We start from the raw sequence: 114,496 nt of genomic DNA, 5'->3' as shown, positions 1-114,496 counted from the left end.
GCCGGCAACCCCAACATTGCCGCTGGGCGAAAACCCGGCCAAGGCTTCACGGCACTTGTCCAGGAACGGCTGCTCGTACGCCCGCTTCAGCGCCTCCATTTCCGGCGACCCGGCCAGCGCTGCCGACACCCCAGGTATCTCCCGGCCCTGGCTCATTACGCAGTCCACGTAGGCCTCGGCGATCACCCGGGCGCGGCTGGCCAGGCTGGCTTCACAGCTGGCCAAGGCTCGCGCCAGCATCTGCGACTGACGCGCATCGTATTCCTGATAAAGCGCCATCAGCAGCCCGTTGCGGGTCTCGAAATGGTCGTAGACCACCGGCTTGGTCACCCCCGCCTGTTCGGCCAGGCGGCCCAGGCTCAAGGCATCGGTACCCTCCTCCCGCACCAATTGCCAGGCCATATCCAGCAACTGCCTGCGTCGGTCGTCGCGGCTCAGGCGCTTGCGGGAACGTGCTTGATCATCGCTTGACATCGATTACCTACCAAAAGTAACTTACTAATCGTAACTTACCTGGAGTATATAACGCTTCAGACCACCCTGCATCCTTGAATGGAGAGCCACCATGCACGCTCTTATCGTCGTCGGTCACCATGACCCGCAATCCCTCACCCACGCGCTGGCCCGGCAGGTTGCCGACGGCCTGGCCAGCGTCGGCCACAGCAGCGAAATCGCCGACTTGGCCAGCGAAGGCTTCGACCCCCGCTTCAGCCTGGCAGACCATGCCGTGCACCGCCGGCTGGCAGCACCGCCGGCCGATGTACTCAACGAGCAGGTACGCATCGAGCGCGCCGATGCCCTGGTGCTGGTCTATCCGATCTACTGGTGGTCGCTGCCGGCCTTGCTCAAGGGCTGGGTCGAGCGGGTATTCAGCAACGGCTGGGCGTTCGACTATGAAGGGGGCACCACGGTCAAGAAATTGCGCGGCATGAAGGTACACCTGGTCGGCATTGCAGGTGCCGATGCAGGCACCTTCGAGCGGCATGGCTATGGCGAGGCGATGCGCGTGCAGATCGAGCACGGCATCTTCGACTATTGCGGCGCAGAAGTACTCAGTTCCACATTGCTGGATGACAGCGAAGGGTCTGACCAACTTCCCCACTTGCACCACGCACACGCTTTGGGCAAAAAACTGTTTGCAAATTGCCTGGCCGCAGCCTGAACCGACACAGTGCCGCTACTCAAGTAGCGGCAGCCTCAGTTCTGCAAGCCACCCATTGCAGGAAATCAGACGACCCGGCTACCATTGAGAACGATTCACACTCACAGCCGGAAGCCAGGCGTTGGACAGCACATCGACCCGTAAACTGGGCTTTTTCTTCAGCGACCACCATCGCTGGTTGCTCCAGCACATCCAGAAACGCCTGCGCAACCACACCGACGCCGAGGACACCGCCGCCGAAACGTTCTGCCAGATGCTCAGCGCACGTGTCGACCCAGACAGCATTCAGCAGCCTCGCGCCTACCTCACCGTCATCGCCCGTCGGCTGATCTTCGATCGCCATCGCCGTCGCCAGCTCGAGCAGGCCTACCTGGAGCACCTGGCTCTGCTGCCTGAGGCCGTAGCACCATCGGCCGAGGAGCAACTGCTGCTGATCGAGGCCCTGGTGAGCATCGATCAGGCACTGGACGGCTTGCCGGCAGTCGTCAAAGCCACCTTCCTATACAGCCAGCTCGACGGCATGCACTACGCCGACATCGCGGCAAAGCTGCAGATCAGTGAACGCTCTGTCAGCCGCTACATGAAACAGGCGCTGCGCCAATGTTACCTGTGCGAGGTGCAGGCATGAGCAGGCCTGCCTTGGACCGGGTCAGCGAGCAGGCCATCGACTGGATGGTCGAGCTCAGGGCCGCTACGCCTGACCCGGCGCTGCTGCAACGGGTCAGGCTGTGGCTGCAGCAAGACCCCGCTCACCAACAGGCCTGGAACCGCCTGGAGCAACGCCTTGGCCATCCGTTCGCGGCGTTGCTCGCCCTGGATCAGCGGTCCCCTGGCCAAGCAGCAGAGGCACGCCGATTGCTGATGCAGCCTACTCGCTCACGGCGTGACGTAGTTGGCGTCATGGCCAGTCTGGGGCTGTTCGGCGCGGCGCTGTGGGGTGGATGGCGCAGCGACACCACCCAAGGATGGCTGGCCGATTTGCACACGGGCCTTGGCGAGCGGCGCAACTTTACCTTGGCAGACGGCAGCCGCCTGAGCCTGAACAGCGCCAGTGCGGTCGACGTGCAGTTCGATGCCGGACAGCGCCTTCTGGTGCTGCGTCACGGCGAGTTGCTGATCCAGGTTGCGCGCGATCCGTTGCGCCCCTTGCGCGTGCGCACCGCGCAAGGGCAAGTGCAGGCGTTGGGGACGCGGTTTCTGGTCAGCCAGGAGCAGGACGCCACACGTGTTGTGGTACTGCAGCACAGCGTCCGCGCCAGTCTGGCCAATGGACAGTGGGCGGAGCTGCAGCAAGGGCAGGCTGCCCTGCTACGGAACAACACCATAGAACGCCTGACAGGCGAGCAACAGCAACGTGCTGCATGGCTGGAGGGCCGCCTGGAGGTCCTCGACCAGCCTCTGCATGTGGTGATCGACGCGCTGCGCCCCTACCAGCGCGGCTACATCCGGCTCGCCCCCGCGGCACGCGATCTGCGGGTGCAGGGCGTATTTCATCTGGACCAGCCACAGCAAGCGTTGAAGGCGTTGGCCGAGGCCCTTCCAATCAGCGTGCAGCGCTATGGCCAATGGCTGATGTTGATCGACCTGAAATCCGCCTGATAAAAATATTTATCAAAATCATTCGCAATCGTGGCAAGTTTTCTTTGCTCATCCCACATACCTCCTGACAGCCACTTCATTCGGGAGTAATCCGTGTACAACCCCTTGCCCCGCGCCCTGCCTCTGGTCGCTGCCCTGGCCAGCTTCAACGTGCTTGCCCAGGCGCAGACCCAAGTGTTCGACCTGCCACCCGCCAGCCTGGCTCACACGCTCAACCGCATCGCCAGCCAGAGCGGCCACATCATCGCGCTGGAGCCAGCACTGGTGCGCGGCAAGCAGGCACCTGCCGTGGTCGGCCACATGAGTGCCGAGCAGGCCATGCAAGCTGCGCTGGCCGGTAGCGGCTTGCAGTTGTGGGTTTCCGCCGAGGGCCATTTCAGTGTGGCGGCTGGCAATCTGGGCAGCGACGTCATGGAACTGGGCAGCACCAGCATCACCGACAACTATGTGGGTGCAACCAGCGAAGGCACCGGGTCGTATGCCGCCCGCGCGGTGACCCTGGGCAAAGGCACGCACACCCTCAAGGAGATTCCCCAGTCAGTCACCGTCATCACGCGCAAGCAACTGGATGACCAGGGCATCACCGACTTGCAGGACGCGCTTAACCACACCACGGGCATTGTCGGCGCGCAGGGCATTGGCCCTGGCGTGGTCGTGACCTCGCGTGGCTTTCAGATTGATGACTGGCAATACGACGGTGTGCCAATTACGCGAAACAACTATTCGCTGGGCAACTGGGCAACCCAGGACCTGGTGTTCTTCGACCGGGTGGAAGTGCTGCGCGGTGCTTCGGGCCTGTTGCAAGGCACCGGCAGCCCAGGTGGCGCAATCAACCTGGTGCGCAAGCGTGGCCAAACGGCGCCGGCCGTTACGCTGACAGGCAAAGCTGGCTCCTGGGACCACTATGGCCTGCAGCTGGATGCCGGCGGCCCGCTGACGACCGACGGCCGTGTGCGCGGGCGACTTGTCGCTGACGAGGACCAAAGCGACAGCTTCATCGATTATGTCTGGAGCAAAAACCATTCGCTGTACGGCTCGCTGGACATCGACCTGACCGATGCGACGACAGTGGGCGGCGGCATAAGCTACAACCGTCAGCAGTCCCGGCCGATGCTACGCGGCCTCCCACGCTACGCCAGTGGCAAACCGGTCGACCTGCCGCGTTCGACTTACACCGGCGCCCGCTGGAGCCGCGCAGAAACCGACGTCACCACGTACTACCTGGACCTTGAACACCGCTTCAACGATGACTGGACCTTCAAGGCCGCAGCCGTACGCATGGATGAAACCAACACATCCACCCACCAGCGCGTGCAAAGCACCCGCCAGGGCGTTGCGCCTGACGGCAGCGGCATCACCTACGCCGACTGGCTCACCGATTTTCACTCGACCAAGCTGGGCCTGGACATGAACGTGGTAGGCCACTTCAACACCGGTCCCCTGGCCCACGAAATCACCGTGGGAGGCAACTATTCCAAACTGACGTCGGATGACGCCTATTGGCGCAACTTCGACGCCGGCGGCAACATCTTCGACATCGACCATGACCGCCCGGAGCCCAGCCGCGACAGCGTATTCGATGGCGACGCTGCACGCTCCAACAGGGCCAGCTACGACATCCGCCAGAAGGGCCTGTATGGCGCCTGGCGCATCAAGCCTACCCAGGATCTGACTTTGATCCTCGGCACGCGTGTCAGCTGGTTCGACTACAGCTGGGATTCGATCGACTTCGAGAGCCTGACCGACGCCGGTACCCGCTACCCCACCAGCCGCATGACCGAAACGGGCCAAGTCACCCCTTATGCCGGCTTTGTCTATGACCTGACCCGCGAATGGGCCTGGTACGCTAGCTACACCGACGTGTTCGTACCGCAAACCGAACGCGCCGTGGGCAATGCGCCGCTCAAACCGGTGATCGGCAGCAACTACGAAACGGGTTTGAAGGGCGAACTGCTCGAAGGCCGGGTCAACGCCTCGATCGCACTGTTTCGCTACGACCAGGAAAACCGCGCCGTCACCGACGTAGCCTCGGGCTTCGCCTGCGATGACTGGTACTGCTCCACCGCAGCGGGCAAGGTGCGCAGCCAAGGCGTTGAAGCCGAAATCAGCGGCGAAGTGCTGAGTGGCCTGCAGCTGTTCGCAGGCTACACCTACAACACCACCAAGTTCCTCGATGACCCTGACGAGAAAGGCCGCACCTTCAGCCAGTGGACACCCAAGCACATGCTGCGTGCATGGACCGATTACACCCTGCCACTGGACGGCCAGCGCTGGAGCACCGGCCTGGGCTTCACCACCCAGAGCCACACCCTCGGCTACGAGCGTACCTACACCGTGCCTGGCTATACCGTGTGGAGCGCACGCCTGGCGTACCAGCTAACCCCCGAAGTGAACCTTGCCGTCAACGCCAACAACCTGTTCGACAAGAAGTACTGGGTTGCAGGCTTCAACCAGCTCAATGGCAGCAACAACTATGGCGAGCCACGCAACTTCATGCTGACGGTGAAATACACCCCGCAACTCTGACCCCGGGTCAGCCTGCCAGCGGCCACTGCGCCAAGGGCCGGTAAGCGCCCTTGCGCGACTCGTAAAGCGTGAAGTGGCGCGCGCTGAGGTAGAACTCCGGCGCGCTGCTGGCCTCGGGTGGTTGCCCGCGGTAATCCCTGGACAGGGTCAAGTGTGGCCGATACTCACGGTTGGCCGCCTCCCCCCCCAACGGCAGCAGTGCCTGCTGCAAGCCGTACACCAGTTGCAACAGGGCTGGCGGTGTCTGCTGTGGCTCCAGCACCAGCGCGCCGGCCCGCTGCCACACCTGCAAGCGGTCAAGCAGAAGCCGCGGTGCCATGGCCGGCAGCGCCAGTTGATCGACTGCCGCACAGATCGAAGGCACCTGGGCGGTATCTACATCGCCGAGGAACAACAGCGTGACGTGGAAGTTGGCCGCCGGCACCGGTTTGCCACTGCGCAGGTTCAGCCCGCGCCGCCACTGGGCCAGGTCACGGCGCTGCGCGTCGCTGACCGGCAAGGCGAAGAACAGCCGCTTGAACGGGCTACCGCTGGGACGTATATCCTGAACCATACAAACTCCCTGACATGAAACGTTTGCGCAAGGCGGTAGGGTATTACACCAATGTCGCCCCGCAGTTTCATAACAATAAGTACAAACTACCCCCATGATTGTTTATGCTGGCGGGCTCATGCCTCGGAGCATGGCCATTTTTCGACAAGTAAACGTCCATGAAAATTGCACTCGTACTTATCTTCGTCTTCTCGATCGCCTATGTTCACCTGCGCGGTCGGGTTCGCCACAAGCTGACTCGCCAGCTGGGCGATCACTCCAGCTTCCTGGCCCCGATCAACACCTTCCTGTACCTGTTCTCCAAACACCCGGCCAAGCCCTACCTGCCGGTCGAGGCCTTCCCAGAACTGAAACCGCTGCAGGACCACTGGCAGGAGATCCGTGAGGAAGGCCGCCAGTTGCTGCACGTAGGCGAAATCAAGAAATCCGACAATTACGATGATGTCGGTTTCAACTCGTTCTTCAAGACCGGCTGGAAACGTTTTTACCTGAAGTGGTATGGCGAAAGCCACCCGTCGGCAATGGCCCTTTGCCCGCGCACGACCGAGCTGTTGCAAGGCATCGGCACGGTCAAGGCCGCCATGTTCGCTACCCTGCCTCCGGGAGCCAAGCTGGTGCGCCACCGTGACCCGTATGCCGGCTCGTACCGCTACCATCTGGGCCTGGACACGCCGAATGACGACGGCTGCTACATCGACGTGGACGGCGAGAAATACGCGTGGCGCGATGGTGAGGGGGTGATCTTCGATGAAACCTACATCCACTATGCGGCCAACACCACCGAGCACAACCGCATCATCCTGTTCTGCGACGTCGAGCGCCCGCTCAAGTACCGCTGGGCAACTGCGTTCAACCGCTGGTTCAGCCGCAACGTGATGGCCGCTGCCGCAGCGCCCAACGATGCCAGCGACAAGACCGGTGGCATCAACCGCCTGTTCACCCGCATCTACAAGATCCGCGAACGTGGCAAGGCGCTGAAAAAGCGCAACCGCATGCGCTACTACCTGGAAAAATGGGCAGTGGTCGCGGCGTTGGTGCTGGTGTTCATCTACATCTGAAGGCTCAACGCAGGCCACTGTACGAGTGGCCTGCGTTTACCCACCAAAGTACCGCCTCGCACGTGCCACGCTTCGACTAGCCTGAAAGCTCCACTCGCAACCCTCCAAGGTGAAGACGATGAGCATGATGGACTGGGACGCCTACCGTAAGCAGTTGATGGCCGGCATCGGCGATCTCAAGCAACTCTCCCCCGACACCGTAGCCGGCTACATGACCGCCAGCGGTGCAGGCGCCAAGACCAACCACCTGGATGCCAAGACCCGCGAGCTGATCTCCTTGGCCGTGGCTGTGACCACCCGCTGCGACGGCTGTATCGCCGTGCATTCGCAACAGGCCGTCAAAGCGGGTGCCAGCCGCGAGGAAATTGCCGAGGCCCTCGGCGTGGCCGTGGCCATGAACGCCGGTGCCGCGCTGGTGTACTCGGCCCGCGCAATGGACGCGGTGGGCAAGGCCAACGGTTGAGCACAAACGGCGTCGGCGCCCTTGCGCGACGGCGCCGCGCCACCCACACTGGGCGGCTCACCCCGCGCAGGAACCCGCATGATCCACATTCGCCCCATGACGCCGGAAGATTTCGATCGTTTCTGGCCCACCTTCCAGGCCATTGTCCAAGCCCGTGAAACCTACGCTTTCGACCCGGCGCTGAGCTTCGAGCAGGCCCGCCAGCTGTGGCTGGAGCTGCCCTTGCACACGCTGTTGGCCGAAGAAGATGGCGAGCTACTGGGGTCGTATTACCTCAAGCCCAATGCTGCCGGGCCTGGTGCGCATGTGGGCAATTGCGGCTACATGGTCTGCGAACAGGCGCGCGGCCGGGGCGTGGCGCGCTTGATGTGCGAGCACTCGCAAAAGCTGGCGCGCCAGGAAGGCTTTCTGGCATTGCAGTTCAACTCGGTGGTAGCCACCAACGCAGTGGCCGTGGCGCTATGGCACAAGCTGGGCTTTGAAACAGTCGGCCGTTTGCCCAAGGCCTACCGTCATGCCCGCCTGGGGCTGGTGGACTGCCTGGTGATGTACAAATGGCTGGCGGATGAGCCGGTGGTGGAGAAGCCGCCGCTGCTGATCGGGCGCAAGAACATCGAGGCACGGGTATCGCGGCGCCGCGGGCGCTAGCTTTTCAGGCAAGCCTGCCTCCCCAGCCAACTCATCACGCTGGGGCCTGATGTTCTTGCCGAATGGGGCTCCGGCGCCGAAAGAACGCACAACCTGTTGTTTTTTCTCAGCATTCACAGCACACCAACATTTGACGCCCCAGCCTTTCAATGGTCAGATGCGCGTCAGTTTCAGGTGCCCTGCGCCGCCGCGCGCAGGGTGAAACGGGAAACCGGTGCGTCGTGTTGCCCACGACAAGTCCGGTGCTGCCCCCGCAACGGTAAGCGAGTGAACCCTTCGAGATACCACTGTGCTCAAGCATGGGAAGGTGAAGGTTTCATGCCCCTCGCAAGCCCGGAGACCGGCCTGGAGCTTCACTTGGCAACCCGCGGTGGGCGGGCGCAGGCCGGAATCCGTGCGCGCGCCTGCCTGCATGGTTCGCCTTTGCGTGTTTTCCACCGGGATCCATTCATTCCTGCAGCAGTGGAACGACATGTCCCGTATGTTCAAGCTTCACCCCCTGGCGGCCTGCCTGGCCGTTGCCCTGCCGGCGCTGGCTGATGACCGCGACCCGCAGCCTCTGGCCCTGCCTTCCACGGCCATCACCGACACCCTGGACAGCCGCACCATCGACCTGGCCACGCCGACCCGGGCCGGCTCGCGCCTTGGCCTCAGCGCCATGGAAACACCGGCCAGCACCAGCAGTATCAGCGAACGGCAGATTCAGCAGCGCAACAACATCACGGTGCAGGATGCAGTGACCCGCTCGCCGGGCATCACCTTCGTCGGCTCCCCGGGGGACGGCGGTACAGGCCTGTCTGCCCGCGGCTTTGCCGGCCACAGCTCAGTGATGACCCTGTTCGACGGCGCGCGCCTGTACACCGGTGCCGGCACACAGACCTTCCCGGTCGACCCGTGGATGGTCGAACGCATCGAGGTGATTCGCGGCCCGGCCTCGGTAGTGCATGGCGAAGGCGCCACCGGCGCAGTGATCGACGTAATCCCGAAAAAACCTTTTGCCGGCGAGGTGCGCAACCACCTGCGCCTGGGTTACGGCTCGTGGGACCGCCAGCAGCTCGGCCTGGACAGCGGCGGCAGCCTCAGCGAGCGCCTGAGCTACCGCCTGACGCTGAACCAACAGGCCGGCAATGGCTGGGTCGACCGCACCGCTTCACGTAGCCTGGCCCTGAGCGCCGCGCTGCGTTTTGACGCCAGTGATGACCTCAGCTTCACGCTGGCCCATGACCGCGGCGATGCACAACCTGCCAACTACTACGGTACCCCGCTGATCGACGGCCACTACCACAGCAGCCTGCGCAAAAAGAACTACAACGTGCAGAATGACGTGCAGCAGTACGTTGATGAATGGACCCGGCTCACGACCGACTGGGCGTTGAACGACCAGCTCAGCGCCAGCAACCAGCTGTACTACATCAAAAGCCGCCGCCACTGGCGCAACGCCGAGGACTACAGCTGGGACGCCGGGCGTCAGCAGTTGCTGCGCGGCAGCTACCTGGAAATCAAGCACAACCAGGAACAGTTCGGCGACCGTCAAACCTTCACCTTCGACCACACCCTGTTCGGCCTGGCCAGCAAGACCGTGCTCGGTGCCGAGTACAACAAGGTGCGATTCAACGTCGACAGCAATTCACCCTACAACGATGTGGGCGGCGACTACCTCGACCCGTGGCAGCCGCAGCCCGGCGGGTTCCATAGCGACTCGCCGTTGCGGCCGCAAACGCTCTCGACCACCCATACCTTTGCCCTGTTTGCCGAGAACCGCCTGCAATTGAGCGATCGCCTGTCTTTGGTTACCGGCGTGCGTCGCGACCAGAACCACATCGACCGCAACAACTTGACCAACGACAGCCGCAGCGATCGCAGCCTGCACGGGGGCAACTGGCGCGTCGGGCTGGTGTACGCACTCAACGACGACCTGTCGTTGTACGGCCAGTACTCGACCAGTGAGGACGGGGTCAACAACCTCATCAGCCTCAGCCCCGCGCAGATGAACTATGACCTGACCGAGGCGAAGCAGACCGAGGCAGGTCTCAAGCAGCGCTTTTGGGAGGGACGTGGCGAATGGACGCTTGCCGCCTACCACATCGTCAAGAAAAAGCTGCTGGTGGACGACCCGATCACCCACGAGAAGCAACAAGCCGGGCAGCAGACCTCCGATGGCCTGGAAGCGACGCTGGAGCTGGCCCTGGCCCATCAGTGGCAGGTGTCGGCCAACGCATCGCTGGTACGCGCCAAGTACGACGACTTCGACGAAATGGTCGGCGGCCTGCCGCAGGACCGCGCAGGCAACCGGCCGGCCAACGTGCCACGGCGTACCGCCAACCTCTGGTTGAGTAAAGGCTTCGGCCAGCAGGTCGAGGCCGGCATTGGGGCGCGCTATGTGGATGAGCGTTATGCCGATACCGCCAATACCCAGAGCGCCCCCGGGTACACCGTGGTCGATGCCAACATCGCCTGGCAGGTGTTGCCGGATGTGAAATTGGGGTTGCAGTTGAACAACCTGTTCGATCGCGAGTATGTGCAGGCGGCGTTCAGCGGGCAGCAGTGGTTGATGGGGATACCACGGTCGTACTTCGCGACGGTGGATTACAGCTTCTGATCTGGGTGGCTTGTGCCGCGAGAGCCCGGCACTGGCCACACAAAAACCCCTACCCCTCTTTCATCGCCTTGTTATACGATAACGTTTCACATGACATCAATTCCTATTAGATACCCCATGACAAGTGCCAGCGCCACGCCCACGCTGATCACCCAGCGCCTGCAGAGCATCGATGCCCTGCGCGGCCTGGTGATCCTGTTCATGCTCCTGGACCATGTCCGCGAGACTTTCCTCCTGCACCGCCAGGTCAGCGACCCCATGGCCATAGACACCACGGAACCGGCGCTTTTCTTCAGCCGCACCCTCGCCCACCTGTGTGCGCCTGTGTTCGTCCTGCTGACCGGTCTTTCGGCCTGGCTGTATGGCGAGAAGCATCAGGGCCGTGGCGACGTCTCGGCGTTCCTGTTCAAACGCGGGCTGTTCCTGGTGGTGCTGGAGTTCACCCTGGTCAACTTCGCCTGGACCTTCCAGTTGCCCCCGAGCGTGATCTATCTGCAAGTGATCTGGGCCATCGGCGTCAGCATGATCGCCCTGTCGCTGCTGGTGTGGCTGCCGCGCGCCGCGCTGCTCGCCCTTGGCGCCAGCATCGTCGCCGGCCACAACCTACTCGACGGCCTGCACTTTGGCGTGGATTCAGCCCTGCATGTGCCGTGGGCAATCCTGCATGATCGCGGCTGGCTGGCGTTTTCCGAAAACCTGCACCTGCGCACGTCTTACCCGGTACTGCCGTGGATCGGCGTCATCGCCTTGGGTTACGGCCTGGGGCCCTGGTTCGCCCGCGGCAGCGATGCCGGCCAGCGCCAGCAAAACCTGCTGGTGGCAGGTTTGCTCGCGCTGCTTGGCTTTGTCCTGCTGCGCATGTTCAACGGTTACGGTGAGGCACCCTGGAGCGGTTACCCAACCTTCACGCAAACCCTGATGAGCTTCTTCAACATCACCAAATACCCACCGTCGCTGCTGTTCCTGACCCTGACCCTGGGCTGCGGCCTGCTGCTGTTACGCGCTTTCGAGCGGGCCGGCCAGGCGCGCTGGATCACTGCCCTGGCGGTGTTCGGTGCGGCACCGATGTTCTTCTATCTGCTGCACCTGTATGTGCTGAAGCTGCTGTACCTGGCCTGCGTGGCGCTGTTCGGGCTCAACCATGGCGACTACTTCGGTTTCGACGGTGTTGCAGCGATATGGCTGGGCGCAGTACTGCTGGCGGTTTCGCTGTACCTGCCGGTGCGCGGGTTCGCCCGCCTGAAGCAGCGTCGCCGTGACATCCGTTGGCTGAAGTACTTCTGAAAAGCGTTTTCACCTGGTGACGCGATGGTCTACCATGCGGGCCGCCGGTTTCCACCACGGAACTAACAGGGAATCCCAGGCCTGCCAATACGGGCCAAACGGAACTGCCCCCGCAACTGTAGGTGCCGAGCCTGCTCCATCGATGCCACTGGGCCTACCGCCCGGGAAGGCCGGAGCCGGGCCGTGACGCACCAGTCAGGAGACCTGCCGGCCTACATTCACCAACCGGCGGGGTGTCCGGGATTGGCCATCCGTGTTGCCCCAGCCACCCGCTGGGGCTCGGCGATGCCTGTCCGTGCGTTCCTCACCAGAACTGTCCGATAGGAGATCGCCCAGCATGCTGCCCCGTTTCGCCACCCTGCTCGCTGGCCTAGGCTTCACTGGCCTGGCCCAGGCCGCTGCCACCCACTATCCGCTGACGGTCGACAACTGCGGCAAGCCGCAGGTTTTTGCCCAGGCGCCGCAGCGCGCCGTCACCATCGGCCAGGCCGGTACCGAGCTGCTCTATGCCCTGGGGCTGGGTGACAAGCTGGCGGGCACCTCGCTGTGGTTCAACAACGTATTGCCGGAATACCAGGCGGTGAACGCCAAGGTGCCGCGCCTGGCCGACAACGACCCCAGCTTCGAGGCGGTGGTCGGCAAGCGCCCGCAGCTGGTCGCGGCGCAGTTCGAATGGATGGTCGGTGCCCAGGGCGTGGTCGCCACCCGCGAGCAGTTCGATGAGCTGAAGATCCCCACCTACGTGCTGCCATCGGACTGCGAGGGCAAGGACAACCTGGTCGGTGCAGACGGCACCCGCCTGCAAGCGTTCCAGGTAGACAGCATCTACAAGAGCGTCAGCCAACTGGCCGAGATCTTCGACGTTCAGGACCGCGGCGCGGCACTGAACGCCGAGTTGCAAGGGCGCCTCGACAGCGCCAGGGCACAACTGGCCGGCAAGGACCTGTCGGCAACTTCGGCGCTGTTCTGGTTCTCCAGCGCCGACCTGGACATCGATCCCTATGTGGCCGGCCGCCAGGGTGTCGCCGACTTCATGTTGCGCACCCTCGGTGTGCGCAACGTGGTCGAGTCCAGCGAAGAATGGCCAAGCGTAGGCTGGGAAACCCTGGCCAAGGCCAATCCGACCTGGCTGATCATCGCGCGCATGGACCGCCGCCGTTTCCCCGCCGACGACTACCAGAAAAAACTCGAATTCCTGCGCAGTGACCCGGTAACCCGCAACATGGACGCGGTAAAGCACGACCGCATCATTATCCTCGACGCCGACGCCATGCAGGCCGGCATCCGCCTGTTCCGCGGCGTGCAGACGCTGTCCACGGCCTTCGCCAGCGGTAAAGCAGCCCTGTGATGATCCGCCTTTTACCCTGCATCGCGGTTGCCCTGGCCGCTCTGTTGGCCGCCCTGCTGGCCGGTACCGCCATTGGCGAAACCAACCTGTCGCCCAGCGTGGTTGGCCAGGTGCTGGCCAACCACCTGTGGCAAGCCGCCTACCCGGTGGACCCGATCGACGCCGGCATCGTCTGGAACTACCGCCTGACCCGCACCCTGGTCGCGGCCGCTTGCGGCGCCGGGCTGGCCACCTGCGGTGTCATCCTGCAGGCGATGTTGCGCAACCCACTGGCCGAGCCCTACCTGCTAGGGCTGTCTGCCGGTGCCTCGACCGGCGCGGTGCTCGTCGGCCTGCTGGGCCTGGGTAGCCTGGCATTAAGCATGTCCGCAGGGGCTTTCATCGGTGCCGGTGCCGCATTCGCCCTGGTGCTGGTGCTGGCCCGCGCGGCCGGCCCCAGCAGCAACAATGCACAGGTCATCCTTGCCGGTATCGCCGGCTCGCAGCTGTTCAATGCACTGACAGCCTTCCTGATCACCAAGTCGGCCACCGCCGAACAGGCGCGCGGCATCCTGTTCTGGCTGCTGGGCAACCTGAGCGGCGTGCGCTGGCCTTCGGTGTGGCTGGCCGTACCGGTGGCGGTTTTCGGCTTGCTGGTGTGCCTGTGGCATCGCCGTGCGCTGGATGCCTTTACCTTCGGGGCCGATTCGGCCGCCTCGCTGGGCATCCCGGTGCGGCGCACCCAGTTGCTGCTGATCAGTTGTGCAGCGCTGGTGACGGCTGTGATGGTGTCCATTGTCGGCGCCATCGGTTTTGTCGGGCTGGTTATACCCCATGCCCTGCGCCTTCTGCTCGGCCCCGGGCACAGCCGTCTGTTGCCCGCCAGCGCACTGGGTGGTGCGCTGTTCCTGATTGCGGCAGACATTCTTTCGCGCACGCTGATCACCGGCCAAGTGATCCCGGTGGGCGTGGTTACGGCGCTGATCGGTGCCCCCGTATTCGCGCTGATTCTGGTCAGCCGTCGGGGGCGCCCATGACAGCCATGGCAACTGTTCGCATCTCTCCGCTGACCTGCCATGGGCTGGGGCTGCAACTGGCCGGCAATACCGTGCTCAGCGATATCGACCTTCGCGTTGTCGCCGGTGAAACCCTGGGCATCGTCGGCCCCAACGGCTCGGGTAAATCTTCGCTGTTGAAGTTGCTGGCAGGGCTGCGCACACCCGCCTGCGGCAGCGTGCAGCTCCTGGGTGAGCCATTGGCACAGATGCCCCGCCGACGTGTTGCCCAGGCGCTGGCGCTGGTCGAGCAGCAGGCCGACACCCTCGATGCGATCAGTGTGTTCGACGCGGTTGCCTTGGGCCGTACGCCGTGGCTCTCGGCCCTGGCACCGTTCTCCCGGCAAGACTGCGCCATCGTCGAGCAAGCCCTGGCCGACCTCGACGCCCTGCACCTGCGCACGCGCCAGTGGGGGTCGCTGTCCGGTGGCGAGCGCCAGCGTGTGCACATCGCCCGCGCGCTGGCCCAACGGCCGCAGGTGCTGCTGCTGGACGAACCGACCAACCACCTGGACATTCAGCATCAGCTAAGCCTGCTGCAACAAGTGCAGGCGCTGCCGGTCACCACCCTGGTGGCGCTGCATGACCTCAACCAGGCGCTGACCTGCGACCGTGTCGCGGTTCTCGACAAGGGCCGTCTGGTCGCCCTCGGCAAACCCTTCGAAGTGCTTACCCCAGAGCGCCTGCTGAGCACCTTCGGCGTCCACGCCCACTACCTCATCGACCCTTTCGACGGCGCGCGGATCCTGCGCTTTCGCGCCCCCTGAACCTGGTAGCCTGCCCATGCTCTTGCGTCATCGCCAACAGGCACGTTCCCACAGCTCAGCGTAATCGCAACTGCATGTGCGTGGTCTGCCACACCGGGTCTTGCTCCACATCCACCACCGTGAACCCTTGCCGCTCCCAGAAGGCAATGGCACCCGGCAGAAACGGATGAGTATGCAAGTAAAGGCAGTCGAAGCCTGCCTGCATCGCCCGTTCGCGCAAGGCACCAAACAAGGCAGCAGCCAGGCCATGCCTGCGGTAGGCCGGCAACACGAACAGCCGCACCACCTCGACTACTCGCTCTGCGCAGTAATCAAGCTGGGCAAAGCGATGGTCATAGGGCAAGTAACCGATCACCGCAACAAGCCGCCCACCCTCACGGGCTTCCAGAAAGCAGCCGGCACCGTCCAGGTAAGTGTCGGCGAAATGCGCCAGGTCATGCGGCAAGGGTGCGTTGGCGAGCATCGGGAAAAGCGCGCGCCGGGCGCTGTCGACAAACGCCAGCACTTCGGCAATGGTTTCACGCGCTACAGGTTGCAGGGTCCAGTTCGGCATCGGGCTATTGCCAGTGTGGTTGGGAGCGCACGGTTCTACCGTAGCGTGCCGCTCAAGGCAAATCACAGGGCTCGTCGTGGCAAGGCGGACATCGGTATAATCATCAGTCTTCACTGCCCGACCAGGCCACACCATGCCTCGCCTCCCGAAGTTGCTGTTACCCCTGTTGCTGGCTGCTGCACTCACCGCCTGCGATCAGAAACCCTCCCGTGAAGATCAGATCCTCAGCCAGCTGCCGCTGCAGGACGCCTATAAGCACAACATCGAGCGCATGTCCGCGCTGTTGGGCCGCAGTCATCCGCAGTTGTCGCAAGCGACCATCCAGGCCGTACTGCGCAAGCACCTCACCGTCGAGGACCAGCGCCGGGACCTGTTCCGCCTGTACAGCGAAAAGAACTTCAGCGACGCCGAATTCGCCACCATCGTCGCCGCCACCCAGGACCCTGCCAAAGCTCGCGCCCTGGAAGACACCGAAGCCGGCAAACGCTTGAGCGAAAAACTCACCGCCCTGATGCGCGAAACCGCCCGCGATGTGAACGTACAGGCCGTGGTCGAGCAGCGCATGCAACAGGTGGAAGATGAGCTTGATGCGCTGGACAAGGCAGGCTCTTGAGCGCTGCCCGCCAAGGTAACTTCCGTTCAGCCGCCCTTTACGATCACCCGAGGTCAGGATTGCCACACACCAAGCATGGATTGCGCCTGGATCTACGTACACTCATTCTGGTGCTCTGCGCCCTTACCGCAGTGGTCATGCTGTGCGCCAGCTATTTCGCCAGCTACCGGGTGCAGCGCCAGCTACTGATCGACAATGCCCTGGAAGCCAACCGGGTGTATGCGACCAAGCTGGCCAGCATCACCGAAACCTTCATTGGCAACGCCTTGCAGCAACTGATGTTCAGCGCCAGCGTGCAAAGCCGGCAGTTGAGCGATCCCGCAGCGCTGCAGGTGGAAAGCGACCGCGTACTGGGCCAGAGCATGGCCTTCAACTCCACCTTCGTGATCGACGCCAACGGTGTACTGCTGGCAGTATCCCCCGCCCCGCTACGCCACCTTGTCGGCACCCACGTGCAGTCACCCGGCGCTCTGGAAGCCCTGCACGAACGCCGTCCACTGGTTTCCACGCCCTACCTGTCGGCGGCGGACAACCTGGTGGTGGCGCTGTCGCAACCCATTTTCGACCGCAACGGCCGCTACCTGGGGTATGTGGGTGGCAGCCTGTACCTGCGTGAACGCAACATCCTCAACAGCCTGCTGGGCGAGCATTTCTACAAGGACGGTTCGTACCTATATGTGGTCGACCGCAACCGACGCCTGCTGTACCACCCCAATAGCGAGCGGGTAGGCACAGTGGTGGAGGGCAATGCGCTGGTCGACCAGTTGGCGACACTGGACAGCGGTACCCGGCAGTTGACCAATAGCCTGGGCGTGGAAATGCTCGCCGGCTTCGCCACGGTCCCGAGCGCCGGCTGGGGCGTGGTAGCGCAGCAGCCATTGGCGCAGACGGTGGCACCGCTGCACCATCTGGTGCTGAACGTGATCGCCAGTTCGGCGCCCTTGGCGCTGGTTGGCAGCCTGCTGCTGTGGTGGCTGGCCCGTACCATCGCCCGCCCGCTGTGGAAACTCGCCGCCGGTGCCCGCACGATGGACCGCGCCGGTACCGCCGAGCACTTGCATCAGGTGCGAGCCTGGTACTTCGAGGCGGCAGAGCTCAAGCGCGCGTTGCTGTTCAGCCTGAACTTGCTGCAAGAGCGTATCGGCCGGCTCAATCGGGACGCCCAGACCGATCCGCTGACCGGCCTGGGCAACCGCCGCAGCCTGGAAATCAGCCTGTCGTTACTGGAGGCTGAAAACCGGGAGTTTGCAGCCATTGCGCTGGATATCGACCATTTCAAACGGATAAATGACAGCCATGGACACGAAGTGGGCGACCAGGTACTGCGCCAACTGGCGGAGCTCATGCGCCGTTGTTGCCGCGAGGGTGACCTGTTGTGTCGCACCGGCGGCGAGGAGTTCCTGATACTGCTGCCTGGGGCCACCCTGAACGTGGCGGCCGCGGTGGCCGAACGGTTGCGGGTGACCGTACAGGAGATGCCGGTGGAATCGGTGGGCGCCGTGACGATTTCGCTGGGGGTGACGCACTGGGATGGCAAGACTCACGGCGAGCCCATGAACGCACTGGGCGAGGCTGACCGGGCGCTTTACCGGGCCAAGCAAGAGGGGCGCAACCGGGTCGCTTTTGCCTGAACGTCTTGTGTTGTACCCATCGGGCGGGCTTGCCCGTGAAAATGCCGGTACAGGCAACGATGATTCGGTGGCTTGTAACAATTCCTGTCATAAAACTGCAGCGTTTCAGTCATAGGATTGACCCCGACCTGACATTTTTACTTCATGGATGAGCGTCTCATGCGTCGTGTGGTTTTCAATCAGAAAGGTGGCGTCGGCAAATCCAGCATCGCCTGCAACCTCGCCGCTGCCAGCGCCGCCGAGGGCTACCGAACCTTGCTGGTCGACCTCGACCCGCAGGCCAATGCCACCTTCTACCTCACCGGGCTGGTCAACGACACCATTCCACCCGGCATCGCCGACTTCTTCCGCCAGACCTTGTCGCCGGTTACCGCCGCCGGCAAGAAGCACCGCGTGGCAATCACCGAAACCCGCTACCGCAACCTGCACCTGGTCACCGCCAGCCCAGACCTCAGCGACCTGCAAAGCAAGCTGGAGAGCAAGTTCAAGATCAACAAGCTGCGCAAGTTGCTGGTGACGCTGGGCGAGGACTATGAGCGAATCTACATCGACACCCCACCCGCGCTGAACTTCTACACCTTCAGCGCGCTGGTGGCGGCCGAGCGTCTGTTGATTCCGTTCGACTGCGACAGTTTCTCGCGCCAGGCCCTGCACAGTGTCATGGCCGAGGTCGAAGAACTGCGCCAGGACCACAACCCCGCGCTGCAGGTGGAAGGTGTGGTGGTCAATCAGTTCGCCGGCCGCACCGCGCTGCACCAGACCCTGGTCGAGCAGCTGCGCAACGAAGGCATGCCGGTGCTGCCGGTGTACCTGAGCAGTTCGATCAAGATGCGTGAATCGCACCATGCCTCGGTGCCATTGGTGCATTTGGCGCCGCGGCATAAACTGGCCCTGGAATTCATCGATTTGCTGGATGTGCTTGAGCGTGCGGCCTGACAGGCCGTTGGGGCTGCTCCGGCTGTAACCTGCTGCACCGGTCGAATCAGGTATACCGAGGTCGCCCTCGACAAAGCGCCTTGCAGCGCTCGGCTATCTACTGGCAAGCACAATAACGATGGCGCGGCCCGACTGCGCCACTTTCAACATGGCTGCCAAAGGAAACCGGAGAGCACCCGCATGTCCGCACATCATGAGGTATCCCCCGCCACCCTGCGCAGGGTGATTGCCGCTTCGGCCATCGGCAATTTCGTCGAATGGTTCGACTTCGCCGTGTACGGCTTTCTCGCCACGCTGATCGCCAGCCAGTTCTTCGCCAGCGAAGACGCCAGCGTAGCCTTGCTCAAAACCTTCGCGGTGTTCGCCGTGGCCTTCGCCCTGCGCCCTTTGGGCGGCATCGTCTTCGGCGCCTTGGGCGACCGCCTGGGACGCAAGCGCATCCTGTCGCTGACCATCTTGCTGATGGCCGGCTCAACCACGTTGATCGGCCTGCTGCCGACCTACGCCAGTATCGGCCTGGCAGCCCCGGCGCTGCTGACCCTGGCCCGCTGCCTGCAGGGTTTTTCTGCCGGCGGCGAATATGCCGGGGCCTGCGCCTACCTGATGGAGCACGCGCCTGACGACAAGCGTGCCTTTTATGGCAGCTTCGTGCCTGTGTCGACCTTTTCCGCCTTTGCCTGTGCGGCAGTGATCGCTTATGGCCTGGAAGCCAGCCTGTCGACCGAGGCGATGAATGCCTGGGGTTGGCGCATTCCGTTCCTGATTGCCGCTCCGCTGGGACTGGTCGGCCTGTACCTGCGCTGGCGCATGGAAGAAACCCCGGCGTTCCGCGAAGCCGTCGCCCAGGGCAAGGAGCACGAGCATTCACCGCTGAAAGAAACCCTGCGCCACCATGGCCGGGTCATTCGCAACCTGGGGGCGTTCATTTCGCTGACCGCGTTGTCGTTCTACATGTTCACCACCTACTTCGCCACCTACCTGCAACTGGTCGGCAACCTGACCCGTGCGCAGTCACTGCTGGTAACCACCGTGGCCTTGCTGTTCGCTGCGGTCGGCTGCCCGCTGGCCGGAGCATTTTCGGACCGGGTGGGGCGGCGCAAGACCATCGGTTTTACCTGCCTGTGGGTGATGCTTTGCGTGTTCCCGGCGTACTGGCTGGCCAGCTCTGGCTCGATGTCGGGTGCGCTGCTGGGGGTGATCCTGCTAGCGGTGGGGGCATTGTGCAGCGGCGTGGTTACCGCAGCATTGCTGTCGGAAAGCTTCCCTACCCGTACCCGCTACACCGCTTCGGCGATTACCTACAACGTGGCCTACACGCTATTTGGCGGCACAGCGCCGCTGGTGGCAACCTGGCTCATCGGACAAACCGGCAGCAGCCTGGCACCGGCATTCTACCTGGTGGTGATTGCGCTGGTGGCGTTGGTAGGCGGGTTGGCGTTGCCGGAAACATCGCGGATTTCTTTGCATGATGACGTAGGCGTGGACGGTGTGCGAGCTGGAGTCCGAAGGACCGTTTAAGCGTTCTGGGGCTGCCTTGCAGCCCCACATTCACAAAGTCTTCCTGCTGCTTTTTTTTACGCCAATCCCTTCTGAAGAAGTTCGATAATCGCCCACTTTCCCGGTGCGACGACCTTGTCCAATTGACGGAACTAACCAGTCAGTACAAAACTACGGGCATTCAACAACAACAAAGCGATGCCCGTCATGAAGCCCCTTATTCTCGTGCTCAACGGCCCCAACCTGAACATGCTGGGCACCCGCGAGCCTGCCCAGTACGGCCACGAAACCCTCGCTGACCTGGCTCAGGGATGCGCCGATACTGCCCAGGCCCACGGCCTGGAAATCGAATTCCGCCAGACCAACCACGAAGGCGAACTGATCGACTGGATCCACGCCGCCCGAGGCCGCTGCGCCGGCATCGTGATCAACCCTGGCGCCTGGACGCACACCTCGGTCGCCATCCGCGATGCCCTGGTGGCCAGCGAACTGCCGGTGATCGAGGTGCACCTGTCCAATGTGCACAAACGCGAGCCCTTCCGTCACTTGTCGTTCGTATCGTCCATCGCCGTCGGTGTCATCTGCGGCCTGGGCAGCCACGGCTACCGCATGGCGCTGAGCCACTTCGCCGAATTGTTGCAGGAGCGTGCGGCATGAGCCAGCAAGCCATCCTCGCCGGCCTGATCGGCCGCGGCATCCAACTGTCACGTACGCCGGCCCTGCACGAACACGAAGGCGACGCCCAGGCCCTGCGCTACCTGTACCGGCTGATCGACGCCGACCAGCTGCAACTGGACGACAGCGCCCTGCCCGGCCTGCTCGAAGCCGCGCAACATACCGGTTTCACCGGGCTGAACATTACTTACCCGTTCAAGCAGGCGATCCTGCCGTTGCTCGACGAACTGTCCGACGAGGCCCGAGGTATCGGCGCGGTAAACACCGTGGTGCTCAAGGACGGCAAGCGCGTCGGCCACAACACCGATTGCCTGGGCTTTGCCGAAGGCTTGCGCCGTGGCCTGCCCGACGTTGCACGGCGCCAGGTGGTGCAGATGGGTGCCGGTGGCGCTGGCTCGGCCGTGGCCCATGCCCTGCTGGGTGAAGGGGTAGAACGGCTGGTGCTGTTCGAAGTGGATGCGACCCGTGCGCAGGCGTTGGTGGACAACCTGAACACCCATTTCGGCGCGGAGCGCGCCGTGCTTGGCACCGACCTGGCCACAGCCTTGGCCGAAGCGGACGGGCTGGTCAACACCACGCCGGTGGGCATGGCCAAGCTACCGGGCACGCCACTGCCGGTGGCGTTGCTGCATCCCCGCCTGTGGGTGGCAGAGATCATCTACTTCCCGCTGGAGACCGAACTGCTGCGCGCGGCCCGGGCACTGGGCTGCCGCACGCTGGATGGCAGCAACATGGCGGTGTTCCAGGCGGTGAAGGCATTCGAGCTGTTCAGCGGGCGGCAGGCGGATGCGGCCCGGATGCAGGCGCACTTTGCCAGTTTCACCTGATAGAAAAGTGTTGGCTTCTTCGCGGGCACGCCCGCTCCCACAGGTACTGCGCAAACGTTACTGATTGCACTCTCCCTGTGGGGCATGCCCGCGAAGAGGCCGGTAGAGGAGAATCACCCTTTTTCATCCAGCAAAGCCTGTATCACCTGTTCCTGCCCACCATAATCCCCCTCGCCAAAGTGCACATGGCGCACCTGCCCCTTGCGGTCGACAAAGTAATGCGCCGGCCAGAACTGGTTGCCCCAGGCATTCCACACCTTGTAGTCATTATCTACCGCCACCGGATACCCGATACCCAACCGGGCTACCTTGTCCCGCAAAGTCGCCACATCATGCTCGTAGTCGAACTCGGGCGTGTGCACCCCCACCACCACCAGCCCTTGATCGGCATAGCGCCGCGCCCAATCATTCACATGCGGCAGGCTGCGCCGGCAGTTGATGCAGTCCCAGGTCCAGAAGTCCACCAGCACCACCTTGCCCTTGAGTCCCGGGGCATCCAGGGGCGGCGAATTCAACCACTGGCTGGCGCCCGACAGCGACGGCATGGCGCCGTAGCTGTCGCGTGCCTTCAGGTGCCCAGCCAACCCAAGCCCCGTCAGCGCCAGCGCAAAACCACCTGCCTTGAGCATCCTGCGCCGATCAGTTTTCATGGCAACCTTCCGTGGCATAGGTGAGGTACTGCACGCTTTGCCGCTGGCCATGGGAGTCAAGGTAGTCCATTCGGGTATTCACCAGGCCGCAGGCGTTGCTCTGATCGTCCTGCACCGACAGCACTTTCTTCACATCCAGAGTCTCACCGTAGCGGTACTGCATGACCCCGCCATCCTGCATCGGGGCAGTGGCGGCCTGGGCAGCGATGGCGCCGAAGCTGAGCACGGCGAACAGGCTGGCGTTGGCGATAGTCTTGACGTTCATGGCATCTCTCCTGGGTAACACTTGGGGGTGGGGAGTGTTGCTCCCCGGTCGAGAGCCATTTCACGTCAGCCAGGTATCCCGCATGTGTCGCCCAACGTTGTGATGTGCCTCCTGCTGTATCCCTACCCGTGCCAGATACACTGCAATACAAACTCCCGCAGGCAAGGGCGAACGCGCTCGGTACACTGCGCCCAACCCACTTTGCACAGGAACCCAGCGCATGGAACACGTCGATCACATCCTGATCGTCGACGACGACCGCGAAATCCGCGAACTGGTCGGCAATTACCTGAAGAAGAACGGCCTGCGCACCAGCATCGTTGCCGACGGCCGGCAGATGCGCGCCTTTCTCGAAGCCAACAGCGTCGACCTGATCGTGCTCGACATCATGATGCCTGGCGACGACGGCCTGCTGTTGTGCCGCGAGCTGCGCGCCGGCAAGCACCGCAATACGCCGGTGCTGATGCTGACCGCCCGCAATGACGAAACCGACCGCATCATCGGCCTGGAAATGGGCGCCGACGATTACCTGACCAAACCGTTCTCGGCCCGCGAACTGCTTGCCCGCATCAACGCCGTACTGCGCCGCACACGCATGTTGCCTCCCAACCTGACCATCAGCGAAAGCAGCCGCCTGCTGGGTTTCGGTCAATGGCGCCTGGACACCACCGCGCGCCACCTGCTCGACAGCGAAGGAACCCTGGTGGCCTTGAGCGGCGCCGAATACCGCCTGCTGCGGGTGTTCCTCGACCACCCGCAGCGGGTGCTCAGCCGCGAACAACTGCTTAACCTGACCCAGGGCCGCGAAGCCGACATCTTCGACCGCTCCATCGACTTGCTGGTCAGCCGCCTGCGCCAGCGCCTGGGTGACGATGCCCGTGAGCCCAGCTGCATCAAGACCGTGCGTAGCGAGGGCTACGTGTTTTCGCTGCCGGTGCAATTGCTCGAGACCCCTTCATGAAATGGCCGCGCACCCTGGCCTCGCGTCTGGCGCTGATCTTCTTCACCGGCCTGGTGTTGGCTTATGGTCTGTCGTTCGGCCTGCAGGCCTACGAGCGCTATATCAGCAGCCGCTCGATGATGCTCAGCAACCTCGAACAGGACGTGGCGACCTCGGTTGCCATCCTTGACCGCCTGCCCGCAGCCGAGCGTGCCGCCTGGCTGCCACGCCTGGAACGGCGCACCTACCGCTATCGCCTCGACCAGGGCCTGGCGGGCGAAGCGATGCCCAGCAGTGACCCACCGATGGCCGCCGCGTCGATCGTCAAGGCCATTGGCAGCGACTACCGCCTGACCTTCCTGGAAATCCCGGGGCCCAATGCGCACTTCCAGGCGCACCTGAACCTGGCCGACGGCGCGCCACTGACCATCGACGTGACACCAGCACCAGTCCCGGTAGCCCGTTGGTTGCCCGTGGTACTGCTGATTCAGCTGGCTGTGCTGTTGCTGTGTACCTGGCTGGCGGTACGCCTGGCCATCGGCCCGCTAACCCGTCTGGCCCGGGCAGTGGACAACCTCGACCCGGACCAGCCCGGCGTACAACTGGATGAAAGCGGCCCACGCGAGGTGCGCTACGCTGCCGTGGCCTTCAACGCCCTGCAGGCGCGCATTGCTGCCCACCTCAAGGAACGCATGCAGTTGCTGGCGGCCATTTCCCACGACCTGCAAACCCCGATCACTCGCATGAAGTTGCGGGTCGAAGTGATGGATGAGGGGGTCGAAAGGGACAAGTTCTGGAGCGACCTGGATGAAATGGAACACCTGGTGCGCGAAGGCGTGGCGTATGCCCGCAGCATGGACAGCAGCACCGAAGCGACCTGCCGGGTCAACCTTGATGCCTTTCTCGACAGCCTGGTATTCGACTACCAGGACAGCGGCGCCCAGGTCGAACGCCACGGCAGCAGCGGGACTCTGCTGGAGACCCGCCCGCATGCGCTGCGCCGGGTACTGGTGAACCTGGTCGACAACGCCCTGAAGTTTGCAGGTGCTGCCGAGCTGCAAGTATCCCGCGAGGGCAGTACCACCATCATCCGCGTGCTTGACAACGGGCCAGGGATACCCGGTGACGAGCTGGATGAAGTACTCAAGCCGTTCTACCGGGTGGAAGGTTCACGCAATCGCAGCACGGGTGGCACCGGTTTGGGACTGGCCATTGCCCACCAGCTGATCCAGGCCATGGGGGGGCGGCTGACCCTGAGCAACCGCGAACAGGGCGGGTTGTGCGCGCAGATCGAACTCACCTGAAGTGCGATCGTTGGCAGGAACGGCCTTGGATCTCGATCGGGCCGCTCCTGTAAAGCGCGAGGTCGCCTCTACAAACAGATACACAACTGCATCCCACTGACACACTGCAGATACCCCGCCTCGAGACACTCCCGGTCACACAACCACACCCCGGGAGTCCCTGATGAAAGCCCTCACCTTACCCTCCGGCTGGAAGCTGTTCGCCGCCCTCGCTGGCCTGACCTTGGCGATGACCGCCGTAGTCCTGGCCAGCCAACCTGACCCGGACGGCTTGCGCAGTGCCATTCGTGCCACCGCACGCAGCTCGTTCGCACTGTTCCTGCTAGCGTTCCTGGCCTCCTCGCTGGTGACCTTGCTGCCTGGCACATCAAGCCGCCGCATCCTGCAGGAGCGACGCTACCTGGGGTTGGCATTCGCGTTCTCCCACACCGTGCACGGCGTGCTGATCTATCGCTACGCCCAGCAATTCCCCGAGCTGTTCTGGGCCGGCCGCACACTTACTTCCAGCCTGCCCGGCACAGTCGGCTACCTGTTCTTGCTGCTGCTTACCGCCACCTCGTTCAAGGCCCCCATGCGGCTGTTGGGCGGCCGTGCCTGGCAAGCGCTGCACAGCAGCGGCATGTGGGTACTGGCTGCCGTGTTCTGCCTGTCGTTCTACAAGCGTATCCCCATGGGGGGGTGGTACCCGCTGGCGTTCGCCCTCATGTTCAGCGCCATCGCCATCAAGCTCACCGCCAAAGTGGCCCGTAAACAACGTCGCAGCACCCGCGCCCTTGCCTGAAGAGAGAACCGCAAATGACGACCTTGACCCGTACCCTGACCACCGTTGATCGCCTCGGCAGCTGGAGTGCCGACGTGCCATTACGGGTATTTCTGGCCTGGGAGTTTTTCGAATCCGGCCTGGAGAAATTCAACGGCAGCAACTGGTTCGCCGACCTGCAGTCCAACTTCCCGTTCCCCTTCAACCTGCTGCCCGCGGAGCTGAACTGGCAACTGTCGATGTGGGCCGAGTTGGTGCTGCCGTTGCTGCTGCTGTTGGGCCTGGGTACCCGGCTGGCATCGTTGGGTTTGATGGTGGTAACCGTTGTAGCGATAGCGGCAGTGCACTGGCCGGCGCACTGGTCGGGCCTGGCGGAGCTGGCCCAAGGCTATGCGATTACCGACCAGGGATTCGGCAATTACAAGTTGCCGCTGATCTACCTGGTGGCGTTGCTGCCACTGCTGCTCAAGGGCGCCGGGCGCCTCAGCCTCGATCATTGGCTTGGCATGCGGTTCGGCAGATGAGGGTTGGGGGCTGCTGCGCAGCCCCCTATGCCTTCAAACTGTTCCGACAATGACGCCCTGCTCGCGCAATGCCTCCAACAATGCCAACCCTTGCTGCACATCCCCGCCCAATGCCTGCAGCCGCTCTCTTCCAGTCCCCTGCTCCACCAGCAACCGATAGGCCATAGGTGCCAACCGGGCAAAGCGCACCTGCAACCGGGCATCGCGATAAACCAGCAGCAAGCTCGGCGATGCTGGGGTAGCCGTTGGCTGGTAGTCCACGCCAATGCGTTCCACCGGCCAACGATAGGCCAGGACCCGCGCCACACAAGACAACAACGGCTCTCCAGCCAACAGATCACCACCCGGGTCATGCGCCGGGTCCTCGGCATCGCTCAGGTACAGTTGCGCCTCGACCCACTCATAGTGCGCCAGCTCCAGCTGCCAAGGGGTGTCCAGCGCCACATGCTGCAAGTAGTCGACGAACGTCTCGGCAATTTCGGTAAACAACGGCGTCTGGCAACGGTAACTGGCGTAGAAATCACGTACTCGGGCATGCCAGCGCTGCTCGCCCAACGCCTGGCGCATCACCGGGAAGCTGCCAGCCAGCAAGCCTTCGATAGCGCCATAGAACAACTCACGGTAAACCTTCAGGCGCCGGGCCTCGACGCCGGGCGGCGGGGCATGGCGCTGTGGGTCGCGCAGGTGACGGGCCAAGGCATACTGCTGCGCACGCAGAGTCTCATTCATCTGCCTGCCCTCCGGCAGCGCATTGCACAGCACGCATACGCGCCGTCTCGGCCAACAGTTCGGCCAAGGGCGGGTAGTTGAAATCACGTTCAAGCACCGTCGGCTTGACACCAAAGCGCACGCAAGCGCTGGCGTACAACGCCCAGACATCCTCCTTCACGGCGGCCCCATGGGTATCCACTTTGAGGTCCGGCGCTTCATCGTAATGCCCGGCAACGTGCATCCCGGTCACGCGCGCCGGGGGCAAGCCTGCAAGGAATTGCTGGGCGTCGTAGCCATGGTTGCAGGCGTTGACATAGACATTGTTGACGTCCAGCAGCAGGTCACAATCCGCTTCTTCGAGCACCGCCTGGATGAAGTGGAGTTCGCTCATCGCCTGATACGGCGCGGCATAGTAGCTGATGTTCTCCACGGCAATGCGCCGCTCCAGCTGCTCCTGAGCCTGGCGTATGCGCGCGGCCACATGGTGTACGGCTTCATCGGTGAACGGGATGGGCATCAGGTCGTACAAGTGCCCGTCATCACTGCAGTAGCTCAGGTGCTCGCTGTACAGTCGCACCTGGTAGCGATCGAGAAACTGCCGGGTCTGCTCGAGGAAATGGCGGTCCAGCGGCGCACTGCCACCCAGCGATAAAGACAACCCATGACAGGTGACAGCAAAGCGCTCCGCCAACTGGGCCAAGCCCTTGCCATAGGCGCCGCCCACGGCAATCCAGTTTTCCGGCGCACACTCCAGAAAGTCCACTGCGCCGGCCTCCATGGCCAGCAGTTCCGGCAACAGGCCGCGACGCAAGCCTAGCCCGATGTTCAACATTGCAGGAAACATAAAAGTTCTCCAACAAGCACAACGCCCCACCTGGCCAGCAGGAGGAGCGTTATGGCGTTTCATGGGGTAGAAAGTCAGGGCTTGCCGGTCAGGTGGCTGAACAAGCCATCCGGCATGGCCTTGCCATTGGCCTGGTAAATCGCCTTGAGGTGATCCGCCGCTTCCTGCTCGGAGATGAAACCGTCATGGTTGCGGTCGATCTTGTCGAAATCAGGGGCACGGTCCTTGGCCACCGCCAGAAACTCATCGCGCGAGACCTTGCCATCGTGATTGCTGTCGGTTTTGGCGAACGAGGCGTCACCGCACTTGCCTTCACCACACTTGCCCTCAGCCCCGGCCTTGGCGCCGGCGCCGCATTTACCCTCACCGCACTTGCCTTCGCTCTGGGAAGCCTTGCCGCTCCCCCCGCACTTGCCTTCACCACACTTGCCCTCGCCGGCCACTTTGGCCGAGGCCAGTTGGTAACCTTGAGCCAGCGGCTCGACGGCGAATGCACTGTTGCTCAATGCCATGCTGCCGATCAGGGCGGCGCCGAGCAGCCCGAGGGTGTTTCTTGCTTGAGTCATGATGCAGCTCCACTGGGGTTGGTAAGTGGAGCCATTAGGCAGTTGCGGTTTGTCGGGGATGTATCGTGCCAGGCGCACTTTTGTATGGCAGTAGGTCTGCAGCACAGGCAGATACAGTGCGATACACACCACCCGTCAACGGGCCCCAAGTTGGCTTGGGGCCATGCGGCGTGATCAGTCTTCCAGCGGTTTGGGCGGGGCCGCTGGCTTGGCGGGCTTGGCCGGCTTGCTGTCCTTGTCCTTGGCTTGCGGGGCCGCCGCTACGGGCTCGGGCGCCGCCACCGCCTTTTCGCTGGCAGGCAGTTCATCGACCGCTTTAAGGATCACCTGTGGGTCGATGGCCTCGCCGGTGTCGTCGTCCTTGAGCATGTGCCGCTCACCGTCCTTGCCCACCAGAATCACCTTGGTACCCTTGCTCGCCCCCAGCTTCAGCTCCCGAATCAGGGCCATTGTGGTCTGCTGCTCCAGGTTCTTGTCCTCTCGCTTGCCCATCATGTTGGCGACGCTGTACAGGACAAGGTTGCGCTCCTTGAACGCGGCCTGGGTGGCCGGGTCCTCAAGCGCCTTGTTCAGCCCTCGCAACGTCGGGTCGGCACTGCTGGGAGCGATAACCACCAATGGTCTGGCCTTGCCCAGTTCCTTGGCTAGAGGCGCATCACTGTCTGCGGCAAACAGGGGGCCGGCAACAGCAAGCAAGGTTGCGAGGGTCAGTGACCGGACAAGCATGCGTATCTCCTTATTGTCTCGATAAACCAATGACTACAGATCATGGAGAAAAATCCGACAGGGAGCCTAAACCAGTTCATTCCGGAACGGGGTGTGCAAAAGTAACTGTCGATTTCCGAGCCACCTGAAGCCAAGACTACGGCGCTGGTACAAACCACTGTCAGCACGATTGAGCATAGCCCAAAGCCGCTTTGGCAGGGCCAGGCAGCCCTTGATCTAAGCGCATGTCAACGCACATCGATAGATGGCCCCTTGGGTCCAACTTCCATCGCGTGAATCGTCATATCCAGCATCAGCCCTCTGCGTGCAGCGCGCTGAGCATCACGAATGGCATCCGCCTGGTCGATCCTGGCACCTTCGCTCAGCGCTTCGTCGTCAAGCACACTTTCAAGCTGCCTTCTGAACGGCAGGTCGACCGCAGCAAATCGCTCAGGATGGGAACGCTCCAGGTGCGCCTGCCAGAATCCACGGTCAACCATGGAGCGGGCAACCTCTTCCGGGGTTTCTGCATCTCGCACTGCAGCCTCTGCTTCTGCAAGGTCCGCATCCAGGACGCCTGAGATCGCAAGAAAGCTCATTTCTCCCACCTGCAATGGCAGGTCGAGACGCTCCCTCAGCCCGATCCTGAAAGCCAACCCCACCTCGCTTCCTTCCAGCGTCCTGCCATGCTGTAGCGCCCATCGGGTAGCGAACATGTCGACTGCATCCTGGCGCCATAAACGTCTGCCCAGGTCTAGCAAAGCGCGTTCGCTTTCTCCCTGAGCCGCGTGCTCAACCTGCCAAACCAGCAAATTCAGTTCAAGGTTGCTCAAGCACCAGGTTGCACCGTCCTGGCACCCCCACTCATCATTGGCCACTGACAACAAGTTCTGCCGCAGCTCTGGCGTAATGGCCATCGCTTGCAGTACCGCCATTACCCGATTGCCCAGTGCACGCGCATTGACACGAAAGTCTTCGGACAGCAACAACTGGCGAAGCACCCGGAAAAAACGCTCGGCGTCCTGCCCCGCATCCAGCGTGTCCCAGGCAGCAAGCATCAAGCCGCGATGCTCCGGGGCCACCGCATCCCCCCATACTTCACGCGCGTGATTCATCCGCAGAAGCACTTGCTCTTCGTCGAGGGCAGGACCGTCGCTACTCAACGACGCCTGCAAGCGCAACGTTTGGGCCTCGCCCAAGGGGTTCGCATTCAAACGAAACCGCCGCCGCTGCCACACGGGCAACTGATAGAAACCCTCTGGAATGTACCTGATCCGGTTATCACGCAAGTCAACGGATACCAACTGAGCGTTGTCGAACACGCCCAGTGGAAATTGCGAGATCTGTGTGTCACGCAAGTTCAGCCAACGCAATTCAGCCAAACCCGCCAAGGTGAACCGGCTCCCCAGGGGGTTGTGGGACAGGTCGAGAGACTGCAGGCTCGTGCAACTGGCCAATGTGGCGGTTTGTGCAATGTTCAGGACGATCCGGTTGTTGGTCAGGCTAAGATGCCGCAGCTGCGCTATCTGTAGCAACGGCTGCGGAAGGCGCGTCAACAGGTTCCCTCCCAGATCGAGGGTTTGCAGGTTAGGGAAAGCCAGCAATAGGCTGCTGGGCACCTCCAGAAGGTCAAGGTGCAGCAGCGATAGGCTGGTCACACCTCTGAAGCTGACCTGTGGGGGTATGTTGGGCAAGCCGCTCGATCTGAAATTGCAGAACATGACGTGGAGGTTTTCCTGTGCATTTATTTGCAGTTCCCCCACGCCCACCGACCGCCGCCAGCAATTGAACAACGTCTGGCGTAGAGCCTCTCGATCTTCCCTGACATCGCCCTGTCCTCGTGCCACCCAGGTATTCAGTGTCATGCGCAGGATGGCGAACTCATTGCGAAGGTCAGCCAGTACGTGTTCAATCTGCTGCCCTGAACGCCTGGCGTCATCGGCGAAGGTCTCGACCTGCTCATCACTCAACCACGGAAAGAGATCGCGCAGCGTGGCCCTCAGGGCACTACCCCTTGATGCGAAACCACCTACTCCGCCACCACCCAGCGGGTAGCCAATACGTCCATCGGCCAAGCGCATGGGCCCTCGGACAGCACCTGGGCGTACCGCGCCAAGCAAACGACTGATCTCATCACGATGGCGTGCCGCTTCGCGCGCCAGTATCACCCTGAGGTTGTGCGCAAATGGATCGCCGATCCCCATCGCCGCCCTCTGCGCTTCGGTATAGGCTGGCGCCATGACGTCAAACAACTCACCTGCCTCACCCAGCGCCGTGCCCTGGCTGCCATGCAGTTGAAACGTACCGTTCACGTGCACCAGATCGAACGCCCGCTGCCCTTGCTCGGTCTTCGCCAATATCGGCCCGCCCAGGCAACCTTCGTACAGACGCCAGCACACACCTTGTTCGCCACCGGGTACATACCGCAGCAAGCCCAACACCACCCGTGCAAGGTCTGCATGCTGCGGCGTATCAAGGTACAACGCCTCAAATACCCGAGCCTGACGGGTAGCCAGCACACTGCCCCTTGCCGCCTCGGCCAGCCCCAATGCAACCCTTCCGCTGGACCGCAGCCGCGTGCGATCCACGCTGCTGGCGGCCCGTACCAATGCTTGCGCAGTGCGCGCGCTCAGCCCCGGGAACACCCGGCGCAGCGCCGCACTGCCAGGGGTGTCGCTGGGCTGCAAGGCTTCGAAAAGGTGCTGCAGCAGTGTTCGGCGCTGCGTCCATGCCAGCGCGGCCAGTGCCTGATCTGTCAGGCCACTCGCACCTGGCAGGCGCCGAGCGTGATCGAGCACTGTTGTATCTGCTACCGGCTCGCCGCTGCGCAGACGGCCAATCATGCTGCGGATGCGTTGATCAAGCCTGACCCGTTCCACACTGTCGATCATGCCGGGGCTCGGTGCCTGGGCGTGTACATGCAGGCCACGCAGGTCGTCGCCATCAAGGCCGTGGAACAGCAGAACCTGATCGATCTGTTCGTCATTCAGCCCACTGAAGGGTTCGCCCAAACGCCGGAACATGCGGTATTTGTCGGTCCACCGTGCCGGTTGCTCGCTCCACAACCGCCAAGCACCTGCGCCATTGTGGCGCAGCAACGGCCCGTGGCCGTCGACCGGATGCAACTGCCATTGATCATCACCCGCCTCTGCCAAGCGATAGTGATGCCCGTCCATTTCGATCCAGGCCCGCCCGTCCTGACGCCGAATACCCAAGGCGTCCGGGCTCGAGGCTGCCACGGGGGCTTGGCTTTGAAACGGGGTCAAGTCGTGTTGCCAGAGTTTCTCAGTGCCGTCCTCCAGCCGAGCCGGCACCATGGCATCGACCTTCGCAGAGCGCGCCCAAACCCGTCGAGCCACACCCACCCCGGCGACCGCGGTCGCCAGCACGGCAAGGTCTGTCGCCACATGGGTCAAATGGTCGAGCGCCTCCTGACGATCGCCTTGCTGCCAGGCCTCGGCGCCATGATAGACCTCACCCAGTAGTTCGTAGGCCGTCACGGCCAGCAGCGCCAGGCCAAGCCCAGGCACAAAGAAACTGGCCAGGTTGAGCAGCGCCCATCCTTCGGCGGCAAGGCGCAGGTCATGCTGGCGCTGAACCTCACGATCCAGCCTGGCCACAGGGACCGCGATCATCGCCGCATCGTCCTTGATCTGGTGGATACGTGCCTGTGCCAGGCTGATGAACAACGGCTGCGGGTAAGCCTGCAAGCGCGGTTCGAGATCGCGAAAAGCCCAGCCCGGCAGGCCATCGAAGCGCTCCGCGACCTGGGCGAAAAAAGCCTGGCTGTCGCGCCGCAGCACGAAGCGGCTGAAAAAACGCTGGTAAGCCTTGTCTCGCAAGCGACGGCCCAGTTCGCGGTTCAGTTTGTCGAGGCTCTCGAACGCGCGCCAGGGCGAAAAAGGGTCTCCAGGCACGTAAAGCAACACCCGACGCGTCGTGTTGAACAGGACGCCCTGCTCGACCACCACGAACACGGTCACCTGCTCAATCTGGCACCCCAGCAATTTCAGTTGCCTGGCCTGCACAAGGTCGCCCGCCAAGCGCGGCAGCTTCCCCTTCTCGCACACAGCTACCATCACATTGAGTTCGCTGGCATCCAGCGTTCCCTCTTGCCTGGCTTTGTAGGCGTCCACAAGCATGGTGTAGCGCGTGGCATCCACAAGCAGTGATACCAGGCGCTCGGCACTGCCAGTGGGCGTGAGTATGGCATCCAGATGACGTTGATAGCGCTCACCCAGGTCCAGCTCACGACACAGTCCGGCAAACTCGATGCTCGTAGGGGGTTTGACCGTGCCGTGGCGTGGAAGAAGCAGGCGGTTACCGCGCGGCTGGCCACCTTCCTGCGCCTGCGCGGCCGTGAAGTTGCGCAATGCGACTTCGAGCAGCGGCTTTTCTTCATAGACCACGGTAGTCAGGTGTGCGCCCACTGGCTGACTGTTGATCACAGCTTCCCGGCGGCCCTCCAGAAACCTGAGCGAGTACGGGTTACGGCCAAGCCCATAACGCTGGTCGAGGGCCTTCCCCAGGGCTGATGCGACGAAACTGTCGATGCCCTCGATACCTCGCAGCACCGTGTTCACTTGCTCACAGCAGCGAAGGCTGTTTGACAATGCCTTGCCGATCTCAGGCAGTTGCTCAGCAGGTGCATGACGCAACCAGGGTGGCAGGCGCCTGCCGATGATGCCGTCCTGGAAGGCATCGATGGCGGCCTGCGCATCTGACGGCAAAGTGGTGTCCATAGCGGGGGCCTCCTCATGAAAAGAGGCCAGACTAAATTGCCTGCTCCCCGCCAGGCGCTATATAGCTAATGCCTGCGGCCAGACAACCGGCCACCCGCTAACTGAGCACACGCTGCACCGTATTCCGGTCCAGCGCCTCCAGCGTCAACTGCAGCAACACCGCATGCTCACGTTGCTGATTGCGGATCTGCAGCCGTGCGATTTCCTCATCCCGATTCCCCAGCGCCATCAGCCGTTCCAGCTCAGCGTGCATGGCTTGGGGCACTTGCAAGCGAACTGCGCAAGCCTTGCGCAGGTAATCCTGCCAGAACCACTGGCGTGACAGGTAATCAGCAATGCCCTCCCGGGTCTGTCGCGCCAGGACCCTTTCACGGGCCAGGAGAAGGTCCTGCTTACTCAAGGCAGGGATACCTGCATAGAGCATTTCATCGGGCTGGCCAGGCAAGTCCAGAGACTTGCGCAAGCCGATTCGATAGGCCAAGGCGAATTCGATCGATTCAGCGCCCGCCCCCACCCGATGGGCATGTTCAGCCGCAATTTGCTCAAGCACCGCCAACCGCCACATCCGGGCACCGAGCTTCAACAAGCCCCGTTCAGGCCGGGCAGATCCGCTGTGCCTCGTGCGCCATATCATCACTCGCAGTTCCAGGTCGGCGAAGCGCACGGTGGCGTTATCCTGGCAACCGGTCGCCGCAGCGTGCTCGAACAACTCCTGCCTGAGGGCATCATGCTCAGACATCGCCTGGAGCATGTCGAACACACGGGCCGCGAGCGCGGATGCAGTCGATGAGAAGCTGAAGGCGCCCGATTCCGTCAGCATCGACAGGGTATTGAAGAACTCTTCCGATTGCTCCTCGGCCTCCAGATGGGCCCACAGTGCAGCCATTTCATCTCGACGCTCGCCAGGCAACGCATCCAGGATGCGCAACCGGTAAGGCACGCGACTGCCCTCAAGCAAATGCCAGGTTGAAAACCCGTCCTGCGCGGCCCCCAGCCGATTGCCAGAAAGCTCGACCCTGCCCGAGCGCCACAACTGCGATTGATGAAAACCCTCGGGCAGTTCAGAAATACGGTTGTCGCTGAGGTTCAGGGTGTGCAGTTCTGGCGCGTCCATCAGCCCGTAGGGGCACTCGGGTAACTGGGTGTTCGACAGGTAGAGGGCATTCAGCTCGGTCATTGCCTGGACGGAAAATGCCCTGCGCAGCGGGTTGTCTGAAAGGTTCAGGTACACCAGGGACCGGCAATCTGCCAGGACCAACGCCTGGCCTTGGTCAAGGGCGATCTGGTTACCAGACAAGTCGAGCACCTCCAGCTTCTGGACAAGCATCAGCGGCAATGGCAAACGCGTGAGTCGGCAATGGGTGATTTCCAGGTTGCGCAAGTTGGGAAACGCCCGCAGAAACTCATCCGGAACGTGCTCCACGCGCATGTCGCGCAAGGCCAGGATCGAGACGTGGGGAAAGCCCACTTGCTCGGGCAGGGCCGGCAGATGGCGCAAGCGGCTGATGGTCTGGGTCAGCATGAAGCGCCCGTCGTCCAGTGCTGCTTGTCCTTGCAGTTCCGGCACAAGACAGCGCCAGCAGTTGATCAGCCCCTTTCTGAACTCACGCCGGGCGGCCAGTTCTGATGACAGCAAGTCACTGCGCGCCCACTGGGTCAAGTGTCTCTTGAGCATCCCATATTGCTGCTCCAGCATAGATAGTCTGGCCTGTGCGTCACTTGAGGCCAACCAGCGCCCGATCTGTTCGTCGCTAAAGGCCGGGTACAGGTCTCGCAACCGGGCCTGAAGCGCCCTTGGCCTGTTTAGCCCTAACGCCCCCCATAGCCTGCCACCCGCCATGGGGTAACCAATCCGGCCATCAGCAAGACGTTGCGGCGCGAGAAACGAGCCGCTCGGCTGTTCCAGCCTGAGCAGGTTCACCACGGTCTGGCGTTGGTCGAAAGCCACATTGGTCAGCGCCTGGCGCAGCGCAGGCACAAAGGGCTGGCCTTGGCCGATGGCCGCTTGCGATGCGTCGTCATAGGCTGCTGCCAAGGTCTCGAACAACTCGCCCCTCTCACCGGCAACCGTGTGCGTTCGGGCACGCAGGCGGAACAGCTCATGACGATGAAGCAGGTCAAACGTCTGCGCCGATCCCTCGACTGTCAGTAACGGCTCGCTGGCATCACCGTCGTACAATCGCCACCCCGGCCCGCCAGCCCCCGGCACATGCACCAGCAGGTTCAGGACCACACGCGCCAGGTCGAGGTTTTGCGGCGTATCGATGCACAGCGCCTCGTACACCCGCGCCATTCGAATCCGCGCAACCTGCAACCTTGCTGCCTCGGCCATCAGCAACGGCACACGCCCCGTCTCACGCAAACGCTGCAGGTCATCCTCGCTGGCATCGCGCAACACCTCATCCGCGGCCAAACGGTGCAGGCTGGCAAAATTCTGTCGTAAGAGGCGGCCAGTTTCCGTGTCGGGATTCTGCTCTTCGTACAACGCCTGAAGCAGTTCTCGTCGCCCGGCCCAAGCCACCTCGGCCAACGCTACTCCGTCCTTGCCGGCGGCCTGTGGAAGGTGCATGACCCGCTCCAGCAGTTGCGGGTCTGCGGTTACACCGCCCTCGCGCAACTGGTTGACCAACGTACCAATCCTGCCAGCGAGCCGCACGCGTGTGACGGTGTCGAGCAGCGCGGCCTCCGGCGGTCGGCCATACACATGCCATGCCCGCAGATGCTGATCATCCAGGCCATGAATCGCCAGCGACCGGTCGATCTGCGCGTCGTCGAGGTCGCTGAATGGCCCGCCCAGGCGGCGGAACAACAGGCGTGAGTCGCCCCACTCGGCGGGCTGTTCGCACCACAGCCGCCACGCACCGGCTCCATTGTGACGGAGCGGCGGCGCATAGCCCTGGTAAGGGAGCAATTGCCACTGTTCATCGTCGTTGTGCCAGGTCATCTCATACCAGTGCCCGTCCATGCTGATCCAGCGGCGCTCGCCCAGGCGGTGCATACCCTCCATGTCCGGCACCGCCGTGTCTGGCGGGCTTTCGCAGCGATAGGGGCCGAGGTCTGCGTTCCACAGTTTTTCCTCACCGTTTTCCAGCTGCGCCGGTACCAGGTTGTCCACCACACTCCAGGCGCGTCGGGCCGTGGCGACTACGCCAACGGTTGCCCCGACAGCCAGCAGCCCTTTGCCTACATTCAGCAGGTGCGCCAGTGCTGCATTGCGTTCGTTTTCCTGCCAGTCCCCTACAGCCTGGAACGTCTGCTCAAGCAGTTCCCAGGCCATCACCCCCAACAACACCGCGCCGATGCCCGGAACGAAGAACCCTGCGACACCCAACAGGGTCCAGCCTTCAGCACGCAAACGGCGGGCGTGTTCGGCCTGGACCTCGCGATCAAGCAAGGCCACGGGCGGGGCGATGATCGCAGCATCGTCCTTGATCCGCGCAATCCAGTCGTCAGCAAGGTGTTCGAACAATGGCAGGCGATAGGCAAAGGTCTGCTCATCGAGGTCCCGGGTTGCCCAGCCGGGCACGTCATCGAGGCGCGTACTGACGGCCGAGAAGAATCGCTGGCTATCGCGTCGGCGCACGAAGCGGTTGAAGAAACGCCGGTAGTCATCTTCGCGCAGGCGTTTGCCAAGCACCCGGCGGGCATAATCTTCCAGGTCGCTGCGCACGCTCCAGGGGCCGTGCGGGTCACCCGGTACATAGACCAGCACGCGCTTGCTGGTGTTGAACAGCAAGCCCGCGTCGATCACGTCCAGCACGACGATTTGCTGCAAGCGGCAACCGAACAACGCCAACTGGCGCACGCGAACCGATGCGCCTTCGAGCTTACCGAGCGTGTCCTTCATGCACAGCGCCACCACCCACTGCAGTTCGTCTGCGCTCAATATGCCCTGCGCCCTGGCCTGCAGGGCATCCACCAGCATGCAGTAGCGTTGCCGTCGCGTCAGCAATCCCCTGACTTCGGGCTGAAGTACCGAATCCAGATGCGCCTGGTATTTCTGCCCAAGATCCAGCGCTCGACACAGCCTGGCAAAGCCCGGTGCAGACAGCTCACTGCGCCTTGCGCCGCGCACATCGACCAGGCAATTGCCCTGTGGCTGGTCGCGCTGCTGCTCTGCGGTGAAATTGCACAAAGCGGCCTCGAGCAGAGGGATGTCGTAGTAGTCGCTGCCGACAACCGGAAGCCGACTGGTTACATAATGGATCGTGTGTGAGGGAAAGGTGTACCGCTGGCGAAAGTACAGGCGATCGACATCAAGGTCGCCGTGGGCACCGAGCGCTTGCTGCAGCAAGGGCCGGGCAAATGCATTCAGGTTGCTTAGCCGCGCCAGCGCTGACGACAAGCCTGCACGGCAGGCCAGCAGTTCATGCAGCGCCTCGCTCAGCAGGGTGAGTTCGGCCATGCTCAGCCGCTTCATCCAGGCCGGCAACCGCTGTGCGATGTAGTGGTCCTGGCATGCTTGTGCCATGGCAAGGGTATCGACCGCAGCCGATGGTTGACTGCTATTGTTCTGCATCTCTGCCTCCGCGACGACATGGAAGGCCGAGTCTGAAGACTGTAGCGTCAGGCTGACGCCTAGCTATCTACCACCTGTTCAGAACAGCAGTAACTGATGGTCGGTAAGGCGCGCGAAATCATCGCCGACAAAGGGCAGGATGGCGTCGGCCACCGGCAGTAGCTGGCGGCTGATGTAGTGATCGTAGTCGATCGGTGCCTGCAGGTTTTCCAGCGGCTCAGGCCCGGCGGTGGTGATCACGTAGCTGATCCAGCCCCCACGCTGGTACTGCAGAGGGCGCTGCAGACGCTTGTTGTAGTCGTCGGCAAGGCGTGCGGCACGCACATGCGGCGGCACGTTGCGCTGGTAATCGGCCAGCGGGCGACGCAGGCGCTTGCGATAAACCAGCAGTTCGTCCTGCTCGCCCGCCAACGTGCGCCGTACATACTCGCGTACATAATCACGGTAGGGCTCGCTGCGGAACACACGGCCGTAGAGTTCCTGCTGGAACTGCCGGGCCAGCGGTGACCAGTCGGTGCGCACCGACTCCAGGCCCTTGTAAACCATTTCTTCAGCACCGTCGGCCCGCTGCACCAGGCCGGCATAGCGCTTCTTGCTGCCCTCGTCGGTGCCGCGGATGGTGGGCATCAGGAAGCGCCGGTAGTGCACCTCGAACTGCAGTTCGAGGGCGCTGTGCAGGTTCATGGTCTCGTGCAGATGGGCTTGCCACCATTGGTTGACCTTTGCCACCAGCTCGCGGCCGATGCGCGCCGCGTCTTCCTCGGCGTGGGCACCCTTGAGCCAGACAAAGGTGGAGTCGGTGTCACCGTAGATCACATCGTAGCCACACGCCTCGATCAGGGACCTGGTCTGGCGCATGATCTGGTGGCCGCGCATGGTGATCGACGACGCCAGGCGCGGGTCGAAGAAACGGCAACCGCTGGAGCCAAGCACGCCATAAAAGGCATTCATGATGATTTTCAAGGCCTGCGACAGCGGCGCATTGCCCTCGCGCTTGGCCGCTTCCCTGCCCTGCCACACCCGTTCGACGATGGCTGGCAGGCAGTGCTGTGTGCGTGAAAAACGCCCACCGCGAAAACCCTCGACCGAATGTGCGTCGTCAGGCAGACGCAGGCCTTCGATCAGCCCGACCGGGTCGATGAGAAAGGTACGGATGATCGACGGGTACAGGCTCTTGTAGTCCAGCACCAGCACCGAGTCGTACAACCCCGGGCGCGAGTCCATGACAAAACCGCCGGGGCTGGCTTCGTCCGGGCGGCTGCCAAGGCTGGGCGCGACAAAGCCAAGGCGGTGCATCTGCGGAATGTACAAGTGACAGAACGCAGCTACCGACCCACCGCTGCGGTCCACGGCCAACCCCGTAACCGACGCACGTTCGAGCAGGAAGTCGAGCAGCCGGGTATGGGCGAAAATGCGCGTGACCAGTTCGCAGTCCTTCAGGTTGTAGCGCGCCAGGGCCGGTTTGTCTTCGGCGAAGCGGCGATTGATTTCGTCCATGCGTTGGTACGGCGTGTCGATGGCCTTGCCTTCACCCAGCAGGGTCTGGGCAACGTTCTCCAGGCTGAACGAGGCAAAGCTCCAGGTGGCCGAACGCAACGCCTCGATGCCATCAATCAGCAGCCGCCCCGGCGCATCGGCGAAGACGTGGCCGCCACCGGCATGGCTGCGCAGGGTCATGACCGCACCGTTGCGCCCCAGCGTCAGTGGCACCTGCAACGACTTGGCGTGCTCATGCAGCAGACGCAGGTCGAACTGCACCAGGTTCCAGCCAATGATCGCGTCCGGGTCATGCCTGGCCATCCACTGGTTGAGCCGCGTGATCAAGGCGGCGCGATCGGTGCAATATTCCAGGTCGAAGTCAAGCCCGCTGGCATCGCCGTTGGCCGGACCGAGCATGTACACCTGGCGCTGGCCACAGCCCTCCAGCGCGATGCTGTACAGCTCGCCACGCTCGCTGGTCTCGATGTCCAGCGACACCAGGCGCAGTGCCGGGCGATAGCCTGGCAGCGGCCTGAGCTGGGCTTCCCGGTAAACGCCCTGCGCATCAGGCTGGCCAGTGAACTGCACCGGCGCCGTGATGAAGCGCTCCATGAGGTAACGCTCCGGCGGGCGGATATCGGCCTCGAGCACGTCGATACCGGCCGTGCGCAGACGCTGCTCCAGTTGCATCAATTGGCGATGCTGGCGGGTATAGAGGCCAAGCATCGGGCGATGCTCGAAGTCCTTCAGGCGCAGTGGCTTGAGCTTCGTCCCGGGTTCGTTGGCCAGCAGCACACGGGCGTGCTCGGCCTGCGCCTGAGGAATGAAAGCCACCGACTCCTGCGCCGCCAGCCGCAACAGCCGCGGCCCGTCATCGGTGGCCAGCCAGAACTCCACGCAGGTGCCTTCCGGCGTATCGTGCCAGTGCCGGGTCAGGACAAAACCCTGCTGCAACTCCACTGCGTCGACCTCTGGATTGTCTGTAGATGGCGTTATTCTACCTGTGTCGTGCCTGGCATGAGTGTTTTAGCGCCTCCCCGCCACAAAACCGCTTCCACGCCCCGCCCAGGCCAGCAGCCAGGCCAAGGCTATCAACACCAGCACCACCGCGCCAAACCACTCCACACCTGCCCCAGCCAGCAGCAATCCGCCAATGATCCCACCCAGGGCAATGGCGCTGTTCCACACCGTCACCAGCATCGACTGCGCCACGTCACCACCCGGGCCTGCGGCGTCGGCGCACGCTGTCTGCAGCAGGGTCGGGGCGCCGCCATAGGTCATTCCCCACAAGGCGATGCTCAGGTACACAAGCCACGACGATGCCTGCCCCAATGCCAGCGTGGCCAAGGCAAAACCGGCCAGGCTCAGCAACACCAGCTTGCGCAGGTGTCGGTCGACCAGCAGCCCTACCAGGCCGATCCCGGCCAGCGCCGACAGACCAAACACCATCAGCACAGGGCCAATGTCCGCAGCCATGCCAGCCGCCGCCAGCAACGGCACGATATAGGTGTAGAGAATGTTATGGCCAAGGATCCAGGTGAGGATCACCAGCAATACGATCAACACCCCCGGCGTGCGCAGCACCTGCGTGGCCGCCGGCCGCTTTCCGGCAGCGTGCCCCGGGTAGTCCGGCACCGACCGCAACACCCACACCACCAACAGCAACGCCACCAGCGTGACGACCACGAACGTCGCGCGCCAGCCCAGCCCCGCTCCTAGCCAGGTCGCAATCGGCAAGCCGAGCGACAAGGCAATCGGCTGCCCGAGCATGGCCAGGGCCATGGCCCGGCCCTGCAACGGTACCGGCACCATGCGCCGGGCATGGCCAGCAATCAGGCCCCATGCCAGGCCGGCCGCAGCACCCGTGAAAAAGCGCAGCACCAGGGTCAGCGTGTTGGAGTCCGACAAGGCCGTCAGCCCGTTGAACAGCACGAAGCCGATGATCGCCAGCAACAGCGCCCGGCGCCGATACCAGCCTTGGGTCAACGTCACCAACGGGATGGCGGTCAGTAACGAGCCCAAGGCATACGCCGTGACCCATTGCCCAGCCATGGCCTGGCTGATGTGCATGCCATCGGCGATCTGGTCGAGCAGACCCGCCGGCAGGGTTTCGCTGAGAATGGCGATGAAACCGGTCATGGCCAGCGCCAGCAGTCCGCCAACGGGCAGACGTTCGTTGCTGGCAGCCAGCAACGGTGCGGAAGATGTCTGGGACATTGCAAATGCCTTGAGTGAGAAACGAGGCGAACAGTCTGCAAGACAAGGCCATTGCGGAAAAAGACGGTTACAATGCCGCTCACCCAGGACATCAGCGTCCGTAATCAGGAGTGCGACATGGACAGCCTCAGCGGCTTCGTGGTCTTCAACCGGGTGGCCGAAACCCGCAGCTTCGTTGCCGCCAGCCAGTCACTGGGGATCAGTGCCTCGGCAGTGGGCAAACGCGTGGCGCGCCTGGAAAGCCGCCTGGGCGTGCGCCTGTTCCACCGCAGCACACGCAGCATCACCCTCACCGCCGAGGGCACGATGTTCCTCGAACGCAGCCGGCGCATCCTTGCCGAAATCGAAGCCACCGAGCAGGAGCTGTCGCAGGCCAGCGAAACGCCGCGCGGGCGGCTGCGGGTGAGCATGCCGCAGGTGACCAGACTGGTAATGCCGGCCCTGGCCGAGTTCATGGCACTGTACCCACAGGTAGAACTGGACCTGGACTTCTCCGACCGCATGGTGGATATCGTCGGCGAAGGCTTCGATGTGGTGATGCGCGGCGGGCAGCCGGTGGATTCCCGGCTCAGCGCCAAATTCCTCGGGCACTTTCAGCACCGCCTGGTAGCCTCGCCCGAGTACCTGCGCGAACGCGGCACTCCCTTGCACCCACGCGACCTGGCGGCGCATACCTGCCTGCATTATCGCTTCCCCAGCAACGGCAAGCTGGAAACCTGGCCGCTGCGCCAGGAGCATCCTGAGCAAGCCTATGACATCCCCATCTCGATGGTCTGCAACCACGTCGAAACACGCGTCTGCTTTGCCTTGAACCACCGCGGCATTACCTGTCTGCCGGACTTCAACGTGGGTCGCGAACTGGCCAATGGCTCACTGGTCAGTGTCCTTGACGACTTCATGGAACGGCGCGGCAGCTTCTATCTGCTGTGGCCGTCCGGGCGGCAGATGCCGCCAAAGTTGCGGGTATTCATCGACTTCATGATCGCTCGGGTATTCAACCGTACAGGTAGTTGATGTCCTTGTAGGCCAGCGGTGGCACCTGGCCGAGCAGGAAGTCACGCAGCTTGTGCATCTGCCTCGCTTTTGGGCTGGCCTTGAGCCAGGTAATGTAGTAACCGTCGCCGGTGGCCACGGCATGCTTGAAAGGCGTGACCAGGCGTCCGGCGGCCAGGTCGGTGCTGGCCAGTACCAGATCGACCACTGAAATGCCCAAGCCTTGCTGGGCGGCCGATATGCCCTGGTCGAGGGTATCGAACACCTGCCCCTGGTCGATGCTGATGTCCAGCGCATCCATTCGCGCCAGCCAACGCCGCCAGTCACGCCGGTCGGGTGACGGGTGCAGGAACTCGCATCGGGGCAGGTCGGACAGTTGCGGTTGCACCTGTGACATGTAATCCGGGTGACATACCGGGATCAGCCATTCATCGAATAGCTTGAAACTCTCGATATCGGCGGGAAATCGCCCGCTGGCCAGGAGAATGGCGCAGTCGTAGGGCTCGGAATAGAAGTCCACGCTGTCGATATCCATCCACACACTGGAAAGCTGCACACTGCAGTTGTCCTCGACCTTCTTGAACGCATCCAGCGCCCGCAGCAGCCAGCGCACCGTGAGCGTGGACGGCGCCTTCAGGCGCAGGCCGTAGCGATCCTGCCGCAGCAGTGCGCAGGCATTCTCGATGATCTTGAAGCCGACCTTCAGTTCTTGCGCAAGCAGGCGGCCGTGCTCGGTCAGGCTCAGCTTCGGGCCCCGACGTTCGAACAGGTCGCAGCCGAACAGGGCTTCGAGGGTCTTGATGTGATGGCTGACGGCGCCCTGGGTCAGGGCCAGCTCCTCAGCAGCACGGGTGAAAGAGCCATAGCGAGAGGCCACCTCGAAGGCACGCAGCGCGTGCAAGGCCTGAATCCGTTCCGACATGGCGGCGTCCCGAGCATGAGTGAGACTAATAGTAGGTCATAACTCCACGCGTTTTACAACGGCAAGAGCGTCTCGGAAAATGCAGGTAAATAACAAACATAACCAAGATCCTGCCTGCATGTGACTGGAACGTTTACTTAAATCAACGCCTGGGGAAATCATGTTTACGGGATATGGAAATTGCTATCGCCTGGATGCGCTGGAGCTTGCCGCTGAACATGGTCACAACATGCAACACTGGACGTTCAAAACCATAGAACACTTTCGCAGTATTCTCGCCAACCCCGAATTCCCCTGCCTGTTTGGCCGCAAGGCGGTAAACGGCGAAACCTGCCACATTCTCTTCGCCCGCGCCGAGCAACTGGCCGATGATATCGCGCAGGGCCTGGCCAACTATGTGCGCACCGTCGCACCGATCGCACCCAAGCAGCGCATCGGCAGCCCTTTGGTGGTGTTTCTCGAAACCGCAGCCGGCAGTAGCCTGGCCGAGCAGCAGGCCTTGGCCTGGAAGGTACTGCGCGGCGTGCATGCGCGCGACCCGCACCCTTGGCCTCAAGGCATCCCGGCCGATCCCGACGATACCGGCTGGTCGTTCTGCTATGCCGGCATGCCGCTGTTCATCAACATGAACTTCCCCGGCCATCAGCAGATGAAAAGCCGCAATCTGGGCCAGCACATCACCTTCGTCATCAACCCGCGGGAGAACTTCGACGAAGTGGCCAACGCCAACACCGAGAGTGGCAAGCGCATCCGCGAGCGCATTCGCGAGCGCGTGCACCACTACAACGACGGCGTTGTGCCCGACACCCTTGGCTTTTTCGGCGATACCGACAACTACGAGTGGAAGCAGTATCAACTGCAGGAGACAGGCTCGCTCAACCCGTCACGCTGCCCGTTCCACGCCCATGCCGCACACCAGCCGACACCCGACATACTGATCGAGAACTGACCGTGAATACCGCACTCACCGCCACCTACGCCCTCACCGTGCTGCTACTGATTGCCACTCCCGGTCCGGTGGTGGCACTGATCGTCAACACTGCGGCCGCCTCCGGCTCGCGCAAGGCCATGTTCACCGCCGTCGGCACCAACTGGGCATCACTGGTGCTGATCGGCGCGGCAGCGTGGATCATCCTCACCAGTGCCGCCATCGACAAGACATGGCTCAGCACCATGAGCCTGCTGGGCTGCCTGTTCATCGGCTACATTGCCATGGGCACGTTGAGGGACGCCCTGCAGGCACCCGCGTCAGACGCGGCGAGCGAGGCCCCCAAGGCTGGGCGCGGCGGGCTGATGCAAGGCTTCATGGTGGGTATTTCCAACCCGAAAGACATCATTTTCTTCATCGCCTTCTTCCCGCAGTTCATTCAGATCACCGAATCGTTCGGCAAGAGCATGGTGGTGCTGTCGCTACTGTGGGTGGCCATCGATTTCGCCGTGCTCAGCCTGTACATCTTCGCCATCGGCAAGATCGCCTCGCAGCGCAGCAACCGCATCATCAGCCTGGCCTCGGGCGTCGCCCTGCTGCTGATCGCCGCCGGCGGCCTGCTGTACAACCTCAAGGAACTGGCGGCCTGAATCTGCTGCAAAGTACCCGGCTTAAGCGAAGGAGAGACCATGACCACGACTGATACGCGCCCGTCTCCTTCGCCGCTGCAGCAGGACTACCAGCGCTTTCTCCTGCTGGGCAGTCGCCGTGCCCCCTATATGCTGCATGTGCACGAAACCGGCTACCGCTCCGGCACCATCAACACCGATGCACTTGGTTTGCGCTACAGCCATTGCGCCGGCAAGCGCTTTTCGGCGGCCGAGCACGGTGGTGCGTCGCGCATCAACCTGCTGGTCGGCGGCTCCACAGCCCTGGGCATCGGCGCCAGCTCCGACGAACACACGGTGGCCTCGCACCTGTCGATGCTCACGGGCGAAGTCTGGCTGAGCCTGGCCGGCTGCGGGCTCAACGCCACCCAGGAATTGATGATGTTCCTGACCCACCAGCACCGCCTTGGCCAACTCGGCCATGTGGTGGTGCTCAGTGGCCTCAACAGCCTGGCCCACGAAGCCCTGTGTGAAGTCCTCGCAGGTACCAACGACCCGCAGCACGCCAAGGCCTACCAGGCTTTTCTCAACAGTTTCAGCGAAGGCATGCAGCCCTGCGCACCACCCCGTCGGCAGTCGCTGTGGCGGCGCATCGGCCAGGCGCTGGCCCCTCCCGTGGTCACAGCCCCGGTCAGCTGGCCATTGTCCTCCCCGGAAAAACGACTGGCCCGTGCCGCCGACAACATTGGCCGCACCTTGCGCCAATGGGACCGTCTGCTGGCAGACAGCCACGCCACGCTCACCTTCATCCTGCAACCACTGCTGCCCTGGTGCCGGGATACCCTGCCCGCCGGCGAGCAAGCCATGCTGACCGCGCTGCAGCAACAACCGGCCAACTTCGACCGGCTACTGGAGGGGGCATTCGACAGACAGTTGCATTCGGCATTTTTCCGCCGTATCAAAAGCCAGGCCGACCCGGTGCCCTGCTACGACATGAACTGCATGCTCGACAGCTCGCCCGTGTTCGGCGCCGACCTGTTCATCGACCGCCTGCACCTGAACGATCTGGGCAACAATGCCTTGGCCAAGGTGATCACCGCCAAGCTTGGGTTGGCCCAGGAAAAACATGCCCAGCGCAAGGTCACGCCGATCAAGCTCGTCTGACAGTTGTCGAGTGGTCTTTCGGCCACCCCCTTTGGGTGGCTAGAATACGTCGTCGTTACGATTTGCCCGAGGCGCACGTTTGACCGCCATGAACACCGAAGCCGTCCATCCGTACTTGGCCACCCATGGGGTTTGCCTGTGAGCCTTGTGCGACGCCTGCCCCCGCTGTTGGCTGCGCTGATGCCACTGGCCGCGCAAGCGCTGGAGGTACGCATCGACCCTCATGCCGACCTGCTCTACCGTCAGGCCTTGCCGCTACTGGAGCAGGCCGACAACCAGGACGACGCTGCCAGCACGCTGCGCACCGCAGTGGGCGGCGACCCTGAGCTTAGCCGCCAGGGCCAGGCCATGGCTCACACCTTGCCGACAGCGGTTGCCCTGCTGAAAAAATCGGTAGAACTTGGCCACCCGGTCGCACAGTACCGTCTGGCGCTGTATTACATGACGTACCTGCCCGCCGCGCAAATCCCGGAGGCCGCCTGCCCGTTGCTCGAGGCCAGCCTCCAGCAGGGGTTTGCCGCACCGGCGCCCGCCATCGCCACCTGGTGCCGGCCCTACAACGTCAGCAGCGAGTACCGTACAGCGCTGGAGGCCATCCCCAGCATGGCCACCGTGTACGCCCCCTACTACCCGCAACCGGCCACACGCCTGGCTTGCAACCGCAGCCGGCCACAAGGCCTGGAAATGCTATGGGGGCGTCAGCGCGATTACCAGGCCGAGGTGTACCGCCTGCTTGGCGACCTCGACCCACAGCAGCGCACGAGCCTGCTGCAGAAAGCCGTAGACATCAATGGCTGCGCAACGGCGCAACAGCTGCTGACCAGCCGCCCATAACCCAGGGTCATTCGGGGCCGCCTTGCGGCCCTGTTGTCAGTTGGCCACTGAGGTTGAGGCGAATACGCCTCGACCAGCAAGATCGTTCAAGCCATCCCCTGCCCCGTCTGTCATGCTGGTCTGCCACGTAGCCGCCATGCAGCCATCATGCCCCACATCGCCCGCCAAGCCTTTCTTCACGGCGCCATTGCCATTCTCCCGTTGTCCCTGGCCGTTGCCCCTTGGGGCCTGCTGGCCGGTTCCATGGCCATCGAGGCCAACCTCAGCGCCTGGCAGGGGCAAGGGCTGTCGGCCATCGTCTTTGCCGGCGCCGCGCAGCTGGTGGCCATTGGCATGCTCAAGGGGGGGGCCAACCTGGCGTCGATCCTGCTCACCACCCTGCTGCTTACCTCGCAGCACCTGCTGTATGGCCTGTCGATGCGACCGGTACTGTCCAGCCAGCCGCTGCGCTGGCGCCTGGGCCTGGGCTTTCTGCTGACCGACGAATTCTTCGCCCTGACCAGCCAGTACGACCAGCAGCAATTCAACCGCTGGTATGCCTTAGGGGTTGGCCTGACCTTCTACATCGCCTGGAACCTGTTCACCCTGGCCGGCATACTGCTAGGCCAGAATATTCCACACCTGGACCAATTCGGTCTGGATTTCTCCATTGTCGCCACTTTTGTCGCCCTGATCGCGCCCCTGGTGCGCAACCTGGCCACCGTAGTGTGCGTAGCCGTGTCGCTGTTCTGTTCAGTGCTGTTCAGTTACTGGCACTGGGAAACTGCCCTGGTGGTCGCAGGCCTGCTGGGCATGAGCGCCGGGTTCATTTGCCAGAAATTCGCCGGAGCCCGCGCATGACCTGGATCCTGATTTTCGCTATGGGCGCCATCGTGTTCCTCAACCGCTACGCATTCCTGGAGCCGCGCCTGCCCCTGCGCCTGAGCTCGAATGCCCGGCAGTTTCTCGGCTTTGCCGTGCCGGGCATGCTCACCGCCATCTGCGGCCCGATCGTCTTCATGGCTGACCACCAGCTTAACCTGAGCCTGCTCAACCCCTACCTGCTGGGCTCCCTTGTGGCCATCGCCCTGGTGCTGTTGACCCGCAGCGTGTTGCTGAGCATGCTGGTGAGCATGTTGATCTTCTTCCTTCTGCGCAGCTGGCTGGCATGAACCCGCCCTTGCGCGAGCAGACACACCTCTGGCAGGCGCCAGCCCTTGGCGACGTCGAGATGCTGCACGCTCGCTACTATCAGCAGCGCTTCGCCCCGCATGTGCACGAGGGCTATGTATTCACCGTGATCGAGTCGGGCGCCCAGCGCTTCTGGCACCGCGGCAGCGAGCACCTGGCACCGGTCGGCAGCATGGTGCTGATCAACCCCGACGAACTGCATACCGGCGCTACGGCCCATGAAGCCGGCTGGCGTTATCGCGGCTTCTATCCCGAGCACGAGCGGGTCACCGGTGTGCTCGACGAACTGGAACTGGGCCGCCACGGCATGCCCAGCTTCAAGGACAGCGTGATCCATGACCCGGCCCTGGCCCTCGCTTTCAGCCAGCTGCATCAGTTGTCCGAAGCCAGCGCCAGCGCCTTGCAGCAGCAGACGGCCTGGCGCCAGGCGGTGCTGGCCCTGGTGCAGCGGCACGGGCAGTGCGCCGAGCCTTCGGCCCCTGGCCACGAACCCCTGGCCGTAGCCCGCGCCCGCGAACTGCTGGAAAGCCAACTGGCCGACCCGCCCTCACTGGAAGCGCTGGCGGCAGCAGTCAACCTGTCGCCGTTCCACTTCGCCCGGGTGTTCCGCCAGGCCACCGGACTGCCACCCCATGCCTGGCTGAAGCAACGCCGCCTGGCCCGCGCCCGCGAAATGCTGAAGCACGGCCTGGCCGCTTCGCAAGTGGCGTTCGACCTCGGCTTTGCTGACCAGAGCCATTTGAGCCGGCAGTTCAAACAAGCCTATGGGGTGACCCCGGGGGCGTATCGGCAAGCCTGCGTTCACTCTGCTCTACGCGCGTGAGAGGGCGCAGCGCCCTCTCGAGAATGCAGACCCGCCAGCAGCTACAGACTGTGCAGTTGAGCACTTCAACAGGTCACTTTCAGATACCGAGCCCTGAATCCCTTGCACGGCACGAGCATCAACTTTAAACATGCTGTTTATAAGTAACGAGTTTTTACCGCGCCGCGAGAGCAGCCACTGGCAGCTGCCGCAGCGCGCCTTGCAAAGGCCACAAGAGCCTGGCCAACCCTCTGCTACACTGACAAGGCTGAATGGAGGATCCTGCCATGTCCGAAAGAGAGCTCACCACCCTTCTGTCGTTGATGAACCAGCGCCAGGCCTGTCTGAGCAGTGCCTGCAAGGAGATTGCCGACTGGATCGACCGGCAGGGCGATGTGCCCGCCGCCGGCAAGATCCGCGCTAGCTTGAAGGCACTGGAGGCCGATGAGGCCCAGGTTCGCAAGACCCTGACGTCGCTGACCCTCGACAGACCGCTGCCGCGCTTTCGTAGCTGAAAGGCGCAGTTGAAAAAGAAAAGGGCCGCTGAACGCGGCCCTTTGATCTGTCAGTGGTTCATGTGCATGTGATCATGCCCACCACCCGCGTCGGCGTTGAGCGCACGCACTTGCGCCTGAACTTCCAGGGTTTCCTTGGCGCCCTTGGCATCCTCGATGGTCAGGGTCAGAGGCACTTTGTCACCCTCCTTCACCTGATTGTGCAGGCCCATCAGCATGACATGCAGGCCATTCGGGTCCAGGGTCACTGCCTTGCCGGCTGGCAATTCGATAGCCTTGACCTCACGCATGCCCATCACGTCACCGTTCATGGTCATCTCGTGCACCTGCACGGTTTTGGCCACGGGCGAAGCAACACCCACCAGCTTGCTGTCACTGCTGGCGGTCAGGACCATGAAAGCACCGGTGGACTGCTGGTGCGGCACGCTGGCACGCACCCAGGCATCACTCACGGTGGTCTGGGCCATGGCCGGCAGGGCCAGCCCCATCAGTACCAGGGCAGCCAAACCGCGTTTGATCGGTTGCATCGACATTCAGCAGATCTCCATCAGGGTGACCAGATCTTCGGCGCATTCCTTGGCGTTCAGGGAATGGCCCAGGCTCAGGCGCAGGGTGCCACGTGTATCGTAGACGTAGCTGGTGGACGAGTGAGAAATGGTGTAGGTGTCTCCGGCCGGAACCTTCTCGTAGAACACCTTGAATTCCTTGGCCACGGCGGCAATTTCCTCGGGGGTGCCGGTCAGCGCGGTGAACGTCGGGTCGAAGGCCTTGACGTAGGCATCGAGCACCTCGGGCGTGTCGCGCTCCGGGTCCAGGGTGATGAACACCACCTGGAACAGGTCGCGGTCGCGGCCCCTCAGCAGCTTGCGAATTTGCGCCGCCCGCGCCAGCGTGGTCGGGCAGACGGCCGGGCACTGGGTGAAGCCGAAGAAAACCATCGGCATGCTGCCGTAGAAGCTCGACAGGGTGCGCACGTTACCTTGCGGGTCTTTGAGGCTGAACTTGCGCCCGAGGATTTCGTTGCTCATGTTCTTGCCGTACTTGAACTCGAGCCCCCGGGCCGGGCTGCAGCCTGCCAGCAGGCCAAGCCCGAGAACGCCCATGCCGGCGACAACCGCACGCCGGGTCAAAAGATCATTCATGAAACCATCCTTTAAAGGGAAGGTGCCGGCCCTCGGGACGGGCCGGTCGAAAAACCGGGGCATTCTGGCATGACACCCAGAGGGGTTCTACCCGACCAACGCGGGGATGGCCTGCAGCCCTTTGAATACGGGCTGCGGCCTGTTGTCGCAGGGGTTGAAACCGTAACACTTTGTTGCTAAGGGAGCCGCCTTCAACTTAGTAGTAGGCGTTTTCTTTCTGGCTGTGGTCAGTCACGTCACGCACGCCCTTCAGCTCCGGAATACGCTCGAGCAGGGTGCGCTCGATGCCTTCCTTCAGGGTGACATCGGCCTGGCCGCAACCCTGGCAGCCACCACCGAACTGCAGCACGGCAATGCCGTCGTCGACCACGTCCACCAGGCTCACCTGGCCGCCATGGCTGGCCAGGCCGGGGTTGATCTCGGTCTGCAGGTAGTAGTTGATACGTTCGTTGATCGGGCTGTCTTCGTTGACCATCGGCACCTTGGCGTTTGGCGCCTTGATGGTCAGCTGGCCACCCATGCGGTCGGTGGCGTAGTCGACCAGCGCGTCTTCCAGGAACGGTACGCTGACGGCGTCCAGGTAAGCAGTGAAGCTTTTCAGACCCACGGCGGTGTCGTCAGGCTTCTCTTCGCCCGGCTTGCAGTAGGCGATGCACGTCTCGGCGTACTGGGTGCCCGGCTGGGTGATGAAAATGCGAATGCCGATGCCGGGCGTATTCTGCTTGGAGAGCAGATCGGCCAGGTAGTCATGGGCGGCGTCGGTAATGGTTATAGCGCTCATGTAGGTTCCTCACAGACTTGCGGCCAAGTGTACGCCAACCCAGCCTTCGAACAAAGTCCTAGCAATTGACTCGGGAAAGCGCATATTCAGGGGCCGGCCCCCGTTGCGCCGCCAGCCAGGCCTGCATTCGCCGGTACAGGCCGCGCTCCAGCCACTGGTAGCTGAACCACGACATTAGTCCAATGGACGGCACGCACAGGGCGAACGTCAGGAACGGGTTCAGCTGCAGCCGCTGGCTGGCGAACCAACCGGCATACAGCACCAGCACATGAATCAGGTACACCGAGTAGGAACAGTCGCCAAGGGCCTTGAGCAGCCGATTGCCCTGGAACAGCGGCTCCATGGCCACGAAGGCCAGGACGACCATCGCACTCGGTAACCCCCAGTGCAGCAAGCGCTGGGAAGCGTCCAGACAGTAGATCGCCATGCCCGCCACACCCAGCAACGCCAGCGGCAACCACCGCCCCTGGCGGATCAGCCCGCGGCGGTACAGGACGCCGACACCAATGCCCAGCAGAAACTCATAGATGATGTCGTTGTTGTAGAAGCGGCTGACCACGCCCATGCGCCCCAGTACCTCACTGACCAGCAACAGAGCGGCAGTCACCAGCAGCAGGTGATGCCGTTGGCGTACCAGGAAGGCCAGGCCGAACAGCAGGTAGAAGAACATCTCGAAGTTCAGCGTCCAGCCCACGTTCAGGGTCGGGTACAGGCCGTAGCCACCTGGGTTTTCCGCCGGGATGAACAGCAGCGACAGGAACAGGTGCCGCCAGTCAAACGCCTGATGTGGCATCCATTGGCTGAATGCCAGCAGCAACATGGCCATCAAGGCTGTGTAGAACCAGTAGGCAGGGACGATGCGCAGCGCCCGATTGAGCAGGAACTGGCGCGGTTCGATGGTTTTATCGCGGGTCGACAGGTAGATGACCAGCCCACTGATGACGAAGAAGATGTCGACGCCTACGGCGCCACGGTCGGTGAGCAGTTGGCCGATGGGGCCGGTGGCGTGGAAGTCGAAGAAGATCTGCATGAAATGGTGGCAGACCACCACCCAGGCGGCGAACGCCCGCAGTGCCTGAAGCGAATACAGCATGGAATACCCTGCGCTTGGCGGTGCATTGAGGCCCGTATCGAGTGCAGAGGCCAGCGCCAGCCTTGAGAGCAGCGCCGTACCTGTGTAGGAGCGGGTTCACCCGCGAAGGGCTGCAAAGCAGCCCCCTTTGCAATCGATCAAGACCACCCACCCGTTCCGACCGCAAGGTACTAGGAATGGTCAGCCAACCCGATCAGAGGTTCTCGTAGCGGTTCATGTCCAGCACGCCCGCCTCGACCGGTTCGGTCTCCTTGATATAGCTGTTCAGGTCGTGGAAGTAGTGCCAGAACGCTGGGTGACTGCGGCGCACACCCCAGCGCATGACAATGCGCTCGAACTTCGCCTCGTCATCTTTGGCATACTCCATGTCCTCGACGAACTCCGGCACATCCGTGGTCGGGATGTTGAAGATGAAGTTCGGGTAGCTGCTGAGCACCCCCGGGTACAGGGTCAGGGTATCCAGCCCCGGCTGGTAGCGGTACGCCTCACCCAGCAGGAACGCCACGTTGCTGTGCGCGCGGTTGCGCAGCAGGCTGTACACCTGACGCTGGCCGCCCTGCCCTTCGATACGCAGCATGGTCGCCTCGGGCAACTGGTTGATCACCTTCAGCCCGGCCGCCGGGCGCGACACCAGACGGCTGAGCGACTGCTCGGCATTGCGGAACTCTTCGCTCATCTGCGGCCGTGAGCAGAACGCGCCCTGGCAGCGGTTGATCGGGTCCGGTGCGGCATTCAAGCTGCCGGTGCGCTGCAGCAGCTTCAGGCCAAAGTCGCGTTTGGGGTTGCGCGGGTCGAGCTTGATGCCGCTCGGGGTGTCGGTGTCGATGTCTTCATAATCCATCCACATCTTCACCTTGCCACTGTTCTGGTACCAGTCGCCAAGGATCGCCTTGCGCTGGTCGGCTGGCATCAGGCGCAGGAAGTTGACCTCGGCACCATTGCGGATCAGGTCGAAGTACAGGCGCGTCTGCAACTGGTGCGAAACGTTGCCATACACATCGAAGTTGACCGCCAGCTGGTAATAGGTGCGCTCGAACAACGGGTAGTCGAACAACCACACGGTCAGCGGCACATCCCCCACCAAGCCCTTGGTCACCGATGCGCTGTCGAAGTGGCGGAAGATGCTCAGCAGCGCGTTGTCGTTACCGGCCCACAGCGTCGACCATCTCGGTGCCGGCATTTCGGCATAGGCTTCACGGCGCAGTTTCTCGTAGTCGTTGCGCTTGTCACGATAGGCGTGCCACAGGCTCAGCACACTGCCCACGTCATCGATCTGACCAGGCATGGCCAGCAGCGGGGTAGCCTCGCCCCGGTACTCGGCATCGGTGACGTAGCGATCGAAGGCCGGCTCCTGGAACAGCGCCCAGAAGTTGTCGCGGATCACGTCAGTGGCAATCTGCCCGCGGCACACCGGGCCACGGATGAAGGTGCGCACGAAATACTCGGCGTTATCCAGCATGAACTGGTAGCGCGCCACTGCCGGGATCGCCTCGAAGGTTTCAAACGGATTGGCCCGGTGGCGCGGACCGTAGCCCGGAAGCGCGGCGGCATGCCAGTCGCCGGCATAGAACAGCTGCTTCACGCGCTTGAGCTTCTGCGGCCCCATCGGGTAGGTGATGTGCGTCTTGTGCACGATCACGCCCTGCACCGGGATCAACCGGTAGTAGAAGTCCGTGCCCGGCGGGTCGTTGGGGCGTCGGGTGGCAATGATATCGACCGGCTTGCCACTTGGCGTGCGCGAACGCACCCACTGGAAGAAGTGGCCCTGCTCGCCGCCAGCGAAATAGATGTGCGCCAAAAACAGGTGCTCGTACAGCCAGCGTCCCACCAGCGCCTCGGTGGAACCCGGGCGGTTGAGCAGTTCTTCCCACTCTGCGATCTGCCTGGCTTCGGCCGCGCTAGGCTGGATCGGCTGGTACTCCACCGGCGCACCGGCTGCCAGCCAGCGGCGCATGGTGTCGTATTCGTCGTCGGTCAGCCCGGTCACCGCCAGCGGCATGCCCTCCCTGGGGTGTGCGCCGGCATAGGCGTCGAACTCATGGGGCAACGGGCACATGTTGTTGCGGCTCAGGCCCAGGACGATCTCTTCGGGTAGCTTGGCGTTGGGCGTAAGCGGGGCCTTGTGGCCCAACTCCAGCATGCGCGCCATCAGCGCGGCCTGACCGCCCTGGTTGTCGAGCACCGAGTAGAAGCCCTTCTTGCGCCATTGCTCTTCGCTGTGGGCGTCGTAGAAAAGCCGCGTGGTGGGCACCGCCTTGCTCCGCTCGCCCTGGTACACCGGGACCTTGCTGGCCCCGCGTACCGCGCCTTCAGGGCTTTCCAGCTTGAGCTGGCAGGCGGCGTCGTTGCAGGCATGGCAGGCCACGCACTTCTCGGTAAAGATCGGTTGAATGTCCCGGGTGTAGGAAATAGCCGGGCTCGACTGGGGGGCCTGCCCGAAGACCGCGCCGCTGATGAGCAGGGCGAAGGCGCCGGCAAGGATACGATGCACCATGTGCGGAAAGTCCTGGTTCTTGAAAGCCATCACGATTTGTTGCCTGGTCGTCCTGGGTGCTTTGCGCTGCCTCCGCCGGCCCAACATGAGCAGTTTTCATGCAAATGGGCGACATGCCTAAAAACCGCGCAGCTTTGTTATGATTCGGCACCTTCTGATATTCGCCCGACCAGGTAGTTCCTATGTCCGACCGCAGCGCTCGTCTCCAAGCACTCCAGAACGCACTCAAAGAGCGCATCCTGATCCTCGACGGCGGCATGGGTACTATGATCCAAAGCTACCGTCTGGAGGAACACGACTATCGTGGCACGCGTTTTGCCGATTGGCCAAGCGATGTGAAGGGTAACAACGACTTGTTGCTGCTCAGCCGCCCCGACGTGATCGCCGCCATCGAGAAGGCCTACCTGGATGCCGGTGCCGATATTCTCGAAACCAACACCTTCAACGCCACGCAGATTTCCCAGGCCGACTACGGCATGGAGTCGTTGGTTTACGAGCTGAACGTCGAAGGCGCGCGCATCGCTCGCCAGGTTGCCGATGCCAAGACCCTGGAGACGCCGGACAAGCCGCGCTTCGTTGCCGGCGTGCTCGGCCCTACCAGCCGAACCTGTTCGATTTCCCCAGACGTCAACGACCCTGGGTTCCGCAACGTCACCTTCGACGAGTTGGTCGAAAACTACATCGAGGCCACCCGCGGCCTGATCGAAGGCGGCGCCGACCTGATCCTGATCGAAACCATCTTCGACACCCTCAACGCCAAGGCGGCGATCTTCGCCGTGCAGCAAGTGTTCGAGGAGGACAACGTCGAACTGCCGATCATGATCTCCGGCACCATCACCGACGCCTCCGGCCGTACCCTGTCGGGGCAGACCACCGAAGCGTTCTGGAACTCGGTGCGTCACGCCAAACCGATTTCCGTGGGCCTGAACTGCGCCCTCGGCGCCAAGGACCTGCGCCCGTACCTGGAAGAACTGGCGACCAAGGCCGATACCCACGTGTCCGCCCACCCCAATGCCGGCCTGCCGAACGCCTTCGGTGAGTACGACGAAACCCCGGCCGAGATGGCCGTGGTGGTCGAGGAGTTCGCCGCCAGCGGTTTCCTCAACATCATCGGCGGTTGCTGCGGCACCACCCCAGGCCATATCCAGGCCATTGCCGAAGCCGTGGCCAAGTACAAGCCGCGCGAGATCCCGGAAATCGCCAAGGCCTGCCGCCTGTCGGGCCTGGAACCGTTCACCATCGACCGCCAGTCGCTGTTCGTCAACGTCGGTGAGCGCACCAACATCACCGGTTCCGCCAAATTCGCCCGGCTGATCCGCGAAGAGAACTATACCGAAGCCCTGGAAGTCGCCCTGCAGCAGGTCGAGGCCGGCGCCCAGGTAATCGACATCAACATGGACGAAGGGATGCTCGACTCCCAGGCAGCCATGGTCCGGTTCCTCAACCTGATCGCGGGTGAGCCGGACATCTCGCGCGTACCGATCATGATCGACTCGTCCAAGTGGGAAGTGATCGAAGCCGGCCTCAAGTGCATCCAGGGCAAGGGCATCGTCAACTCCATTTCCATGAAGGAAGGCGTCGAGCAGTTCAAGCACCACGCCCGCCTGTGCAAGCGCTATGGCGCTGCCGTGGTGGTCATGGCCTTCGACGAAGTCGGCCAGGCCGACACTGCCGCGCGCAAGAAGGAAATCTGCCAGCGCAGCTATGACATCCTGGTCAACGAAGTGGGCTTCCCGCCAGAAGACATCATCTTCGACCCGAACATCTTCGCCGTCGCCACCGGTATCGAAGAGCACAACAACTACGCCGTCGACTTCATCGAAGCCTGTGCCTATATCCGCGATCACCTGCCCCACGCCCTGAGCTCGGGTGGCGTGTCCAACGTGTCGTTCTCGTTCCGTGGCAACAACCCGGTGCGTGAGGCGATCCACTCGGTGTTCCTGTATCACGCGATCCAGAACGGCCTGACCATGGGTATCGTCAACGCCGGCCAGTTGGAGATCTACGACGAGATCCCGGCCCAGCTGCGTGAAAAGGTCGAGGACGTGGTGCTCAACCGCACCCCGCATGGCACCGATGCACTGCTGGCCATCGCCGACGACTACAAAGGTGGCGGCGCAACCAAGGAAGTGGAAAACGAAGAGTGGCGCTCGCTGCCGGTGGAAAAACGCCTGGAGCACGCGCTGGTCAAGGGCATCACCGCGTTCATCGTCGAAGACACCGAAGCATGCCGCCAGCAGTGCGCGCGCCCCATCGAAGTGATCGAAGGCCCGCTGATGAACGGCATGAACGTGGTCGGCGACCTGTTCGGCGCGGGCAAGATGTTCCTGCCGCAGGTGGTCAAGTCGGCCCGCGTCATGAAACAGGCCGTTGCTCACCTGATCCCCTTCATCGAAGCCGAAAAAGGCGACAAGCCGGAAGCCAAGGGCAAGATCCTGATGGCCACGGTGAAAGGCGACGTGCACGACATCGGCAAGAACATTGTCGGCGTGGTGCTGGGCTGTAACGGTTACGACATCGTCGACCTTGGCGTGATGGTGCCAGCGGAGAAGATCCTGCAGACAGCCCGCGAGCAGAAGTGCGACATCATCGGCCTGTCCGGCCTGATTACCCCGTCGCTGGACGAAATGGTCCACGTTGCCCGCGAAATGCAGCGCCAGGGCTTCGAACTGCCGCTGATGATCGGTGGCGCCACCACCTCCAAGGCGCACACGGCGGTCAAGATCGAGCCCAAGTACAGCAACGACGCAGTCATCTACGTCACCGACGCTTCGCGCGCGGTCGGCGTGGCCACCCAGTTGCTGTCCAAAGAACTCAAGCCGGGCTTCGTCGAGAAGACCCGCCTGGAATACGTGGACGTGCGCGAGCGCACCGCCAACCGCAGCGCCCGCACCGAGCGCCTCAGCTACGCCCAGGCGATCGCTGCCAAGCCGCAGTACGACTGGGCCAGCTACCAGCCAGCGGTGCCCTCCTTCACCGGCGTCAAGGTGCTGGAAGACATCGATTTGCGCACCCTGGCCCAGTACATCGACTGGACCCCGTTCTTCATCTCCTGGGACCTGGCCGGCAAGTTCCCGCGCATCCTCACTGACGAGGTGGTTGGCGAGGCTGCTACGGCGCTGTACAAGGATGCCCGCGAGATGCTCGACAAGCTGATCGACGAGAAGCTGATCAGCGCCCGCGCGGTATTCGGCTTCTGGCCGGCCAACCAGGTGGACGATGACGACATCGAAGTCTACGGCGAAGACGGCCAGGCACTGGCCACCCTGCACCACCTGCGCCAGCAGACCATCAAGCCAGACGGCAAGCCCAACTGGTCGCTGGCCGACTTCGTCGCACCGAAAGACAGCGGCGTGACCGACTACGTAGGCGGTTTCATCACCACCGCCGGCATCGGTGCCGAAGAAGTGGCCAAGGCTTACCAGGACAAGGGCGACGACTACAGCTCGATCATGGTCAAGGCCCTGGCCGACCGCCTGGCCGAAGCCTGTGCCGAATGGCTGCACGAGCAGGTGCGTAAAGAGCACTGGGGCTATGCCCGCGACGAGCACCTGGACAACGAGGCGCTGATCAAGGAACAGTACAGCGGAATCCGCCCTGCGCCGGGCTATCCGGCCTGCCCCGACCACACCGAAAAGGAAACCCTGTTCCGCCTGCTCGATGGCACCGCCATCGGTGAAACCGGGCCAAGCGGGGTGTACCTCACCGAGCACTTCGCGATGTTCCCGGCGGCGGCGGTCAGCGGCTGGTACTTCGCCCATCCGCAGGCGAAGTATTTTGCCGTAGGCAAGGTCGACAAGGACCAGATCGAGCGTTACAGCGCACGCAAAGGCCAGGATATCAGCGTGAGCGAGCGCTGGCTGGCGCCTAACCTGGGGTATGACAGCTAAACGACTGCGTTGGCTTCTTCGCGGGCTTGCCCACACAGGTATGAAACAGCCCTCAAGGGCATTCATTTACCTGTCGGAACGGGTTTCCCCGCGAAGAGGCCGGCACGGGCAACCTCACAACCATTGCCTACACTGTCCCTGATTGCCTCTGATTTTCCCAGGAGCCACCATGGATGATTCCAGCCAGGGCAAACCCCCGACCTTCTGGCAGATGCTGCACAGCATTCTCGCTGCCGCCTTCGGCGTGCAAAGCGGCAAAAACCGCGCACGCGACTTCACCCACGGCAAGGCCAGCCATTTCATCGCGCTGGGTGCGCTGTTCACCCTGGTGTTCATTGCGGTATTGATCGGCCTGGTGCAGTTGGCCCTGCACCTGACCCGGTAACCTGTGCCGGCCTCTTCGCGGGTAAACCCGCTCCTACAGCGGCCTGTGTCCACCCTCGATCAGGTGTAGGAGCGGGTTTACCCGCGAATACGGTCGCGGCGGCAACGGTGAACGGCAGGTGGAAATTGGCCAGCAGGCCCGGCCCTTTCGCGGGTGAACCCGCTCCTACGACGGCCTGTGTCCAACCACCGACCTGTGTCCACCACCGATCTGTGTAGGAGCGGGTTTACCCGCGAATACGGTGGCGGCGACAACGGTGAACGGCAGGTGGAGATTGGCCAGCAGGGCCGGCCCTTTCGCGGGTGAACCCGCTCCTACGACGGCCTGTGTCCAACCACCGACCTGTGTCCACCACCGATCTGTGTAGGAGCGGGTTTACCCGCGAATACGGTCGCGGCCGCAACGGTGAACGGCAGGTGGAGATTGGCCAGCAGGGCCGGCCCTTTCGCGGGTAAACCCGCTCCTACGACGGTCCTGCGCCATTCTCAAGGGATATGTTTTCAGCGCGAAGAGGCGGCCACAGGCAATAATAAAGCGCCTGCGAGATTCCCTCCCGCAGACGCCCCTGCTACATCACGGTCTTGAGTTTCAAGTCACTGGTGGCTGACCCAATACACGGCAGTGACCACCACCAGAACGATCAGGCAGAGGATCGCCCAGGCATCGACACTGCTGTCAGCTTTGCGGACCTTGGTTGAGTTTCCCATTGCATTGCCTCTTGTAGTGGTTATGGGAATGCACTTCACCACCAGCAGTTAAGACGAGCAATGCCCTTCCCTCAAGCAGGGTCATTCAATATTCGACCGGAGACGCCAGAAACGGGTAACGGTACCCGGGCGGCCGCCCTTCGGCACTGTAACGCCGAAAATCGACGCCGTAGTCGTCCCTTTCCAACAGCTTCAGCCAGCGCCTGGCCTTGGCCTGATCGATTTCCTGCAATACCGGAACACGGCGCTCGCGCACGCCGTCGCGGTTCAACGCAAGCCCATGAGCGTCATCGTGCAACATCACCATGGCCCAACCGCCAAGGGTGAAATGCCCACCCATCAGTACGCTCAGGCGCCCATCGATACGCGCGCGCAAGGCTTCGGGCGAGCTGTTGACGGCAGCGAACAGCACGTCACGCCCCGGCGTGTGCCCGGCCTCCTCGAACGCCTGCATGGCACCAAAGGCCATCTGGTCATTAGCCGACCACACCAGCCGGGTGGCCGGGTAACGCTCAAGCAACTGTTTCGCTTGCTCGTAGGCGCGCTGGCGGCTCCAGCCGCCGTATACCACTTGCCGCAAGCGCACCTGAGGGAAATCGGCCAGGGCGCGGCGCATGCCCTCAACGCGCAACTGCGAGGCCGGGGTGGTCTTGACCCCGGCAAAAGCCACCAGGTCCACCGGACCTGCGTCGTGAGGCAGCTGTGCGAGCAACAGGTGCAACATCTGGAAGCCTGCCTGCTCGTCGTTGCTCATCAAGGTACCCAGTGGCTCGGCGTACTTGTCGGGCTGGCCCTCGATGCTGAGGCGCTGGCTGGCGGTCAGGCCATTGTTGACCAGCAGCAGCTTCACCCCGGTGCCACGCGACAGCCGCAGGATTTCCGGTGCCACATACTGCTCGTTCACCAGCACCAGGTAATCCGGCCGCTGCGGCGCGCTCAGGATCGCCCGGGCCTGGGTCAGTGCCAGGTCGGCTCGGCGCTCGCTGTATTGCACCTGCAGGGTCATGCCCAGCTCGTCCGCGGCGGCCTGCATGAAGCGGGTATAGCTGGTCCAGAATGTCTCGTTGGACAGCCCCGGGTTGAGGAACACCACCGAAGCCGGTTGCGCATTTGCCACCAATGGCAAGGCAAGGCACAAGCTTTGGCACAAGGCCTTGAGCATGGGGTCACATCTCTGCGAAGCAAACGCCGGATTATAAACGCATGGCGATGCTCAGCGCACAAATGGCAGTCAATCTCACATAGTCCATTTGGTTCTTTTCATATGCAAAAACATCACTTTAGCGCATAACCGCAACCTGCTATCGTTCCCCGGCTCCGTACCGGAGTGCGCGGCCGTGCGCGCGAATAGCTGCATGCCTGAGACAGGACTTTTATGTACGTATACGACGAGTACGATCAGCGGATCATCGAGGACCGCGTCAAGCAGTTCCGTGATCAGACCCGCCGCTACCTAGCCGGTGAGCTGAGCGAAGAAGAATTCCGCCCTCTGCGCCTGCAGAACGGCCTTTACATCCAACGTTTCGCGCCGATGCTGCGTGTCGCGGTGCCGTACGGCCAGCTGAACGCCAACCAGGTCCGCACCCTGGCAAAGATCGCTCGCGACTATGACAAGGGCTATGCCCACATTTCCACCCGCCAGAACGTGCAGTTCAACTGGCCGGCGCTGGAAGACATTCCGGACATCCTCGCCGAACTGGCCACCGTGCAGATGCACGCGATCCAGACCAGCGGCAACTGCCTGCGCAACACCACCACCGACCAGTTCGCCGGTGTGGCCGCTGACGAAATCGTCGACCCGCGCCCGTGGTGTGAAATCGTCCGTCAGTGGACCACCTTCCACCCGGAATTCGCCTACCTGCCACGCAAGTTCAAGATCGCCATCAACGGCTCGCAGGAAGACCGCGCAGCCATCGAAGTGCACGACATTGGCCTGGAGCCGGTGCGCAACGCTGCCGGCGAACTGGGCTTCCGTGTGCTGGTCGGTGGCGGCCTGGGCCGTACCCCTGTGGTGGGCTCGTTCATCAACGAATTCCTGCCATGGCAGGACCTGATCAGCTACCTCGACGCCATCCTGCGGGTGTACAACCGTTACGGTCGCCGTGACAACAAGTACAAGGCGCGGATCAAGATTCTGGTCAAGGCCCTTACCCCGGAAGTGTTCGCCGAAAAGGTCGAGGCCGAAATGGTCCACCTGCGTGGCGGCACCACCACCCTGACCGAAGCCGAAGTGCAGCGCGTATCGCGCCACTTCGTCGACCCCGAGTACCTCGCACTCGACAACGTCGACTACACCGCCCTGGATGCCGAGCACCCAGGGTTCGCCCGCTGGCGCTCGCGCAACACCCGCGCCCACAAACGCCCGGGCTACGTGGCTGTTACCCTGTCACTCAAGCCTACCGGTGTTGCCCCTGGCGACGTGACCGACAAGCAGCTGGACGCCGTGGCCGACCTGGCAGAACGCTACAGCTTCGGCTTCCTGCGCACCTCGCACGAGCAGAACATCATCCTCGCCGACGTCGAGCAGCGCCAACTGCACGCCCTGTGGCTGGAACTGCGCGAGGGCGGCTTCGCCACCCCGAACATCGGCCTGCTGACCGACATCATCTGCTGCCCGGGTGGCGACTACTGCTCGCTGGCCAACGCCAAGTCGATCCCGATTGCCGAGTCCATCCAGCGCCGCTTCGACGACCTGGACTACCTGTTCGACATCGGCGAAATCGACCTGAACATCTCCGGCTGCATGAACGCCTGCGGCCACCACCACGTGGGCCACATCGGCATCCTCGGCGTGGACAAGAAGGGTGAGGAGTTCTACCAGGTGTCGCTGGGCGGCAACGCCGCACGCGGCGCAAGCCTGGGCAAGATCCTTGGCCCGTCCTTCGCGCAGGATGACATGGCCGATGTGATCGAGAAGCTGATCGCCGTGTACGTCGAGCAACGTACCGAGGAAGAGCGTTTCATCGACACCTACCAGCGTATCGGCATCGACCCCTTCAAGGAACGCGTCTATGCAGCGAATCATTAAGAACAACCAGATCGTCGACGAAACCTGGCACCTGCTGCCCAAGGAAACCTCGTTCGACGAGCTGACCAACTGCGACGACTACATCGTGCCGCTGCAAATGTGGCGCGACCATGCCCACGTGCTCAAGGCCCGCGATGGCGGCCTGGGTGTATGGCTGGACAGCGACCAGGAAGCGGAGGAAATCGGTGAAGACGTGCACCACTTCCAGGTCATCGCGCTGAACTTCCCGGCATTCACCGACGGCCGCAGCTACTCCAATGCGCGCCTGCTGCGTGACCGCTACAAGTTCAAAGGCGAACTGCGCGCCATCGGCGATGTGCTGCGCGACCAGCTGTTCTTCATGGCCCGCTGCGGCTTCGACGCATTCGCCATCCGTGCCGACAAGGACCCGGAAGACGCGCTGCAAAGCCTGAAGGACTTCTCGGTGACCTACCAGGCCGCCACCGACGAACCGCTGCCGCTGTTCCGCCGCCGCTGATCGTCCCGCCCCAGCGAACGGCCCGCCTCTCGGCGGGCTGTTTCGTTCACAGGCCGTGGCGCTGGATTGCCTCACGGCTCAATTCAAGCAAAAGTTGCCGTTTCGCAACCTCACGCGCTGCGCAGATATGCTCGGTTTGGGCAAAGTAGTCGCCATCGCTCAACGTCTTCGACTGTTCGAGCAACGCATCCAGGCGCTGCTGAAAAGGCTCGTCCAAGCGGCTGAAGCGCGCTGCCTGCTGCTCGTGCAGGTAGTCCTGCCAGAAGGATCGATCTGCCAGCGCCTGCGCCAAGGCTTGTGGCGTTTCCTCCCGCAGCACCTCGTTGCGCGCGGCGTCCAGGTCTTCACGGCCAACCCCACTGAAACTCTCGTGCGACAGATAGCTGGGTTGGGCAGGAAGATCGAGGCTATCTGCCAGCCTGACGCGATAGGTCAGGTAAACCTCGATGGGATCGTTCGAAAAGTAATCGGCAATATGCCGCGCCGCAATCGCGTTGACTTTGTCCAGGCGGTACAACGAACGCCCCAGCCTGACCAGCGCTCGCTCCTTCTGCAACCCAGTACCGGCTGTTCCGGCCCTGACGACCATCGCGCCAATCTCCAGCTCGCTGAGCGTCAGCAGCAACTCGTCGCTGCAACTGCGCGGTCGGGCAACTTGCTCGAACAGGCTCGCCCGTACTTCAGCGTGCTGCTCGCAGGCTTCGAGGATATGCCACACACGCGCCTGAAGGTCGCGGGGTTGTGCGTGGTATTCACGCAGGACGCGTAAATCAGAGAAAAAGCGAAACAGATCCTGCGCCCCGGCTTCCTGGCTCAAGCGGTTCCAGATCGCCAATCGCACCTCGCGCTGGGCTGGCGTGAATCCTGAAAACCAAGGGGCTGCAGCGTTCGGGATCGAAGTGGCATGAGCTGCACGTCGACGCTCAGCGGCCCCTGCCGACGCCCTGGCCAACTGCAAGCGCTGCAGGGTTTCGTCCGAGAGTGGATTGTCGTGCAGCTCCAGGCCCCGCAACAAGCGAAGCGGCACTAAAGACAGCGCTTCAGGCAGCGTCTGGATCTGGTTGTCACGCATGTCCAGCAACTCCAGATTACCGTGCCTGGCCAGATCAGCGGGTAGATCGCCCAGCCCGGTGTTGCGCAAGGACAGCCGGCGCAGCAGGGGCAAAGACGCCAAGGGTGGCAGCAAACCGACCGGGTTACCGTTGAGCTCCAGGCGGCGCAGCTCCACAAGCTGGCTCAAACGCAGGTTATCCTCGCTGGAAAGCACGATCTGATTGCCACCAAGGCGCAGGTTTTTCAATTCGGTCAGTTGCTCGATACCTGCAGGAAGGCGCGTCAGCCGGTTGTTCCGCAAGTCCAGGTTGCGCACCTTGCTGAAGCGACCAAGAAAGCCCGCATCAAGGCTCGTCACCTGCATATCGCGCAGGGTCAGGTGCGTGATGTGGTCAAAACTCACATTATCAGGCAGGGCCGGCAGGTCACCCACCCGCTCACCCACGAGGGTCAGGTGGTGGTCACCCGCCACCTCCCCTGGGGTAAAACGCTGCCAGCTTGCCGTAATGCGCCTGGCAACCTTGATACGACGCAGGCGGCGAACAATGTTCAGCTCTGCGTCATTTCGCCAGGCTAGCAATGCCTGCTTGAGGCTGACCTTGGCCTGTAACAGTTGGCTGACATGGTTCCACGGGTCCACCCCCCGCTGCGCCAGGTCTTGCAGGTAGACCTCCAGCTGCTCACTGCTCATCACCGGGAACACGTGGCTCAACGTGCGCCGCAGTGCCTGGCGGGTCCCTGTCAGGCGGCCACTGAGCGGGTAGCCCAAACGCCCATCGAACAACCGCACAGGTGGGCGAATCCCCTGCCCCACACGGGCCAGCCCAATCATTCGGGCCGCCGCTTCACGGTCAGCGAGTGCCTCACGCCCAAGCCGCTCACCCAGTGCGTCATCCGTCATCTGGCTAATACCAAGCAACTGTCGCTGGCGGCTGTCCAGCTGCCGTCTCAACGTCTGCAGCAACCCACCCCTCCCCGCGGCAGGCAGCTCAACGTTGACCCCAGCTGACCAAGGGGCGATGGCATCGATCAGGCCCAGCGCGAGCTTACCGGTATCGTCATTTTCTGCCGCAGCCTGGCGCAACCCTGCGCAGGCACGGTCTATCCGACTGTCGCGTATTGCCCAGCGTGCACGTTCCGCCAAGGCCAAGGGCACCCGGCCTGCGCCCGTCAGGCTCTCCATCTCGACACTGCTGGCCCCCTCGACGATTTCCCGTGCGCAGCGGTGGGAAAGGCCTGGGAAGTCCCGCATCAAGACCCGGTCTGCTGCTTGCGGGCTGATCTGTCGCTCGTTGAAGACCTCCTCGAAAGCCTCACCTCGCAACGCCGGGAAATCATGGTGCAATTGCTGGCGCTCGATGGCATCGAGCAAGCGTGCCGGCGGAGGCGCATTTTCCAGTAACAAACGGCGCAGGCAGTCAGCATCGAAACCGGTGGTCTGCAACGCCACGGATACCACCTCATCGGGCACCTGCGCCGTGCGACTGGCAAGGCGGCGCACCATGTAGGCGGCGTCATGCCAGCGCTGCGGTTGTTCGAACTCATGCACCCATCCCCCGGCACCATTGTGCTCAAGTGCCGGTACGTAGGCCTGTGGCCTCGATGGGTGATGAATACGCCATGCGCCATCGTCCCCTTCGCTCACTTCATAGACAGCATCGTGCAGGCGCCTCAGCGAGCGACCAGTTTCATTCACGGCCTGTCCTACCATCAGATCGACGCCCTCACGCTGATAGCCCGACAAGGACGGATCACACAGGCGCAACTGACCATCGCCCAGGCTTACCGGCACCAAGGCATCCACCTGGGCCACTCGCTGGGCCAGCTTGCCAAGTGCCGTCGCCCCGGCCGTCGTAACCGCCGCCATCACAACCGTGTCGGCCACGTTGAACAAGTGGCCCAATGCGGCGTCGCGATCACCCAACTGCCAGTCCTGGTAGCCTTCGTACACCTCCCCCGCCAATTGCACGACCGTAAGCCCCAGCAGGGCCTGCCCCAACACAGGCACAAACAGCGCTGCCAGGCCTGCCACGCTCAACCCCAAGTCCAGATAGCCCTGCAAACGTGCGCGACGGTCGGCGACATCTTCATCCTCTGTCGAAACCGCCAATACCCGTGCGTCATCCAGCATTTTGTCGATCCGGGCTTGGCGCAGCGCGACGAACACATCGCCCTCGATCGCAAAACAGCGGCCATCCAGCTCAAGCGGAAGAACAGTATTACCGTGGCTGAGCAGCGCACTCAGGGCCACACAGAAGGCGACGCGATCACGCTCTGCGATGAAGCGCTGGAAGTAACGCCGATAGGCTTCATTACGCAAGCGTATGCCAAGGGTCATGTACAGCAGTTCCCAGCTGGTGTGCCAACTCACCGGGGCATACGGGTCCTCAGGCAACCACGCGATAACGCCAAGCAGGCGGGCGTTCTGACGCACTTCGATCACCACTGCGCCAATAACCTTCTTGCCCAACAGCCGCAGGCTGTGACACTTCAACACGGTGTTGTCGGCTGGCAGGAAAGACCCTGTGCCCACAACCTGGGTGATCCACTGACAGGTCTGCTCATCGATTTCACCCTTGATCCTTGCGGCGATTGCAGCAAGCGCCAGGTTGGCGCTCATCGCGTCCTCCAGGGTGCTCTCGACGGCCGCCCCCTCGCCTTCAAGCTTCGCTTGCAAATGGCTTTGATAACGCCTGCCGATATCAAGGTCTCTGCAAAGGCGGACAAAGGCTTGCGCACTTAGCGGCAGCAGGTGCCCGCTAGCAGTGACCAACTGCGACCCGGCCGCGAACCAGCCAGGCTGCATTTCCTTTTCGTGGAAGTTATGCAGTGCCGCCGATAGCAGGGTCTGGGTGCTGACGATGCGTGTCGATGTGCTTGGCAAAGCAGGAGATATCGACGGTTTTGGCTGCAGGGTCACCAGCCTGAGCTGTGCCTGGCGTAGGTCTACCTGCCTGATCGAATGGGCCTCAAGTGCTCTTTTGAGCAACGAATCGGCAAACTCATCCAGGGGGGTTATGGCCCCTAGCCAGGCGTCGACTTGGTCCTGCGCCTGCTGTTGGCGCAAAGCAGCGGCGCGCAGCCTTGTCAGCTCTTGGGCAGACGCGCGCTTGAGCCAGCCTGGCAGCTGACGGGCAATCAGCGCATCGATGGAATCGGCAGGTATTACGGAACGGGTCATGGGCAGCCTCAACGCTTGATAAAAAAGCGCTAGCTGAACAAGGTTCCAATCCCCTCTGGCCCTATTTATGTAGTGAATGCACAGCTTGAAAATGTATTTGTGCCTACAGGTCAAATGACTTTGGCGCCGTAGTGGCTTATTCGCTGCCGTTCAAACCTGCACACTGGGCACGACATGATCCTCCCCCTATTCAGGAGCAACCCCATGAGCGTTCCTTCCTTCGGCCTCGGCACCTTCCGCCTCACCGGCCAAACCGTCATCGACTCGGTCAAGTCTGCCCTGGCAGTCGGCTACCGCGTCATCGATACCGCCCAGATCTACAAGAACGAAGCCGAAGTGGGCCAGGCCATCGCCGAAAGCGGCGTACCGCGCAGCGAGCTGTTCATCACCACCAAGATCTGGGTCGACAACTACGCCGCCGACAAGCTGATCCCCAGCCTGCGTGACAGCTTGCAGAAACTGCGCACCGACTACGTCGACCTGCTGCTGATCCACTGGCCAGCGCCGGGCAATGGCGTAGAACTGCCCGAGTACATGAAGGCCCTGGCCGACGCCAAGCAGCAAGGCCTGGCTCGCCAGATCGGCGTTTCCAACTTCAACATCGAGCTGACCAGGCAAGCCATTGCCGTGGTCGGCAAAGGGGAAATCGCCACCAACCAGATCGAGCTCAGCCCCTACCTGCAGAACAGCAAGCTGACCGCGTTCCTCAAGGAACAAGGGATCACCGTGACCTCGTACATGACCCTGGCCTACGGCAAAGTGCTGAAAGACCCGGTGCTGGCCCAGATCGCCGCCAAGCACAAGGCTACCGTCGCCCAGGTTGCCCTGGCCTGGGCCCTGCAACTGGGCTATGCAGTGATCCCGTCGTCGACCAAGCGTGAAAACCTGGCCAGCAACCTCCTTGCCTGTGGCCTGACGCTGGACACCGACGACATGGCACGTATCGCCAAGCTGGAGCGCAATGGCCGCGAGGTCAGCCCTGACGGCCTGGCGCCAACCTGGGACTGACACCGATGACGGCTCAAACAATGACACCCGGCCGCGTGCTCTTCGCGTTGGCCATTGGCGCCTTTGGCATCGGTACTACCGAGTTCACCCCGATGGGGCTACTGCCAGTCATCGCCCAGGGCGTGGAGGTGAGCATCCCCAGCGCCGGCATGCTGATAACCGCCTATGCCATTGGCGTGATGGTCGGCGCGCCGATCATGACCTTGCTGTTCAGCCGCTTTGGGAAACGCGCTGCGCTGATGGCGCTGATGGCCATCTTCACCCTTGGCAACCTGCTGTCGTCACTGTCGCCGGACTACTACACCCTGCTCGCTTCGCGACTGGTCACCAGCCTCAACCATGGTGCGTTCTTCGGCCTGGGAGCCGTGGTGGCAGCCAGCGTGGTGCCCAAGGAGAAACAGGCCAGCGCCGTGGCCACCATGTTCATGGGCCTGACTATCGCCAACATCGGCGGCGTGCCGGCCGCCACCTGGATCGGCCAGCAGATTGGCTGGCGCATGGCATTTGCCGGTACCGCCGTACTCGGCCTGCTGGCCATGGCCGCGCTGTGGTACGCCCTGCCCAAGGGTGAACGCGGCAGCGTGCCGCATGTGCGCAAGGAACTGGCGGTCATTGCCCGCCCCAGCGTGCTGCTGGCAATGGCCACCACCGTGCTCGGTGCCGGCGCCATGTTCACCTTGTACACCTACCTGGCGCCAGTGCTGGCCGAACTGACCGGTGCCTCGGACAGCTTCGTAACCTTGGCGCTGGTACTGATCGGGGTTGGCTTCACCCTTGGCAACAGCCTGGGTGGCCGCCTGGCCGACTGGTCGCTGGATGGCGCGGCGAAGATCTTCCTCGCCGTGCTGGCGCTGATCATGCTGGCGATGCCCCTGGTACTGGGTAGCCACATCGGCGCTGCCATCGCCCTGCTGGTCTGGGGCATGTTCACCTTCGCCGTGGTACCGCCGCTGCAAATGCGCGTAATGACTGCCGCCATCGAGGCGCCAGGCCTGGCATCGTCGATCAACGTGGGTGCGTTCAACCTGGGTAACGCCGTGGGCGCGGCGCTGGGTGGTGCGGTTATCAGCCTGAACCTGGGCTACGCCGCCGTGCCAATGGCCGGAGGTGTGCTGGCGGCTGCGGGGCTGTTGCTGGTATGGCTGGGCGGGCGCAACAAGGTCGCCGGCAAGACCGCAGCCGATATGGCCTGAAGGCAATCAGCTGCAGGAGCGACCCATCGCGACACCAGGCCGCTCCTGCACACGGGCTGTAATGATGAAAGGCCGGCCGCCAGCGTGCTCTGTCAGGCTGCGGGCACGGATGCCCGAAACGCGATATTGGCTGCCTGTTCGGCGTGAGACAGGCAACCTCGGCACTGGATAACCTGCTGCGGCAACGCCTTGTTCCCTTGCCCTAGAAGAACCTTGCCCATGACAACCTACGCCGCCTCCGTAGCCGCCGCCACGCCTGCCGACCAGCCTCAGGGCTTTGTCGTGCGCATCGTCGGTGCTGCTGCATTCGCCCACCTGCTCAACGACCTGATTCAAGCCGTACTGCCATCGATCTACCCCATGCTGAAAAGCGATTTCGCGCTGAGCTTTGCCCAGATCGGCTGGATCGCCTTGGTGTATCAGGTGACCGCTTCCCTGCTGCAACCTTGGGTCGGCATGTTCACCGACAAGCACCCGCAACCGTACCTGCTGCCTGCCGGCATGCTGGTGACGCTGGTGGGCATCGCCCTGCTCGCCTTTGCCGGCAGCTATGAAATGCTGCTGGTGGCCGCCGCCGTGGTCGGCGTGGGTTCGGCCACCTTCCACCCAGAGGCCTCGCGGGTGGCCAGAATGGCCTCCGGCGGGCGCTTCGGGACCGCGCAATCCACCTTCCAGGTCGGCGGCAATACCGGCTCGGCCCTCGGCCCGCTGCTCACTGCTGCCATCATCATTCCGCACGGCCAACCGGCCATTGCCTGGTTCATGCTGGCCGCTGCGCTGGCTGTTCTGGTGCTGCTGCGGGTGACAGGCTGGAGCGTGCGCCACGGCCAGGCCCGGCTCAAGACCTTCGCTGGCCAACAGGCCCCCGGCCTGTCGCGGGGTGCCATGTGGCGCGCTGTGGCGGTGATCGCCGTGCTGATGTTCGCCAAGTTCGTCTACATCGCTTCGTTCACCAACTTCTTCACCTTCTACCTGATCGAGCATTTCGGCCTGAGTGTGCAGCACAGCCAGCTGTACCTGTTCGTGTTCCTCGCAGCCGTTGCGCTGGGCACCTTTGCCGGTGGCCCGGTGGGTGATCGCATCGGGCGCAAGGCCGTGATCTGGGTCTCGTTCCTCGGTGTGGCGCCCTTCGCCCTGGCCCTGCCCCATGCCAACCTGGCCTGGACAGCCGTGCTGGCGGTGGCCATCGGCCTGGTGATGTCCTCGGCATTCGCTGCCCTGGTGGTGTATGCCCAGGAGGCGGTGCCAGGCCGGGTCGGCATGGTTTCGGGGGTGATGTTCGGGCTGATGTTCGGCATCAGCGGCGTGGGCGCAGCCGGCCTGGGCGCACTGGCCGACCGGCATGGCATCGAGTGGGTGTACCAGGCCATTGCGTTCCTGCCGCTGCTCGGGCTGGCCACCGCCTTGCTACCGGCCACCCGCTCGCAGGCCCGCCCTGGCCGTTGCTGCTAAAGTGGCGCTGCCAGGCTGCTTCGATACGAGGTCACGATGGTAAAGCCGCAGCGTGAATTGCTGGTGGAGGTCGATGAGTGGACCTGGGAAGTGGGTAGCCGTGCGACAGACTACCCAAGCGACTGGTTCATCGAGCCCCATAGCCATACCAAGCATCAACTGATCTATGCCATCAAAGGCCTGATGATCGTCGAGTCCGGAAACGAATGCTGGACTGTGCCACCCAGCCGAGGTGTGTGGATGCCTTGCGGCCAGGTGCATGCCATTCGCTGTGTCGGCGACGTGAAGATGCGCAGTGTGTTCGTGCGCATCGACGCGGCAACGGGCCTGCCCCTGCAGAGCAAGGCCATCAGCATCTCGCCGCTGCTCAGCGAACTGATCAAGGCCTCGGTGGGCTTCACCGCACCCTTTGCCGAGGACTCGCGCGAAGCCCGGGTCATGCGCCTGATCCTCGACGAAATCTGCGTACTGCCGACCTTGCCGCTGAAGCTGTCGCAGCCCAGCGACCAGCGCCTGCGGGTGATCTGTACGGCATTGCATGAACGGCCCGAGGATAACGCCACCGTTGCCGACTGGGGCCTGCGACTGGGGGTGGACGAAAAGACCATCCAGCGGTTGTTCCGCAAGGAAACCGGCATGACCTTCGGCCAGTGGCGCCAGCAGGCGCGGCTGATGCAGGCACTGGAGCGGATTGCCCTGGGCGAGCGAATCATCGATGTGGCAGGGGCCTTGGGCTATGACAGCCCAAGTGCCTTCGCCAGCATGTTCAAACGCCAGTTCGGTACCACGCCCAGTCAGTTCTTCAAATAACCTGACGTTCACACCTTTGCCGGCCGTTGGCTCGCGGCATACCAGCTGCCCGCCAACGGCTCGCCCTGCCTGATCTTGCACAGCATCCCTGCCAAGCCGTATACAGTACCCCTACAACAATGCCCGCAAAGGAGCCCGGCACATGACCGTGACGCTGTCCCCCCTGCAGATCGACTGCGCATTCGATTCCGGCAACATCCAGGTACTGGATGCCAGCAACCCGGCCCAGGTACACCTGGCCATCCGCCCGGACACCCAGAGCGGCCACTACCAGTGGTTCCACTTCAAGGTCAGCGGGCTCACACCGGGGCAGGTCCATCGCTTCAGCCTGGACAACGCTTCTGGCTCCTCGTACAAGAACGCGTGGAGCGGCTACAACGCTGTGGCCAGCTACGACCAGCAGCGCTGGTTCCGCGTGCCAAGCCAGTTCGACGGTACGGCGCTATCGTTCGAGGTCAAGGCTGAACAGGACCAGATCTGGTTCGCTTACTTCGAGCCCTACCCGCGGGCCCGCCACAACCAGCTGATCGAGCGTGCCCGCGAACTCCCGGGGATCGAGTTGCTGGCCAGCGGCCGCAGTATCCAGGGCCGCGATATCCCGCTGCTGCGGGCAGGTGACGGTGCCGAAGGCAAGCGCAAGCTGTGGCTGATTGCCCAGCAGCACCCGGGCGAGCACATGGCCGAATGGTTCATGGAAGGCGTGATCGACCGCCTGCAGGCCAACGATGCGGTGGTCCAGCAATTGCTGGCAAAGGCCGACCTTTACCTGATCCCCAACATGAACCCCGACGGCGCCTTCCTTGGCCACCTGCGCACCAACTTCAAGGGCAAGGACCTCAACCGCGCCTGGCAGGACGCCAGCGTCGAATTCAGCCCGGAAGTGTTCTTTGCACAAGCGCAGATGAAGCAGTACGGTGTGGATGCCTTCATCGACGTGCACGGTGACGAAGAGATCCCCCACGTGTTCACGGCCGCATGCGAGGGCAACCCGGGTTACACCCCTCGGTTGGCCAAACTCGAAGAGCAGTTCCGTAGCACCTTGTGCAGTCTGACCCGCGACTTCCAGACGGTGCATGGCTATACCCGTGACGAACCCGGACAGGCGAATACGACGCTGGCCTGCAATGCGGTGGGCATGGCCCATGACTGCCTGTCACTGACGCTGGAGATGCCGTTCAAGGACCATGACGACGCGCCCGATGCAGTCACCGGGTGGTCGGGGGCGCGCTCAAAGGCACTGGCCGGCGCGGTGCTGGAGACCCTGGCAAGCATGGTTGGCGATTTGCGCTGAACCTCGTCTTGCGCAGCCCCTGCAGGAGCAGCCCGTCGCGACACGCGGCGGTTGCTTCGGGGGTATTGACCGCCGTTCAGAACTGCACATCCAGTATCACACTGTCGGTATAGGTCGCAGCCGGCGGTGTCGCCTGATCGGTATAGACCTTGGCGTTGTAGTTGAACACCTGGCTACCCGTGCCGGTACCCACGCCGGGGTTGATGTCGGCATCTGTACTGGAACGCCTGGCAGCCCCTGACGCCCCCCAGCGCACGGTGCCGGCACTTTTGAAAATGTCATAGGCCAGGTAGTTGTTGGCCGAAGACTTCATCCGCCGCCGCCCACCGGACACGTTCTGCCCGTCACCCAGCCCTACCGTGTAGCTGCTGCCCTTGGTGCATGACACGTTTATGCCCTGGCTCACCGTGCCGAACCCCGCCACCACCGGCGCACTGGCGAAGCTGATGTCAGGCGTGGTGATCTGGCAATCGTTGGTCACCGTCAGGCTCACGTTCAAGAGCTGGCTACCCGAGCCGATGTCGCGCCCAAGGCATATCCCTAACGCGCCAATCCCCGAGCAATAATCCCAGCTCCAGGCCACGGTCAGGGCCTCTTGATACAACCCGGCCGCGACATTGCTGCCAATCTGGGTGCGCATGTAGATCGGCACCGCCTTGGGCGTGGTACCGCCGAGCAGCCCCAGCAAGTCGAGGATGCCGTTGCGGGCGAAGTCGTAGGCCACACCCCGGGTAATCGGGTAGCGGGTGGTGTTATCGGCATACAGCGTGTAGGGAATGACATCGCCTGTCGGGCCGACCAGCCCGCCCGAGGCGGGCGTGATCGTGGCGTAGAAGTGATCACCGCTGCTGAGCACGGTCAGTAGTGAACCGGTGCACTGCAACCCGGAGTTGAGGCTGGAAGCCGTCTGTACCGTGTTGCGAACCTGCGTTGAATTAAGGCTGCCAAACGCTGCCGGCAACGTGGCCACCGATGAGCAAAGCGCCCAGACCGTACTGCTCGGCAACAGCAGCACGCTCGCCACCAGGCCCCGCCGCCAGGCATTCATCGGCACACCAACGGACCAATCAAAGGGACCGAGCCTTGCGCTTCGGGCAGGTCGAACGCCACTTCGCAATGCCCACCCCCTTCAAGCGCCACCTGAAGGCGGTTATGCAACGACAGGTTCTCCAGGTATACCAGCCCGTCCCATCCCACCACCGCCTGGGTGCCACTCTCTGCGTGGGTAACACGGCTACCCAGTTTGAGCACCTGCTGATTGCCATCCACCAATTCAACACTGGCCGCCATGACGCGCTTGAGGGGGAATTCCAGCAAGTAGCCACTGCCCCGTCGTACCGCCACACGCTGCTCAACGTCCGGCGCGAGGACATCCGGTGGTAGGTTCATGGGATCGATCTCGTACTTACCCCGGTAGTAACCGCTGCTGTAAGGCACCAGCAAGTGCCCCTTGGCATCGGTACGGCCGATTTCCTGGTTTTCATAACGCACCGGCACATCCGCGTAACCTGCGGTGCTGACCACCACGAAGGCATCATCGATACGGTTGGCGGCGAACACGCCGGCATCCATCCACACCAGAGAACCACTGGCGTCGGCCCAGCGGGTCATCTCGCCGCTGCTGCCATACACACCGGCCTGCAATTGCACCGATTGCAGGCGCCAGGTGACGTCGGCCTGGCGATAGGCATCACGGTCGCTGCCTGCGGCATACCCAAGGTTGTAACCGACGCCGACACCCGCTGGCACCGCACGGCTGTAGTTGACCCGTTGCAGGGTCTCGCCTTCATTGCTGCGTTCCATGCTCAGCGCCAAGGTGCCGTGCAAGTCGAACGGGATCACCAGTTGCGCCTGCACCGCCCACTGGCTGTCACCCACTTCACGGTTGGCCGACAGGTACACACTGCTGCTGCCCCACAGCGGCTTGCTGTAGCTCAGGTTGATCAACCGGGTACGCGTACCGTCACCGGCGCGCACGTCGAAGTAGCCAGCGCCAATGCTGCCGTACTCGTTAAGGTTGACACTGAGGGTGACCTGTTCGCTGCTTTTGCTCAGTTGCATCTCCGCAGAGCCCACCCGGCTCAGGTCGGCATAGTCGCCGTGGCGTTGCAGGCGCTGGTAACCGAAGCCGATGCGCTGGCTGTTGTACTGGTAGCCAAGGGCGACCTGGTGCCCCTTTTCGCCATCGAACCGGCTTTGCGCCAAGGCGGCGTTGAGCACGCCGAAGTTGCCCACGCGCATGTTGCCACCCAGCCCACCCAGCATCAGCGACTCAGCCGTTTCGGCGTGGGTTTCCAGGGTGAAGATGTCACTGAGCCCATAGCGCAGGCTGCCCGAGGCGATACCCGGTCCATAGCTGAAATCACGTACGCCGTAATCACGGCGCAGGCTCCCGGCGGCCACCGAGTAGTCCGACAGGCCCTTCTGCAGCAGGCTGCTGGTGACATAGAACGGCAAGGTGGTCGACACCTGCCGGCCAAGGGCATCAGTGGTGACCACCACCGCCTCCCCGGCACCGTTGATGAACGGCACATTGGTCAGGGTGTAGGGGCCTGGCTGCAGTTCGGTGGTACTGGACTTGAAACCGTTGATGAACAGGTCAAGCGACGTCGGCACCGCCGCTTCACCGGCGAACGCAGGCAACGGGTAAGTGACAAGATCAGGACGCGCAGCGAAGTCGCGTGACAGCTGCACCCCACCCACTCGCACCGAACTGCTCCAGGGCAAGGCACCCGTCACGAAGTCACCGGCTTCGTAGGTCAGCAGGCGCTGCTCGTCGGTGAAGCGCCAGGTGGTGTCGTAACGCATGAAGCCACGGCGGGTATCGTCCGCCTGTGCGCCATTGAAAGACTGACGCCACTGCCCGGTGCTGGAAAAGGTACCCCAGCTGTCGAACAGGCGCAGCTCGTTCCAGGCGGCCAGGTAGGTACCGCCTTCATCGGTGTCGTTGAGATACAGGTCGTAGTTGAACAAGGCGCCGAAACTGCTGCGCGCATCGCTGGCCGGGTAAAGGTTGCGATCACCCACTTGCTGTTCTGGCAACCAGGCTGGCGGCACTTGCAGCAGCAGGCGCTGGTTCTGACTGTCGTAGTCGGTGTGTAGCCCCGCGATGCTGTCCAGGGCCACCTCCCCCTGGGGATTGCCCGGCAGCGAAACGCCGGCTGCACGCAATACGTCGCTGTCCAGATACAACCGCCCGGCCCGCTGCTGCACCGGTATCAGGTCAACCCTGGGCATCTGGTTCACCACCAGGTCGAGGTAAAGGGTGGCCTCGGCGATGGCGGACATCTCCGTGGGCGGTGGGGGCAAGTCGTCGGCCAGCACCAGCGCGGGGCTGACCATGGCCAGCCCCAGGCACCAGCGGCACGTCGTCGCCGGGAGCCACTTCACACACGGTTTCCAACCATTGCCGGGTCCTCCTTGGCCCCTGCACTTCATTCAGCCGTTGGCTCATTGGCCTTGGCGGATGGCGTCCGCCGAGCGCTGACCATTGACCCTGCCCTTGAGCACGCTGCCGTTGCCGGATGCGACGGGAGCCGGCCAGCGCATGCTTGCCCCCGGCAGCACATAACCCAGCAGGCCTTCAGCCAGTGGCTTGCTCTGGCTGCCTTGCTGCACGACCACATCGGTCAGCCGCGCATGTACCGGGCCCGTGTTACGCAGTTCAATATAGGGCTTGCCCTGCACCGTCACCGGGCGCCAGCTGAGCTGCGGCTTGCCCACGCCCTCGGCATTGCGTCTGCCTTCAGGGTCGGCCTTGCCCCACAGCCCTTCGCCATAGACGAACAGCGGCACCGAATAGCGCATCTGCAATCGAATGGCCGCCGTCGCGCCGGGCTCGGCCTTGTCGACCGCAATGGCGGGCGGAATCTCGTCGATGATGATGCGGTAGGCCTGCTCCTGGCCGGCCGGTGAAGGGCCGGTACGGGTCAGGCGGATCAGTTGCTTCTGCCCGGGTGCAATGTTGGCGACCGGCGGGCTGCCGATAATCTCGCGCTGCGCCTGGAACTGCTCCTGGTAATCACCCTGGCGCCAGGCGAATACCCGCACCTGCAGGTTTGCCGGCGCAGTGCCACGGTTTTCCAGCCACAACGCACCTGCCTTCTGGTCGGCCTCCAGCACCGGGTCGATCGGCCAGATCAGCACCGAAGTGGCCGCCCAGGCCGGCAGGCTTGCCAGCGACAATAAACCTGTCAATCCACGCGTCCACTTCGCGCCTGCCCGCATGCAGCTCTCCTTAGACACTTGTCATGGGTGGCGCTGGCCGTTACCAGGTCACCGTCACTTGCACCACATCGGTGTAGGTCCCTGCCGGCTGCGTGCCGGTCAGCTGAACCCGTCCGTACACCGGTAACTTGATCGCCGTCGGGTCGGAATAGCTCACCGCCACGCTCTGGCCGATCCCCAAGGCCTGGCTATAGGCGGCGTCCCGGTACAACTGGTAGGCCAGCATTTGCGTGCCACTGGTGCGCTTCAGGTTGCGTGTGCCACTGGCACTGTTTTGCCCGCCGTCCAGGCTCATACTCATGGCCACGCCCGGCGTGCACTGGAACGTCACGGTAGAACCACCCAGCGATGTGCTGAGCAGCCCCGTGGACAGCGCCGACTGCGAGCCATAATCGAGCGTGCCATAGCTGGTGACACCCCCCACCACCAGGCACCCGGCGACAACCTGCGCCGTCACCGTGAAGGTACTGGTGGTCACTGCCCCCAACGGAGCGGCCAACAACATGCTGACGCCAGTCAGGCCTCCTGCCAGCCAGCCGCGCATGGGTCAGAACGACAGCTCGACCGAGATCGTGTCGCTGTAGACCCCTGCGGGCAGGCCCGCCTTGCCGACGGCCTTGCCATAAAGGTTGACCGTCTGAGCGGCGCCGGTACTGGTCGGCAGGGTGATGGTGTCGTCGACCGCCAGCAACGCCGTACGCCCCGCGTCGGTATAGAGGTCATACGGCACAAAGTTGCCAGAACCATCAGCGAGCGCACGGGTGCCACCGCTCGACTGGCCATCATGCAGGCCTGCACTCACTTTGATCACAGGCACCGTACCTGCAGAGCACAGGATGCTCATGGCGCCTCCCCCGCCTCCCAGCACCTGGGCATCGGCGGTGACGAACAAGGCATCCTCGGTACCGAAGTCCAGGGCACCGAAGTCAAGCCCCGACGTGCCCGACGTGCCATTGACCTGGCACGCCGCAGTCAGCGTCAGGGTCGAGCTGATACTCCCCGTCACCGTGGCCGCCTGGGCCTGGGAAGCCAACGCCAGGCCCAGGCCTGCGAGGAAGCAATATGAAAGGTTCGTTCGCATCGGAGTCTCCTTGCGTGGTTACCAGTCCAGGGTCACTCTGAGGGTGTCGCGGTAAAGCCCGGCCGGCAGCGCCCGCGGTTGCGCCACTACCACACCGTAGATGGGAATCGGCACTTGCTGGCTGCTGCGAATGGTGAAGGCCCGCGCCTGGCCGACGCCGTAGCGGCTGTTACCGCCTGGGTCGACCGCCAGCTGATAAGGAATCAGTTCACGGCCGTTGCTCAGGCGGCGAATGCCATCGTCGCCATTGAGACCACCATTGATACGCACGTTGAAGGCCTGAACCTCAGGCGTGCAACTGATTTGCAGGCTACCCTGACCGCCCACTTCGTCCACCTGGCTGCGCAACGGCTGATCCCAGTTCGGACCGCGCTCGCCAAAGTCCAGTACGCCTGGGTCACCCAGCACAGCCGGTTGCGTCTCGTTGCTGCTGATCTGGCAAGACGCGCTGATGACCAGCCGCGCCTGTATGAAGCCGGTGGTGCTGCCATGCACCGCACCGCCGGGGACCAGTAGCGGGCCAAGGGTGAGCAACAGGATCGAAGTGCGGCTCATGGCATGGCGTCCTTGTGCATGGTGGCGTCCCTACCAGGTGACGGTGACTTTCAGCAGGTCGGCATAAACCCCTGCATCCGGCACCCAGGCCAATTTGTCGATACGTGCGTACAACGGCAATTCAACCGAACCGCTGCCCGGTACACGCGCCGATTGGGCTACCCCCACTGCCAGCGGCTCACGCCAGGCAGCGTCACGGTACAAGCGGTAAGGAATGGGCCGCGCCAGGCGATCATCGCTCGCCAGGTAGCGGAGTTCGCCAACACCACCATGCTGGCCACCATCGACGCGCACCTGATAGGGCGTATCCGGGTTGCACTCCAGGCGCGGCGGGCGCTGGCTCAGCAGCACACCACTCAAGGGCGCGCCAGGGCCATCCAGGCGCGCCGTAGCACCCAGGTCGATCCTTCCCAGGGCCTGGGCTCCCGCATCGCGGGTCTGGTTGACCAGCATGCAGCCACGCTGCACCAGTACCCGCACCTCCACGAGAAAATCCGCAGCCACGGTAGTGCCGCTGAACAACAGGCCAAACAGCGGGGCCAGCATGCGCTCCGTCACCTTGTTATCCTTATCGAAACGTCTTGAACTGAGCGTAGCAGTGAGGCGGCGCAGCCGATGTGGCATAAAGCCATTTTTTTGTATTAGCGACAAAGCGATACCGTGGCATCAAAAAAAGCCTGTACCACACAGAACCCGTGGCCACCCCGTGCCTCCAATGGCCAGGAGCCGGTAAATTCACCGGGATTCTGTTAGGGTGAATCGTATTCGTCCCGCGCCAGACACCTGTGCCGTACACGGACGGACATGACAGGAGCTTTTTCAATCATGACTGCAGACAACTCACTGGCAGACGCCATGGAGCGCTGTGCCCAAGAACCGATTCAGGTTCCGGGCAGCATCCAGCCTCACGGCTTTCTGCTGGTGCTGGATGCCACCGACCTGTGCGTGCTGCAGGCCAGTGAAAATGTCGAGCACTGGTTGGGCTTGCCAGCCCGCGAACTGATCGGTTGCCACTTCGCCGACCTGGTTCACGAGGGCTTTGACCTGCACGCGCACCTCACACGGCTTCCCGAAGACGAAGTCTTCCCCTTCCACATTGGCGACGTGCACTTGCGCCAGGGCAACCCCGTCAGTGCCCTGCTGCACATGCTGGTCCATTGCCACGATCAGGTACTGATTGCCGAGTTCGAACCACCCCGCCTGCCAGCAGACCTGGTCGGGCAAGGCGACTACTACCCGTTGGTGCGCAGCTTTGTCGCCAGTCTGCAACTGGCCGGCAGTATCGAAGACCTGCTGCAACAAGCGGTGCTGCAGCTCAAGCGCATCACCGGCTTTGGGCGGGTCAAGGCGTACCGTTTCGATGCCGAAGGCAATGGCCAGGTGCTGGCCGAGGTAGCCGACCCGGGCTACCCCAGCTACGCAGGCCTGTGTTTCCCGGCTGCAGACATCCCGCGCCAGGCGCGCGAGCTTTACCGGGTCAACCGTATCCGCGTGATCGAAGATGCCAACTATCAGCCCTCGCCACTGCTGCCCGCAACCAACCCGCGCACTGGCAAGGCGCTGGACATGAGTTTTGCTGTACTGCGCAGCGTGTCACCTGTGCACCTGCAGTACATGCGCAACATGGGCACGCTGGCCTCGATGTCGCTGTCGATCGTGGTCGACGGCGAGCTGTGGGGGCTGATTTCCTGCCACCATCAGCAGCCACGCCCGGTGGACCTGCGCACCCGCACGGCCTGCGAGCTGTTGGCCAGCGTACTGTCGTTGCAGATAGAGTCCCGCGAGTCCCATGCCAGTACGCGCAAGCTGTTGGCGCTGCGCCAGCACATCGTACGCATGATCTCGTCCATGGCCGACCACGACAGCGTCAGTGACGGTTTGCGCGACCTGCCTCACGTGCTGCTGGCCTTCGCCGACGCCCAGGGCGCGGCAGTGATCTCGGCCGAGCGCTGTGACCTGATCGGCCAGACCCCGCCTGAGGCCCAGGTGACGGCGCTGGTACACTGGCTAAGCCAACGTGACGAAGACAAGGTGTTCCATAGCGACAACCTGCGCCGCGACATCACTGAGCTGCCCGAGCTGGCAAACCATGCTGGCGGGGTGCTGGCGGTGGCCATCTCGCAGATCCACTCGCACTACCTGCTGTGGTTCCGCCCCGAGCAGATACGCACGGTCAACTGGGCCGGCCAGCCGACCAAGCAGGTCGGGCCACAGGGCAACCTCGACCCGCGGAACAGTTTTGAACGCTGGCAGGAAGAACTGCGCGGCTATTGTCAGGCGTGGGACCCACTGGTGATCGAGGGCGTGATGGAGCTGCGCGCCGCGGTACTGGGCATTGTCCTGCGCAAGGCCGAAGAGCTGGCACAACTGGCTGGCGAATTGCGCCGTTCCAACAAGGAGCTCGAAGCGTTTTCCTACAGTGTTTCCCACGACCTGCGCGCCCCGCTGCGGCACATCGCCGGCTATACCGAACTGCTTGGCGAGATCGAAGGCCAAGGCTTGAGCGAACGCGGCAAACGCTTCCTCCAGCATATTGGTGAGGCGGCGCACTTTGCCGGCAGCCTGGTCGACAACCTGCTCAACTTCTCGCAGATGGGCCGCTCGGCCTTGCGCCTGTCCGACGTCGACCTCAACGCCCTGGTCGAGGCCATTCGCAGCGAGCTAGCCCCCGATTACGAAGGCCGCGCAATCGTTTGGGACATCGCCCCGCTGCCCAAGGTGATCGGCGACCCGGCATTCATCAACATGGCCTTGCACAACCTGATAGCCAATGCCATCAAGTACACTCGCGGCCGTACGCCTGCTCGCATCGAGATCAGTGCCGTACAGCACCCTGACGAAACCGAGGTCTGCATCCGCGACAATGGCGTGGGCTTCGACATGGCCTACGCCAACAAGCTGTTCGGCGTCTTCCAGCGCCTGCACCGCATGGAAGATTTCGAAGGCACCGGCATTGGCCTGGCGAGCGTACGCCGCATCATCGAGCGCCATGACGGTCGAGTCTGGGCCACTGGCCAGGTCGACCAGGGCGCCAGCTTCCACTTCACCCTACCCCGAAACACTGCTACCTGAGGCATCGCTACCATCATGCTCAAGCCCATTCTGCTGGTCGAAGACAATCCCCGAGACCTGGAGCTGACCCTGCTGGCCCTGGAGCGCAGCCAGTTGGCCAACGAGGTCATCGTGCTGCGTGACGGCGCTGATGCGCTCGACTACTTGCTGCGCCGCAACGCCTATGCCGAGCGCGATGACGGCAACCCTGCCGTGCTGTTACTCGACCTGAAACTGCCCAAGGTCGACGGCCTGGAAGTGCTCAAGGAAGTGCGCGCCACTGCCGAACTGCGCAGCATCCCCACCGTGATGCTCACCTCTTCGCGCGAAGAGCCCGACCTGTTGCGTGCCTACGAGCTGGGGGTAAACGCTTATGTGGTCAAACCCGTGGAGTTCAAGGAATTCGTCACCGCCATCTCCGACCTCGGGGTATTCTGGGCAGTGCTAAACGAACCGCCACCCGGCTCACTGCGACTGAACCGTCGCGGTAGCAACTGAGGCCGCCGCAACGATGCAGCAAACGCCGTTGAAACTACTGATGGTCGAAGACAGCTCGATGGACGCTGAGCTTACCCTGATGCGCCTGGAGCGCAGCGGGCTGCATGTGCAGTCGCAGCTGGTGTTCGACCATGCGGGTGTCGAACATGCCCTGCGCCAGGCCTGCTACGACCTGATCTTGTGTGACTGCGTGCTACCAGGCTCGTCCGGCACCGAAGTGCTGGCCATCGCCCAACGCCTGGCACCCGACATCCCGTTCATATTCCTGTCCGGCATTTATGGCGAAGAGCACGCGGTGGAAATGATCCGCCTGGGCGCGACCGACTATGTGCTGAAGAAGAACCTGCCACTGCTGCCCAAAGCCGTGCGCCGGGCCCTCAGCGAAGTACAGGAACGCCAGCGCCGTCGCCGCGCCGAAGAGGCCTTGGCGGACGTCGAAGCACGTGCTCGCATCGCCATCGACGCCGCCGGCATGGGCACCTGGGACCTGCGCCCGCAAGAGGGCCTGTTGCTGTGGGATGACCGCTGCAAGACCTTGTTCGGCCTGCCCACCAGCACCGAAATGAGCCTTGAAGTGTTCTACGCCGGCATCTACCCCGACGACCTGCCACTGGTGCGCGAGGCGGTGGAACATGCCATGCGCCCGGAAAGTGACGGTCATTACCGCGTGGAGTTTCGGATCGCGCAACCCAATGGCCTGGAGCCCCGCTGGTTGCTGAGCAGCGGCCAAAGCCAGTTCGTCGATGATCAGTGCGTTCGCTTCTCAGGCGTACTGCAGGACATCCACGCGCAACGCCAGGCCACCCAGGCGCTGCGTCAGCTGAACGAGATGCTTGGCGAGCGGGTCGAGCGCCGTACCCGCGAACGCGATCGTGCCTGGGAGCTGTCGCAGGATTTGCTGGCCGTGCTGAACAAAGACCTGACCCCGGTCGCACTGAACCCCGCCTGGGAAGCCAGCCTGGGCTTCTCACGCGAACGCCTGAGCCAGTCGTCCTTGCTGCACCTGCTGCCTGAGCAGGACCAGGAACAGTTACTCACCGAACTGGCCGCCCTCGCCCACGGCCGCACCAGCGCACGCTTTGTCGGTCGCATCCTGCATGCCGGCGGCCAACAGCGCTGGCTGTCGTGGGTGGTGGTGCCGGAGGACACCTTGCTGTACGTGGTGGCACGCGACATCACCAGCGAGCGCGAAGCCGCCCTGAGCCTGGCAGACGCCAACGCGCGGCTGCGCGAACAGATCAACGAGCGCGAGCGCATCGAGGCCGCTCTGCAGCAGATGCAGCGGCTGGAAGCGGTTGGGCAACTAACGGCTGGCGTGGCGCATGACTTCAATAACCTGCTGACGGTGATACTCACCGGTGCCAGCTTTCTGGAGCGCGATCTGGCCAAGGCCGACCTGGACAAGGCCCGCACTCGCCTCACCCATATCCGCGAAGCGGGCGAGCGTGGTGCCAAGCTGACCTCGCAGTTGCTGGCCTTCTCCCGCCGCCAGCGTCTGGAGCCGGTGCCGCTGAACCTCAACCGTACCCTGGCCGGTCTGGAAGAGCTGCTGCGCCGCACGCTGGGTGGCAACGTCTCGGTACGTCTGGACCTTGACCTGGCCCTGTGGCAGGCACTGACCGACCCCACCCAGACCGAGATGATCATCCTCAACCTTGCGATCAATGCCCGCGATGCCATGCCCGACGGCGGCCAGCTGACCCTGACAACGCGCAACACCCATATCGACAAGCGCCCGCAACGCCCGGAAGACCCGGACCCGGGCGAGTACGTGATGCTGAGCATCCGCGATACGGGTTGCGGCATGAGCGAAGAGGTGCTGGCCAAGGTATTCGAGCCTTTCTTTACCACCAAGGACATTGGCAAAGGTTCGGGCCTGGGCTTGGCCCAGGTGTTCGGCTTTGCCAAGCAGTCCGGTGGCGGCGTGCGCATCGACACCACACTCGGTCGCGGTACCGAGGTGGCGGTATACCTGCCGGCGGTAAAAGAGGAGATGGTGAACGAACCCGTAGCAGCAGTGCTCAGTCAGTCAATCAGCGAAAGCGGCCATAACCGCACGGTGCTGCTGGTGGACGACGACCACCTGGTGCGCGACATGCTTGGCGATGTGTTACGCCAATACGGCTACCAGGTGCGCCAGGCGCACAGCGGCGAGCAGGCATTGGCATTGCTGGATGACGACATTGACCTGCTGCTGACTGATTTCGCCATGCCCGAGTTCAATGGTGCTCAACTGGCGCTGGCTGCCCGCGAACGGTACCCCCGCCTGCCGGTGGTGTTTCTTACCGGTTATGCGGAGTTGCAGGGGCTGGACCTGCCGGGCAGCCTGGTGATCCAGAAGCCGGTGCAGGCTGATGAACTGGCCAGGGCGCTGAACGAAATGCTGGGGATTTCCGGGTAACCCGGTAAGGCACGCCCCGCGCTCAGGAGGTGCGGAGGCGCGCAAAATCACAAAAACGCGAAAACGCGAAAACCCAGCGCTCATCTTTCCTGGCACCGGGTTAAATACGTTTGAATTTTGAAAAATGGCAGGGGCGGCTGGATTCGAACCAACGCATGGCAGGATCAAAACCTGCTGCCTTACCGCTTGGCGACGCCCCTGTATCGGATGCAGCGTTTGCTGCTCTGACAATTCCAACTGAGTGACAACCGGGTTGTTGTCTTGGAATGCGCGGCACTTTAACAACAAACTTTCGGTCTGTGAACCCCCCTGATCAAAAAAATTGCCAAAAAACAGCGAGTTAGTCATTTGGGCGCTGGTGTGGCGACCGTCCGTCGGTTTCCGCCCGCCTCGCTTCAACACAATCGCATTCCACACTTCCAATCAGGTAAGCCCATTGCATTGACCAAGGAGGACCCCATGCCTGTCTCTCACGATCTCTACCAGGACCTGCACTACCCGCGCGAAATCGTCCAGCAGCGCCGCCAGCAGGACAAGGCGCTGGACCGCTTGCTGGACGAATATATGGACATCGACAACCAGGTGCTCGCTGCCGAATCGATATCGGCCGGTAACTTCGTCGACGAAGACCTGCGCCACCTCAAGGAACGTCGCCTGGCGGTGAAGTACATGATCGAACGCCAGCTGGAGCGAAAGGCATAGCCCGCACAGGCACAAGAGGCGGCCAGACCTATCGCAAGAAGTGATGATTGCCCGGCACTTTCTCTATTAGTCAAAATGGCCGCTCTCGGGCAAGCTGCAGGCTGCCCCGCCATCGCCCAAGGAGCGTTGCTTTTGTCTGCCTGGATCCCTACCCCGCTGCGCCAGCTTGGCCAACGCTTGCGCGGCACCGCCAATCAACAGAGCGAGCTGCTCGGCTGGTTCGAGGACAAGGCGCACAGCCGTGGTTATCAGCTGAGTGACGGTCAGCGGCGGGTAATCCACTGCATGGCCGAACAACTGACGCAGCTTGAACAAGGTCAACCGCGCAGTCTGTACCTGTACGGCTCGGTCGGCCGGGGTAAAAGCTGGCTGCTCGATGGCTTTTTCCAGGCCGTGCCGATAGCCGCCAAGCTGCGCCTGCATTTTCATGATTTCTTTGCACGCCTGCACCAGGGCATGCACCGCCACCGGGCGCTGGACGACGCGCTGGGCGCAACGCTGGACGAGCTGGTGGGTGGTTGCCAAGTGCTGTGCTTCGACGAATTCCACGTGCATGACATAGGCGATGCCATGCTGCTCACCCGGCTGTTCAACGCCTTGTTCGCCCGTGGCGTGTACCTGCTGGTGACCTCTAACTACGCGCCCGAAGGGCTGTTGCCCAACCCGCTGTATCACGAACGTTTTCTGCCGGTCATTCGCCTGATCAACAGCTCGATGCAAGTGCTCGAAGTCGGTGGCGACACGGATTTTCGCAGTTTGCCGGCCAACCGCGAGCATCAGCGTTTTACCCAGGGCCATTATGTCTGGCCGGGTGATGCGGCGCAGCGCCAGGCGCTGAATGTGCCGAGCGAACAACCGGTGATACTGGACGTGAACAAGCGCCCGCTGCGAGCGCTGGCCATCGATGGCCGGCGGGTGGTGCTTGGCTTTGACGATCTGTGCGAGAAGGCCACCGCGGTCATCGACTACCTGGTGCTGGCCAGGGAGTATGACGAGTGGGTCATCGATGGGCTGGATGACCTCTCGGCGTGTTCGCTGGCGGCTCAGCAGCGCTTCGTCAACCTGGTGGATGTGCTGTATGACCAGGATCGGCGGGTGATTGTCATAGGTAAACGTCCGCTGGAAGAGAGCCTGGGCGGCCCGCTGGCCGACCTGATGCGTACCCGCAGCCGGTTGGGGCAACTGCACCAGATTGCCCCCTGAGCCTGCAGTGCCTGAGCCGGCCCATTCGCGGGTGAACCCGCTCCTACGACCACCGATGCGTCTGTAGGAGCGGGTTTACCCGCGAGTACGGTAGCGGCCGCAACGGTGAACGGCGGGTGGTAATTGGCCAGCAGGCCCGGCCTCTTCGCGGGTGAACCCGCGCCTACGACGGCCTCTGCCGAGCCACCGATGCACGTCCCGCCCGCGAAGGGGCCATCGAGGTCAAACCATCAACCCGCCCTGGGCAAATCCGCCAGCACCGCTTCGATCTCACCCAGCACCGCAGGGTCATCCAGGGTCGAAGGCGGCACATAATCCTGCCCATCGGCAATCTTGCGCAGCACCGCCCGCAGAATCTTGCCGGAACGGGTCTTGGGCAGGCGCTTCACCAGCCGGACCCGGTTGAAACAGGCCAGCGGGCCAATTTCCTCGCGCACACTGCCCACCAGCTCCACCAGCAACTGCGCCTCGGCAATGCCCTCGCCATCCTTGAGTACCACCAGCGCCAACGGTACCTGCCCCTTGATCTCGTCATGCACACCGATCACAGCACACTCCGCTACCGCCGGGTGGCGGGCGACCAGGTCTTCCATTTCACCGGTGGACAAACGATGACCGGAAACGTTGATCACATCATCGGTGCGCCCCATGATGTAGACGAAGCCATCATCGTCCAGATAGCCGCCGTCACCCGTGTGGTAGTACCCCGGATATGTGCACAGGTAGGCCTGCAGGTAGCGCTCGTGATCCCCCCACAGCGTCTGGCTGCAGCCGGGGGGCAGTGGCAGTGCAATCACGATCGAACCCTGATGGTTGGCCCCGAGCAAGTGGCCTTCGTCATCCAGTACGCGAACGTTGTAACCCGGCACCGCCCGGTTGCTCGACCCTGGCTTCGCCGCGCTGCCCTCCAGCCCGACGCAAGGCGCGGTGACCGGCCAGCCGGTCTCGGTCTGCCACCAGTGGTCGTGCACCGGCTTGCCACTCACCCGTTCCAGCCATTCATGGGTGCTGGAATCCAGCTTTTCCCCCGCCAGGAACAGTTGCCGCAGCGAGCTGAGGTCATGTTTGCGAATCAGGTCGCCCTCCGGGTCTTCCTTGCGGATGGCGCGCATGGCCGTAGGTGCACAGAACAGCGCGTTGACCTGGTACTGCTCCACCACCCGCCAATAGGCCGAAGCATCCGGGGTGCGGATTGGCTTGCCTTCGTAGAACACGGTGGTACAGCCGCTCATCAACGGCCCGTAGACGATCAGTGAGTGGCCGACCACCCAACCGACGTCGGAAATGCCCCACCACACATCGCCGGCCTGCATGCCATAGATATGGCGCATGGCGTAACAGAGCGCCACGGCATTGCCGCCGTTTTCCCGGACGATACCCTTGGGTTTACCGGTGGTGCCTGAGGTATACATGATATACAGCGGGTCGCCGGCATCCAGCTCGACGGGCGCAACCGGTTCGGCGCCGGCCAAGGCCGCCTGCCAGTCCAGGTCGCGGCCTGGCAGCAGTTCAGCGTGCGCCTGTGGCCGCTGCAGCACCAGCACATTGCGCGGCTGGTGCCGGGCCAGTTGCAGGGCACGGTCAACCAGCGGCTTGTATGCAATGACCCGGTCGAACTCCAGCCCGCACGATGCCGTCAGCAACAAGGTGGGCCGAGCGTCATCGATGCGCAGGGCCAACTCGTTGGCGGCAAAGCCACCGAACACGACCGAATGCACCGCGCCGATCCGCGCGCAGGCCAGCATCGCCATGGCCGCTTGCGGCACCATGGGCATGTAGATGATCACGCCATCGCCCTTGTTCACCCCCAACTGGCGCAGCAAACCGGCCAGGCGTGCTACCTCGTCGCGCAACTGGTTGTAGGTGTAGGTCTGCTGCACACCGGTCACGGGCGAATCGTAGATCAGCGCCAACTGCTCGCCCCGGCCCTGCTCGATCTGGTGATCGAGGGCCAGGTAACAGCTGTTGAGGCGGCCATCCGCGAACCAGCGGTGGGTACCGTCGGCGTTGTCTTGCAGGGTCAAGGCAGGCTTGCGGTGCCAGGCCAGGTCTGCGGCCTGTTCCGCCCAGAACGCGGCAGGGTCGGAAATGGAATGGGCGTAGCTGTGCTGGTAGCTCATGTCGTTAAAAACCCGGTACTTGTTGTTATTGAAGGGCGAAACCTGAGTATGGACCGCTCTACCCACGCCGCCATGGGACTAAAGTCACAACCGACCTGCAAATTTGCAGACAACGCAATAACGCCCCATAACAGTGCAAAGCCTCTAGAATAGGCCACCCCTTCAACCACCGAGCAGCACATGGACATCGAGCAGGCCCGTACCTTCCTGGAAATTGTGCGTTGCGGCAGCCTGGTCGCCGCGGCCGAACGCCTGTTCGTGTCACAAACCGCGATCACCGCGCGCGTGCAGCGCCTGGAACAGCAACTGGGTTGCCAGCTGTTCGTGCGTAGCCGCAGCGGCGCCAGCCTGACCAGCGATGGCGAAGCGTTCGTCAGTTATGCCAACCAGTTGGTGCAAACCTGGGAAGCCGCGCGCCGCGACCTGCCGTTGCCTGAAGGTTGCCAGCAGGTGCTGCATGTGGGCGGCGAGGTGAGCTTGGGCAACCCGATGATGCTCGACTGGGTAAGTGCCCTGCACCGTGAACTGCCCAGCCATGCCATCCGCAGCGAGGTCAGCGATGGAGAGTCGCTGCTGCGCAAGGTCGAGATGGGCTTGCTGGACGCCGCGCTGGTCTACCAGCCGACCTACGGTCCAGGCCTGCAGGTGGAGCAGTTGATGGAAGAGAAGCTGATTCGCGTGCGCCGGGTCGAGCGGCCCGAGCCGTACATCTACATCGACTGGGGCGAGGCCTTCCGCCGCCAGCATGATGCGGCCCTGCCCGACTGCGCGCGCCCGGCGCTAAGCTTCAACCTCGGCCCATTAGCCCTGCAGTTCATTCTCGACCAAGGTGGCAGTGGCTACTTCCGCACGCGGGTGGTGCAGGCCTATCTGGACAGCGGCGTGTTCGAGCGGGTACCTCAGGCTCCGGAGTTCACCTACCCGACCTTTCTGGTGTACCCGCGTAAACGTGACAGCGAAGCCCTGCAACAGGCCTTCGCGATCCTGCGCCGGCTGGTAGCTGCCGGCGCCAGCGACTGGTCACAACGCTGGGACCCGGTTATCTGAAGCCTCGGTCTTGCTGAGCAACTGACGCTTGAGGCCGGCAATCAGGTCGGTCTGGGTGATCACCCCCACCAGCTTGTCGCCATCAAGCACCGGCAAGCAGTGCAGGCCTTGTTCGCACAACAAGGGCAGCAGGCGTTCCAACGGGTGCTGGCTGCTGACACTGACAACCCGCCTGCTCATCACTTGCGCCATGCGCACCGCCTGGCGGCCGAACAGACCGCGCCAGCTGAAACGCCCACGCTGCATCGCCGGGCCAACCAGGTCGCTGAGGCTGACGATGCCCACAAGCTTGCCGTGCTGCAGGACAGGCAGGGTGTTCAGGTGATGGCTGGCGAGCATTTTCCAGGCCTGCTCCAGCGTGGCATCAGGCGTGACGAACTGCACATCGCGGGACATCACCGAGGCCGCGGTGATACCGCCAAGGCTGCGCTGCAGGGCGTGCTGCTCGGTGGCGAGGATGATGCGCTCCAGCTCGTCACGGGTGACGTCGACGAACTCGCCCAGCTCTTCCAGGGCCTGGTCCAGGTCTTCACTGCGGATGCCGACCCGCTCGCCGGGCAGTGGGTCATGGGTGTGGTGCAGGTCTTTGCGTGGCACCGCGCCTTTCGGGTAGCGCACACCCGTCAAACGGTTGTAGGCGATTGCCACTGTCACCAGGATCAGCGCATTGAGCAGCACCGGCTCCAGCAGGTGATCGCCCATGGCGGTCAACCCCGGGTCGGCCAGCACCGCGCTCACTGCCACACCGCCACCCGGCGGGTGCAGGCAGCGCAACAGGCACATGACCAGGATCGAGATGCCGAGTGCCGCAGCAGCCACCCACAGCTCGGGGCCGAAGCCTTCGCGCATGGCCAGCCCCACTGCACCCGCCAGGGCGTAGCTGCCCAACACCGGCCAAGGTTGGGCCAAGGGGCCGGAATGCACCGCAAACACCAGTACCGCCGAAGCAGCCAGCGGGCCGAGCAAGTGCAGGGCGATGTTCGGGCCATAGGCCATGCTGGTCAGCCAGCCCGCGAGGAAAAGGCCAAATAGCGCACCGATACCGGCACGCAACCATTCTTTTGGGGGGATGTTGAGAGGGGCCGGCAACAGCCGCTGCAGACGACTTTCGGAACGCGAGGCAGACATTTGGGCAATCGGGATCTTTGGTTTTTCTGTTCAAAAAGAAAGCCCAGCAGAGTTGGCCTGGGCCTCGTATTGCGCATGCAATACCACAAGGGGCTCCGTCCGTGGAGAGATGGAAACCACAGGGTTTCGTGGGAGGATTTTGCCGGGTGGGGGGAATTTGGGCTAATTCAAAAAACTGCGGCTGTACTGCAATTTTTTTGCAGTACTGATAGGGCCAAAGGACGCTGCGCGCCCTTTCGCGACACAAGGCCCCACAGGGGATTGCGTACCCCTGTAGGAGCGGCCTTGTGTCGCGATGGGCCGCACAGCGGCCCCGGCATCAACGAGCCTTGCGCGGCAGGTCGATGCTCACCCGCAACCCGCCCAGCGGGCTCTCCAGCAAGGCCAGGCGGCCGCCCCATGCGTCAACGATATCGCGCACGATGCCCAACCCCAGCCCATGCCCAGCCACCTGTTCGTCCAGCCGTGAACCTCGCTCCAGCACCTGCTGCCGCTGGTCTTGCGCAATACCCGGGCCATCGTCATCAACCCAGAGCCGGTAGCCCTCGGCGTTCGACGCGATACCCACGCGCACCTCGCTGTCAGCCCACTTGCAGGCGTTGTCCAGCAGATTACCCAACAGTTCCAGCACGTCCTCGCGGTCCCAGGGCAACAACAGCCCGGGCGACACATCACTTGCCAGCAGCAGGCCCTCGCCATGAATCATGCCCAAGGTCCCGAGCAACCCCGGCAGTTCGGCATCACAATCGAACTGCGCACCCGGCAGCGCATCCCCTGCCAGGCGCGCACGGTTCAGCTCGCGCGCCAGGCGTTCCTGAATCTGCTGCAACTGCTCGCGCATTTGCGCGCGCACCTCCGGCAGACCCTGCAGGCGTTCACTGGAAGCCAGGCTCAGCAGCACCGCCAGCGGCGTCTTCAGCGCATGGCCGAGGTTACCGAGGGCATTGCGTGAACGGCGCAGGCTGTCTTCGGTATGGCTGAGCAAGTGATTGATCTGCCCCACCAGCGGTACCAACTCGCTGGGCACCTCGGCATCCAGCTGCGAGCGCCGCCCCTGCTGCAGTTGGGCGATCTGCTGGCGCGCCCGCTCCAGCGGCCGCAGCGAGCGGGTAACCGTGATGCGCTGCAGCACCAGAATCAGGATCAGCGCCACCAGGCCCATGCCCAGGCCGATCTGCTGCAAGCGTCGGAAACCTTCGCGCACCGGTGAATAGTCCTGAGCCACACTGATCGAAATGTCCTGGCCCAGCCGCCGGTAGTCGGCACGCAGGGCCAGCAGCTGCTGGCCTTCGGGGCCGAGTTCATGGCTATCGGAAAGCCCGGGCGCTGCGGGCTTGGGCATGTCCAGGTCCCACAGCGAACGAGACCTCCAGGTACCTTGGTCGAAATCGATGCGGAAGTAGTAACCGGAAAACGGCCGCTGATAGGCAGCCGAGATACGCCGCTCATCCAGCTGTAGGCCCGAAGGCCCGCGCACCAATGCCACCAGAAGGTTCTCGCTTTCGTTGCGCAGGCCGTTTTCCAGATAACGCTGCAGGCCGGCCTCGAACAGCCACAAGGTCAGTTGCGCCAGCACCACGCCGACTACCACCAGTACCGCCACCAGGCCCAGGCTCAGGCGCGCCTGGATCGACTTCACTCGCCGCTCCCGGCATAGATGTAGCCTTGCCCGCGACGGGTTTCGATCACACTGCGGCCCAGCTTGCGGCGCAAATGGTTGACGTGGACCTCCAGCACGTTCGAGTCGCGCTCGGTTTCACCGTCGTAGAGGTGCTCGGCCAGGTGGCTTTTGGACAGGATCTGCTGCGGGTGCAGCATGAAGTAGCGCAGCAGGCGGAACTCGGCGGCAGTCAGTTGCACATCCACCCCGTCGCGGCTCACGCACTGACGGCTTTCGTCAAGGTGCAGGCCGGCTGCTTCCAGCTTCGGCTGATTGGCCAGGCCACGGGCGCGGCGCAGCAACGCCTGGATGCGCAGTTGCAGCTCTTCGGGGTGGAAGGGCTTGCTCAGGTAATCGTCAGCCCCTGCCTTCAGCCCTTCAATGCGCTCGGCCCAGGAGCCGCGGGCAGTGAGGATCAATACCGGTGTGGCCAGGCCGGCGGCGCGCCACTGGGCCAGCACGTCCAGGCCGGGCAAGCCAGGCAGGCCGAGGTCCAGGATGATCAGGTCGTAAGGCTCGCTTTGTCCCTGGTAAACCGCGTCACGGCCATCAGCCAGCCAGTCCACGGCATAGCCCTGGCGCTGCAGGCCGGTGGTCAGTTCATCGGCCAACGGTACGTTGTCCTCGACAAGCAACAGGCGCATTCAGTCATCTTCCTCGTCTTTGAGCAGGGCGCCGGTGCTGGCATCGAGCTTGATCTCGCGCACCACACCTTCAGTCGTCAGCAACTCGACTTCATATTCGTAGCGATCATCGTCTTCTTCCAGCTCGGCTTCCAGCAGACGCGCCCCGGGGTGACGCCCCAGGGCGGTCTCGAGCAGCTGTTCGAGCGGCAGGATGATGCCCTTCTGACGGAGCTTCAGGGCTTCATCCTGGTCCAGGTCGCGGGCAACAGCCAGGGAGCAGACGGCAAGCAGCGAGAGCGCCAGGTAACGTGCCGTCCGGGATACATGGATCATCAGCTGTCTCGTTCGTCCTTGAGCACCTCACCGGTCTTGGCATCCATGTCGACGTCCCATTCGACGTTCTGCGTATCACGCAGCTCGACCTTGTAGATGTAGCGGCCGTACTCGTCTTCAAGTTCCGAGTCAGTGACGGTGGCGCCTGGGTGCTTGGCCACGGCAGCGGCCTTGAGCTCGTCCAGCGACTTGATGGTCTTGGCGTTGACCAGTTTGACCACTTCGTCAGGCTGAACGTCCTTGGCGAAGGCGGCATTGGCGCCCAGGGCGAGGGCAGCGGCGGTGATCAGGGCAGTCATGGTTTTCATCGTTCTTCTCTCCTGAGAACTGTGCAAGTTGTCTACGGGGTTAAGATTAACCAGCGGTCCTTAATTCAACCTGAAAACAACTGGCGGCATGATAGCGCAGTTACGCCGCCAACCCGACTTGGCCTCGTGCAAGGTGCGGCCTTGCGCTGCGAAAGGGCCAATACAGGCACACACAGGTGTGTTATCTGTAACGGCTGCTTTGAGCCCAAGAGACCCGCCATGAGCGCCATCCACATCAAATACCCCGCCCTCACCTTCAAGGCCGGCCAGCGTGCCTTGCGACACATCCGCGAGCGCGGCCTGCAAGCGGCCGATGTCGGGGTATTGCCGGGCGCGGCGGGTGGGCCGAAGCCGCTGGGCATCCAGGGCCTGGACCTGGCGCTGTTCGGCGAGTTGCTACCCTCGGCACCCCGTCAGCGTGCCCTGATCGGCGCATCGATCGGTGCCTGGCGCTTCGCCAGCGCCTGCCTCGACGACCCGGTCGCCGGCATCCGCCGCCTGGGCGAGCTATACACCGAGCAGGATTTCGCCAAGGGCGTCACCCCGGCCGAAATCAGCCGCAGTTGCCAACGCATGCTCGATGACCTGCTGGAGGGCCGCGACGGCCAGCTGCTGGCCAACCCGCACTACCGCCTGAACATCCTGGTGGTGAAAAGCCACGGCCAGCTCGCTCACGACCATCGCGGCCGCCTGGGGCTGGGCCTGGGCTCGGTGGTTGCCAGTAACCTCCTGGGCCGTTCGCGCCTGGCCCGCCACTTCGAGCGCATCATTCTGCACGATGGGCGCGCCGCGCCTCCGCTCGACACGCTGACCGACTTCCCCTCACGCTACCTGCCGCTGGACTTGACCAACCTGCGCCACGCCCTGCTCGCTTCCGGGTCGATACCGATGGTCATGCAGGGCGTGAAAGACATCCCCGGTGCCGGCGCCGGCACCTACCGCGACGGCGGCCTGCTCGACTATCACCTCGACCTGCCCTATCGCGGCGACGACCTGGTGCTGTACCCGCACTTCACCGACAAGGTGGTACCCGGCTGGTTCGACAAGGCCCTGCCTTGGCGCAAGGGCGATGCCACCCGCCTGCAAAACGTGCTGCTGATGACGCCTTCGCCGCAATACCTGGCAGCCCTGCCCTACGGCAAACTGCCCGACCGCAACGACTTCAAGCGCTTCATGGGCGATGCGCCAGGGCGCAAGCGCTATTGGTACAAGGCCATTGCCGAGAGCCAGCGCCTGGGGGATGAACTTCTGGAACTGACCGCCACCGGGCGGCTGCATGAACGCCTGCAAGCCTTGTAGCGGCCATGCTGGTAGACTGCGCGCATTATTGATTCACACAGAGTTATGACAGCGTGGAAATTTTCAAGGATTCCACAGTGGATTCCCGCCTAAAACCGGACAATCCCGAAAGAACGAAAGGCGCCCGTATATGGGCGCTTTTCTGTCCTTAATCGTCCCGGTATGACTCTCCACATCCTCCGATAATTAGTACATCATCCAGTACATCGACCAACCAAGCAGAGGCAATGTACTAGTGGCGCTCACGGACACCGCGGCCAGGCAGGCCAAGCCCCGGGAAAAGGGCTACACCTTGGCGGACTCGCTGGGGCTCACTCTCTACGTGGCTGAGACCGGCGTGAAGAGCTGGCACTTCAGGTTCACCTGGCTTGGCAAGCAGGCCAGGATTTCGCTTGGGACTTACCCAGAGATCGGATTAAAGGAAGCGCGTGCGCGGCGAGATGAGGCGCGCGAAGACGTTGCGCAGGGCAAAGACCCGCGCGAATCAAGGAGGGAAAAGAAGGTAGAGCGCCTGGGCGCCAAAGAGAGGACTTTCCGCCGCGTCTACGAGGAGTGGCTGGAATTCAGGAAGGGAGGCCTGACCGAGTCAACGGTCAAGGTGATTTCTAACGCGATGGAACTGGATGTACTACCTGCTTTCGGCCTGCGCCAGATAGACAGCATCAAGCGCGCGGACGTGATCACCCTGATCCGGAGGATAGAGCGGCGCGGCTCAATCACCACAGCAGTTAAAACAAGGCAGTGGATCGGCCAGGTGTTCCGCTATGCCGTCGCGATCGGGATGATTGAGATCAACCCCACGGCGGAAATGCACGCTGTGACTGAGAAAATGGCTCCGCACAAGAACCGGCCCTTTCTCGCATTCACGGAGATGCCGGCCATCATCAAGGCCATTGAGGAAAGTGAGTCTGGCCTACAGCTGCAGTGCGCCACCAAGCTGCTCATCCTAACCGCCTGCCGGCCAGCAGAGGTGCGCAAGGCTGAATGGTCGGAGATTGACCTAGATACAGCGACCTGGTCCATCCCTGCCAGCAAGATGAAGATGCGGCGCGACCATGTGGTACCGCTGTCGCGCCAGGCTGTCGAGTTACTGCGATCGATGCTGCCGATATCCGGCGGTTTGAAATACGTGTTTCCGAACCGAACCGATGCCGTGCGCCCGATCGGCATCAACTACGCGGTGAACCTGATGGACAGGTGCGGCTATACCGGCCGGCAATCTCCGCACGGCTTCCGACATCTGTTTTCCACGGAGATGAACAGCCGCGGCTATAACAAGGACTGGATCGAGCGGCAACTGGCCCACGCCGACAGCAGTGCCATCCGGGATGTGTACAACCACGCAAGCTATCTAGACCATCGTAGAGTAATGATGCAAGATTGGGCCGACCTAGTTTTCAATATCAAAACAACATCCGCATAGACACGAACGACAAATGATCCTCTACAAATACATGAGTGCCGAAGGTCTTTCGGCAACAATTTCCGGACTTACAGTTAGATTTACCGCGCCATACTTCTTCAATGACCCTTTTGACTGCGCAATTTCAAATTATCGAACTGAAGAAAAGCATGATTTCGTAAATCTGAATAACTCACTTCGGATCATGCAAAATAGATATAGATTAGGGGCGCTCTGCCTAACTAGAGCTCCATTTAATTTGCTAATGTGGGCTCATTACGCTGACAACCATAAGGGCGCAGTTGTAGGAATCGACACATCACGTGCTGGACTAGAGTGCAATGAGTCAAACATTATCACTGCACAGTCAGGCTCGGTTATATATACCTCAGTACGCCCATCCACTGCCGGAATAGAGCTACCTTCCGAGGTCAATTCTACTAGCGACAGGTCAACATTGGAAAAAATGTTCCTCCAAAAATCCATTCACTGGGCTTATGAAGAAGAAGTACGAATTCTGAGAGTCATACACAAAGAATATGATGAGTTCACTATTTTCGACAACAGCATGGCTCACCGAGACGTAACAATACCGAAAGAGGCAATCAAGGAAATATATCTTGGCTCAAGATTCGAAGCAACAGCTACTAACAAGGAGTTAGTCAGAACAATTTCCGAAGAATTCCAACTGGAAAGATTCGCGAAATGCTATCTAGACAACGTAAAGTGGGATATAAAAGCCAAAGCAATCACCAAGTCATTAGCCGCATTAGGGATTTACTTTTTTTAGGGCATTAACCTTGGACCGGAACAAGGTATTCTATATATCCTATCCCAGATCGACACCTACCAACGCCCACAGCCTGGCCGACTCGACGATCTCAAGCATGTCGACCAGGTCGCCCTCATCAACTTCCTGTCGCCGGTGAGCTGCATAGGCCATTTCACTGAGCACAGTCGCTCGTCCATCAGGGTCATTTATCAGGGCCACCTGGTCGTCCAGTTCCGCCACCCAGGCCTGTGGTATTCCCACCATCATTCTACCCTGCACCACCAGGACTGCGCGTAGAGCACGCCGTCGACCTCCTCCACCCCGTTGATGTTGATGCCGAGCTGGGCCATGCCGTTGACCTTCGCGTCATGCAGTCGGGGGATGATGTCCGGACCAGGCGACGGGTTGAACACCCAAGCCTGTGTCGATACCCGTCCCAGCGGCTCGCTGTGGTGATCGCCGATGTGGATGTCGGCACGCAGAGGCGTGATCTTCCCAAGCTGATTTGAAGGGATAGCCACGCCATTGACGCGACGGCGCACAAGGAGGAAGTACATAGGACACCAATACTGTATATAGATACAGTATCTTACCCACTGTTTTTGCCTAAGAGCAATGCCAGTCAGCCAGGCGGGATCAAGGCATCGTACTCGCGCCCGCACTGCTGGCCGGCAATGAGGGCGCGGTCATAAGCTTGCGCCAGCTCTCGATTCGTAGCGACAGACCGGTCGAGCAGGTCGGAGAGCACCATGGCGGCGCGGGTGGCTGCCTGGCCTCGGGCGATAGCGGCGGTATCCGTGCCGGGGCAACTGACGGCGGCAGCGAACTGGGTGGATTCACTGCGCAGCCGCTGACCGGCAGCATCGGCAACAGCAGCGCCAGCATCAGCAATGGTTCTTTCTTCATGGGCCTTCAGCCTCGCCTCTTGCTGCGCATCTGCGCTACGATGTTCTTCCTGGCGCGCGGCGCGCTCGCCAATTACTTCTGCCAGTCGATCGCCGCTGTCACGCTCCGCTGATTTCTGGACAGCCTGGGCAAGTTCCACCGATCGACCGTGTTCGTACGCCGCCCAATGGGATACCAGCAACAGCGCCACCACTCCGGACAGCACCCAGCCGTTCACGCCGCCCCCAGGAACAGATCTCGCTCAGCGGCCCGCCGGCGGACCAGGCCCGCCAGCACCTGCCCGCCAGCCTTGTTCCAGCGCGGGAACTGGTCGGCAGCGGCAGCGTAGTTGCCCGCATTGAGCAGCCGGCGGAGCGTGGACGATTCGAGGTTGGCCGCGCCCAGGTTGTAGGTGAAGCTCATCAGGGCGTCCCACTGGTTTTGGCTCAGCGGCGCGGTGACCAGGCGCTGCACCTCTGGCTCGAAGCGCTGTACGTCGTTCAGCAGCATGCGTTCGGCCTGCTCCTTGGTGATCGTCATTCCCGACTTCACGCCGCGGGTGGCGCCGTAGCCGATGGTCCAGACGCCGACAGAATCCTGGTAGGCCTGCAGGCGCAGGCCCTCAAACGACTTTATGAGGCTCAAGCCACGTTGCGATGTGCGCATGGGTTCCTCCAGGCACGAAAAAAACCCGCACATGGCGGGCTGCATGAATGTCAGGCACAAAAAAACCGCTCAAGGCGTCCGATGGGTCTTGCAGGCTGGGTTACACCGAAATGCCCAATCGGGTGGTCCGTTTGCGCATCGCCTCTGCAACCAGGGCCATCTCTGCATCGGTCAGTGCCACCGAATAGATGGCCACTGCCGAAATATCCACCTCACCGCCAAAGGTCGAAGACGCGCCACCGATGCGGATCACCGAGTCGCTCAGGATACGCCTGGTGACAGCGGTACTTGCCGCGCTAGCGTTGCGGGTGAGGTTAAACGCCTGGGTGAGGTTCGCGCTCGCTCGTACGGCACGAAGCCCCCAGCTCGTAGGCACATCGCCTGCGAGGTTTGCAGCGCCAGAGGTTGGCGATCCGGTGGATCCAAGGCGGCCAGCATTGCCGGTAACCGAGTCGCCAGCGCCATGGAACAACGACACGCCATAGCCAGCCCCCGGCACGGTCGGATCAACCGAGTTGCCTGTGAATCCGCCAGCATAGAACGGTGAATCCGGCCCGCCGCCCGGGGCCGCTGGCGGCGTGCTTACCGCCTTGCCGATGACCATGATCGTCATTTCGGTACTGTCGGGGATCTGCGTCTTCAAGAAGTTGACTAGGCCCTTGAAGCGGCCGTGAGTGGCGAATGCCACTGGTGCGCCTGTGACCTCGGCGTCGGGCTTGTTGATGGCACGGTTCCTGGAGAAGCGGCTGGCATCGGTGTCGAATGTGAACCAGCCCTCCAGGCCGCGGGTGACCGGGGGAATCACTTTAGAGTTCCACGGTGCAACGGTGTCTTTGGCGATCAGCTTGATACCCATGAATGTTCCTCTGTTCAGATCAGATTGAGTGCAGCGGCGGCGATGTATGGCGCCAGCGCTTGGAAAGTCGCGATACGGGAGGCCTGCCACGGGTGGACAGGGTCCGACCAGTCGACGGCATAGAAGCCGTCCTCGCCGGCGGCGCCGGCAGCCGAGAAGGAGTAACCCACGTCTGGGTTTGTCAGCGCCCAGAGTGGCGCCAGCAGGGTTTTCGCATCAGCTCGATCAGCAATCGACTTCTGCATGGCTCGGATCAGCGGCAGGTAATGGCTGGTCCAAAGCGCGTTCCTGTCCGCACTCACGGCGGTGCCAGGTACAAACCGGATGATCTTCGCGTTCGGCCAGGCCGCGCGGATCTGGTCATGCATGATCGTGTCATTGCTGAGGACATGGCCGTAGATCGTTGCTGCGGTACGGTCGCGAACATCGTTGGTGCCCAGGCCCTGAAGCACGATGTCAGGCGTTGCCAGGCCAAACCGCGACTGATAGAACGCCGGGTCGAACACATAGCCATTCCGGACGATCGATGATGGATCACTGCCAGTTGCAGCACGCGCAAACGGGTTGCGGTCGCGCTGGTCTGTTTTGGACATTTCCTTGTATGCATCCTCTTGCCCAGGCGGCAGGATGATCGCGCGATCGGTAATGGCGTTCGTGTAGTCGCCGGTCTCCCAGCCCTCACGGGCCTCGCCAAGTTCGCCCGTAGTGTCGCCGGCATTGCTGGCGACCGCCGATCCCTTCATGGTGCCGATGAACTGCGGCGTCAGGCCGAGGGCCTGCAGGAACTGCTTGAGGTAGTAGCCGCCCTGCCGGTTGCAGATCGAGTCGCCGATGATCAGTATCTTCGGGCTCAGGGGTACCGTCTGCACTGGGACGTTCTTCAGCGTCAGGGGCATGAAGCGCCGGGTGCTGGGGGACTCGAGGTCGCGCAAATTCAGCACTGCGCCAGAACCATACTGCTGGCCGTTGATCGTCAGCACTTCCCCCTTTTCACTCGCCGCCGTGGTGGTGCTGGCCACGCTCGCCTCTACCGAAGTAGCGTCCTGCCGGCGCGGCAGCATGTTCTGGGCGTAAAGCTTCTGGTCGTAGAGGTCCGAGGTCACGATCAGCGGCGAAAACATCAGACCCAGGTTGAAAGGCGGGATACGCGCAACCTGTTCTTGTTCACCTGGTTGCGGAAGGACACCGCCCTCGGCATCAGTGGAGAACGTACCCGGCATGTCGGTGCGCTCGCCTTCAAATTCCCCGCCAACAATGACCCGGTTGTCGTCGACGTAGACGATGACACTTCCATCATCAGTAGTAATTACTGTGGGAATGCTGTCATTTGCGATCTCAAAGGCAGTCGTTGAGAGACGCTTGCTGGTCAGCGAGAGATGGCTACCCCCGCCCTCGTCATCGACTACGTCGAGAATCCGGGTTTCCGGGGCAGTAACAGACTGCGATTGAACCAGCTGGCTGATGTTTCGCAGCGCCGTCATGTTGGGATACTCATCCATGAAGGTCGCCGTCCCGCCATCATTCCGGTACAGGGTGACGTAACCGTCAACGGCCGCCGATGCGACACTGAAGTAACCTTGGTCGGGCGTGCCGGCCAGGCCGAGCGCAACGGTCGTGTAGATCAGCGCGCCACTCATCTGCGTCGATAGGTCAGCCAGCACCTTTGCATTCGTCGGGCGCTGCACCCCTCCCCCGACATGAACCATCTTGATCTCTTCGGACAGGAACAACTCGTTTGCCGTGTCGATCGTTTGTGTCAAGCGCGCGAGATCTTCTGCTCCGCTCATGTTTACTCCAGGCGAAAAAAAGCCCACCGAAGTGGGCATAGAATTAGGTAGCCGTGGCGCCTGGCCAAGACTTGGTGTACCAGCGTTCCAGCAAGGCTCGGAGCTGGGCGGTCATTACCGTGATCGGCATGCCGGCAAGCAGAGAGGTGAATTCCGCCTCGTCGACGATGGGCAATTCGAACAGTTCGAGCTCGGCGGTATAGCGCCAGAGATCGACGCCGACCAACTCCGGCACCACCGGCGTATCCGTGAACCGGGCACGGTTCGGCTGGAGTCCCAGCGGGGTTTTGAGCGGACAGAGAAACCAATCCGCCCACTTGATTCCCCACTTGCGCCAACCATCGAACAGTTTTGCCTCGGTGGCCGTGAACATCCAAGAGACGTTCACCAGGGTGGGAACCGTCCGGTAGCGCCGCCGCTGCATGGCCCTGCCGGTGACCAGCGGCGTTCGCTCGATGGGGCTCACCGGTGCGAACCCATATCCTTCGCGCAACGGCAGCGGAAGGTCGTCAGGTATCGAAAGCATCAGGCCATTCCTCAGGTCGGAGCGAAGTTATCGTCGTCGGCATACACCCGCACGTCGTAGTTCACGGCCTCAACATCGGCGGTGAAGTCTTTGTACTTAATGGAATCGATCAGGATCGGGTAACTCCAGCGGGTGGTCGTGCCGAACTGCAGGTGCGGCGGCTCGATGTCCCACGACAGATCCGGAACGAAGTCGAGCTGAGGAACCGTCAGCCTGGTCTCGTCGACCCGGGTCGCCGGCCATGGGCCGCTTAGCGTGCCATCTGGCCGGCGAAGGCCAACAACGTGGCTAGCCCCCTCTTCCCACGGCAGCGGCTCCGAACTCTCCAAAAGGGTCAGGTCATTGCCCTCCTGAAAGTCGATCAGCAATGAGCTCTGTCCGTATCCAGGTATGTCGTCAGAGGCGGCGCAGTAGCTCTTGTACCGGCTGTTCATCGCGGCGAGTTCCGTAGAGAACGTGTAGCCGTGACGTTGGTACTTGTACCGCCGCCGCTGCCGCATCCCGATCCGCCAAGCCCGATCGCGGTTAATCACCCCTCTCAGCGTGATCTTCTCTGTCTTCAGGCCCTGGTCACCAGGCAGACGGCACTTCACCGTTTCCTTCTGCCAGGTGTCCTCGTCCATGTACTCGACATCTACCCCGTCGTAGTCGTCTGGCCGCACCGTGGTGAACTTACGGACCAGTCTCGCCACCATGCTCTGCGGCGTGTACAGGTGCTCGTACACCGACCTCGGTTCGTCACGCACGGGGCGTATCAGCCCACGGTCTATGGTCAACTCAGCAAAGCCGGCCATCAGTGCAGTGTTTAGCGCCTCAAGCACCGTTTCCTGGCCATTCACCTCAAGGTCGAATTTGTCACCACGCGCCCGCCAAATAGCATCCAGGCGGTCCAGTTCGGCCAGGTCAAGGTCGTTGTCGGTATAACCAATGCTGCGAGCGACGTGAGCGAGCCACGCCACGATGTCCCTGGTGGGTGTTTCGACAGCCCAAGCGCCTCCGCTGCGCACCGGCAGCACCCGGGTTGGCCGGACCGAGACCATAGTCTGGGATTGAGCCGAAAGCCGGTTGCTGCCCTTGATGTACACCACCATAACCGTGACGCCTTCATAGCGCCGCGGCGCTCGCTCGATCCGGGCGCGCAGGCCAAACCACTGGACCCGATCCTGCTTGTTGGAGCTGGTCGACTCCTCACCAATACGCCGCGTGCGGACCTCTGGACGCATGGCGGCCGGAATGGAAATTTTCTGAGTGAACCCAATCTGATCAGGAGATGTGGCGGTATACGTCGCCGTGACTGAGGTCCAAGCGCCTGCGGTGTCAATATCTCGGTACTGGGTCTCTACCTTCACACTTACCTGGCGCGGATTGCCGTTCTTGTCCGTGTAGCGAATAAGGCCTTGCGGGAAGAAGTGATCGACCTCAATACGCCGGGTTACCTCTCCTTCAGGCAACGCAGCAATTGGACCAGACCAGTCGCCCTCGGTGGTTGAGCCATCAAGGACGATGTTCACATCATTGGTTTCGATCGGGTCGAAACCTTCCCATTCGTCATCTACGGCGCCGGTGTCAGTCAAGCGTGCGACGGTGATGGCGGACGGCCCGTGCGCTTCGTTTTCCGGAGTGCCCTCATCATCCTCCTCTGAATCGTCGGAAACCGCAGTGATGCGATACCGAAGGTCGCGGTAGCCGATGGTCGATAGCAACTCCCCAACCTGCAGGCCGATAACCGGCGCACCGCCGTCGTATGCCAAGGTCATCTTCGCGAACTGGCCATCAGTCGCAGCTTCCGACTTGGTACCTGTTACGAACACCGGACTGGCCCCGAAAATGTCCGAAGTCGTTCCAGTAAGGCCCAGTCCAACGCCACTGAAAGGCGCGGCCTGCTCGGCAATACGCAGCAGACCAGCAGAAGCACTCGCCACCAGCGGCGTACCAGCCAATGCGCTGTTCACCGCCGACACCAAGCCGGCCAGATTGGTGGTGGCCGTGTTCAGCGTTACGGGAAACGTGCTCGCGCCGCGAGTCACGGTGAAGCTCAGCGGCACGACATCGAAGTTGAAGCGGTTCGGCGCCGCGCTGCCGGTCACCATGGACGCGCTACCGGGCACTTCCGGAGAGCCAGGCACTGCCGGGTCGTAGGTGGCCACCACATACTCCCCAGCGTTGGCACCGGCAATTTCGATCTTCATGCCAACAAAGGGCAGCAGCATAGGTAGGTGCTTACCGCTGATCACCGTTGCGCTGCCATCGGCGGGTACGGTGAAAGTGTACGGGTAAGGCACCTCAATGCGAGCGATCATGCCGCCCGCCCAGCCGACCGGGAACCACCCAGCGCCCTCCGGGACGGTGATCACAAAGTCACTCGCCTGGACGGCATTGCCAGAGAACTGCTGCTGGACTGCGACCGTGGTAGTCAATGTCAGCCCAGCATTGCCGGTGTTGGTCGCCCCAACCTCGGTTGCGCTATGCCACCACTGGGCAGCTGTCTCGCTGGCCAAGTCTTCGCCGGGGCCATAAATCGCGTAGCTGGCGGTACCGCCAAGGGAAGCGATCGGCGTGTCCCCGACCAGGATATCGCTGGGCAACACCTGGTATTTGCCCCTGCCGATGCACAACAGCAATTCCGCCCATTGCTCGGTGGGATCACCGAAGTATCGATGAACCGGCGCCAGCAGGTCCGGGAACCGTTTCGGCGAGCCTGCCAGTTCTGGGATCACATCATTCAGTGCGGGCAGGTTACCCTTCACCGTCGACAGGTTCAGCTCCTTCGAGCTCCGGTTCTGCATGTTGGGCGTGGCCGGCTTAACCGGGTCGAACGGGTTGCCCAGACCAAACAATTTCGCCAGCGGGCCAGGCTTGAAGATGGTCTTGAGAGAGCTGCCCTTTGGCTCGATGTAGATTGCCACTTGGTCATCCGGTCCAACCTCCGTTTCACACCAGGCGGACGGTTCAACCAGTTCACCGTTCACCAGGATGCTGATCGGCGGTACCGGCCTTGGCTCGTAACCCTTGACCTTGGCCTTCAGCCACGCCTCTAGGGTCGTGGCCTGCTCCAACGGATGGCGCTCAAGCGGCCCGCCTTCAAGCTTGCTCGGGAAGATCTCGATCACGATGGTATTTGACCTTTGGGTAGGATCGCTCGAAGTCGATCAGGCGCATGTTGGTTACCCCAGCAACGGGGTTGGTCTCGAAGACCCGCAGCTCGCCATCAATCAGGACGACCACACCGACGTGTGTGCACAGCCCACCATGAATCACGGCAGCAATTGCCCCCGGAACTGGTGGTCCAACTGGCATCAGGTTGGAGTACTTGGCATAGGCCTTGGCGGATGAGCGAAGGTCCCGGCGGTCGATTGGCCCGAAAGAAGGCAGAGGCGGCAGGCCGAGCACCTCCCCGCGGATAGCCAGGACCAGGCCCCAGCAGTCGAGCAGATATCGGCCGCCCACGACCTCACCTCGCGCCCCGTCTTCATACGTCGCGGTGAAATATTTGTCGTACATGGGAATCCAGACTGGGCAAATAGCCAGTAACGCACCATCTCTAGGTCGTAGTAGCTTTGCCAAAAAAGGAGTTTTGCAATGACAAGAGAATTTGAAGCTGAAAAAACGGTTGCAGAGTACATGGCCGAAAAGCGACCAGGGGAGAAAGTAACCATCAAGTTCCAGGGTTCAGCGTCGCCTGTCACTGCCCGATTCGAATTCACAGGGGGATGGATCATCGAGCAGAAGTTGTATCCTGGAATGCCCCTGGAGTTCATCAAGGGGGAGGATCACCACCTCAAGAACCTTACAATCACTATCGAGCCTTACGATGGATTGAAGTGAAGCGTGGGCAGGCATTGCATTTATTACCCTAACAGCTGTTGTCATGGTTCACCCTCCAATCAGAGATATGTCAGCCCAGGGGCGAAGTCGGTGGTGTAGCGGAACCTGTTCCACATCATGTTGATCAGGTCGTAATAGCCGGCCTCGATCTGGATCGTAGGGCCATCCATGGTCCCGCCGAACGATGTCATCCGGTATGGCCTGTCAGCGGGCTCGCCGGGAATGCTGTACAGGTACTCGCGGTAAACGATGGTGACCCTGGCCTCGGCTTCGAGTGATGCATCGATCAGTTGCTGCGCTTCACCCGTTACGTTGTCGATAACGAATGTCAGCGTCTGTGCACCGCTGTTGTCCTTGGCTGGCAACGCCACGTCGATAGCCGAGGCCAGGAACGTGACTGTTTTGCCTGCCTCGGTCGTTGCCCGGAAGTCTTCGAAGTCCTGCACCAGGTAGAGCGTCTTGTCCCAGGCAGGGCAGGAAATCTCCAGTGTTGGAACTATGTCATCCCCACCCGATGCATAAACAACTTCAAGCGCCGTCATTTCGGGTCCCTCCTCAAGCCGTAGGCAGCCCCGGCGGCGCGACTCACCTTGCCGGTGCCGCGGGCGAACCCGCTGGCGATCCTGTCCTCAGCAGCGTCAAGGATTACTGCCAGTTCGCCTTCGGACATCTCCCGGCGAGCACGAACCGGCGGAGCGTTGTTGATGATCTTCAGCGCCCCAGGCTGGGTCGAGTTTTTCGCCACGCTATCCAATGTGCGGTCAAGCTTCGCGCTGGTTTCGGCGGTGGTAACCCGTTCGCCCTTCTTCAAGTTCCAGGTGCCATCAGCCGGCACATAATCGATGCCGTCGTGCGCCTGGCCATCCAGCGAGGCGCCAACAGCGGACATCAGCACACCAGCGGCGCCGGCGGCGGCAATTGCAGCACCAGGTGCAATCGCTGGACCCACGAAGGGAACACCGATCATGGAAACGAAGGCGTTCAGGGCAGCCATAGCTACCTGCGCGGCGGCGAAGGATAAAAGCGCGTTGCCCATGGATTGAATGAACGTTGAGGCGAAGCCCTCGATATCGAGCTTTCCGGTCTCGGCCCACTCGGTGACAGCATCCGTCAGGTTGGCCAAGGTATCGGCGCCGACCTGCTGCATGCTGCCATAAAGGTCCATCGCTGCTTCGGCCTGGGTGGCAAAGCCGCTGAGGAAGCCGGCCGTACCATTGAGCTGCAGCTTGTCGATATCCTCGTAGTACTTCTCCTGCATGGCCCGGCGTTTTTCCAAGGCTTTTTCGAGGATGTCGTTCTCGCGTTCGTACGCCGAATCCGACACGTCGCCGGCTTCATGCCGCTGACGAAGATCCTCAAGCTGGTCCTGGTAGTCCTGCTCGATCGCCAGCATGTCCAGGGCGCGCTGCTTCATCTCGTCGCTGCTGTAGGCATTCAGCAGTGGCGCATCCAGTGCGCGCTGGTCAATGTCCAGCTGCCTCTTCACGCTGGCATCAAACCCGGCGACCGCCTTGTCATCCTCCTTGGCCTGCTTCAACTTTTTCAGCTGGTCCAGCTCAGCGGCCAGGCCCTTCAGGCGCTCCTGCTGCTTGGCGCTCAGCCCGGTGAGGTTTCCAGACTCCAGTTCAAACTGTAGCTTTGCAACCTCGGTGGCCTCCTTGCGCTTGTCGGTCTCGGTGTTGATTAGGGCGATCTGTCGCTTGTAGCCCTCTTCCGCAGTATCGAATTGACCCTGCAGCTTCTTGGCGGCCTGCTCTGCCGCCTTTGCCGCAGCCAGAGCTTCGGCAGTCGGTGCCTTGAACGTGCCCTTGGCGCCTTCCTTGTTCACCAGGGAAAGCGCCCCAGCAATTTCCTTGATCTTTCCACTCGCTTGCCCGGACGAGCCAGCCTGGTCAACACGTACCCAAAGCTTGTTGTAACGCTCGTCCAGCTTGTCCAAGTCCTTGCCGACATCGCCAGCAAGCCTTGACGAGTTCTCCTTGATCTTGTCGATGGCCTCGAGCGGTTTCGACAGGTCGACGCCCTCTAACGAACCACCGACGATGTCCACCAACCCGGAGATGGACTTGCCGGTGAGCTCAACGGCGTATGCCAAGGCCAGGGCAGTCTTCGCGCCGAAGTCCATCACCACGCGCAGGCCGTCCGACAGCGCCGTCATCGTCTCCGTATCCTGGCTCAGGTCGAATAGGATGTCCGAATAGCCGCTCAGCGTAGGCATCAATGCCGAGGCAAGCTGGTTTTTGATGCCGGCCATGGATTGCTGAGCCAGCCAACCAGCAGCTGCAAGGTTCTGCGTCGCAGCGATGGTCTTCTGATCCATGATCGCGCCGGCTTTCTCGGCCGCATCGCCCAGGACGTCGAATCCTGCTCCGTTGTCGCGGAGTAACGGCAGGAGCAACGTGGCGTCGTTCGCCAGCGATTCCATCTGCTGGGTCATTTCGGCCTGACTAAGGCCGGCCTTCTCGAGACTGGTTGCAAAGAGCTGCAGAGCCTGTGGCCCGGAGAGGTTGCGGAACTGTTCGGCGGTGACACCAACCTTCGGCGCGATAGTCTTGAAGAAGTCTTGCAGCTCCCCCCCACCGTTCAGCAGGAAATCGCCAACCTTGTCGTTCACATCCTTGAGGATGTCGGCGAACTTGTCCGACTCAATGCCTACTGCCTTAGCGCCAGCCGCATATCGCTGAAACTCGTCGGTATTGCTTCCCGCGACTGCCGATAGGCGGCTGATCTCACTGGCCGCTGATACCGTTGAAACCGTGAAAGCAGCAAGCGCCGTTACACCAGCAGCGACTGCAGCACCGATTGCCGTGCCAACTGCTTTAGCGTTTTTCTCTACATCCTTCCGCCAATTTGATGAGCTTCTGCCAGCCTTATCAAGGCCCTCTACAAAACCACCAACTTTGGCAATAACATCGAGAGTCAGGGTGCCCAGTGATCTAGATGCCATCTTTTTCTCCGGGCATAAAAAAACCCGCCGAAGCGGGTTTAATTTAGTTTGGGTACTGTTTTTTTAGAGACTCCAATCTTGCGGCGTCTCGCTCGTCAAACTGGCCTGATCCGAATAAAGGTTCGTTATCAGCTCCGTCTAGGCGAACAACCTCAACCGTGAACATTGCGTCTTTCGGAGGATCAACGTCGCCCCACTTACTAAATTGATTGGGTGCGAGAGACCAGCTCTGCGCTTCCCCTGGTTCAACACCACCCGAGATTTCGTAATTGAAGCTCTCGACAAGCCAAGGAACAGATCGTCCCGGAGAAGCGATCGTACCTTTGAAGTAAGCTCTGGATACAGCTTGTCCTGTCCCGTTCTTGATGGAAACCTCAATGATGGGCTTCTCACGAAAGCTATACTCTTCTGTCCGCTTGTAGAATCTGGACTTAAGCACTTCAAACTTTTTCAACTGTTCTGCAGCTTTGTCAGACTCTGCCTTTTTCTTTTCGAGATCTAGAATTTCCGAGAGAGCCTGTTGACGCTCACGCTCAGCTCTTTCCGCTCGAACGCGATCGGCCTCAGCAGAAACCTCCTTCGCGCCCTTACCACCAAGAGATGTACGCATTTCAGTGGCAATATCTTCAGCGTTTGTCCGACCACTCATAACGTCTTTGAAGTCCACGCCCTGCATAGCGAGATACATTATGTCAGAGGTGAACTTACTTCTTTCTGCTACAGGAAGGCTCTGGGAGATCTTGTCAATGGACTTTTTGAAAGCCTCCTCAGAGCTACCATCGATCTTGGGCTCGCCGCACCCCGACAAAGCTCCACACAATACTGCTAAAGCAAGCACACGGCGCATCTGTATTCCCTCACATTGAAAGCGCCGGAGCATATCAAAGTGCCGCCACCGTGTAGAACCCAATTAGCCCCAGGAGCTCATCGCTTCTACGAGTGTGATTTCCCGGTCGTCGTGGTCATGCGGAGCAAAGTCCGCAACTGTGTAGGGCGACGGGCGCTTCTGTGGGTCTCGATGAAGATTGGCCGTCAACGCCGCGAGCACAGCCACGGATCGCTCGATGCGCATACCAAGGTGCAAGGAGCCGCGGCGCCGGCGAAACCTCACCCAAGACCGAAACTCGCTCAGGCTGAGGGATTCTTTCGCCTGCGCGATCGTGGGCCCACCGACGCCGGAGAGGACGAGCTCGTGCCAGATTTCGTCGAGTTCGGTGAGCTCGTCGTCTTTCCCAGGTCATTGACCTCCTGGATAGCGAAGAGCAGCGCTACCGAAAGCGCACCATCAAGTGAGCCCATACGCTTGGTGCTTTTCGGATCTTTCGCGAGCTCGACCGGATCAAGCGGGCCATGGGTAATGTCCATGGGGCTGCTGAACACCGGATTGCCCTCTTCGTCGCAGATCGAGGCCGCGATCTTGCCGGCAATACTGTCCTGCTTTCCGTTGAACGAGAGCACATCGCTCACGGCAGTCTGGTAGCCGAGTGGACGAACGAATACGGTTGCATCAAAGTCGGTGCCGTTCTGGCGCCACTTGATCTTCTTTTCCACTGGGCGACCAGTGAAGGAGCCAGCGCTTTTCAGCGCGTCGAGTGTCAACTTCATGGGTTACCTCAGCTTGTCGACTTTGGAATCCAGACGCCACGGCCAGAGCGCTGGATAGTGGCGGCCGTGCTCACGACAGAGTTCGCGGCAAAGTCGAACGGGAAGTCCGACACGTAGCCTTCGAAGATGTACCAGGTGCGGTTAGTCGGCAGTTCGAAGTCATCACCAGCGGTGTTAACCGTTGGCAGCGAGGTCGGCTCACCATCTGCATCAACCGGCCCATCGGACCAACCAATGGCCCACTTCTGCTTGGTGTCAGCGTCCGACTCGGACAGCTGGTGCAGTCGTACATGGCTGGCGTTGGCCGGGTCAGCATTCACGGTCAAGGCGGCCTGGCCCGGGGTACGCAATCCCTTTTTGTAGGTTCGATCCTTGTCCTTGAGGCAGGTGTCCTCGATGGAGTCCGCCGGGTTTCCGCCAGGGTTGAAGGCCGTGGCGCACTCAACCTCGAGCACTGCCATCGGTCCCGTAGGGGTGGGCTTATCCAGCACGAACACCTGCGTGCCTTGGGTCAAAATCGACATGGTTGTCTCCTGTCGGACAAAGAAAAGCCCGCACTCGGCGGGCCGGGTTTGCTCAGCGGCGGACTATCCAGTCCACGTCGAAGCTGGTTCGATAATTCTTTGTGGTGGGGTCGCGCGCCTCGCCACCCCAGCGTGTGACATTGGCGCGCAGCTCAATGGCATCGCGAATCGCATCGCGAACTTTGCGAACCGAGGTGCCGGTGGTGCCATACACATCGATCTGCAACGAGAACCCGTCTACATCTGGGCGGCCAGCCAGGTAGTTCTCCGGGCTGCCGTTCACCAGCTGCCAGACCGCATATGGCTTAGCCACACCCTCCGGAGCCTCTCCAAAGGAATACAGCCGCAGCGCAGCACCGACACCGAGCAATGCAGTCACACCTGCAGCCCGGGAGCACACTTCAAAAATGGGGGCAGTCATTTGGATACGGCCTTCTTCGCAGCGCGCCGGATGGCGCGGTCTATCGCCTTCTCGTACTCAGTGACGAAGGTGTTGGTGGCCTCGCTGATGCTGTTGGCCAGCGCAGGCCGCATGAACGGCACAGCGACCATGCTCTCAGTCCCGAATTCGATCAGACGCCAGTGCGGCGTGGGCGAGTTCGGACTAAGGTCACCGCCGTCTTTGAGCACGGCGCCGTGCAGCACACCGATCCGGAAGCCGAGGTCTCCGGTCTGCTTGAACAACTTGCCGTTCCAGCGCAGAGCGATGTTGTCAGAGATCGACCGGCCGGTTGCCTTGTCGTCGATCCGCTCGGCGCCTTCCTTGGCCTTCTGCATCACCACCTGGGCGGCCTTGCGCAATGCGGCACGACCACCCTTGCGGCGAACGTCGTAGCTGACCGAGTCCAGCTTCCCCAGCAGGCTATCCAAGCCGGTGATGCTGAACTCGACGTTGTCAGCCATCTTTCACCCCTTTCGACACGAGGATGGTGAGGTATTCCTGACCTGACTTATCGTCTTCTAGGGGCGGGCCTTCGATGCTGTACACCTCGCCGCGGTAGATGATGCGCATAGAGGGCAGCACGCCTTGGCGATACCGGATCACCATACGCGCCGTGGCTTCGGACTGGGCCGCCTTCACCGCTACCAGATCGCGAGCTGATAACGGCTCAACCCGGGCCGGGCACCTTGGCCACTTCGACACCCAGTCAGGCTCACCGAACTCACCGCTTTCTTCGTCGCGGACGGCGATGAACTCCTCGATGTCGATCCGGTGCCGTAGCTTGCCGGCCTGCATCACACACCCATCCGGATGCGGTGCGGCATCAGCAGATGCTGGGACGCCAGCGGCAGCTCGGTGGCAATGGTGCCGGTGACGACATCTTCGCGGTTGGCGAACAAGTGGCCCAGCTTGAGCAAGCAGGCCGCCTGGATCTGGGCATTGATCACCATGCCATAGGCGATTGCGTCGGCCTGGTCGTAGGCGTCGGCCAGCACCTGCCGGGCATGCTCGAGCAGGCGGCAGCGTAGCGCATGGTCCGGCTCGGCCTCGGCGTCAGCCACGGCGGCGGCATTCGCCTCTTTGGCCGCCCGCATCGCCGCCGGAACGCCGGCACGGGCCTGGTCGAGCGCTACCTGATCCAGATAGAAGCGTCGATTGAGGAATTGCATCGCCGCCCCTTCTGCCGCCTCAAGCTGCGCCTGGACTAGCACCTGGTCGTCTGGCTCGGCCAGCAGGTGATGCATGGCGATGTCGATGGAAATGACGGACATGATCAGTCAGCCTTTTTCTTGGCGGTGGCCTTGGGCCTGGTTTCGGTGGATACCGATGCCGAAGTGGTTGCGTCCGCTGGAGCATCACCCTGGGTCAGGTCGACCAGGGCTTCATCACTGCCCTCATCCTTTTGGGCGTACCCCTTCTGAATCAACTCGCGGCCGTGCTGCTCATCGGTGATGAACGCGCTACCTTCGACCAGGGTTTTCCCGCCCAAGTAGAGCGGTTTCAATGTCTTCATTTTCATGGCAGCCTCCAGCGGGCCGCCGCGCGGGCGGCCCGTTCAGGTCAAGGGGTGGTTGGAGCAGTGAAGTTGCCGTAGATGAAGGCCTCGGGACGCTTCACCGCCAGCGCCACGCGCTCTTCGCAACGGATCGAGATCATGTTCTTCTCGAAGTCGTCGGCGTTCTCGGTCGAGATCACCACGTTGGCGTCTTCGCGATCGAACAGCTGAGCTCCGGTCTGGAAAGCGCCGGTCAGGAACTTGCCCTGGAAGGCGGCGATTTCGGTGGCAACGACCGGCAGACCCCACAGCAGCGGCCCGGTCAGACCCAGCGGGTTGGCCAGAATGTAGCGGCCAAGGGTGTCCTTGGTCAGCTCGATCTTCGCCCAGTCGATGAAGTGCAGCACGTGGCCCGAAGCGGGCAGGCGCGCCAGCTGGGCCTGCAGCATGGCCAGGCGCAGGTCGTCGATGCCGGATTGCTGATCGACTTCGAACGCCGCTGCGAAGGCGGTGGCCTGCGGCACGATGCCATGCAGGTGCACGCCGGTACCGTCACCGAACAGAATTTCCTGCTCTTCGGCGTACTTCAGGCCGTAGCGCATCT

The 114,496-nt window shown here is 62.4% G+C and carries 104 protein-coding genes, 1 tRNA gene and 2 riboswitches (2 of these 107 only partly in view); of the genes, 50 read left to right on the top strand and 55 right to left on the bottom strand.

All coding sequences use genetic code 11. The annotated features are described in order from the left end of the window. Positions 1-474 carry the 5' portion of a TetR/AcrR family transcriptional regulator gene (locus FQ668_RS12165; protein WP_014591585.1) on the bottom strand. 126 nt of this gene lie to the left of the window's left edge, so the window shows 474 of its 600 coding nt (coding positions 1-474); the start codon lies at positions 472-474; its stop codon lies beyond the left edge, outside the window. 91 nt (positions 475-565) lie between these two features. On the opposite strand from FQ668_RS12165, the gene FQ668_RS12160 reads away from it, so the two are divergent. The 4 genes from FQ668_RS12160 to FQ668_RS12145 all read left to right on the top strand — a co-directional run bounded on the left by FQ668_RS12160 (position 566) and on the right by FQ668_RS12145 (position 5,287). Continuing rightward, positions 566-1,162: an NAD(P)H-dependent oxidoreductase gene (locus FQ668_RS12160; protein ID WP_019437470.1), complete on the top strand. Its 597-nt coding sequence runs from the start codon at positions 566-568 to the stop codon at positions 1,160-1,162. 121 nt (positions 1,163-1,283) lie between these two features. After that, the gene (locus FQ668_RS12155; RefSeq protein WP_014591587.1) at positions 1,284-1,790 is read left to right on the top strand and encodes a sigma-70 family RNA polymerase sigma factor; all 507 of its coding nucleotides are present in this window, start codon (positions 1,284-1,286) and stop codon (positions 1,788-1,790) included. Further along, entirely contained in the window at positions 1,787-2,761 is a 975-nt protein-coding gene (locus tag FQ668_RS12150; RefSeq protein ID WP_019437469.1) for a FecR family protein, read from the top strand. The genes FQ668_RS12155 and FQ668_RS12150 overlap by 4 nt, the downstream gene beginning before the upstream one ends. 93 nt (positions 2,762-2,854) lie before the next feature. Then, positions 2,855-5,287 (top strand): TonB-dependent receptor, encoded by a 2,433-nt coding sequence (locus FQ668_RS12145; protein WP_019437468.1) that lies wholly within the window; start codon positions 2,855-2,857, stop codon positions 5,285-5,287. A 7-nt stretch (positions 5,288-5,294) separates the two neighbouring features. On the opposite strand, the gene thpR is transcribed toward FQ668_RS12145, so the two are convergent. After that, complete coding sequence (gene thpR, locus FQ668_RS12140) at positions 5,295-5,840, bottom strand: RNA 2',3'-cyclic phosphodiesterase (RefSeq protein WP_014591590.1); 546 nt, start codon at positions 5,838-5,840, stop codon at positions 5,295-5,297. Positions 5,841-5,998: 158 nt separating this feature from the next. Between thpR and lpxO the strand changes: the two genes are divergently transcribed. The 8 genes from lpxO (at position 5,999) to FQ668_RS12100 (ending at position 15,041) form a co-directional block, all read left to right on the top strand. Then, on the top strand, positions 5,999-6,898 hold the full coding sequence (lpxO, locus tag FQ668_RS12135) for a lipid A hydroxylase LpxO (protein ID WP_014591591.1): 900 nt from the start codon (positions 5,999-6,001) through the stop codon (positions 6,896-6,898). A 118-nt stretch (positions 6,899-7,016) separates the two neighbouring features. Further along, the gene (locus tag FQ668_RS12130; protein WP_014591592.1) at positions 7,017-7,361 is read left to right on the top strand and encodes a carboxymuconolactone decarboxylase family protein; all 345 of its coding nucleotides are present in this window, start codon (positions 7,017-7,019) and stop codon (positions 7,359-7,361) included. A gap of 78 nt (positions 7,362-7,439) precedes the next feature. After that, positions 7,440-8,009: a GNAT family N-acetyltransferase gene (locus FQ668_RS12125; protein WP_003250500.1), complete on the top strand. Its 570-nt coding sequence runs from the start codon at positions 7,440-7,442 to the stop codon at positions 8,007-8,009. Between the two features lie 155 nt (positions 8,010-8,164). Continuing rightward, a riboswitch (cobalamin riboswitch) is annotated at positions 8,165-8,373 on the top strand. Positions 8,374-8,481: 108 nt separating this feature from the next. After that, complete coding sequence (locus FQ668_RS12120; RefSeq protein ID WP_026031869.1) at positions 8,482-10,608, top strand: TonB-dependent siderophore receptor; 2,127 nt, start codon at positions 8,482-8,484, stop codon at positions 10,606-10,608. Positions 10,609-10,725: 117 nt separating this feature from the next. Beyond that, positions 10,726-11,892 carry a DUF1624 domain-containing protein gene (locus tag FQ668_RS12115; protein WP_014591594.1) on the top strand — a complete coding sequence of 389 codons (1,167 nt, stop codon included), beginning with the start codon at positions 10,726-10,728 and terminating at the stop codon, positions 11,890-11,892. 28 nt (positions 11,893-11,920) lie between these two features. Next, positions 11,921-12,119, top strand: a riboswitch (cobalamin riboswitch). Positions 12,120-12,229: 110 nt separating this feature from the next. Next, a complete protein-coding gene (locus tag FQ668_RS12110; RefSeq protein WP_019437466.1) occupies positions 12,230-13,240 on the top strand; it encodes an ABC transporter substrate-binding protein in 1,011 nt (336 codons plus the stop codon). Then, positions 13,240-14,256 carry an iron ABC transporter permease gene (locus FQ668_RS12105; RefSeq protein WP_019437465.1) on the top strand — a complete coding sequence of 339 codons (1,017 nt, stop codon included), beginning with the start codon at positions 13,240-13,242 and terminating at the stop codon, positions 14,254-14,256. The genes FQ668_RS12110 and FQ668_RS12105 overlap by 1 nt, the downstream gene beginning before the upstream one ends. Then, complete coding sequence (locus FQ668_RS12100) at positions 14,253-15,041, top strand: ABC transporter ATP-binding protein (RefSeq protein WP_019437464.1); 789 nt, start codon at positions 14,253-14,255, stop codon at positions 15,039-15,041. The genes FQ668_RS12105 and FQ668_RS12100 overlap by 4 nt, the downstream gene beginning before the upstream one ends. Before the next feature lie 55 nt (positions 15,042-15,096). Here FQ668_RS12100 and FQ668_RS12095 read toward each other — a convergent pair whose 3' ends face one another. After that, positions 15,097-15,594 carry a GNAT family N-acetyltransferase gene (locus FQ668_RS12095; protein WP_014591598.1) on the bottom strand — a complete coding sequence of 166 codons (498 nt, stop codon included), beginning with the start codon at positions 15,592-15,594 and terminating at the stop codon, positions 15,097-15,099. Between the two features lie 133 nt (positions 15,595-15,727). Between FQ668_RS12095 and FQ668_RS12090 the strand changes: the two genes are divergently transcribed. From FQ668_RS12090 to FQ668_RS12065, 6 genes are all read left to right on the top strand, one after another. After that, the gene (locus FQ668_RS12090; RefSeq protein WP_019437463.1) at positions 15,728-16,207 is read left to right on the top strand and encodes a hypothetical protein; all 480 of its coding nucleotides are present in this window, start codon (positions 15,728-15,730) and stop codon (positions 16,205-16,207) included. 59 nt (positions 16,208-16,266) lie between these two features. After that, positions 16,267-17,838 (top strand): sensor domain-containing diguanylate cyclase, encoded by a 1,572-nt coding sequence (locus tag FQ668_RS12085; RefSeq protein ID WP_019437462.1) that lies wholly within the window; start codon positions 16,267-16,269, stop codon positions 17,836-17,838. 159 nt (positions 17,839-17,997) lie between these two features. Further along, positions 17,998-18,774, top strand: a complete 777-nt coding sequence (locus FQ668_RS12080) for a ParA family protein (protein WP_014591601.1) — start codon at positions 17,998-18,000, stop codon at positions 18,772-18,774. A 180-nt stretch (positions 18,775-18,954) separates the two neighbouring features. After that, the gene (locus FQ668_RS12075; protein ID WP_014591602.1) at positions 18,955-20,292 is read left to right on the top strand and encodes an MFS transporter; all 1,338 of its coding nucleotides are present in this window, start codon (positions 18,955-18,957) and stop codon (positions 20,290-20,292) included. Positions 20,293-20,478: 186 nt separating this feature from the next. Further along, positions 20,479-20,928: a type II 3-dehydroquinate dehydratase gene (gene aroQ / locus FQ668_RS12070; RefSeq protein WP_014591603.1), complete on the top strand. Its 450-nt coding sequence runs from the start codon at positions 20,479-20,481 to the stop codon at positions 20,926-20,928. Continuing rightward, positions 20,925-21,773: a shikimate dehydrogenase gene (locus FQ668_RS12065; protein ID WP_014591604.1), complete on the top strand. Its 849-nt coding sequence runs from the start codon at positions 20,925-20,927 to the stop codon at positions 21,771-21,773. The genes aroQ and FQ668_RS12065 overlap by 4 nt, the downstream gene beginning before the upstream one ends. A gap of 113 nt (positions 21,774-21,886) precedes the next feature. Here the strand turns inward: FQ668_RS12065 and FQ668_RS12060 are convergent, their stop codons facing one another. Together FQ668_RS12060 and FQ668_RS12055 are read right to left on the bottom strand one after the other, a co-directional pair. Beyond that, positions 21,887-22,402 (bottom strand): thioredoxin family protein, encoded by a 516-nt coding sequence (locus tag FQ668_RS12060; protein WP_014591605.1) that lies wholly within the window; start codon positions 22,400-22,402, stop codon positions 21,887-21,889. Between the two features lie 10 nt (positions 22,403-22,412). Further along, positions 22,413-22,688, bottom strand: coding sequence for a DUF2790 domain-containing protein (locus FQ668_RS12055; RefSeq protein ID WP_014591606.1), 276 nt, complete (start codon positions 22,686-22,688; stop codon positions 22,413-22,415). A 220-nt stretch (positions 22,689-22,908) separates the two neighbouring features. Here FQ668_RS12055 and FQ668_RS12050 point away from each other — a divergent pair, with 220 nt between their 5' ends. The 4 genes from FQ668_RS12050 (at position 22,909) to FQ668_RS12035 (ending at position 26,216) form a co-directional block, all read left to right on the top strand. Next, complete coding sequence (locus tag FQ668_RS12050) at positions 22,909-23,649, top strand: response regulator (protein ID WP_014591607.1); 741 nt, start codon at positions 22,909-22,911, stop codon at positions 23,647-23,649. Continuing rightward, a complete protein-coding gene (locus FQ668_RS12045) occupies positions 23,646-24,932 on the top strand; it encodes an ATP-binding protein (RefSeq protein ID WP_014591608.1) in 1,287 nt (428 codons plus the stop codon). Before FQ668_RS12050 ends, FQ668_RS12045 begins: the two co-directional genes overlap by 4 nt. Before the next feature lie 163 nt (positions 24,933-25,095). Continuing rightward, the gene (locus FQ668_RS12040; protein WP_014591609.1) at positions 25,096-25,713 is read left to right on the top strand and encodes a ferric reductase-like transmembrane domain-containing protein; all 618 of its coding nucleotides are present in this window, start codon (positions 25,096-25,098) and stop codon (positions 25,711-25,713) included. Positions 25,714-25,727: 14 nt separating this feature from the next. Continuing rightward, positions 25,728-26,216, top strand: a complete 489-nt coding sequence (locus FQ668_RS12035) for a DoxX family membrane protein (RefSeq protein WP_014591610.1) — start codon at positions 25,728-25,730, stop codon at positions 26,214-26,216. A 33-nt stretch (positions 26,217-26,249) separates the two neighbouring features. On the opposite strand, the gene FQ668_RS12030 is transcribed toward FQ668_RS12035, so the two are convergent. The 8 genes from FQ668_RS12030 to FQ668_RS11995 all read right to left on the bottom strand — a co-directional run bounded on the left by FQ668_RS12030 (position 26,250) and on the right by FQ668_RS11995 (position 41,999). Then, the gene (locus FQ668_RS12030; RefSeq protein ID WP_014591611.1) at positions 26,250-26,945 is read right to left on the bottom strand and encodes a DUF2063 domain-containing protein; all 696 of its coding nucleotides are present in this window, start codon (positions 26,943-26,945) and stop codon (positions 26,250-26,252) included. Then, positions 26,938-27,771 (bottom strand): DUF692 domain-containing protein, encoded by an 834-nt coding sequence (locus tag FQ668_RS12025; RefSeq protein WP_014591612.1) that lies wholly within the window; start codon positions 27,769-27,771, stop codon positions 26,938-26,940. Before FQ668_RS12025 ends, FQ668_RS12030 begins: the two co-directional genes overlap by 8 nt. 74 nt (positions 27,772-27,845) lie before the next feature. Then, a complete protein-coding gene (locus FQ668_RS12020) occupies positions 27,846-28,337 on the bottom strand; it encodes a hypothetical protein (protein WP_019437461.1) in 492 nt (163 codons plus the stop codon). A 174-nt stretch (positions 28,338-28,511) separates the two neighbouring features. Beyond that, positions 28,512-29,063 (bottom strand): DUF4174 domain-containing protein, encoded by a 552-nt coding sequence (locus FQ668_RS12015; RefSeq protein WP_003250449.1) that lies wholly within the window; start codon positions 29,061-29,063, stop codon positions 28,512-28,514. A gap of 227 nt (positions 29,064-29,290) precedes the next feature. Beyond that, positions 29,291-33,784, bottom strand: a complete 4,494-nt coding sequence (locus tag FQ668_RS12010; protein WP_019437460.1) for an NEL-type E3 ubiquitin ligase domain-containing protein — start codon at positions 33,782-33,784, stop codon at positions 29,291-29,293. A gap of 97 nt (positions 33,785-33,881) precedes the next feature. Beyond that, a complete protein-coding gene (locus FQ668_RS12005) occupies positions 33,882-38,303 on the bottom strand; it encodes an NEL-type E3 ubiquitin ligase domain-containing protein (protein WP_019437459.1) in 4,422 nt (1,473 codons plus the stop codon). 78 nt (positions 38,304-38,381) lie between these two features. Further along, entirely contained in the window at positions 38,382-40,742 is a 2,361-nt protein-coding gene (locus tag FQ668_RS12000; RefSeq protein ID WP_019437458.1) for a DNA polymerase II, read from the bottom strand. 66 nt (positions 40,743-40,808) lie between these two features. Continuing rightward, positions 40,809-41,999, bottom strand: coding sequence for an MFS transporter (locus FQ668_RS11995; protein WP_019437457.1), 1,191 nt, complete (start codon positions 41,997-41,999; stop codon positions 40,809-40,811). A 117-nt stretch (positions 42,000-42,116) separates the two neighbouring features. Here FQ668_RS11995 and FQ668_RS11990 point away from each other — a divergent pair, with 117 nt between their 5' ends. Next, positions 42,117-43,013 (top strand): LysR family transcriptional regulator, encoded by an 897-nt coding sequence (locus FQ668_RS11990; protein ID WP_019437456.1) that lies wholly within the window; start codon positions 42,117-42,119, stop codon positions 43,011-43,013. Here the strand turns inward: FQ668_RS11990 and FQ668_RS11985 are convergent. After that, the gene (locus FQ668_RS11985) at positions 42,994-43,914 is read right to left on the bottom strand and encodes a LysR substrate-binding domain-containing protein (RefSeq protein WP_014591619.1); all 921 of its coding nucleotides are present in this window, start codon (positions 43,912-43,914) and stop codon (positions 42,994-42,996) included. The two genes, FQ668_RS11990 and FQ668_RS11985, sit on opposite strands and share 20 nt — an antisense overlap. A gap of 160 nt (positions 43,915-44,074) precedes the next feature. Between FQ668_RS11985 and FQ668_RS11980 the strand changes: the two genes are divergently transcribed. From FQ668_RS11980 to FQ668_RS11945, 8 genes are all read left to right on the top strand, one after another. Then, entirely contained in the window at positions 44,075-44,863 is a 789-nt protein-coding gene (locus FQ668_RS11980) for a YqcI/YcgG family protein (RefSeq protein WP_014591620.1), read from the top strand. 2 nt (positions 44,864-44,865) lie between these two features. Continuing rightward, positions 44,866-45,492, top strand: a complete 627-nt coding sequence (locus FQ668_RS11975) for a LysE family translocator (RefSeq protein ID WP_003250434.1) — start codon at positions 44,866-44,868, stop codon at positions 45,490-45,492. Between the two features lie 39 nt (positions 45,493-45,531). After that, positions 45,532-46,614: a hypothetical protein gene (locus FQ668_RS11970; protein ID WP_014591621.1), complete on the top strand. Its 1,083-nt coding sequence runs from the start codon at positions 45,532-45,534 to the stop codon at positions 46,612-46,614. A gap of 138 nt (positions 46,615-46,752) precedes the next feature. Next, positions 46,753-47,448: a sel1 repeat family protein gene (locus tag FQ668_RS11965; RefSeq protein ID WP_014591622.1), complete on the top strand. Its 696-nt coding sequence runs from the start codon at positions 46,753-46,755 to the stop codon at positions 47,446-47,448. A gap of 147 nt (positions 47,449-47,595) precedes the next feature. Then, positions 47,596-48,288 (top strand): AzlC family ABC transporter permease, encoded by a 693-nt coding sequence (locus FQ668_RS11960; RefSeq protein WP_004573762.1) that lies wholly within the window; start codon positions 47,596-47,598, stop codon positions 48,286-48,288. Beyond that, positions 48,285-48,599 (top strand): AzlD domain-containing protein, encoded by a 315-nt coding sequence (locus FQ668_RS11955; protein ID WP_014591623.1) that lies wholly within the window; start codon positions 48,285-48,287, stop codon positions 48,597-48,599. The genes FQ668_RS11960 and FQ668_RS11955 overlap by 4 nt, the downstream gene beginning before the upstream one ends. Further along, the gene (locus FQ668_RS11950; protein ID WP_019437455.1) at positions 48,596-49,441 is read left to right on the top strand and encodes an AraC family transcriptional regulator; all 846 of its coding nucleotides are present in this window, start codon (positions 48,596-48,598) and stop codon (positions 49,439-49,441) included. The genes FQ668_RS11955 and FQ668_RS11950 overlap by 4 nt, the downstream gene beginning before the upstream one ends. 266 nt (positions 49,442-49,707) lie before the next feature. Further along, positions 49,708-49,935, top strand: coding sequence for a hypothetical protein (locus FQ668_RS11945; RefSeq protein ID WP_003250422.1), 228 nt, complete (start codon positions 49,708-49,710; stop codon positions 49,933-49,935). A 50-nt stretch (positions 49,936-49,985) separates the two neighbouring features. Here FQ668_RS11945 and FQ668_RS11940 read toward each other — a convergent pair whose 3' ends face one another. From FQ668_RS11940 to FQ668_RS11920, 5 genes are all read right to left on the bottom strand, one after another. Continuing rightward, positions 49,986-50,468 (bottom strand): copper chaperone PCu(A)C, encoded by a 483-nt coding sequence (locus FQ668_RS11940; protein ID WP_019437454.1) that lies wholly within the window; start codon positions 50,466-50,468, stop codon positions 49,986-49,988. Further along, the gene (locus FQ668_RS11935; protein WP_003250418.1) at positions 50,469-51,077 is read right to left on the bottom strand and encodes an SCO family protein; all 609 of its coding nucleotides are present in this window, start codon (positions 51,075-51,077) and stop codon (positions 50,469-50,471) included. A 196-nt stretch (positions 51,078-51,273) separates the two neighbouring features. After that, complete coding sequence (nfuA, locus tag FQ668_RS11930; RefSeq protein WP_003250416.1) at positions 51,274-51,858, bottom strand: Fe-S biogenesis protein NfuA; 585 nt, start codon at positions 51,856-51,858, stop codon at positions 51,274-51,276. A 58-nt stretch (positions 51,859-51,916) separates the two neighbouring features. After that, entirely contained in the window at positions 51,917-52,951 is a 1,035-nt protein-coding gene (locus FQ668_RS11925; RefSeq protein WP_014591628.1) for an acyltransferase, read from the bottom strand. Between the two features lie 193 nt (positions 52,952-53,144). After that, entirely contained in the window at positions 53,145-55,445 is a 2,301-nt protein-coding gene (locus FQ668_RS11920) for a fatty acid cis/trans isomerase (RefSeq protein ID WP_026031868.1), read from the bottom strand. Between the two features lie 182 nt (positions 55,446-55,627). Here FQ668_RS11920 and metH point away from each other — a divergent pair, with 182 nt between their 5' ends. Both metH and FQ668_RS11900 read left to right on the top strand, forming a co-directional pair. Continuing rightward, the gene (gene metH / locus FQ668_RS11910) at positions 55,628-59,335 is read left to right on the top strand and encodes a methionine synthase (RefSeq protein WP_019437452.1); all 3,708 of its coding nucleotides are present in this window, start codon (positions 55,628-55,630) and stop codon (positions 59,333-59,335) included. A 169-nt stretch (positions 59,336-59,504) separates the two neighbouring features. After that, positions 59,505-59,720: a DUF2970 domain-containing protein gene (locus FQ668_RS11900; RefSeq protein ID WP_004573790.1), complete on the top strand. Its 216-nt coding sequence runs from the start codon at positions 59,505-59,507 to the stop codon at positions 59,718-59,720. A 792-nt stretch (positions 59,721-60,512) separates the two neighbouring features. On the opposite strand, the gene FQ668_RS11890 is transcribed toward FQ668_RS11900, so the two are convergent. Beyond that, on the bottom strand, positions 60,513-61,589 hold the full coding sequence (locus FQ668_RS11890) for an ABC transporter substrate-binding protein (protein ID WP_019437451.1): 1,077 nt from the start codon (positions 61,587-61,589) through the stop codon (positions 60,513-60,515). Positions 61,590-61,802: 213 nt separating this feature from the next. Between FQ668_RS11890 and FQ668_RS11885 the strand changes: the two genes are divergently transcribed. After that, on the top strand, positions 61,803-63,455 hold the full coding sequence (locus tag FQ668_RS11885; RefSeq protein ID WP_012052949.1) for a nitrite/sulfite reductase: 1,653 nt from the start codon (positions 61,803-61,805) through the stop codon (positions 63,453-63,455). Beyond that, the gene (locus FQ668_RS11880; protein ID WP_003250391.1) at positions 63,439-63,933 is read left to right on the top strand and encodes a DUF934 domain-containing protein; all 495 of its coding nucleotides are present in this window, start codon (positions 63,439-63,441) and stop codon (positions 63,931-63,933) included. Before FQ668_RS11885 ends, FQ668_RS11880 begins: the two co-directional genes overlap by 17 nt. A 46-nt stretch (positions 63,934-63,979) precedes the next feature. Here FQ668_RS11880 and FQ668_RS11875 read toward each other — a convergent pair whose 3' ends face one another. Then, positions 63,980-68,167 carry an NEL-type E3 ubiquitin ligase domain-containing protein gene (locus FQ668_RS11875; RefSeq protein WP_019437450.1) on the bottom strand — a complete coding sequence of 1,396 codons (4,188 nt, stop codon included), beginning with the start codon at positions 68,165-68,167 and terminating at the stop codon, positions 63,980-63,982. Between the two features lie 204 nt (positions 68,168-68,371). Between FQ668_RS11875 and dkgB the strand changes: the two genes are divergently transcribed. From dkgB to FQ668_RS11850, 5 genes are all read left to right on the top strand, one after another. Continuing rightward, a complete protein-coding gene (dkgB, locus tag FQ668_RS11870) occupies positions 68,372-69,175 on the top strand; it encodes a 2,5-didehydrogluconate reductase DkgB (RefSeq protein ID WP_014591634.1) in 804 nt (267 codons plus the stop codon). Positions 69,176-69,180: 5 nt separating this feature from the next. Then, complete coding sequence (locus tag FQ668_RS11865) at positions 69,181-70,368, top strand: MFS transporter (protein ID WP_023389742.1); 1,188 nt, start codon at positions 69,181-69,183, stop codon at positions 70,366-70,368. A gap of 219 nt (positions 70,369-70,587) precedes the next feature. Then, positions 70,588-71,820: an MFS transporter gene (locus FQ668_RS11860; RefSeq protein WP_019437448.1), complete on the top strand. Its 1,233-nt coding sequence runs from the start codon at positions 70,588-70,590 to the stop codon at positions 71,818-71,820. Positions 71,821-71,856: 36 nt separating this feature from the next. Beyond that, positions 71,857-72,630 carry a helix-turn-helix domain-containing protein gene (locus FQ668_RS11855; RefSeq protein ID WP_019437447.1) on the top strand — a complete coding sequence of 258 codons (774 nt, stop codon included), beginning with the start codon at positions 71,857-71,859 and terminating at the stop codon, positions 72,628-72,630. 142 nt (positions 72,631-72,772) lie between these two features. Next, a complete protein-coding gene (locus FQ668_RS11850; protein ID WP_019437446.1) occupies positions 72,773-73,921 on the top strand; it encodes a M14-type cytosolic carboxypeptidase in 1,149 nt (382 codons plus the stop codon). Positions 73,922-73,997: 76 nt separating this feature from the next. Here FQ668_RS11850 and FQ668_RS11845 read toward each other — a convergent pair whose 3' ends face one another. The 7 genes from FQ668_RS11845 to FQ668_RS11815 all read right to left on the bottom strand — a co-directional run bounded on the left by FQ668_RS11845 (position 73,998) and on the right by FQ668_RS11815 (position 80,342). Further along, positions 73,998-74,969 carry a spore coat U domain-containing protein gene (locus FQ668_RS11845; protein ID WP_014591639.1) on the bottom strand — a complete coding sequence of 324 codons (972 nt, stop codon included), beginning with the start codon at positions 74,967-74,969 and terminating at the stop codon, positions 73,998-74,000. Next, entirely contained in the window at positions 74,966-77,263 is a 2,298-nt protein-coding gene (locus FQ668_RS11840) for a fimbria/pilus outer membrane usher protein (protein WP_026031866.1), read from the bottom strand. Before FQ668_RS11840 ends, FQ668_RS11845 begins: the two co-directional genes overlap by 4 nt. A gap of 108 nt (positions 77,264-77,371) precedes the next feature. Next, a complete protein-coding gene (locus FQ668_RS11835) occupies positions 77,372-78,148 on the bottom strand; it encodes a molecular chaperone (RefSeq protein WP_014591641.1) in 777 nt (258 codons plus the stop codon). 40 nt (positions 78,149-78,188) lie between these two features. Further along, positions 78,189-78,692, bottom strand: a complete 504-nt coding sequence (locus FQ668_RS11830; RefSeq protein ID WP_014591642.1) for a spore coat U domain-containing protein — start codon at positions 78,690-78,692, stop codon at positions 78,189-78,191. Positions 78,693-78,695: 3 nt separating this feature from the next. Next, positions 78,696-79,229, bottom strand: coding sequence for a spore coat U domain-containing protein (locus tag FQ668_RS11825; protein ID WP_014591643.1), 534 nt, complete (start codon positions 79,227-79,229; stop codon positions 78,696-78,698). Between the two features lie 18 nt (positions 79,230-79,247). After that, positions 79,248-79,784 (bottom strand): spore coat U domain-containing protein, encoded by a 537-nt coding sequence (locus tag FQ668_RS11820; RefSeq protein ID WP_019437444.1) that lies wholly within the window; start codon positions 79,782-79,784, stop codon positions 79,248-79,250. A gap of 30 nt (positions 79,785-79,814) precedes the next feature. Beyond that, complete coding sequence (locus tag FQ668_RS11815; protein WP_019437443.1) at positions 79,815-80,342, bottom strand: spore coat U domain-containing protein; 528 nt, start codon at positions 80,340-80,342, stop codon at positions 79,815-79,817. Between the two features lie 267 nt (positions 80,343-80,609). On the opposite strand from FQ668_RS11815, the gene FQ668_RS11810 reads away from it, so the two are divergent. The 3 genes from FQ668_RS11810 to FQ668_RS11800 are packed head-to-tail and all read left to right on the top strand — an operon-like array spanning position 80,610 to position 85,734. Next, positions 80,610-82,856 carry an ATP-binding protein gene (locus FQ668_RS11810; protein ID WP_014591645.1) on the top strand — a complete coding sequence of 749 codons (2,247 nt, stop codon included), beginning with the start codon at positions 80,610-80,612 and terminating at the stop codon, positions 82,854-82,856. A gap of 15 nt (positions 82,857-82,871) precedes the next feature. Further along, positions 82,872-83,333 carry a response regulator gene (locus FQ668_RS11805; RefSeq protein ID WP_003250360.1) on the top strand — a complete coding sequence of 154 codons (462 nt, stop codon included), beginning with the start codon at positions 82,872-82,874 and terminating at the stop codon, positions 83,331-83,333. A 13-nt stretch (positions 83,334-83,346) separates the two neighbouring features. Continuing rightward, complete coding sequence (locus tag FQ668_RS11800) at positions 83,347-85,734, top strand: response regulator (RefSeq protein ID WP_014591646.1); 2,388 nt, start codon at positions 83,347-83,349, stop codon at positions 85,732-85,734. 125 nt (positions 85,735-85,859) lie between these two features. Here FQ668_RS11800 and FQ668_RS11795 read toward each other — a convergent pair. Next, positions 85,860-85,934 (bottom strand) — tRNA-Gln (locus FQ668_RS11795). A 259-nt stretch (positions 85,935-86,193) separates the two neighbouring features. Here FQ668_RS11795 and FQ668_RS11790 point away from each other — a divergent pair. Together FQ668_RS11790 and zapE are read left to right on the top strand one after the other, a co-directional pair. After that, positions 86,194-86,436: a hypothetical protein gene (locus tag FQ668_RS11790; RefSeq protein ID WP_012271609.1), complete on the top strand. Its 243-nt coding sequence runs from the start codon at positions 86,194-86,196 to the stop codon at positions 86,434-86,436. 132 nt (positions 86,437-86,568) lie between these two features. Then, a complete protein-coding gene (gene zapE / locus FQ668_RS11785; RefSeq protein WP_014591647.1) occupies positions 86,569-87,639 on the top strand; it encodes a cell division protein ZapE in 1,071 nt (356 codons plus the stop codon). A 230-nt stretch (positions 87,640-87,869) separates the two neighbouring features. Here zapE and FQ668_RS11775 read toward each other — a convergent pair whose 3' ends face one another. Further along, on the bottom strand, positions 87,870-89,759 hold the full coding sequence (locus FQ668_RS11775) for a propionyl-CoA synthetase (protein WP_019437442.1): 1,890 nt from the start codon (positions 89,757-89,759) through the stop codon (positions 87,870-87,872). Between the two features lie 180 nt (positions 89,760-89,939). Between FQ668_RS11775 and FQ668_RS11770 the strand changes: the two genes are divergently transcribed. Further along, the gene (locus FQ668_RS11770) at positions 89,940-90,806 is read left to right on the top strand and encodes a LysR family transcriptional regulator (protein ID WP_010953310.1); all 867 of its coding nucleotides are present in this window, start codon (positions 89,940-89,942) and stop codon (positions 90,804-90,806) included. Here the strand turns inward: FQ668_RS11770 and FQ668_RS11765 are convergent. The 5 genes from FQ668_RS11765 to FQ668_RS11745 all read right to left on the bottom strand — a co-directional run bounded on the left by FQ668_RS11765 (position 90,780) and on the right by FQ668_RS11745 (position 94,861). Further along, positions 90,780-91,934 (bottom strand): HPP family protein, encoded by a 1,155-nt coding sequence (locus FQ668_RS11765; protein WP_014591649.1) that lies wholly within the window; start codon positions 91,932-91,934, stop codon positions 90,780-90,782. The two genes, FQ668_RS11770 and FQ668_RS11765, sit on opposite strands and share 27 nt — an antisense overlap. Before the next feature lie 319 nt (positions 91,935-92,253). Beyond that, positions 92,254-93,573: a sensor histidine kinase gene (locus FQ668_RS11760; RefSeq protein WP_019437441.1), complete on the bottom strand. Its 1,320-nt coding sequence runs from the start codon at positions 93,571-93,573 to the stop codon at positions 92,254-92,256. Next, positions 93,570-94,238 carry a response regulator transcription factor gene (locus tag FQ668_RS11755; protein ID WP_014591651.1) on the bottom strand — a complete coding sequence of 223 codons (669 nt, stop codon included), beginning with the start codon at positions 94,236-94,238 and terminating at the stop codon, positions 93,570-93,572. Before FQ668_RS11755 ends, FQ668_RS11760 begins: the two co-directional genes overlap by 4 nt. After that, entirely contained in the window at positions 94,239-94,553 is a 315-nt protein-coding gene (locus tag FQ668_RS11750; protein WP_003250344.1) for a PepSY domain-containing protein, read from the bottom strand. It abuts the gene before it with no gap. Further along, positions 94,553-94,861 (bottom strand): PepSY domain-containing protein, encoded by a 309-nt coding sequence (locus FQ668_RS11745; protein WP_010953306.1) that lies wholly within the window; start codon positions 94,859-94,861, stop codon positions 94,553-94,555. Before FQ668_RS11745 ends, FQ668_RS11750 begins: the two co-directional genes overlap by 1 nt. A 219-nt stretch (positions 94,862-95,080) precedes the next feature. Between FQ668_RS11745 and FQ668_RS11740 the strand changes: the two genes are divergently transcribed. From FQ668_RS11740 to FQ668_RS11730, 3 genes are all read left to right on the top strand, one after another. Then, positions 95,081-96,160, top strand: coding sequence for a patatin-like phospholipase family protein (locus tag FQ668_RS11740; RefSeq protein WP_019437440.1), 1,080 nt, complete (start codon positions 95,081-95,083; stop codon positions 96,158-96,160). A 235-nt stretch (positions 96,161-96,395) separates the two neighbouring features. Further along, positions 96,396-97,583: a tyrosine-type recombinase/integrase gene (locus FQ668_RS11735; RefSeq protein ID WP_144180258.1), complete on the top strand. Its 1,188-nt coding sequence runs from the start codon at positions 96,396-96,398 to the stop codon at positions 97,581-97,583. A gap of 13 nt (positions 97,584-97,596) precedes the next feature. Then, positions 97,597-98,352: a DUF2971 domain-containing protein gene (locus FQ668_RS11730; RefSeq protein ID WP_144180255.1), complete on the top strand. Its 756-nt coding sequence runs from the start codon at positions 97,597-97,599 to the stop codon at positions 98,350-98,352. Between the two features lie 39 nt (positions 98,353-98,391). Here FQ668_RS11730 and FQ668_RS11725 read toward each other — a convergent pair whose 3' ends face one another. The 9 genes from FQ668_RS11725 to FQ668_RS11685 form a co-directional block, all read right to left on the bottom strand. Then, the gene (locus FQ668_RS11725) at positions 98,392-98,601 is read right to left on the bottom strand and encodes a hypothetical protein (RefSeq protein ID WP_144180251.1); all 210 of its coding nucleotides are present in this window, start codon (positions 98,599-98,601) and stop codon (positions 98,392-98,394) included. Further along, positions 98,598-98,891: a hypothetical protein gene (locus FQ668_RS11720; RefSeq protein ID WP_144180248.1), complete on the bottom strand. Its 294-nt coding sequence runs from the start codon at positions 98,889-98,891 to the stop codon at positions 98,598-98,600. The genes FQ668_RS11725 and FQ668_RS11720 overlap by 4 nt, the downstream gene beginning before the upstream one ends. A gap of 65 nt (positions 98,892-98,956) precedes the next feature. Next, positions 98,957-99,457: a DUF2514 domain-containing protein gene (locus FQ668_RS11715; protein ID WP_144180245.1), complete on the bottom strand. Its 501-nt coding sequence runs from the start codon at positions 99,455-99,457 to the stop codon at positions 98,957-98,959. Next, entirely contained in the window at positions 99,454-99,885 is a 432-nt protein-coding gene (locus tag FQ668_RS11710) for a lysozyme (protein ID WP_144180242.1), read from the bottom strand. Before FQ668_RS11710 ends, FQ668_RS11715 begins: the two co-directional genes overlap by 4 nt. 100 nt (positions 99,886-99,985) lie before the next feature. Then, positions 99,986-100,741, bottom strand: coding sequence for a hypothetical protein (locus tag FQ668_RS11705; RefSeq protein ID WP_144180240.1), 756 nt, complete (start codon positions 100,739-100,741; stop codon positions 99,986-99,988). A 14-nt stretch (positions 100,742-100,755) separates the two neighbouring features. Then, positions 100,756-102,528, bottom strand: coding sequence for an SGNH/GDSL hydrolase family protein (locus FQ668_RS28975; protein WP_256677188.1), 1,773 nt, complete (start codon positions 102,526-102,528; stop codon positions 100,756-100,758). Between the two features lie 43 nt (positions 102,529-102,571). After that, the gene (locus FQ668_RS11695; protein WP_144180238.1) at positions 102,572-103,054 is read right to left on the bottom strand and encodes a hypothetical protein; all 483 of its coding nucleotides are present in this window, start codon (positions 103,052-103,054) and stop codon (positions 102,572-102,574) included. An 11-nt stretch (positions 103,055-103,065) separates the two neighbouring features. Further along, positions 103,066-106,164, bottom strand: a complete 3,099-nt coding sequence (locus FQ668_RS11690) for a host specificity factor TipJ family phage tail protein (protein WP_144180235.1) — start codon at positions 106,162-106,164, stop codon at positions 103,066-103,068. Further along, positions 106,136-106,555: a hypothetical protein gene (locus FQ668_RS11685; RefSeq protein WP_144180232.1), complete on the bottom strand. Its 420-nt coding sequence runs from the start codon at positions 106,553-106,555 to the stop codon at positions 106,136-106,138. The genes FQ668_RS11690 and FQ668_RS11685 overlap by 29 nt, the downstream gene beginning before the upstream one ends. Positions 106,556-106,633: 78 nt before the next feature. Here FQ668_RS11685 and FQ668_RS11680 point away from each other — a divergent pair, with 78 nt between their 5' ends. Then, on the top strand, positions 106,634-106,879 hold the full coding sequence (locus tag FQ668_RS11680; protein WP_144180229.1) for a hypothetical protein: 246 nt from the start codon (positions 106,634-106,636) through the stop codon (positions 106,877-106,879). Between the two features lie 59 nt (positions 106,880-106,938). On the opposite strand, the gene FQ668_RS11675 is transcribed toward FQ668_RS11680, so the two are convergent. The 11 genes from FQ668_RS11675 to FQ668_RS11620 form a co-directional block, all read right to left on the bottom strand. Further along, positions 106,939-107,421 (bottom strand): DUF1833 family protein, encoded by a 483-nt coding sequence (locus tag FQ668_RS11675; RefSeq protein WP_012053483.1) that lies wholly within the window; start codon positions 107,419-107,421, stop codon positions 106,939-106,941. Beyond that, entirely contained in the window at positions 107,418-109,826 is a 2,409-nt protein-coding gene (locus tag FQ668_RS11670; RefSeq protein WP_144180226.1) for a phage tail tape measure protein, read from the bottom strand. The genes FQ668_RS11675 and FQ668_RS11670 overlap by 4 nt, the downstream gene beginning before the upstream one ends. 43 nt (positions 109,827-109,869) lie before the next feature. Then, on the bottom strand, positions 109,870-110,673 hold the full coding sequence (locus FQ668_RS11665; protein ID WP_144180223.1) for a DUF6694 family lipoprotein: 804 nt from the start codon (positions 110,671-110,673) through the stop codon (positions 109,870-109,872). Between the two features lie 281 nt (positions 110,674-110,954). Beyond that, positions 110,955-111,431: a phage tail assembly chaperone family protein, TAC gene (locus tag FQ668_RS11655; RefSeq protein ID WP_144180217.1), complete on the bottom strand. Its 477-nt coding sequence runs from the start codon at positions 111,429-111,431 to the stop codon at positions 110,955-110,957. An 8-nt stretch (positions 111,432-111,439) separates the two neighbouring features. Then, complete coding sequence (locus FQ668_RS11650) at positions 111,440-111,955, bottom strand: phage tail tube protein (protein ID WP_144180214.1); 516 nt, start codon at positions 111,953-111,955, stop codon at positions 111,440-111,442. A gap of 52 nt (positions 111,956-112,007) precedes the next feature. Continuing rightward, a complete protein-coding gene (locus FQ668_RS11645) occupies positions 112,008-112,376 on the bottom strand; it encodes a DUF3168 domain-containing protein (protein WP_144180211.1) in 369 nt (122 codons plus the stop codon). Then, positions 112,373-112,858, bottom strand: a complete 486-nt coding sequence (locus tag FQ668_RS11640) for an HK97-gp10 family putative phage morphogenesis protein (protein ID WP_144180208.1) — start codon at positions 112,856-112,858, stop codon at positions 112,373-112,375. The genes FQ668_RS11645 and FQ668_RS11640 overlap by 4 nt, the downstream gene beginning before the upstream one ends. Further along, a complete protein-coding gene (locus FQ668_RS11635; RefSeq protein ID WP_144180205.1) occupies positions 112,851-113,192 on the bottom strand; it encodes a phage head closure protein in 342 nt (113 codons plus the stop codon). The genes FQ668_RS11640 and FQ668_RS11635 overlap by 8 nt, the downstream gene beginning before the upstream one ends. Next, positions 113,192-113,668: a head-tail connector protein gene (locus tag FQ668_RS11630; protein ID WP_144180202.1), complete on the bottom strand. Its 477-nt coding sequence runs from the start codon at positions 113,666-113,668 to the stop codon at positions 113,192-113,194. Before FQ668_RS11630 ends, FQ668_RS11635 begins: the two co-directional genes overlap by 1 nt. A 2-nt stretch (positions 113,669-113,670) precedes the next feature. Further along, a complete protein-coding gene (locus FQ668_RS11625) occupies positions 113,671-113,916 on the bottom strand; it encodes a hypothetical protein (RefSeq protein WP_144180199.1) in 246 nt (81 codons plus the stop codon). 41 nt (positions 113,917-113,957) lie between these two features. Next, positions 113,958-114,496 carry the end of a phage major capsid protein gene (locus FQ668_RS11620; protein ID WP_144180196.1) on the bottom strand. 676 nt of this gene lie beyond the right edge of the window, so the window shows 539 of its 1,215 coding nt (coding positions 677-1,215); its start codon lies beyond the right edge, outside the window — the gene reads right to left on this strand; the stop codon is at positions 113,958-113,960.

This window comes from Pseudomonas sp. Kh14 (assembly GCF_900291005.1).
Lineage (GTDB): Bacteria > Pseudomonadota > Gammaproteobacteria > Pseudomonadales > Pseudomonadaceae > Aquipseudomonas > Aquipseudomonas alloputida.
The sequence above is the reverse complement of the archived record's forward strand: the minus strand, read 5'-3'. Positions and strand labels throughout refer to the sequence as shown.

Coding starts and splice junctions, on each gene's coding strand:
- FQ668_RS12090 (WP_019437463.1), top strand. CDS start 15,728: ATGCCTCGCCTCCCGAAGTTGCTGTTACCCCTGTTGCTGGCTGCTGCA.
- FQ668_RS12150 (WP_019437469.1), top strand. CDS start 1,787: ATGAGCAGGCCTGCCTTGGACCGGGTCAGCGAGCAGGCCATCGACTGG.
- FQ668_RS11755 (WP_014591651.1), bottom strand. CDS start 94,238: ATGCGCCTGTTGCTTGTCGAGGACAACGTACCGTTGGCCGATGAACTG.
- FQ668_RS11890 (WP_019437451.1), bottom strand. CDS start 61,589: ATGCTCAAGGCCTTGTGCCAAAGCTTGTGCCTTGCCTTGCCATTGGTG.
- FQ668_RS11775 (WP_019437442.1), bottom strand. CDS start 89,759: ATGAGCTACCAGCACAGCTACGCCCATTCCATTTCCGACCCTGCCGCG.
- metH (WP_019437452.1), top strand. CDS start 55,628: ATGTCCGACCGCAGCGCTCGTCTCCAAGCACTCCAGAACGCACTCAAA.
- FQ668_RS12030 (WP_014591611.1), bottom strand. CDS start 26,945: ATGAATGAGACTCTGCGTGCGCAGCAGTATGCCTTGGCCCGTCACCTG.
- FQ668_RS12075 (WP_014591602.1), top strand. CDS start 18,955: ATGTCCGCACATCATGAGGTATCCCCCGCCACCCTGCGCAGGGTGATT.
- dkgB (WP_014591634.1), top strand. CDS start 68,372: ATGAGCGTTCCTTCCTTCGGCCTCGGCACCTTCCGCCTCACCGGCCAA.
- FQ668_RS12050 (WP_014591607.1), top strand. CDS start 22,909: ATGGAACACGTCGATCACATCCTGATCGTCGACGACGACCGCGAAATC.
- thpR (WP_014591590.1), bottom strand. CDS start 5,840: ATGGTTCAGGATATACGTCCCAGCGGTAGCCCGTTCAAGCGGCTGTTC.
- FQ668_RS11865 (WP_023389742.1), top strand. CDS start 69,181: ATGACGGCTCAAACAATGACACCCGGCCGCGTGCTCTTCGCGTTGGCC.
- FQ668_RS12130 (WP_014591592.1), top strand. CDS start 7,017: ATGAGCATGATGGACTGGGACGCCTACCGTAAGCAGTTGATGGCCGGC.
- FQ668_RS11820 (WP_019437444.1), bottom strand. CDS start 79,784: ATGAGCCGCACTTCGATCCTGTTGCTCACCCTTGGCCCGCTACTGGTC.
- FQ668_RS11825 (WP_014591643.1), bottom strand. CDS start 79,229: ATGCGAACGAACCTTTCATATTGCTTCCTCGCAGGCCTGGGCCTGGCG.
- FQ668_RS12105 (WP_019437465.1), top strand. CDS start 13,240: ATGATCCGCCTTTTACCCTGCATCGCGGTTGCCCTGGCCGCTCTGTTG.
- FQ668_RS12010 (WP_019437460.1), bottom strand. CDS start 33,784: ATGGACACCACTTTGCCGTCAGATGCGCAGGCCGCCATCGATGCCTTC.
- FQ668_RS11725 (WP_144180251.1), bottom strand. CDS start 98,601: ATGATGGTGGGAATACCACAGGCCTGGGTGGCGGAACTGGACGACCAG.
- FQ668_RS12125 (WP_003250500.1), top strand. CDS start 7,440: ATGATCCACATTCGCCCCATGACGCCGGAAGATTTCGATCGTTTCTGG.
- FQ668_RS11920 (WP_026031868.1), bottom strand. CDS start 55,445: ATGGTGCATCGTATCCTTGCCGGCGCCTTCGCCCTGCTCATCAGCGGC.
- FQ668_RS12095 (WP_014591598.1), bottom strand. CDS start 15,594: ATGCCGAACTGGACCCTGCAACCTGTAGCGCGTGAAACCATTGCCGAA.
- FQ668_RS11745 (WP_010953306.1), bottom strand. CDS start 94,861: ATGAAAACCATGACTGCCCTGATCACCGCCGCTGCCCTCGCCCTGGGC.
- FQ668_RS12045 (WP_014591608.1), top strand. CDS start 23,646: ATGAAATGGCCGCGCACCCTGGCCTCGCGTCTGGCGCTGATCTTCTTC.
- FQ668_RS11970 (WP_014591621.1), top strand. CDS start 45,532: ATGACCACGACTGATACGCGCCCGTCTCCTTCGCCGCTGCAGCAGGAC.
- FQ668_RS11925 (WP_014591628.1), bottom strand. CDS start 52,951: ATGCTGTATTCGCTTCAGGCACTGCGGGCGTTCGCCGCCTGGGTGGTG.
- FQ668_RS11640 (WP_144180208.1), bottom strand. CDS start 112,858: ATGGCTGACAACGTCGAGTTCAGCATCACCGGCTTGGATAGCCTGCTG.
- FQ668_RS11710 (WP_144180242.1), bottom strand. CDS start 99,885: ATGCGCACATCGCAACGTGGCTTGAGCCTCATAAAGTCGTTTGAGGGC.
- FQ668_RS11810 (WP_014591645.1), top strand. CDS start 80,610: ATGACTGCAGACAACTCACTGGCAGACGCCATGGAGCGCTGTGCCCAA.
- FQ668_RS11885 (WP_012052949.1), top strand. CDS start 61,803: ATGTACGTATACGACGAGTACGATCAGCGGATCATCGAGGACCGCGTC.
- FQ668_RS12120 (WP_026031869.1), top strand. CDS start 8,482: ATGTCCCGTATGTTCAAGCTTCACCCCCTGGCGGCCTGCCTGGCCGTT.
- FQ668_RS12020 (WP_019437461.1), bottom strand. CDS start 28,337: ATGACTCAAGCAAGAAACACCCTCGGGCTGCTCGGCGCCGCCCTGATC.
- FQ668_RS11830 (WP_014591642.1), bottom strand. CDS start 78,692: ATGCGCGGCTGGCTGGCAGGAGGCCTGACTGGCGTCAGCATGTTGTTG.
- FQ668_RS11980 (WP_014591620.1), top strand. CDS start 44,075: ATGTTTACGGGATATGGAAATTGCTATCGCCTGGATGCGCTGGAGCTT.
- FQ668_RS11675 (WP_012053483.1), bottom strand. CDS start 107,421: ATGACGGCGCTTGAAGTTGTTTATGCATCGGGTGGGGATGACATAGTT.
- FQ668_RS11685 (WP_144180232.1), bottom strand. CDS start 106,555: ATGTACGACAAATATTTCACCGCGACGTATGAAGACGGGGCGCGAGGT.
- FQ668_RS11720 (WP_144180248.1), bottom strand. CDS start 98,891: ATGTACTTCCTCCTTGTGCGCCGTCGCGTCAATGGCGTGGCTATCCCT.
- FQ668_RS11850 (WP_019437446.1), top strand. CDS start 72,773: ATGACCGTGACGCTGTCCCCCCTGCAGATCGACTGCGCATTCGATTCC.
- FQ668_RS11955 (WP_014591623.1), top strand. CDS start 48,285: ATGACCTGGATCCTGATTTTCGCTATGGGCGCCATCGTGTTCCTCAAC.
- FQ668_RS11840 (WP_026031866.1), bottom strand. CDS start 77,263: ATGGTCAGCCCCGCGCTGGTGCTGGCCGACGACTTGCCCCCACCGCCC.
- FQ668_RS28975 (WP_256677188.1), bottom strand. CDS start 102,528: ATGAGCGGAGCAGAAGATCTCGCGCGCTTGACACAAACGATCGACACG.
- FQ668_RS12100 (WP_019437464.1), top strand. CDS start 14,253: ATGACAGCCATGGCAACTGTTCGCATCTCTCCGCTGACCTGCCATGGG.
- FQ668_RS12005 (WP_019437459.1), bottom strand. CDS start 38,303: ATGCAGAACAATAGCAGTCAACCATCGGCTGCGGTCGATACCCTTGCC.
- FQ668_RS12055 (WP_014591606.1), bottom strand. CDS start 22,688: ATGAACGTCAAGACTATCGCCAACGCCAGCCTGTTCGCCGTGCTCAGC.
- FQ668_RS11935 (WP_003250418.1), bottom strand. CDS start 51,077: ATGAATGATCTTTTGACCCGGCGTGCGGTTGTCGCCGGCATGGGCGTT.
- FQ668_RS12015 (WP_003250449.1), bottom strand. CDS start 29,063: ATGCTTGTCCGGTCACTGACCCTCGCAACCTTGCTTGCTGTTGCCGGC.
- FQ668_RS11995 (WP_019437457.1), bottom strand. CDS start 41,999: ATGTCCCAGACATCTTCCGCACCGTTGCTGGCTGCCAGCAACGAACGT.
- FQ668_RS12060 (WP_014591605.1), bottom strand. CDS start 22,402: ATGCTCAAGGCAGGTGGTTTTGCGCTGGCGCTGACGGGGCTTGGGTTG.
- FQ668_RS11650 (WP_144180214.1), bottom strand. CDS start 111,955: ATGTCGATTTTGACCCAAGGCACGCAGGTGTTCGTGCTGGATAAGCCC.
- FQ668_RS11790 (WP_012271609.1), top strand. CDS start 86,194: ATGCCTGTCTCTCACGATCTCTACCAGGACCTGCACTACCCGCGCGAA.
- FQ668_RS11950 (WP_019437455.1), top strand. CDS start 48,596: ATGAACCCGCCCTTGCGCGAGCAGACACACCTCTGGCAGGCGCCAGCC.
- FQ668_RS11630 (WP_144180202.1), bottom strand. CDS start 113,668: ATGTCCGTCATTTCCATCGACATCGCCATGCATCACCTGCTGGCCGAG.
- FQ668_RS11750 (WP_003250344.1), bottom strand. CDS start 94,553: ATGATCCATGTATCCCGGACGGCACGTTACCTGGCGCTCTCGCTGCTT.
- FQ668_RS11985 (WP_014591619.1), bottom strand. CDS start 43,914: ATGTCGGAACGGATTCAGGCCTTGCACGCGCTGCGTGCCTTCGAGGTG.
- FQ668_RS12160 (WP_019437470.1), top strand. CDS start 566: ATGCACGCTCTTATCGTCGTCGGTCACCATGACCCGCAATCCCTCACC.
- FQ668_RS11860 (WP_019437448.1), top strand. CDS start 70,588: ATGACAACCTACGCCGCCTCCGTAGCCGCCGCCACGCCTGCCGACCAG.
- FQ668_RS11900 (WP_004573790.1), top strand. CDS start 59,505: ATGGATGATTCCAGCCAGGGCAAACCCCCGACCTTCTGGCAGATGCTG.
- FQ668_RS11940 (WP_019437454.1), bottom strand. CDS start 50,468: ATGTCGATGCAACCGATCAAACGCGGTTTGGCTGCCCTGGTACTGATG.
- FQ668_RS11945 (WP_003250422.1), top strand. CDS start 49,708: ATGTCCGAAAGAGAGCTCACCACCCTTCTGTCGTTGATGAACCAGCGC.
- FQ668_RS12110 (WP_019437466.1), top strand. CDS start 12,230: ATGCTGCCCCGTTTCGCCACCCTGCTCGCTGGCCTAGGCTTCACTGGC.
- FQ668_RS11730 (WP_144180255.1), top strand. CDS start 97,597: ATGATCCTCTACAAATACATGAGTGCCGAAGGTCTTTCGGCAACAATT.
- FQ668_RS11680 (WP_144180229.1), top strand. CDS start 106,634: ATGACAAGAGAATTTGAAGCTGAAAAAACGGTTGCAGAGTACATGGCC.
- FQ668_RS12115 (WP_014591594.1), top strand. CDS start 10,726: ATGACAAGTGCCAGCGCCACGCCCACGCTGATCACCCAGCGCCTGCAG.
- FQ668_RS11835 (WP_014591641.1), bottom strand. CDS start 78,148: ATGCGGGCAGGCGCGAAGTGGACGCGTGGATTGACAGGTTTATTGTCG.
- FQ668_RS11670 (WP_144180226.1), bottom strand. CDS start 109,826: ATGGCATCTAGATCACTGGGCACCCTGACTCTCGATGTTATTGCCAAA.
- FQ668_RS11855 (WP_019437447.1), top strand. CDS start 71,857: ATGGTAAAGCCGCAGCGTGAATTGCTGGTGGAGGTCGATGAGTGGACC.
- FQ668_RS11800 (WP_014591646.1), top strand. CDS start 83,347: ATGCAGCAAACGCCGTTGAAACTACTGATGGTCGAAGACAGCTCGATG.
- FQ668_RS11665 (WP_144180223.1), bottom strand. CDS start 110,673: ATGCGCCGTGTGCTTGCTTTAGCAGTATTGTGTGGAGCTTTGTCGGGG.
- lpxO (WP_014591591.1), top strand. CDS start 5,999: ATGAAAATTGCACTCGTACTTATCTTCGTCTTCTCGATCGCCTATGTT.
- nfuA (WP_003250416.1), bottom strand. CDS start 51,858: ATGAGCGCTATAACCATTACCGACGCCGCCCATGACTACCTGGCCGAT.
- FQ668_RS11705 (WP_144180240.1), bottom strand. CDS start 100,741: ATGGGTATCAAGCTGATCGCCAAAGACACCGTTGCACCGTGGAACTCT.
- FQ668_RS11765 (WP_014591649.1), bottom strand. CDS start 91,934: ATGTCTGCCTCGCGTTCCGAAAGTCGTCTGCAGCGGCTGTTGCCGGCC.
- FQ668_RS12040 (WP_014591609.1), top strand. CDS start 25,096: ATGAAAGCCCTCACCTTACCCTCCGGCTGGAAGCTGTTCGCCGCCCTC.
- FQ668_RS12035 (WP_014591610.1), top strand. CDS start 25,728: ATGACGACCTTGACCCGTACCCTGACCACCGTTGATCGCCTCGGCAGC.
- FQ668_RS11645 (WP_144180211.1), bottom strand. CDS start 112,376: ATGACTGCCCCCATTTTTGAAGTGTGCTCCCGGGCTGCAGGTGTGACT.
- FQ668_RS11805 (WP_003250360.1), top strand. CDS start 82,872: ATGCTCAAGCCCATTCTGCTGGTCGAAGACAATCCCCGAGACCTGGAG.
- FQ668_RS12080 (WP_014591601.1), top strand. CDS start 17,998: ATGCGTCGTGTGGTTTTCAATCAGAAAGGTGGCGTCGGCAAATCCAGC.
- FQ668_RS11990 (WP_019437456.1), top strand. CDS start 42,117: ATGGACAGCCTCAGCGGCTTCGTGGTCTTCAACCGGGTGGCCGAAACC.
- FQ668_RS12065 (WP_014591604.1), top strand. CDS start 20,925: ATGAGCCAGCAAGCCATCCTCGCCGGCCTGATCGGCCGCGGCATCCAA.
- FQ668_RS11880 (WP_003250391.1), top strand. CDS start 63,439: ATGCAGCGAATCATTAAGAACAACCAGATCGTCGACGAAACCTGGCAC.
- FQ668_RS11695 (WP_144180238.1), bottom strand. CDS start 103,054: ATGCTTTCGATACCTGACGACCTTCCGCTGCCGTTGCGCGAAGGATAT.
- FQ668_RS11740 (WP_019437440.1), top strand. CDS start 95,081: ATGAGCGCCATCCACATCAAATACCCCGCCCTCACCTTCAAGGCCGGC.
- FQ668_RS11655 (WP_144180217.1), bottom strand. CDS start 111,431: ATGAAGTTGACACTCGACGCGCTGAAAAGCGCTGGCTCCTTCACTGGT.
- FQ668_RS11635 (WP_144180205.1), bottom strand. CDS start 113,192: ATGCAGGCCGGCAAGCTACGGCACCGGATCGACATCGAGGAGTTCATC.
- FQ668_RS11875 (WP_019437450.1), bottom strand. CDS start 68,167: ATGACCCGTTCCGTAATACCTGCCGATTCCATCGATGCGCTGATTGCC.
- FQ668_RS11845 (WP_014591639.1), bottom strand. CDS start 74,969: ATGAATGCCTGGCGGCGGGGCCTGGTGGCGAGCGTGCTGCTGTTGCCG.
- aroQ (WP_014591603.1), top strand. CDS start 20,479: ATGAAGCCCCTTATTCTCGTGCTCAACGGCCCCAACCTGAACATGCTG.
- FQ668_RS11770 (WP_010953310.1), top strand. CDS start 89,940: ATGGACATCGAGCAGGCCCGTACCTTCCTGGAAATTGTGCGTTGCGGC.
- FQ668_RS12025 (WP_014591612.1), bottom strand. CDS start 27,771: ATGTTTCCTGCAATGTTGAACATCGGGCTAGGCTTGCGTCGCGGCCTG.
- FQ668_RS11625 (WP_144180199.1), bottom strand. CDS start 113,916: ATGAAAATGAAGACATTGAAACCGCTCTACTTGGGCGGGAAAACCCTG.
- FQ668_RS11960 (WP_004573762.1), top strand. CDS start 47,596: ATGCCCCACATCGCCCGCCAAGCCTTTCTTCACGGCGCCATTGCCATT.